At 71.8% G+C, this 112,139-nt stretch carries 106 protein-coding genes and 4 pseudogenes (1 of these 110 cut by a window edge); 56 read left to right on the forward strand and 54 right to left on the reverse strand.

Going from position 1 to position 112,139, the window contains the following annotated elements; all coding sequences use genetic code 11:
• Together ACFY9I_RS20370 and ACFY9I_RS20375 are read right to left on the reverse strand one after the other, a co-directional pair.
• Positions 1–1,488 (reverse strand): annotated as a pseudogene (locus tag ACFY9I_RS20370) (hypothetical protein); the annotation flags it as partial.
• Between the two features lie 471 nt (positions 1,489–1,959).
• Positions 1,960–2,577 (reverse strand): TetR/AcrR family transcriptional regulator C-terminal domain-containing protein, encoded by a 618-nt coding sequence (locus ACFY9I_RS20375; RefSeq protein WP_391003714.1) that lies wholly within the window; start codon positions 2,575–2,577, stop codon positions 1,960–1,962.
• Between the two features lie 145 nt (positions 2,578–2,722).
• Here ACFY9I_RS20375 and ACFY9I_RS20380 point away from each other — a divergent pair, with 145 nt between their 5' ends.
• The 8 genes from ACFY9I_RS20380 (at position 2,723) to ACFY9I_RS20415 (ending at position 10,491) form a co-directional block, all read left to right on the forward strand.
• On the forward strand, positions 2,723–4,222 hold the full coding sequence (locus ACFY9I_RS20380) for an amino acid permease (protein ID WP_391003459.1): 1,500 nt from the start codon (positions 2,723–2,725) through the stop codon (positions 4,220–4,222).
• Between the two features lie 59 nt (positions 4,223–4,281).
• Positions 4,282–5,853 carry an amidohydrolase family protein gene (locus ACFY9I_RS20385; RefSeq protein ID WP_391003461.1) on the forward strand — a complete coding sequence of 524 codons (1,572 nt, stop codon included), beginning with the start codon at positions 4,282–4,284 and terminating at the stop codon, positions 5,851–5,853.
• A 226-nt stretch (positions 5,854–6,079) separates the two neighbouring features.
• The gene (gene paaA, locus ACFY9I_RS20390; protein ID WP_391003463.1) at positions 6,080–7,075 is read left to right on the forward strand and encodes a 1,2-phenylacetyl-CoA epoxidase subunit PaaA; all 996 of its coding nucleotides are present in this window, start codon (positions 6,080–6,082) and stop codon (positions 7,073–7,075) included.
• Positions 7,072–7,368: a 1,2-phenylacetyl-CoA epoxidase subunit PaaB gene (gene paaB / locus ACFY9I_RS20395; RefSeq protein WP_086785833.1), complete on the forward strand. Its 297-nt coding sequence runs from the start codon at positions 7,072–7,074 to the stop codon at positions 7,366–7,368. Before paaA ends, paaB begins: the two co-directional genes overlap by 4 nt.
• A 15-nt stretch (positions 7,369–7,383) precedes the next feature.
• Positions 7,384–8,211, forward strand: coding sequence for a 1,2-phenylacetyl-CoA epoxidase subunit PaaC (gene paaC, locus ACFY9I_RS20400; protein ID WP_391003465.1), 828 nt, complete (start codon positions 7,384–7,386; stop codon positions 8,209–8,211).
• Entirely contained in the window at positions 8,205–8,711 is a 507-nt protein-coding gene (gene paaD / locus ACFY9I_RS20405) for a 1,2-phenylacetyl-CoA epoxidase subunit PaaD (RefSeq protein ID WP_391003467.1), read from the forward strand. Before paaC ends, paaD begins: the two co-directional genes overlap by 7 nt.
• A complete protein-coding gene (gene paaE / locus ACFY9I_RS20410) occupies positions 8,711–10,090 on the forward strand; it encodes a 1,2-phenylacetyl-CoA epoxidase subunit PaaE (protein WP_391003469.1) in 1,380 nt (459 codons plus the stop codon). The genes paaD and paaE overlap by 1 nt, the downstream gene beginning before the upstream one ends.
• A 140-nt stretch (positions 10,091–10,230) precedes the next feature.
• A complete protein-coding gene (locus ACFY9I_RS20415) occupies positions 10,231–10,491 on the forward strand; it encodes a hypothetical protein (RefSeq protein WP_391003471.1) in 261 nt (86 codons plus the stop codon).
• A 133-nt stretch (positions 10,492–10,624) separates the two neighbouring features.
• On the opposite strand, the gene ACFY9I_RS20420 is transcribed toward ACFY9I_RS20415, so the two are convergent.
• Both ACFY9I_RS20420 and ACFY9I_RS20425 read right to left on the reverse strand, forming a co-directional pair.
• Positions 10,625–11,311, reverse strand: coding sequence for an HAD-IA family hydrolase (locus tag ACFY9I_RS20420; protein ID WP_391003473.1), 687 nt, complete (start codon positions 11,309–11,311; stop codon positions 10,625–10,627).
• A gap of 19 nt (positions 11,312–11,330) precedes the next feature.
• On the reverse strand, positions 11,331–11,807 hold the full coding sequence (locus ACFY9I_RS20425; protein ID WP_391003475.1) for an Lrp/AsnC ligand binding domain-containing protein: 477 nt from the start codon (positions 11,805–11,807) through the stop codon (positions 11,331–11,333).
• Positions 11,808–12,039: 232 nt separating this feature from the next.
• Here ACFY9I_RS20425 and ACFY9I_RS20430 point away from each other — a divergent pair, with 232 nt between their 5' ends.
• A complete protein-coding gene (locus ACFY9I_RS20430) occupies positions 12,040–13,527 on the forward strand; it encodes an FUSC family protein (RefSeq protein WP_391003477.1) in 1,488 nt (495 codons plus the stop codon).
• A gap of 463 nt (positions 13,528–13,990) precedes the next feature.
• Here ACFY9I_RS20430 and ACFY9I_RS20435 read toward each other — a convergent pair whose 3' ends face one another.
• The 3 genes and pseudogenes from ACFY9I_RS20435 to ACFY9I_RS20445 all read right to left on the reverse strand — a co-directional run.
• Positions 13,991–14,914, reverse strand: a complete 924-nt coding sequence (locus ACFY9I_RS20435; protein ID WP_391003479.1) for a sirohydrochlorin chelatase — start codon at positions 14,912–14,914, stop codon at positions 13,991–13,993.
• Between the two features lie 193 nt (positions 14,915–15,107).
• A complete protein-coding gene (locus ACFY9I_RS20440; RefSeq protein ID WP_391003480.1) occupies positions 15,108–16,079 on the reverse strand; it encodes a BadF/BadG/BcrA/BcrD ATPase family protein in 972 nt (323 codons plus the stop codon).
• Positions 16,076–16,441 (reverse strand): annotated as a pseudogene (locus ACFY9I_RS20445) (uracil-DNA glycosylase); the annotation flags it as partial. The pseudogene ACFY9I_RS20445 and the gene ACFY9I_RS20440, both read right to left, overlap by 4 nt.
• Before the next feature lie 178 nt (positions 16,442–16,619).
• Between ACFY9I_RS20445 and ACFY9I_RS20450 the strand changes: the two are divergent.
• Positions 16,620–17,297, forward strand: a complete 678-nt coding sequence (locus tag ACFY9I_RS20450; protein WP_391003482.1) for a uracil-DNA glycosylase — start codon at positions 16,620–16,622, stop codon at positions 17,295–17,297.
• Positions 17,298–17,743: 446 nt separating this feature from the next.
• On the opposite strand, the gene ACFY9I_RS20455 is transcribed toward ACFY9I_RS20450, so the two are convergent.
• Complete coding sequence (locus ACFY9I_RS20455; RefSeq protein ID WP_391003484.1) at positions 17,744–18,829, reverse strand: WD40/YVTN/BNR-like repeat-containing protein; 1,086 nt, start codon at positions 18,827–18,829, stop codon at positions 17,744–17,746.
• Between the two features lie 236 nt (positions 18,830–19,065).
• Here ACFY9I_RS20455 and ACFY9I_RS20460 point away from each other — a divergent pair, with 236 nt between their 5' ends.
• Positions 19,066–19,647 (forward strand): hypothetical protein, encoded by a 582-nt coding sequence (locus ACFY9I_RS20460; protein ID WP_391003486.1) that lies wholly within the window; start codon positions 19,066–19,068, stop codon positions 19,645–19,647.
• A 119-nt stretch (positions 19,648–19,766) separates the two neighbouring features.
• Here the strand turns inward: ACFY9I_RS20460 and ACFY9I_RS20465 are convergent, their stop codons facing one another.
• Positions 19,767–20,549 (reverse strand): pectate lyase, encoded by a 783-nt coding sequence (locus tag ACFY9I_RS20465; protein WP_391003488.1) that lies wholly within the window; start codon positions 20,547–20,549, stop codon positions 19,767–19,769.
• Positions 20,550–20,595: 46 nt separating this feature from the next.
• Positions 20,596–21,573, reverse strand: a complete 978-nt coding sequence (locus ACFY9I_RS20470) for a polysaccharide lyase family 1 protein (protein ID WP_391003490.1) — start codon at positions 21,571–21,573, stop codon at positions 20,596–20,598.
• 518 nt (positions 21,574–22,091) lie between these two features.
• On the opposite strand from ACFY9I_RS20470, the gene ACFY9I_RS20475 reads away from it, so the two are divergent.
• Complete coding sequence (locus ACFY9I_RS20475; RefSeq protein WP_391003491.1) at positions 22,092–23,423, forward strand: PHB depolymerase family esterase; 1,332 nt, start codon at positions 22,092–22,094, stop codon at positions 23,421–23,423.
• Positions 23,424–23,730: 307 nt separating this feature from the next.
• Positions 23,731–25,035: a GDSL-type esterase/lipase family protein gene (locus ACFY9I_RS20480; protein WP_391003716.1), complete on the forward strand. Its 1,305-nt coding sequence runs from the start codon at positions 23,731–23,733 to the stop codon at positions 25,033–25,035.
• A gap of 32 nt (positions 25,036–25,067) precedes the next feature.
• On the opposite strand, the gene ACFY9I_RS20485 is transcribed toward ACFY9I_RS20480, so the two are convergent.
• The gene (locus tag ACFY9I_RS20485; protein WP_391003718.1) at positions 25,068–26,423 is read right to left on the reverse strand and encodes an FAD-dependent oxidoreductase; all 1,356 of its coding nucleotides are present in this window, start codon (positions 26,421–26,423) and stop codon (positions 25,068–25,070) included.
• A 224-nt stretch (positions 26,424–26,647) separates the two neighbouring features.
• On the opposite strand from ACFY9I_RS20485, the gene ACFY9I_RS20490 reads away from it, so the two are divergent.
• Positions 26,648–27,124 carry a DUF6214 family protein gene (locus ACFY9I_RS20490; RefSeq protein WP_391003720.1) on the forward strand — a complete coding sequence of 159 codons (477 nt, stop codon included), beginning with the start codon at positions 26,648–26,650 and terminating at the stop codon, positions 27,122–27,124.
• Positions 27,125–27,194: 70 nt separating this feature from the next.
• Here ACFY9I_RS20490 and ACFY9I_RS20495 read toward each other — a convergent pair whose 3' ends face one another.
• On the reverse strand, positions 27,195–27,860 hold the full coding sequence (locus tag ACFY9I_RS20495; protein ID WP_391003493.1) for a DUF305 domain-containing protein: 666 nt from the start codon (positions 27,858–27,860) through the stop codon (positions 27,195–27,197).
• 194 nt (positions 27,861–28,054) lie between these two features.
• Between ACFY9I_RS20495 and ACFY9I_RS20500 the strand changes: the two genes are divergently transcribed.
• Positions 28,055–29,560 carry an LVIVD repeat-containing protein gene (locus ACFY9I_RS20500; protein ID WP_391003495.1) on the forward strand — a complete coding sequence of 502 codons (1,506 nt, stop codon included), beginning with the start codon at positions 28,055–28,057 and terminating at the stop codon, positions 29,558–29,560.
• Positions 29,561–29,956: 396 nt separating this feature from the next.
• On the opposite strand, the gene ACFY9I_RS20505 is transcribed toward ACFY9I_RS20500, so the two are convergent.
• The 4 genes from ACFY9I_RS20505 to ACFY9I_RS20520 form a co-directional block, all read right to left on the reverse strand.
• Positions 29,957–30,655, reverse strand: a complete 699-nt coding sequence (locus ACFY9I_RS20505) for an HAD-IA family hydrolase (RefSeq protein WP_391003497.1) — start codon at positions 30,653–30,655, stop codon at positions 29,957–29,959.
• A 32-nt stretch (positions 30,656–30,687) separates the two neighbouring features.
• Entirely contained in the window at positions 30,688–31,371 is a 684-nt protein-coding gene (locus ACFY9I_RS20510) for a phosphatase PAP2 family protein (RefSeq protein ID WP_391003499.1), read from the reverse strand.
• 134 nt (positions 31,372–31,505) lie between these two features.
• Positions 31,506–32,447 carry a M48 family metalloprotease gene (locus ACFY9I_RS20515; RefSeq protein WP_391003501.1) on the reverse strand — a complete coding sequence of 314 codons (942 nt, stop codon included), beginning with the start codon at positions 32,445–32,447 and terminating at the stop codon, positions 31,506–31,508.
• 526 nt (positions 32,448–32,973) lie between these two features.
• Positions 32,974–33,528 carry a DUF5134 domain-containing protein gene (locus tag ACFY9I_RS20520; RefSeq protein WP_391003503.1) on the reverse strand — a complete coding sequence of 185 codons (555 nt, stop codon included), beginning with the start codon at positions 33,526–33,528 and terminating at the stop codon, positions 32,974–32,976.
• A 328-nt stretch (positions 33,529–33,856) separates the two neighbouring features.
• On the opposite strand from ACFY9I_RS20520, the gene ACFY9I_RS20525 reads away from it, so the two are divergent.
• Entirely contained in the window at positions 33,857–34,402 is a 546-nt protein-coding gene (locus ACFY9I_RS20525; protein ID WP_391003505.1) for a MarR family transcriptional regulator, read from the forward strand.
• Positions 34,403–34,789: 387 nt separating this feature from the next.
• Here ACFY9I_RS20525 and ACFY9I_RS20530 read toward each other — a convergent pair whose 3' ends face one another.
• On the reverse strand, positions 34,790–35,554 hold the full coding sequence (locus ACFY9I_RS20530; RefSeq protein ID WP_391003506.1) for a VOC family protein: 765 nt from the start codon (positions 35,552–35,554) through the stop codon (positions 34,790–34,792).
• A 247-nt stretch (positions 35,555–35,801) separates the two neighbouring features.
• Between ACFY9I_RS20530 and ACFY9I_RS20535 the strand changes: the two genes are divergently transcribed.
• Positions 35,802–36,341, forward strand: coding sequence for a GNAT family N-acetyltransferase (locus tag ACFY9I_RS20535; RefSeq protein WP_391003508.1), 540 nt, complete (start codon positions 35,802–35,804; stop codon positions 36,339–36,341).
• A 3-nt stretch (positions 36,342–36,344) separates the two neighbouring features.
• Here ACFY9I_RS20535 and ACFY9I_RS20540 read toward each other — a convergent pair whose 3' ends face one another.
• A complete protein-coding gene (locus tag ACFY9I_RS20540) occupies positions 36,345–37,028 on the reverse strand; it encodes a glycerophosphodiester phosphodiesterase family protein (RefSeq protein WP_391003510.1) in 684 nt (227 codons plus the stop codon).
• Positions 37,029–37,439: 411 nt separating this feature from the next.
• On the opposite strand from ACFY9I_RS20540, the gene ACFY9I_RS20545 reads away from it, so the two are divergent.
• The 4 genes from ACFY9I_RS20545 to ACFY9I_RS20560 all read left to right on the forward strand — a co-directional run bounded on the left by ACFY9I_RS20545 (position 37,440) and on the right by ACFY9I_RS20560 (position 41,369).
• Positions 37,440–38,837: a DUF6421 family protein gene (locus tag ACFY9I_RS20545; RefSeq protein WP_391003512.1), complete on the forward strand. Its 1,398-nt coding sequence runs from the start codon at positions 37,440–37,442 to the stop codon at positions 38,835–38,837.
• A 47-nt stretch (positions 38,838–38,884) separates the two neighbouring features.
• Complete coding sequence (locus ACFY9I_RS20550) at positions 38,885–39,637, forward strand: SDR family NAD(P)-dependent oxidoreductase (protein ID WP_391003514.1); 753 nt, start codon at positions 38,885–38,887, stop codon at positions 39,635–39,637.
• Entirely contained in the window at positions 39,634–40,704 is a 1,071-nt protein-coding gene (locus ACFY9I_RS20555; RefSeq protein ID WP_391003516.1) for a beta-eliminating lyase-related protein, read from the forward strand. The genes ACFY9I_RS20550 and ACFY9I_RS20555 overlap by 4 nt, the downstream gene beginning before the upstream one ends.
• Before the next feature lie 71 nt (positions 40,705–40,775).
• Positions 40,776–41,369, forward strand: a complete 594-nt coding sequence (locus ACFY9I_RS20560) for a transglutaminase domain-containing protein (RefSeq protein WP_391003517.1) — start codon at positions 40,776–40,778, stop codon at positions 41,367–41,369.
• Positions 41,370–41,376: 7 nt separating this feature from the next.
• Here ACFY9I_RS20560 and ACFY9I_RS20565 read toward each other — a convergent pair whose 3' ends face one another.
• Positions 41,377–42,105, reverse strand: coding sequence for a 1-acyl-sn-glycerol-3-phosphate acyltransferase (locus tag ACFY9I_RS20565; protein ID WP_391003519.1), 729 nt, complete (start codon positions 42,103–42,105; stop codon positions 41,377–41,379).
• Positions 42,106–42,290: 185 nt separating this feature from the next.
• A complete protein-coding gene (locus ACFY9I_RS20570) occupies positions 42,291–42,707 on the reverse strand; it encodes a DUF4395 family protein (RefSeq protein ID WP_391003520.1) in 417 nt (138 codons plus the stop codon).
• Positions 42,708–42,781: 74 nt separating this feature from the next.
• On the opposite strand from ACFY9I_RS20570, the gene ACFY9I_RS20575 reads away from it, so the two are divergent.
• The 4 genes from ACFY9I_RS20575 (at position 42,782) to ACFY9I_RS20590 (ending at position 46,058) form a co-directional block, all read left to right on the forward strand.
• The gene (locus ACFY9I_RS20575; protein WP_391003522.1) at positions 42,782–43,195 is read left to right on the forward strand and encodes a thioredoxin domain-containing protein; all 414 of its coding nucleotides are present in this window, start codon (positions 42,782–42,784) and stop codon (positions 43,193–43,195) included.
• 181 nt (positions 43,196–43,376) lie between these two features.
• Complete coding sequence (locus ACFY9I_RS20580; protein ID WP_391003523.1) at positions 43,377–43,886, forward strand: flavin reductase; 510 nt, start codon at positions 43,377–43,379, stop codon at positions 43,884–43,886.
• 204 nt (positions 43,887–44,090) lie between these two features.
• On the forward strand, positions 44,091–44,876 hold the full coding sequence (locus tag ACFY9I_RS20585) for an electron transfer flavoprotein subunit beta/FixA family protein (protein ID WP_391003525.1): 786 nt from the start codon (positions 44,091–44,093) through the stop codon (positions 44,874–44,876).
• A gap of 219 nt (positions 44,877–45,095) precedes the next feature.
• Positions 45,096–46,058, forward strand: coding sequence for an FAD-binding protein (locus tag ACFY9I_RS20590; RefSeq protein WP_391003527.1), 963 nt, complete (start codon positions 45,096–45,098; stop codon positions 46,056–46,058).
• A gap of 61 nt (positions 46,059–46,119) precedes the next feature.
• Here ACFY9I_RS20590 and ACFY9I_RS20595 read toward each other — a convergent pair whose 3' ends face one another.
• On the reverse strand, positions 46,120–47,025 hold the full coding sequence (locus ACFY9I_RS20595; protein ID WP_391003529.1) for an endonuclease/exonuclease/phosphatase family protein: 906 nt from the start codon (positions 47,023–47,025) through the stop codon (positions 46,120–46,122).
• 191 nt (positions 47,026–47,216) lie between these two features.
• Here ACFY9I_RS20595 and ACFY9I_RS20600 point away from each other — a divergent pair, with 191 nt between their 5' ends.
• Positions 47,217–48,521, forward strand: a complete 1,305-nt coding sequence (locus ACFY9I_RS20600; RefSeq protein ID WP_391003531.1) for a DUF6986 family protein — start codon at positions 47,217–47,219, stop codon at positions 48,519–48,521.
• A gap of 131 nt (positions 48,522–48,652) precedes the next feature.
• Entirely contained in the window at positions 48,653–50,506 is a 1,854-nt protein-coding gene (locus ACFY9I_RS20605) for a protein kinase (RefSeq protein WP_391003533.1), read from the forward strand.
• 10 nt (positions 50,507–50,516) lie between these two features.
• On the opposite strand, the gene ACFY9I_RS20610 is transcribed toward ACFY9I_RS20605, so the two are convergent.
• Both ACFY9I_RS20610 and ACFY9I_RS20615 read right to left on the reverse strand, forming a co-directional pair.
• Entirely contained in the window at positions 50,517–51,284 is a 768-nt protein-coding gene (locus ACFY9I_RS20610; protein ID WP_391003535.1) for a hypothetical protein, read from the reverse strand.
• Between the two features lie 3 nt (positions 51,285–51,287).
• The gene (locus ACFY9I_RS20615; RefSeq protein WP_391003537.1) at positions 51,288–52,337 is read right to left on the reverse strand and encodes a substrate-binding domain-containing protein; all 1,050 of its coding nucleotides are present in this window, start codon (positions 52,335–52,337) and stop codon (positions 51,288–51,290) included.
• Between the two features lie 300 nt (positions 52,338–52,637).
• On the opposite strand from ACFY9I_RS20615, the gene ACFY9I_RS20620 reads away from it, so the two are divergent.
• From ACFY9I_RS20620 to ACFY9I_RS20630, 3 genes are all read left to right on the forward strand, one after another.
• Positions 52,638–53,594 (forward strand): ROK family protein, encoded by a 957-nt coding sequence (locus ACFY9I_RS20620; RefSeq protein ID WP_391003539.1) that lies wholly within the window; start codon positions 52,638–52,640, stop codon positions 53,592–53,594.
• A gap of 250 nt (positions 53,595–53,844) precedes the next feature.
• Positions 53,845–54,081, forward strand: coding sequence for a hypothetical protein (locus ACFY9I_RS20625; RefSeq protein WP_391003541.1), 237 nt, complete (start codon positions 53,845–53,847; stop codon positions 54,079–54,081).
• A gap of 168 nt (positions 54,082–54,249) precedes the next feature.
• Positions 54,250–55,290 carry an NUDIX domain-containing protein gene (locus tag ACFY9I_RS20630; protein WP_391003543.1) on the forward strand — a complete coding sequence of 347 codons (1,041 nt, stop codon included), beginning with the start codon at positions 54,250–54,252 and terminating at the stop codon, positions 55,288–55,290.
• A gap of 38 nt (positions 55,291–55,328) precedes the next feature.
• Here the strand turns inward: ACFY9I_RS20630 and ACFY9I_RS20635 are convergent, their stop codons facing one another.
• Positions 55,329–56,687, reverse strand: a complete 1,359-nt coding sequence (locus ACFY9I_RS20635; protein ID WP_391003545.1) for a M20/M25/M40 family metallo-hydrolase — start codon at positions 56,685–56,687, stop codon at positions 55,329–55,331.
• Positions 56,688–56,869: 182 nt separating this feature from the next.
• Between ACFY9I_RS20635 and ACFY9I_RS20640 the strand changes: the two genes are divergently transcribed.
• From ACFY9I_RS20640 to ACFY9I_RS20650, 3 genes are all read left to right on the forward strand, one after another.
• The gene (locus ACFY9I_RS20640) at positions 56,870–58,075 is read left to right on the forward strand and encodes a geranylgeranyl reductase family protein (protein ID WP_391003547.1); all 1,206 of its coding nucleotides are present in this window, start codon (positions 56,870–56,872) and stop codon (positions 58,073–58,075) included.
• A 431-nt stretch (positions 58,076–58,506) separates the two neighbouring features.
• Positions 58,507–59,166: a helix-turn-helix domain-containing protein gene (locus ACFY9I_RS20645; RefSeq protein WP_391003722.1), complete on the forward strand. Its 660-nt coding sequence runs from the start codon at positions 58,507–58,509 to the stop codon at positions 59,164–59,166.
• Positions 59,167–59,171: 5 nt separating this feature from the next.
• Complete coding sequence (locus ACFY9I_RS20650; protein WP_391003723.1) at positions 59,172–60,509, forward strand: MFS transporter; 1,338 nt, start codon at positions 59,172–59,174, stop codon at positions 60,507–60,509.
• Here the strand turns inward: ACFY9I_RS20650 and ACFY9I_RS20655 are convergent.
• On the reverse strand, positions 60,499–60,672 hold the full coding sequence (locus tag ACFY9I_RS20655; RefSeq protein ID WP_391003549.1) for a hypothetical protein: 174 nt from the start codon (positions 60,670–60,672) through the stop codon (positions 60,499–60,501). The two genes, ACFY9I_RS20650 and ACFY9I_RS20655, sit on opposite strands and share 11 nt — an antisense overlap.
• 148 nt (positions 60,673–60,820) lie before the next feature.
• On the opposite strand from ACFY9I_RS20655, the gene ACFY9I_RS20660 reads away from it, so the two are divergent.
• Positions 60,821–61,006 carry a hypothetical protein gene (locus tag ACFY9I_RS20660; protein WP_391003551.1) on the forward strand — a complete coding sequence of 62 codons (186 nt, stop codon included), beginning with the start codon at positions 60,821–60,823 and terminating at the stop codon, positions 61,004–61,006.
• A 149-nt stretch (positions 61,007–61,155) separates the two neighbouring features.
• Here the strand turns inward: ACFY9I_RS20660 and ACFY9I_RS20665 are convergent, their stop codons facing one another.
• The 7 genes and pseudogenes from ACFY9I_RS20665 to ACFY9I_RS20695 all read right to left on the reverse strand — a co-directional run bounded on the left by ACFY9I_RS20665 (position 61,156) and on the right by ACFY9I_RS20695 (position 67,181).
• Positions 61,156–61,479 carry a DUF6332 family protein gene (locus ACFY9I_RS20665; protein WP_391003553.1) on the reverse strand — a complete coding sequence of 108 codons (324 nt, stop codon included), beginning with the start codon at positions 61,477–61,479 and terminating at the stop codon, positions 61,156–61,158.
• A gap of 60 nt (positions 61,480–61,539) precedes the next feature.
• Positions 61,540–62,340, reverse strand: coding sequence for a maleylpyruvate isomerase family mycothiol-dependent enzyme (locus ACFY9I_RS20670; protein WP_391003555.1), 801 nt, complete (start codon positions 62,338–62,340; stop codon positions 61,540–61,542).
• Between the two features lie 92 nt (positions 62,341–62,432).
• Positions 62,433–63,416, reverse strand: a complete 984-nt coding sequence (tgmB, locus tag ACFY9I_RS20675; protein ID WP_391003557.1) for an ATP-grasp ribosomal peptide maturase — start codon at positions 63,414–63,416, stop codon at positions 62,433–62,435.
• 17 nt (positions 63,417–63,433) lie between these two features.
• Positions 63,434–63,625: a putative ATP-grasp-modified RiPP gene (gene tgmA / locus ACFY9I_RS20680; protein WP_391003559.1), complete on the reverse strand. Its 192-nt coding sequence runs from the start codon at positions 63,623–63,625 to the stop codon at positions 63,434–63,436.
• Positions 63,626–63,803: 178 nt separating this feature from the next.
• A pseudogene (locus tag ACFY9I_RS20685) lies at positions 63,804–64,060 on the reverse strand (MFS transporter); the annotation flags it as partial.
• 290 nt (positions 64,061–64,350) lie between these two features.
• Positions 64,351–65,853 carry an amidase gene (locus tag ACFY9I_RS20690; RefSeq protein WP_391003561.1) on the reverse strand — a complete coding sequence of 501 codons (1,503 nt, stop codon included), beginning with the start codon at positions 65,851–65,853 and terminating at the stop codon, positions 64,351–64,353.
• The gene (locus tag ACFY9I_RS20695; protein ID WP_391003563.1) at positions 65,850–67,181 is read right to left on the reverse strand and encodes an Nramp family divalent metal transporter; all 1,332 of its coding nucleotides are present in this window, start codon (positions 67,179–67,181) and stop codon (positions 65,850–65,852) included. Before ACFY9I_RS20695 ends, ACFY9I_RS20690 begins: the two co-directional genes overlap by 4 nt.
• 239 nt (positions 67,182–67,420) lie before the next feature.
• Here ACFY9I_RS20695 and ACFY9I_RS20700 point away from each other — a divergent pair, with 239 nt between their 5' ends.
• Entirely contained in the window at positions 67,421–68,422 is a 1,002-nt protein-coding gene (locus ACFY9I_RS20700; protein WP_391003565.1) for an Lrp/AsnC ligand binding domain-containing protein, read from the forward strand.
• Positions 68,423–68,495: 73 nt separating this feature from the next.
• Here ACFY9I_RS20700 and ACFY9I_RS20705 read toward each other — a convergent pair whose 3' ends face one another.
• On the reverse strand, positions 68,496–69,275 hold the full coding sequence (locus ACFY9I_RS20705; RefSeq protein WP_391003567.1) for a DeoR family transcriptional regulator: 780 nt from the start codon (positions 69,273–69,275) through the stop codon (positions 68,496–68,498).
• 90 nt (positions 69,276–69,365) lie between these two features.
• Between ACFY9I_RS20705 and ACFY9I_RS20710 the strand changes: the two genes are divergently transcribed.
• The 3 genes from ACFY9I_RS20710 to ACFY9I_RS20720 all read left to right on the forward strand — a co-directional run bounded on the left by ACFY9I_RS20710 (position 69,366) and on the right by ACFY9I_RS20720 (position 72,083).
• The gene (locus tag ACFY9I_RS20710) at positions 69,366–70,256 is read left to right on the forward strand and encodes an SIS domain-containing protein (protein ID WP_391003569.1); all 891 of its coding nucleotides are present in this window, start codon (positions 69,366–69,368) and stop codon (positions 70,254–70,256) included.
• A 13-nt stretch (positions 70,257–70,269) separates the two neighbouring features.
• Positions 70,270–71,139, forward strand: a complete 870-nt coding sequence (locus ACFY9I_RS20715; RefSeq protein ID WP_391003571.1) for a ketose-bisphosphate aldolase — start codon at positions 70,270–70,272, stop codon at positions 71,137–71,139.
• Positions 71,140–71,309: 170 nt separating this feature from the next.
• Positions 71,310–72,083 carry a helix-turn-helix domain-containing protein gene (locus ACFY9I_RS20720; RefSeq protein ID WP_391003572.1) on the forward strand — a complete coding sequence of 258 codons (774 nt, stop codon included), beginning with the start codon at positions 71,310–71,312 and terminating at the stop codon, positions 72,081–72,083.
• 41 nt (positions 72,084–72,124) lie between these two features.
• Here the strand turns inward: ACFY9I_RS20720 and ACFY9I_RS20725 are convergent, their stop codons facing one another.
• Positions 72,125–73,318: a methyltransferase gene (locus ACFY9I_RS20725; RefSeq protein WP_391003574.1), complete on the reverse strand. Its 1,194-nt coding sequence runs from the start codon at positions 73,316–73,318 to the stop codon at positions 72,125–72,127.
• An 84-nt stretch (positions 73,319–73,402) separates the two neighbouring features.
• On the opposite strand from ACFY9I_RS20725, the gene ACFY9I_RS20730 reads away from it, so the two are divergent.
• Positions 73,403–74,077 (forward strand): alpha-ketoglutarate-dependent dioxygenase AlkB, encoded by a 675-nt coding sequence (locus ACFY9I_RS20730; protein ID WP_391003575.1) that lies wholly within the window; start codon positions 73,403–73,405, stop codon positions 74,075–74,077.
• Positions 74,078–74,128: 51 nt separating this feature from the next.
• Entirely contained in the window at positions 74,129–75,376 is a 1,248-nt protein-coding gene (locus tag ACFY9I_RS20735) for an ROK family protein (RefSeq protein ID WP_391003577.1), read from the forward strand.
• Positions 75,377–75,381: 5 nt separating this feature from the next.
• Here ACFY9I_RS20735 and ACFY9I_RS20740 read toward each other — a convergent pair whose 3' ends face one another.
• The 3 genes and pseudogenes from ACFY9I_RS20740 to ilvY all read right to left on the reverse strand — a co-directional run bounded on the left by ACFY9I_RS20740 (position 75,382) and on the right by ilvY (position 77,445).
• On the reverse strand, positions 75,382–75,816 hold the full coding sequence (locus ACFY9I_RS20740; RefSeq protein WP_391003725.1) for a GtrA family protein: 435 nt from the start codon (positions 75,814–75,816) through the stop codon (positions 75,382–75,384).
• A pseudogene (locus ACFY9I_RS20745) lies at positions 75,816–76,377 on the reverse strand (glycosyltransferase); the annotation flags it as partial. The pseudogene ACFY9I_RS20745 and the gene ACFY9I_RS20740, both read right to left, overlap by 1 nt.
• A gap of 198 nt (positions 76,378–76,575) precedes the next feature.
• Positions 76,576–77,445, reverse strand: coding sequence for an HTH-type transcriptional activator IlvY (gene ilvY, locus ACFY9I_RS20750; protein ID WP_391003579.1), 870 nt, complete (start codon positions 77,443–77,445; stop codon positions 76,576–76,578).
• A 90-nt stretch (positions 77,446–77,535) separates the two neighbouring features.
• On the opposite strand from ilvY, the gene ACFY9I_RS20755 reads away from it, so the two are divergent.
• Positions 77,536–78,993, forward strand: a complete 1,458-nt coding sequence (locus ACFY9I_RS20755) for a ketol-acid reductoisomerase (RefSeq protein WP_391003580.1) — start codon at positions 77,536–77,538, stop codon at positions 78,991–78,993.
• Between the two features lie 28 nt (positions 78,994–79,021).
• On the opposite strand, the gene ACFY9I_RS20760 is transcribed toward ACFY9I_RS20755, so the two are convergent.
• The 5 genes from ACFY9I_RS20760 to ACFY9I_RS20780 form a co-directional block, all read right to left on the reverse strand.
• On the reverse strand, positions 79,022–79,207 hold the full coding sequence (locus tag ACFY9I_RS20760; RefSeq protein WP_391003582.1) for a DUF1272 domain-containing protein: 186 nt from the start codon (positions 79,205–79,207) through the stop codon (positions 79,022–79,024).
• A gap of 117 nt (positions 79,208–79,324) precedes the next feature.
• Positions 79,325–79,909 carry a DUF4865 family protein gene (locus ACFY9I_RS20765; RefSeq protein ID WP_391003584.1) on the reverse strand — a complete coding sequence of 195 codons (585 nt, stop codon included), beginning with the start codon at positions 79,907–79,909 and terminating at the stop codon, positions 79,325–79,327.
• Between the two features lie 119 nt (positions 79,910–80,028).
• On the reverse strand, positions 80,029–80,613 hold the full coding sequence (locus tag ACFY9I_RS20770) for a TetR family transcriptional regulator C-terminal domain-containing protein (protein ID WP_391003586.1): 585 nt from the start codon (positions 80,611–80,613) through the stop codon (positions 80,029–80,031).
• Between the two features lie 148 nt (positions 80,614–80,761).
• Positions 80,762–81,313 (reverse strand): ATP-binding protein, encoded by a 552-nt coding sequence (locus ACFY9I_RS20775; RefSeq protein WP_391003587.1) that lies wholly within the window; start codon positions 81,311–81,313, stop codon positions 80,762–80,764.
• 271 nt (positions 81,314–81,584) lie between these two features.
• Complete coding sequence (locus tag ACFY9I_RS20780; RefSeq protein ID WP_391003589.1) at positions 81,585–81,908, reverse strand: hypothetical protein; 324 nt, start codon at positions 81,906–81,908, stop codon at positions 81,585–81,587.
• A 355-nt stretch (positions 81,909–82,263) separates the two neighbouring features.
• Here ACFY9I_RS20780 and ACFY9I_RS20785 point away from each other — a divergent pair, with 355 nt between their 5' ends.
• The gene (locus tag ACFY9I_RS20785; RefSeq protein WP_391003591.1) at positions 82,264–83,388 is read left to right on the forward strand and encodes a pyridoxal-phosphate dependent enzyme; all 1,125 of its coding nucleotides are present in this window, start codon (positions 82,264–82,266) and stop codon (positions 83,386–83,388) included.
• 166 nt (positions 83,389–83,554) lie between these two features.
• Here ACFY9I_RS20785 and ACFY9I_RS20790 read toward each other — a convergent pair whose 3' ends face one another.
• Positions 83,555–84,385, reverse strand: coding sequence for a DeoR family transcriptional regulator (locus ACFY9I_RS20790; RefSeq protein WP_391003593.1), 831 nt, complete (start codon positions 84,383–84,385; stop codon positions 83,555–83,557).
• 291 nt (positions 84,386–84,676) lie between these two features.
• On the opposite strand from ACFY9I_RS20790, the gene ACFY9I_RS20795 reads away from it, so the two are divergent.
• Positions 84,677–87,349 (forward strand): hypothetical protein, encoded by a 2,673-nt coding sequence (locus ACFY9I_RS20795; protein WP_391003595.1) that lies wholly within the window; start codon positions 84,677–84,679, stop codon positions 87,347–87,349.
• A 41-nt stretch (positions 87,350–87,390) separates the two neighbouring features.
• On the opposite strand, the gene ACFY9I_RS20800 is transcribed toward ACFY9I_RS20795, so the two are convergent.
• Positions 87,391–87,780 (reverse strand): DoxX family protein, encoded by a 390-nt coding sequence (locus tag ACFY9I_RS20800; protein WP_391003597.1) that lies wholly within the window; start codon positions 87,778–87,780, stop codon positions 87,391–87,393.
• A 173-nt stretch (positions 87,781–87,953) separates the two neighbouring features.
• On the opposite strand from ACFY9I_RS20800, the gene ACFY9I_RS20805 reads away from it, so the two are divergent.
• On the forward strand, positions 87,954–88,427 hold the full coding sequence (locus tag ACFY9I_RS20805) for a carboxymuconolactone decarboxylase family protein (protein WP_391003599.1): 474 nt from the start codon (positions 87,954–87,956) through the stop codon (positions 88,425–88,427).
• Between the two features lie 40 nt (positions 88,428–88,467).
• The gene (locus ACFY9I_RS20810) at positions 88,468–89,391 is read left to right on the forward strand and encodes an RNA polymerase sigma-70 factor (protein ID WP_391003601.1); all 924 of its coding nucleotides are present in this window, start codon (positions 88,468–88,470) and stop codon (positions 89,389–89,391) included.
• Between the two features lie 268 nt (positions 89,392–89,659).
• On the opposite strand, the gene ACFY9I_RS20815 is transcribed toward ACFY9I_RS20810, so the two are convergent.
• The 4 genes from ACFY9I_RS20815 to ACFY9I_RS20830 form a co-directional block, all read right to left on the reverse strand.
• Positions 89,660–92,098 carry a right-handed parallel beta-helix repeat-containing protein gene (locus ACFY9I_RS20815; protein WP_391003603.1) on the reverse strand — a complete coding sequence of 813 codons (2,439 nt, stop codon included), beginning with the start codon at positions 92,096–92,098 and terminating at the stop codon, positions 89,660–89,662.
• A gap of 111 nt (positions 92,099–92,209) precedes the next feature.
• Positions 92,210–92,833 carry a hypothetical protein gene (locus ACFY9I_RS20820; RefSeq protein ID WP_391003605.1) on the reverse strand — a complete coding sequence of 208 codons (624 nt, stop codon included), beginning with the start codon at positions 92,831–92,833 and terminating at the stop codon, positions 92,210–92,212.
• A gap of 259 nt (positions 92,834–93,092) precedes the next feature.
• Positions 93,093–93,917 carry an MOSC N-terminal beta barrel domain-containing protein gene (locus ACFY9I_RS20825; RefSeq protein WP_391003607.1) on the reverse strand — a complete coding sequence of 275 codons (825 nt, stop codon included), beginning with the start codon at positions 93,915–93,917 and terminating at the stop codon, positions 93,093–93,095.
• A 54-nt stretch (positions 93,918–93,971) separates the two neighbouring features.
• Positions 93,972–94,421 carry a DUF6643 family protein gene (locus ACFY9I_RS20830; RefSeq protein WP_391003609.1) on the reverse strand — a complete coding sequence of 150 codons (450 nt, stop codon included), beginning with the start codon at positions 94,419–94,421 and terminating at the stop codon, positions 93,972–93,974.
• Between the two features lie 314 nt (positions 94,422–94,735).
• Between ACFY9I_RS20830 and ACFY9I_RS20835 the strand changes: the two genes are divergently transcribed.
• A complete protein-coding gene (locus tag ACFY9I_RS20835; protein WP_391003611.1) occupies positions 94,736–96,019 on the forward strand; it encodes a TerD family protein in 1,284 nt (427 codons plus the stop codon).
• 118 nt (positions 96,020–96,137) lie between these two features.
• Here the strand turns inward: ACFY9I_RS20835 and ACFY9I_RS20840 are convergent, their stop codons facing one another.
• Positions 96,138–97,313 carry a glycosyltransferase gene (locus ACFY9I_RS20840; protein ID WP_391003612.1) on the reverse strand — a complete coding sequence of 392 codons (1,176 nt, stop codon included), beginning with the start codon at positions 97,311–97,313 and terminating at the stop codon, positions 96,138–96,140.
• Between the two features lie 57 nt (positions 97,314–97,370).
• Here ACFY9I_RS20840 and ACFY9I_RS20845 point away from each other — a divergent pair, with 57 nt between their 5' ends.
• A complete protein-coding gene (locus tag ACFY9I_RS20845) occupies positions 97,371–98,174 on the forward strand; it encodes an aspartate/glutamate racemase family protein (RefSeq protein WP_391003614.1) in 804 nt (267 codons plus the stop codon).
• A 50-nt stretch (positions 98,175–98,224) separates the two neighbouring features.
• Positions 98,225–98,782: a hypothetical protein gene (locus ACFY9I_RS20850; RefSeq protein ID WP_391003616.1), complete on the forward strand. Its 558-nt coding sequence runs from the start codon at positions 98,225–98,227 to the stop codon at positions 98,780–98,782.
• 10 nt (positions 98,783–98,792) lie between these two features.
• On the opposite strand, the gene ACFY9I_RS20855 is transcribed toward ACFY9I_RS20850, so the two are convergent.
• The gene (locus ACFY9I_RS20855) at positions 98,793–99,782 is read right to left on the reverse strand and encodes an O-antigen ligase family protein (RefSeq protein ID WP_391003617.1); all 990 of its coding nucleotides are present in this window, start codon (positions 99,780–99,782) and stop codon (positions 98,793–98,795) included.
• A gap of 282 nt (positions 99,783–100,064) precedes the next feature.
• Here ACFY9I_RS20855 and lnt point away from each other — a divergent pair, with 282 nt between their 5' ends.
• Both lnt and ACFY9I_RS20865 read left to right on the forward strand, forming a co-directional pair.
• On the forward strand, positions 100,065–101,681 hold the full coding sequence (gene lnt / locus ACFY9I_RS20860) for an apolipoprotein N-acyltransferase (RefSeq protein ID WP_391003619.1): 1,617 nt from the start codon (positions 100,065–100,067) through the stop codon (positions 101,679–101,681).
• Positions 101,682–101,748: 67 nt separating this feature from the next.
• Entirely contained in the window at positions 101,749–102,219 is a 471-nt protein-coding gene (locus ACFY9I_RS20865) for an NUDIX domain-containing protein (RefSeq protein ID WP_391003621.1), read from the forward strand.
• Here ACFY9I_RS20865 and ACFY9I_RS20870 read toward each other — a convergent pair.
• Positions 102,216–102,596, reverse strand: coding sequence for a hypothetical protein (locus ACFY9I_RS20870; protein ID WP_391003730.1), 381 nt, complete (start codon positions 102,594–102,596; stop codon positions 102,216–102,218). The genes ACFY9I_RS20865 and ACFY9I_RS20870 overlap by 4 nt on opposite strands.
• Before the next feature lie 192 nt (positions 102,597–102,788).
• Here ACFY9I_RS20870 and ACFY9I_RS20875 point away from each other — a divergent pair, with 192 nt between their 5' ends.
• Positions 102,789–103,433, forward strand: coding sequence for a TetR family transcriptional regulator C-terminal domain-containing protein (locus ACFY9I_RS20875; protein ID WP_391003623.1), 645 nt, complete (start codon positions 102,789–102,791; stop codon positions 103,431–103,433).
• Between the two features lie 195 nt (positions 103,434–103,628).
• Positions 103,629–104,411 (forward strand): DUF899 family protein, encoded by a 783-nt coding sequence (locus tag ACFY9I_RS20880; RefSeq protein WP_391003625.1) that lies wholly within the window; start codon positions 103,629–103,631, stop codon positions 104,409–104,411.
• Positions 104,412–104,553: 142 nt separating this feature from the next.
• Here ACFY9I_RS20880 and ACFY9I_RS20885 read toward each other — a convergent pair whose 3' ends face one another.
• The 3 genes from ACFY9I_RS20885 to ACFY9I_RS20895 all read right to left on the reverse strand — a co-directional run bounded on the left by ACFY9I_RS20885 (position 104,554) and on the right by ACFY9I_RS20895 (position 108,159).
• The gene (locus ACFY9I_RS20885; protein WP_391003627.1) at positions 104,554–104,766 is read right to left on the reverse strand and encodes a hypothetical protein; all 213 of its coding nucleotides are present in this window, start codon (positions 104,764–104,766) and stop codon (positions 104,554–104,556) included.
• A gap of 364 nt (positions 104,767–105,130) precedes the next feature.
• Positions 105,131–107,443 (reverse strand): FtsX-like permease family protein, encoded by a 2,313-nt coding sequence (locus ACFY9I_RS20890; RefSeq protein ID WP_391003629.1) that lies wholly within the window; start codon positions 107,441–107,443, stop codon positions 105,131–105,133.
• Positions 107,440–108,159 (reverse strand): ATP-binding cassette domain-containing protein, encoded by a 720-nt coding sequence (locus tag ACFY9I_RS20895; protein ID WP_391003631.1) that lies wholly within the window; start codon positions 108,157–108,159, stop codon positions 107,440–107,442. The genes ACFY9I_RS20890 and ACFY9I_RS20895 overlap by 4 nt, the downstream gene beginning before the upstream one ends.
• Positions 108,160–108,298: 139 nt before the next feature.
• Here ACFY9I_RS20895 and ACFY9I_RS20900 point away from each other — a divergent pair, with 139 nt between their 5' ends.
• The 4 genes from ACFY9I_RS20900 to ACFY9I_RS20915 form a co-directional block, all read left to right on the forward strand.
• On the forward strand, positions 108,299–109,189 hold the full coding sequence (locus ACFY9I_RS20900) for a histidine kinase (protein ID WP_391003633.1): 891 nt from the start codon (positions 108,299–108,301) through the stop codon (positions 109,187–109,189).
• Between the two features lie 53 nt (positions 109,190–109,242).
• Positions 109,243–109,953 carry a response regulator gene (locus tag ACFY9I_RS20905; protein WP_391003635.1) on the forward strand — a complete coding sequence of 237 codons (711 nt, stop codon included), beginning with the start codon at positions 109,243–109,245 and terminating at the stop codon, positions 109,951–109,953.
• 142 nt (positions 109,954–110,095) lie between these two features.
• A complete protein-coding gene (locus tag ACFY9I_RS20910) occupies positions 110,096–111,439 on the forward strand; it encodes a CNNM domain-containing protein (protein ID WP_391003637.1) in 1,344 nt (447 codons plus the stop codon).
• A protein-coding gene (locus tag ACFY9I_RS20915; protein ID WP_391003639.1) for a CNNM domain-containing protein crosses the window boundary here: on the forward strand, positions 111,436–112,139 show its 5' portion. The gene runs 319 nt beyond the window's last position; the window shows 704 of its 1,023 coding nt (coding positions 1–704); the start codon lies at positions 111,436–111,438; its stop codon lies off the right edge, out of view. The genes ACFY9I_RS20910 and ACFY9I_RS20915 overlap by 4 nt, the downstream gene beginning before the upstream one ends.

The following is a 112,139-nucleotide window of genomic DNA, read 5'->3' on the forward strand; positions in this document are numbered from 1 at the left end:
CCACCCCACGCCGCGCCCGGGGGCGCCGCCCCCCCCCCCCCCCCCCCGCGGGGCCCGCGCGCGGGGCGGGGGGGGGGGGCCCGGGCGGGGGCGCGGCCGGCCCACGTCCAGGACGTCGGGGTCGACCAACAGCCGGGCCGGCGAGGGGAGGCGACGCCGCGTCTCGGCGTCGAGGGCGGCGATCAGACGGTCCCGGTCGGCGGCCGGTACGACCGGGCGGTAGTCGGGCGTCACCCAGGCGCGGCCCCGCCGGTTGACGAAGACACGGGGTCGGTCGGTCTCCCGGTCCCGGTTGTGGAAGTGCTCCCGGACCGAGAGGAGGACCCGGCCGGAGACCTCGGGGGCGACCTCCACCGCGGCGGCCACCACGGCGTCCCGCTCCGCCTGGTCGGCGGCGATGCGCAGCACGAGGTCCAGCGCGCGGAACAGCTTGCCGGGGGCGGACTTCAGCAGCTTCGCCGCACCGGTGATGTCGAAGTCGTCGAGCAGCTTCTCCACCCGGCTGTCGAAGGACCGCGCCTCCTTCTCGCCCCGCGCGACTGCGAACACGTCGGCGGCGTGCGGCCAGCGCGGGTACTCGTGCGGGTGGAGACGCTCACCGAGCCGCTTGAACGGCTCCCGGTACGTGTGCACGTCGGCGAGCTTCGCCGGGTTCGCGGCGACCACGGCGTCCAGGCCCGCGAGGAGTGCCCGTCGCACCGGCCGCGACAGCGCCCGGAACCGGGTCGGCTCCTGCAGCGTCACATCACCGCCCGACAGCGCGCAGGCCAGCCGGAGCACGTCGGTGACAGTGTCCAGCAGGAGGTCGGCGCCGATGCCGAGTCGGGCCTCGTTGACCACCGCCCGGTTCTCCCGGACCGGGATCGCCTCGGGCTGGGGGCCGTTCACACACTGCCCGGCGAGGGTCATGAGGTCGCGCAGGTGCTCCTCGCCCAGCGGGGTCGTGCTGCCCGCCAGGGCGAGGTACAGCTCGGTGAGCTCCTCGTCGAGGTCCCGGCCGAGGTGCAGGACGGTCACGCGGTCGCCCGCCGAGGCGATCAACTCGTCCTGCGCCGCGAGCATCTCCTCGTAGGTGTGCTGGTACCTGCCGTAGGTGGGGAGACTGAGGAGATCCACCACCCCGTGCGCCAGTTGCGTCAGCACGCCCTCACGCGACTTCTCGTCACCGAGGGCCTTCGCCACGCACCGCATCCAGAACTCCTCGGTGTCCGGCACGCCGGCGGGGAAGTCGATGAAGTACGCGTTGTGCCGGACATGGTCGCCCACCATCTCGCGCACGGTGCGCAGCGTCCGCCGGGCGATGTGCAGGACGGCGGCACCGGACAGCCCCGACAACCGCTCCAACAGCTCCGCCGAGAGCTTGAAGCCCACGTCCATCAGGGCGGCGTCGAACTGCCGCGCGGCGGCGGTGCCTTCGCCGGCGGACCCCTTGGGGGTGGGAAGGCGGTGGGTGTGCCGGATGACCAGCGATTCGGGACTCTGCGCCATTCGGGAATGATCGCAGAGGTGTACGAACCGGCGCACCGGAGTTTTCCCGCACGCCACCCGGCCCCGCACGCCCACCGGGTGCCGGACGCCACCGGGTGTGCCGGACGCCCCGGGTTCCGGACGTCACCCGGTCTCGTACGCCCCGGGTTCCGGACGTCACCCGGTCCCGTACGCCCCGGGTCCCGGACGTCACCGGGTGCCGTACGCCACTCGGTCTTGGACGCCACCCGGTCCGGGTTCGCCACTCGGTCTGGACGTCCCCGGTCCCGTACGTCACCGGGCGCCGGACGTCACCCGGTCCCATACGCCCCGGTCCCATAAGCCCCGGCCCCGTACGCCACCCGGCCCGGGTTTGCCACTCGGTCCCGATCGTGCCCCGCCCGGCCTCCCCGGCAGTATCCCGGTCCCTGCGCAGTACCGGGCCCCAGCCGTCCCGGCCCTCGGCCGGGGCCCGGGGGCGATGGTGTCCCCCTACGCCCGCGTGCACGCCTCCAGCCTGAGTCGCGCATGGGCGAGGAAGCCGTCGAGGGCCAGCTCGAAGGCCGCGTCCGCGCGGCCCTCGCCTGCGGCCTCCAGGGCTTCGGCGAGGCGGGGCGTGACCGACTCGTCGGCGATCTCCCACATGGTCACGGGGGCGGCCAGATCCAGGGCCGAACCCAGCACGACGTTCTCCAGGGCGACCAGCACCGGCATCACGTCCGGGAGGGGGAAACCCGCCTCCAGCAGCAGGACGACGGCCCGCTCGTACTGTTCGAGGACGTGCGGAGCCCGTACCGGTGACGTCATCAGGAGCGGGATGGCCCGGGGGTGGGCGGCGAAGGCGGCGCGATAGGAGCGGGCCCAGGCGGCGAGGGCCTCGTCCCAGGGGCGGACGTCGAGGGCGGAGACGTCGATGCCCTCCGTGACCCGCTCGCGCAGCAGTTCCACGATGCCGTCGCGGCCGTCCACGTGGTGGTACACCGAGCCGGTCTGCACCCCGAGCCGCCGCGCGATCTGCGGGACGCTGAACTCACCCTGCGCGTCGAGGAGTTCCAGTGCGGTGGTGGTGATGCGCTCCCTGTCGAGCAGGGGTGTGCGCGGCCGTCCCATGGTGTCCGTCCCTCCGGGGTCTTCCCAGTAGTCCATGTGAAGGCTACATTGCGAAAACCGAAAGCCTTTAGGTTTACCGGCCCCGGTCATCCCCGCCCGCTCGGTACGCTCGTCCCTGCCCGCAGCCAGAAGGGACTTTCCCCTCGTGTCTGTCACCCCCGACGCCCCGGACGCCACCGACTTCACCGGCGCCGCCCCCGCCGAGAGAGCCGCCTCCCCGGCCCCGTCCCTCCGCTCCGGCTCCCTCGGCACCACCGACATCGCCTTCTTCGTCGTCTCCGCCGCCGCCCCGCTCACCGTGATGGCCGGCGTCGCCCCCCTCGCGATCCTGATGGGCGGCATCGGCGCCCCCGCCGGCTATCTCCTCGCCGGCCTCACGCTCGCCGTCTTCGCAGTCGGCTTCACCACCATGAGCCGCCATGTCCGCAGCGCCGGCGCCTTCTACGCGTACATCACCCGAGGCCTCGGCCGCCGGGCCGGCATCGGCGCCGCCCTGCTCGCGCTGATCGGCTACAACGGCATGGAGATCGGCGTCTACGGCCTGCTCGGCACCGCCACCCGCGACACCGCCCGCGCCCTCTTCGGCACCGGCATCCCCTGGCTGCCCGTCTCCCTCGTGGGCCTGCTGCTCATCGGATACGCCGGCTACCGGTCCATCGACTTCGGCGCCAAACTCCTCGGCGTCCTGCTCGTCGCCGAGACCGGCATCCTCGTGCTGCTCGCCGGGGGAGTGCTGGTCGAGGGCGGCGCCGACGGCCTCTCCCTCGCCTCCCTCGCACCAGGCAACATCATGGTCCCCGGCATGGTGGCCGTACTCGCCTTCGCGTTCGCCGCGTTCACCGGCTTCGAGTCGACCGTGATCTACCGCCGCGAGGCCCGTGACCCCGCCCGTACGGTGCCGCGCGCCACCTATCTCGCCATCACCTTCCTCGGCCTGTTCTACGCCTTCATCGTGTGGACGGTCATCCAGGCCTTCGGCGACGCACAGGTCATCGCGGCGGCCGGCGCCAACCCCGCCGACCTGTTCTTCTCCGCCATCACCACCTACGTCGGCCCCTGGGCGGCCGACCTGATGCGGATCCTCATCGTCACCAGCGTCCTCGCCTCCCTCCTCGCCTTCCACAACGCCATCAACCGCTACGGTCTCGCCCTCGCGGAAGAGGGGATCCTCCCCAAGGCCCTGGCCCGCGTCCATCCCCGCCACCGCTCCCCGTACGTGGCGGGCATCGCCCAGACCGTCCTCGGCGCCGTCGTCGTCCTCGGGTTCGCCGCGGCCGGCGCCGACCCGTACACGCAGCTGCTGCTGTGGGTGAACACGCCCGGCATGCTCGCCCTGCTGCTGCTGCAACTGCTCGCCGCGCTCGCCGTGCCCTTCTACTTCCGGCGCGTCGCCCACACCGAGGGCGCCCTGCGCACGGTCGTCGCCCCGGTCGTCGCGGCGGTGCTCCTCACCGGCGCCATCGCCCTGGTCGTCACCCACCTCGACCAGTTCACCGGCGCCTCCACCACCGTCAACACCGTCCTCGCTGCCCTTGTCCCGGCCGTGCTCCTCGTCGGAGTCGCCCTCGGGTGGTGGCTGCGCCGCGCCCGGCCCGAGGTCTACGCGAACTTCGCCGCCGAACCGTCGGCCGAAGCCGCCGACTGACACCGCACCGACCGGCCGCCGCTCCCTTTCCCTCGAACGTCCCAGGAGGAGACCACTCCATGCCCACCGCCGACCTCGTCGTCACCGGCGCCCACGTCCGCACCCTCGACCCGGAGCGGCCGTACGCCACCGCGGTCGCCGTCCGCGAGGGCCTGATCGCCGCCGTCGGCGAGGAGGCGGACGTACGGGACTGGCGCGGATCCGGCACCGAGATCGTGGACCTGGGCGGCGGCCGGCTCGTGCCCGGCCTGGTCGACAGCCACAGTCACCCCGTGTGGGGCCTGGACATGGCCACCGGCATCGACCTCACCGCCGTGCGCGACCTCGACGGGCTGTGCGCCGCGCTCGCCTCCGGAGAACGGGTCGACGGCTGGGTGCTCGGCTACGGCCTGGACCACAACGTCTTCGGCGGCCGGACCGTCGACCGCGCCCTCGTCGAGGACGTCCTGGACGGCGCGCCCGCCTTCCTGCGCCTGTACGACGGCCACTCCGCCCTGGTGAGCGGGGCCGCCCTGAAGGCCGCCGACATCACCGGTCCGCGCGCCTTCGCCCAGCGGTCGCACCTCGCCGTCGACGTCGACGGACGGCTCACCGGACACCTGGTCGAGCACGCCGCGATGGAACTCGTCCAGGCCGTCATGCCCCGCCCGTCGTACGCCGAGCGGCGCGTCCGGCTGGCGGAGTTGCTGGGCTCGATGGCGGCCACCGGCCTCACCGGTGCCCATGTCATGGACCTCGGCGACCCCGATCTGGTGGGCGCGGTCGCCGAGGAGTCGGTACTGCCGCTGCGGCTGCGCTTCGCGCCCTGGTGCATGCCCGGCGTCGACGCGGACGACCTGGCCGAACTGGTCGCGCTCCAGGGCCGGGGCGGACGGCACTGGCGGATCGGCGGGGTGAAGTTCTTCATGGACGGCACCGTGGAGGGCGGCACGGCGTGGCTGGACCACCCAGACTGCCACGGCCAGGGCACCGACGCGTTCTGGCCCGACCCGGCGGCGTACGGCGACGCGCTGCGGCGACTGCATCACGCCGGGGTACGGACGGCGACCCATGCCATCGGGGACGCCGCCGTACGCCATGTCCTCGACACCGTCACGTCGTTGGGGCCTGGTGGTCGCTTCAGGCACCGGGTGGAGCACATCGAGTCGGTGCCCGACGAGCTGGTGGCCAGGTTCGCCGAGGCGGGGGTCATCGCCTCCATGCAGCCCCCGCACACCGACTTCACGCGGGCCGACCTGTCCGACGAGTGGTCCGTGCGGCTGGGCGAGGAGCGGGCCCTCCGCGGCTGGCGGCTGCGGGACCTGCGGGAGGCCGGCGCGGTCGTCGCTCTCGGTTCGGACTGGCCCATCGCCCACCATGACGCCAGGGCCGTGCTGGCGACGGCCAGGGGGCCGAAGGGCGCGGCGTCCTCCGGGGCGGGACTCACGGGGCTGCAGGCGCTGGAGGGCTGCACCACGCACGCGGCGCTGGCCGCGGGCGAGGGACATACCGCCGGCCGTATCGCCGAGGGGTTCCGGGCCGACCTCACGGCGCTGGGCGTCGATCCCGTCGAGGCGGGGGCCGACGAGGTCGCCGAGGCGCCGGTGCTGCTCACGGTGACCGGAGGACATGTCGTCCACCGGGGGCTCTGAGCGGCAGCCGTCGCCGAGGGCGGTCGGTCGGCCGTCAGTCGTGTCTGCCGGGGCGCGTGGTTCCCCGCGCCCCGGCGGCCGCCGGGGCGGGACCCGGACGCCGCCGGGACCGGCCGGGGCCGCCCGGTCATCGGCTCGCGGACGTAGGGGGGCTTGCCCGGGCGGGGGAATCGCGGCACACTGAAACCGAACGAATGGTCGGTTGGTCGGTGGGAAGCTGGTATCGATGACGACACACTCCGCCGGGGTGCCACCCCAGGACGCACCACAGGGGACCGAGGACGCGCTCCAGGCGCACTTCGACGCGACGATCGCGCGGGACCAGCGGATCGAGCCGCGCGACTGGATGCCGGAGGGCTATCGCAAGACGCTCGTCCGGCAGATCGCGCAGCACGCGCACTCGGAGATCATCGGCATGCAGCCCGAGGGCGAGTGGATCACCCGCGCGCCCTCGCTGCGCCGGAAGGCGATCCTCTTCGCCAAGGTCCAGGACGAGGCGGGCCACGGGCTGTATCTGTACTCGGCGGCGGAGACGCTCGGAGCCGACCGCGCGGATCTCACCCGGCGGCTGATCGAGGGCCGGCAGAAGTACTCGTCGATCTTCAACTACCCGACGGCGAACTTCGCCGACGTGGGAGTGATCGGCTGGTTCGTGGACGGCGCGGCGATCTGCAACCAGGTTCCCCTGTGTCGGAGTTCCTACGGGCCGTACGCGCGCGCGATGGTGCGGATCTGCAAGGAGGAGTCGTTCCACCAGCGACAGGGCTACGAGCTGCTGCTGACGATGATGCGGGGGACGGACGCCCAGCGCGCGATGGTCCAGGACGCCGTCGACCGCTGGTGGTGGCCGTCGCTGATGATGTTCGGCCCGCCCGACGACGCCTCACCCAACTCGGCGCGATCGATGGCCTGGAAGATCAAGCGGCACAGCAACGACGAGCTGCGCCAGCGCTTCGTCGACATGACCGTCCCCCAGGCCGAGAAGCTCGGCGTCACGCTCCCCGACCCGGACCTGCGGTGGAACGAGGAGCGCGGCCGTCATGACTTCGGCACCCCCGACTGGGACGAACTGAAGCGCGTGATCACCGGGGACGGCCCCTGCAACGACCAGCGGATGGAGCGGCGGCGGACCGCCCACGAGGAGGGGGCGTGGGTGCGCGAGGCGGCCACCGCCCACGCGGCGAAGCGCAGCGAGCGAGCCCGGAAGGGGACGGCGGAATGACCGGCACGAACAAGGGCGACTGGCCGCTGTACGAGGTCTTCGTACGCGGCAAGCGCGGCCTGAACCACGTCCACGTGGGCTCCCTGCACGCCGCCGACGACCAGATGGCCCTCACCCACGCCCGCGACCTGTACACCCGCCGCAACGAGGGCGTCTCCCTCTGGGTGGTGCGCTCCGAGCACATCGCCGCCTCCACCCGAGACGAGAAGGACCCGTTCTTCGAGCCCAGCGCGGACAAGGTGTACCGCCACCCGACCTTCTACGACATCCCCGACGACGTCCCGCACATCTAGGCCCGAGGAGCAGGCATGAGTGACGACCACGTCTACCTGACCCTCGCCGAGGGACACGATGACGACACCCGCTGGGCGTACGGCACCGGTTTCGAGGACCCCCTGCACGGTGTCGACACCGCCGTGCCGAACGGCGTCGACACGGGTGAACTGGCCGCCTCCTGCGTCGCGTTGGCCGACGACGCCCTCGTCAGCGCCCAGCGGCTCGCCGAGTGGACCACCCGTGCCCCGGAGCTGGAGGAGGAGGTCGCCCTCGCCAACATCGGCCTCGACCTCCTCGGCCAGGCTCGTCTGCTGTACTCCCGCGCCGGTCAGGTCGACGGCACCGGGCGCGGCGAGGACGCGTACGCCTACTTCCGGGACGCCGACGACTTCCGCAACGTACGCCTGGCCGAACTGCCGGGCGGTGACTTCGCGTTCTCGATCGTCCGGCTCCTCGTCCTGTCCAGTTGGCGCCTCGCGCACTTCGAACGGCTGGTGGAGCACCCCGACCCGGTCCTCGCCGCGATCGCCGCGAAGGGCGTCAAGGAGCTGACGTACCACCGGCAGTACGCCGCCGAATGGGCCGTGCGGCTCGGGGACGGCACGGAGGAGTCGCACCGACGGATGCGCGGGGCGATGGAGCGAGTGGCGCCCTACTTCGGTGAGCTGTTCACCGCGTGCGACGTACGGGAGGAGGTCGCCGCCGTGCTCCGCCAGGTCACCGAGGCGGCCGGGCTGCCCATGCCGGTGTACCGGCCGCTGCCGGGAGCAGGCCGCACCGGCGACCACACCGAGTATCTCGCGCCGCTGCTCGCCGAGTTGCAGAGCGTGGCCCGCGCACACCCGGAGGCGACATGGTGACCGCCCCGACCGAGGTGCGGCGCGCCCGGCGTGTCGCGGAGCAGGTGCCTGACCCCGAACTACCCATGCTGACCCTCGCCGACCTCGGGGTTCTGCGGGACGTCGAGCTGACCGAGGACGGCACGGTGATCGCCAGCCTGACTCCGACCTACTCCGGCTGCCCCGCCATGGCCGAGATGCGCGCCGACGTGGCGGCGCGGCTGCGCGCCGCCGGCTACGCACGGGTGGAGATCCGCACGGTCCTGAACCCGCCCTGGACCACCGACTGGATCACCGACACGGGTCGCCGCAAGCTGACCGAACACGGCATCGCCCCGCCCGGCGAAGCACCCCGCGGCCCGGTCCCGCTCCTGCTGTCACCCACCCGACGCACGGTCGCCTGCCCCCGCTGCGGCTCGGCGGACACGGAGGAGACCTCCCGCTTCGCCGCCACCTCCTGCAAGTCCCTGCACCGCTGCCGCACCTGCCGCGAGCCGTTCGAGCACGTCAAGGAGATCTGATGGAAGGCCTTGGGGAAGAGCCGACGAGGCGACGCGAGGAGTCGCCGGGCCACCCGCGGCCGGCACCGCCGGCCGACCCGACGGCCCTCACCACTCGGGCACCGGGGGAGCGGGGCGCGTCGGCGTCGGCTGCCGCGGCGCAGGGGGCGGCCGTCCCGGGCGCGCCCTCCGCATCGGCCGCTCCTGTGGCGGCCGCTCCGGTGCCACCCGTTCCGGTGTCGTCCGCGCGTGCCGCAGTCTCCACCGCCGCTTCCGCCGCGCGCGGTGGGTCCGCCCCGGCCGGCTCCGTCGTCCCGGCGGTTCCCCCGCGCGTCCGTCGCCGTCCCGCCTTCCACCGTCTCCAGGTCGCTTCGGTACGCCCGCTCTGTGAGGACGCCGTCGCCGTGGGCTTCGAGATCCCGGCCGAGCTGGCGGAGGAGTTCAGGTTCGCGCCGGGCCAGTCGCTGACGCTGCGGCGGGAGATCGACGGGCGGGACGAGCGGCGGTCGTACTCGATCTGTTCGGCGGCCGGTTCGGCGCCGCGGATCGGGGTGCGTGTGGTGCCCGGTGGGCTGTTCTCGTCCTGGCTGGTGCATGACGTGCGGCCGGGTGACACCGTCGAGGTCATGGCACCCACCGGGCTCTTCACGCCCGACCTCGGCACGCCCGAACACCACGTGCTGGTCGCGGCGGGCTCCGGCATCACCCCCATGGTGTCGATCGCCGAGTCCGTGCTGGCCGAGCACCCCCGCTCGACGGTCACCCTCTTCTACGGCAACCGCCGCAGCGGCACCGTGATGTTCGCCGACGAGCTGGCCGACCTCAAGGACCTGTACCCGGCCCGCTTCCAGCTCGCCCACGTCCTGTCCCGCGAACCCCGCGAGGCCGAGGTGCTCTCGGGCCGCCTCGACGCCGACCGGCTCTCCGCCCTCGTCGACGCACTGGTCGACGTCGAGACGGCGGACCACTGGTGGCTGTGCGGCCCGCACGGCATGGTCCGCGACGCCCGGCGGGTCCTGGCGGGGCTCGGCGTGCCCGCCGACCGTGTCCACCAGGAGCTGTTCCACGCCGACGACGAACCCGTACGTGAGGCACGGCACGAGGAGACCGCCGCCGAGGGCCCGGTCAGCGAGGTCACCGTCACCCTCGACGGCCGCTCCACCACGGCCGCGCTCCCCCGCGAACGGAGCATCCTGGAAGGCGCCCAACGCACCCGCCCCGACCTGCCATTCGCCTGCAAGGGCGGCGTCTGCGGCACCTGCCGCGCCCAGGTCACCGACGGCACGGCCGACATGCGCCGCAACTTCGCCCTCGAACCCGCCGAGGTCGATGCGGGCTACGTCCTGACCTGCCAGTCGTATCCGGTCTCGGAGACTCTGACGGTCGACTTCGACACATGAGTTCGCGGAGCCCGGAGAAATGAGGGGGCGCAGTCCTGCGGACGGGCCGGCGGTCCATCCCGGCCGGTGTCTACTTGATCCCGGGGATCTCCTCGTCAAGGTCCAGGTCGCCTTCGTCGGCCTTCGTCGGCCGGGACCCGGTGGACACCGACAACGGTGAAGGTGGCACCTCGACCGGCGGCAGCTCCACCGGCGGCTCCGGCGGCGGTTCGACGTCCGGTGGATCGGGCACGTCCGGCGATTCCGGCGGTGCGGGCGGCCCCACCGCCGCCGCCGACGGCAGCCTCGCCGCCACCGGCCTGACCGTGCTCGGCGTGGCCGCCTCGGCCGCCGCGCTCACGGTCACGTGCTGGATCCTGCGTCGGCCCGCCCGGACGGCGGCCCGCGGCACGGCGGCCTGACCCGAACCCGACGGCACGGCGACTCCGCTTATATCGACTTGTATCGACGACACGGCATTTCACCCGCCGTGACGACGTGCCGGAGCCCGGTCCACCGACACCCTCAGCGGAAACGGGCCCCGCCCGTCCCGTCTCAACCCGACGCCACGATCCAGTCGTACGCCTCCCGGGCCGTGAACGCGTCCTGCCCGCCCCGCACCAGCAGCCCCGCCGTCGCGAAGCCCGGATCGTCGGCCTGGGTGGCGAGATACGGGATGGCGACACAGCGCATCCCGGCCGCGTGCGCGGCGACCGCGCCCGGCACCGCGTCCTCCAGGACGACACAGTCGGCGGGGGCGGCACCGAGCCGGCGCGCGGCTTCCAGGAAGACGTCCGGGGCGGGTTTGCCGTGCGCGACCTCCTCCGCCGACACGACGGTCCGCAAATGGGCGGCGAGCCCCGTGCCGTCGAGGATCACCTCGATCGCCTCGCGCGACGAGCCCGAGGCCACGGCCATCGGCGCCCCCTCGGCCGCCAGCAGTTCCACGAACTTCCGCATCTCCGGGTAGACGCGGGTGGCGGCGCGGGCCAGTTCCAGATAATGACGGTTCTTGGTGGCGAGGAGCGTTTCGACCGGGGTGGTGAGAGCGTATTGCTCCCGCCAGGACGCGACCGTATCCCGGGTGCTGATGCCCACGGACCGCTCGTGGTCCGTCCAGCCGAAGCCGGTGACCCCGTGGGCGCCGAGCGTGCGCCGGCTCGCTTCGAAGTAGTTCGGCTCGCTGTCCACGAGCGTTCCGTCGAGATCGAAGATGACAGCAGTGCTACCGAGAATGCTCATGCCCCCAGGGTGCCAGCGATCAGTTCGCGACCGTCCGGCCGATCGACTCCACCAACGGCGACAGCCGGTACGGCACCCGCTCCCGCAATGCCACCTCGGTGCGCGTGCGCACCACGCCCGGCAGGCTGATCAGCGCCTGGATCACATCCTCCAGGTGGGCGTTGTCCCGGGCCACGACGCGCGTCAGCAGATCGCCGCCACCGGTGATCGAGAACGCCTCGACGATCTCCGGTACGGCCGCCAGCGCGTCGCCCACGTCGTCGAGGTGCCCCTGGGTGACCTCGATGTGCACGAAGGCGAGCACCGGGTGGCCGAGCGCGGCGGGGGAGAGCGAGGGAGCCGTGCCGGTGATCACACCGTCGCGCTCCAGACGGTCGAGGCGGGCCTGGAGGGTGCCGCGGGCGACGCCCAGGATGCGGGCGTACTCGCGCACGCTGGTGCGGGGCTGGTCCAGAAGCAGGCGCAGGATGCGGGTGTCGAGCTCGTCCACGGGCATGGTCCGTTGGCCTCCCTCTGCCGGACGACGACCAACTGAAACTGTACCAATGGCCCAGTTAAGTGGACGTGGGTTGAGCCATTCACGCTCCGATGCTTTCCTGTTGACCATCAATGGCGCCGCGCAGCGCAGGACGGCAAGGAAGCCGGTCCGTGCCCGCGGCGCCATTCCCATGTCGTGAGGGCGCGGTGCCGTGGTGAGGGAGAGGGGCGGGCTACCGACGGTGAAGAGGATGTTCATGGCTCCGGACCCGGGGCTGCTACGGCTGCGTGCCTCGCTGCGCGCGGTGCTGGGCATCGCCCTGGCGGTGACCCTCTCGGAACTGGCGGGCCTGCCGCTGACGGCCTCGATCACGGGCGGACTCACCGCACTCCTCGCGCTGTTCACGGTCGCCGATCCGACGGTGCGCGACCAGGCGGTCACCACCGCGCTGCTGCCCGCCGTCGGCTTCCCGGTCCTGGCCCTCGCCACGGTGCTGCACGACGCGCCGACCCCGCGCGACACGATCTGGCTCGCGGTGATCTTCTGCGGCGTCCACGCCCGCCGTTGGGGACCGCGCGGTCACGCGCTCGGCATCTTCGCCTTCATGACCTTCTTCGTCACCCAGTTCCTGCACGCGCTCCCCTCCCAACTGCCCGAGCTCTGCACGGCGATGGCCCTGTCACTGGCCGCTTCCTCGGCCGTGCGCTTCGGCGCCTGGTGCATCGAGCGACGCATTCCGCCGGCGCCGGCGCCGGCCCCCGGAGACGATCGCGGCCTCGCCCGCCCGACCACCCGCCAGGCCTTCCAGGCGAGCGCCGCCTGCGCCTTCGCGATGGTCGTCGGGCAGGTCCTCTCCGAAGACCGCTGGTACTGGGCCGTCGGCACCGCCTGGTGGATCTTCGTGAACACCACCTCGCGCGGTGAGACCCTGGTCCGGGGCTTTCGTCGGGTCCTCGGCACGGTCACCGGAATCCTCGTCGGCCTCCTGGTCGCCGTCCCCCTGAACGGTGCCCCGGCCCCTACCGCCGCACTGGTCGCCCTCTGCGTCTTCGGCATCTTCTACACGGCCGCCGTGTCGTACACCTGGATGATGCTGTGCGTCACCGTCATGGCGGGCCTGCTCTACGGCCTGCTCGGCGTCCTGGACGCTCCCCTCCTGGCCCTCCGCCTCGCACAGACCGGCGTCGGGGCGGCCGGGGCCGCGCTCGCCGTGGCGCTGATCCTGCCGGTCACCACGGACGCCGTCACCGACCGGTGGGTCCGGCGGGCCCTGCACGCGGTGCACGCCTGCACCGCGACGGCGGCCCGGCGCCTGACGGGGGACCCCGAGGCGGACCCGGCACCGCGTGTCGCGGAGCTGGAGGCACTCCTGGGGCGGGTACGCCTGTCCCTGGCGCCACTGGTCCATCCGCTCACCCCGATGCGCTCCCGCAAGGAACGGGCCCGCCAGGTGCTCACCCTGCTCGACGACTGCGCCCGGGAAGCCCGTGGTCTCGCCACCGTCGCCGCCGACCCGGACGCCTCCCACGGCGCCCGTCTCACCGCCGCGTGCCGCCGTGTCGAGTCGACGCTCGAAACCCTGCTCGGCGCCGTACCGCCCCACCCGTCCCCGCCCCGCCCGCCCGAGCCGGCTCACCACCCACACGCCGACCAGGCCCTCGCCCACCTCCACGCCCTGGAACAGGCCCTCGCGCAACTGTCACACCCCTTGCGCGGCTCCTCCCTCGCGGAAGCCTGAGGAACCGCGCCACGCGCCCCGGGCAGCCCGTCCGGCCCCCGGAGGGCGACGCGTACCCCTCAGGCGTCGCCGTGTCCCCCGACGGCCGCTTCGTCCGGAGGGCACCCGAGGTACGGACGTGCTCTCCGTCCTCGCGGTCGAGGGCCCCACACGCGCCTGGTGACGACCGTGCCGCGCGGCGGCCGTCGGCCACGCGCCCTGACGTACGCCGCCGGGACGCTGTACGCGCCGACGAGCGCTCCGGCGACGTCACCCGGTTCACGGTCGACCCGCGCACGGGCGTCCCGGCGCGCGCCGGTTCCACCGAGGAGCCCGCGGCCGCCTGCGTAGTCCTGGACGGCTGAGGGGAACGCGCACGGACGGGCACGCGTACAGACGGCACGCGTACGGCCGAGGGCCCGCTCCTGCGAGAGGAGCGGGCCCTCGGCCGTACGGGGCGTGGTCCGGTCTCAGGGCGCCGGACTCAACGGACCGGCATGCCCTGCGGCTGCTGCGGCGCGATGCCGAGCGCGGTCGTGTACTTGCCGAGCGCCAGCTTGCCGATCGCCGGGTAGGGGCCGAGCGCCTCGGCGGCGGAGCAGCCCGCCTCCTTCGCGGCGGCCTCGATCAGACCGGCGTCGATCTCCGGCCCTATCAGGTACGGCGCCAGGGCCAGTTGCTGTGAGCCCGAGGAGCGCAGTTGCTCGGCCACGGAGGTGATCGAACCCTCCTGGTCGAGGGCGGCGGCCATCACCGGCACGGCGAGCCGCGCGGCCAGCAGCATGCCCGTGATCCCGGCCGCCTGCACGGCCTCGTCGCCGCCCACGGAGGCGAGCACGATGCCGTCGGCGGCGGTGGCGACCGTGAACAGCCGGGCCCGGTCGGCACGCGCCAGACCGGCCTCGGACAGCCGCACGTGCAGCGCCTCGGCGAGCAGCGGGTGCGGACCGAGGACATCGGTCAGCTCGGCCGCGATCCGGCTCTCCATCACGGCCTGGCGGATCCGGCGCAGCGTGGCGCTGTCCGGACCGGCCAGCAGGGGCACTACGACGGCGACGAGGCCGTCCGGCTCCTTGACGTCCAGACCGGCGGCGCGGGCCTGCTCGTAACGGGCGGTGCGCTCCTCGGCGGCGTGCGTGAGCACCGACTGCAGCGTGGGGAACTCGTCGGCGTCACCGTCGACGTAACCGATGCGGGCGTCGAGGCCGGGAAGCTCGGAGCGCGCGATGCTCACGACCTCCTCGGCGAGGCTGCGCGTGGCGGCGCTGGGCGTGCCCGGCACCGCGAGGACAAGCGCGGGCGCGCCCTCGGGAGCCGCCAACGGCTCGGGGCGGCGGTGCCGCCCCGGCTGTCGGGGTCGCGGCATTCGTACAGGCAGGCCGGACGCGGGCCCAGTGGGGGAGCTCATGGCGCCGCATGTTACTGGTTTCTTGGGTTCCCCTGTTCGGGGAGGGTGCAGGTGAGCGGTATCCGTCCGGATTTGTCTGATGAGTTACGTGCCGATCAGGGCCGATCGATACCGCATTTATCTGCTGAGCAACCTACTTGGGTGAGCACGGCGCTGCTTGTCCGACAGGCTGAATTGATCCATATTTCAGGTACTATTTTTCAGCCACGATATACAACATCTGCTCGTCGTACGGCAACCCGACCCCCTCACCCGCCAGCGCGGCCGCGATGCGCACGGCCCCGACCAGGGGATCTCCCTCCGCGGGCACCTGCCGAGCCTGCGGCAGCCGCTCCGTCAACTCAGCCGTCAAGGGGACGAGGAGCGGGGCGCCCAGCTTGAACAAGCCGCCGGTGAGCGCCACTTGGGGCTCGCCCGAGGCCGGGCAGACTGCGGCCGCTGCGTCCGCCATGTGCCGGGCCGCCGCCCGCAGGACGTCCGCCGCCACCGGGTCGTCGCCGGCGCAGGCTGCCACCTCGGGCGCGAAGGACGCGAGGACCGCCGGACGGTCGGATCTCGGGTAGAGCCGGCCGGGCAGGCCGTCCGGCGAGCCGAACAACTCCTCGGCGCGCGCCAGCAGTCCGGCCGAACCGCCGGTCCGCCCGTCGTACGCCCGCAGCGCCGCCTCCAGCCCCGCCCGCCCGATCCAGGCCCCGCTGCCGCAGTCCCCGAGCAGATGCCCCCAGCCGTCCGCCCGTCGCCAGCGCTCCAGATCCGTGCCGATCGCGATGAGCCCCGTACCGGCGGCGACGACCGCACCCGGCCGCACGCCCAGGGCGCCGGTGTACGCGGCGACCGCGTCGGCGACCAGTGCGACCCGGCGCACTCCCCACTCGCGGGCCAGCGCCGACGGCAGTTCGGCACGCAGCTGGTCACCGAGGGTCGCGAACCCGGCGGCCCCGACGGCGACGGCGACGGGACGGTCGGATCCCGTCCCGTCGAGCAACCGCCGCGCCATGGGCAGCAACTGCTCCAGCAGATGGCCGGCGTCGATTCCCCGTGCGCCGGTCCGTACCGGTTCCCCGGACGCGATCGGCTCGCCGAGCATTCGCGTGCCCCGCGCCAGCACCGCGCGCAGCCCGGAGCCACCGGAGTCCACGGCGAGGACGACGGGCGCTCCGGTCATGGCAGACGCCGGTCTTCCGGGGCGCCGCCCTGCCGGGTCGGCAGAGCGTTGGCGCGGCTGAAGGGACGGGAGCCGAAGAAGCCCCGGGCGGCGGACACGGGGGAGGGGTGGGCGGACTTGATGGAGGGGAGGCCGCCCAGTAGGGGGCGCGGGGCGCGGGCGTCGCGGCCCCACAGGATCGGGATCAGGGGGCGTCCGCGCGTGGCCCTGTTGAGCAGCAGCACAACCTGCTGGGTCCGGGGCGTCGGATCACCGTCGGTGGTGAGCTCCCGGTGGATGTTGTGGATGCTCAGGATGCTGCCCGGCAGTGGCCGTACCTCCGCCGCGACCCAGAAGGACAGCCCCACCGCATGCGCGGGAGTTCCGTGGCCCATGTATCGAGTATGCAGGCTTTCCTCCTCCCCGGTGACCGGCTGTGTGACCTGCTCGACCCGTTCGAAGATCGTGATGAGGAGGAAGGCTGACGCCCCGTGCGGCGGTCGCGCGTGAAGGCTTCTGCGCTGTGCCGGGGCGCGGCGCGTACCAGTAGAGTGACGCGCCGTGGCACCACGACCCTTGCATGAACTTGTTGAAGCAGGCTGGGCGAAGGCTCTTGAACCTGTGACTGAACGCGTCGCGGCCATGGGGGACTTCCTCCGGGCCGAGATAGCGGCGGGCCGGACCTATCTTCCGTCCGGGGCGAACGTCCTGCGAGCCTTCCAGCAGCCTTTCGATGACGTCCGTGTCCTGATCGTGGGGCAGGATCCCTACCCGACACCGGGTATGGCGATCGGGTTGAGCTTCGCCGTCTCGCCCGAGGTGCGTTCGTTGCCGGGGAGTCTGGAGAACATCTTCCGGGAGATGCACTCCGATCTCGGGCTGCCCAGGCCGTCGAACGGCGATCTCACGCCGTGGACGCAGCAGGGTGTGCTGTTGCTCAACAGGGCGTTGACGACGGCCCCGCGCAAGCCCGCGGCGCACCGGGGCAAGGGGTGGGAGGAGGTCACGGAGCAGGCGATTCGGGCGTTGGCCGCGCGTGGCAAGCCGCTGGTGTCCATCCTGTGGGGGCGTGACGCGCGTAATCTGCGGCCTCTGTTGGGCGATCTCCCGGCGATCGAGTCGGCTCATCCGTCGCCGATGTCGGCGGACCGGGGCTTTTTCGGCTCGCGTCCTTTCAGCCGGGCCAACGATCTGCTGCTGCGCCAGGGTGCCCAGCCGGTGGACTGGCAACTGCCGTAGGGTCCGCCGGACGCCACAGCCGCCGCTGCGGGCAAGCCCTTCCGGATGTCCGACAAGGGGCTGAGGGACGGGTTCTGGGTATCCGATGGTGGAGCTGCTGCTCGGGTGGTCGAGGGCGGGCAGCGGCTCGTCGTCGCGCGCAGGAGCAGCGGGATCGGCGGCGCACGGGCAGGGGGCGCCCCGCGACTGACCACCGGGAAGTGCGGCGGGTTCGTGGTGGGCCAGGTGGAAGATGCGGAGCTGCCCAGGTCGGAGAAGGGCCCTCTGAGCGACCTGCTTGGCGGCCGTTCCAGCACTGCCGCCCCAGCCTCAGTAGTCAGCCACGGTTCGCGTCCCAGCGCGTCAGCCAGGTGCATCGGGGCCGCGCGCGTGACCGGCACGGCGGGCACGGCGGAGAGCGCGGCCCGGGCGACGAGTAGCGTGAGGTTCCCCCGTACGCCTCCACGTCAGCCGACGACCGCGGCTCGCACGCACAGTACGTCCGGCAGGTGCGACATCAGCTGCCGCCAGCTTTCGCCGTCGTCGGCCGAGGCGTACACCTCGCCGTTGCGGTTGCCGAAGTAGACGCCCGCCGGGTCCGCGTCGTCCGTGCACATCGCGTCCCGCAGGACGGTGCCGTAGTGGTCCTCGGCCGGCAGTCCCGCCGACAGCGGCTCCCAGCTCTTGCCCGCGTCGGCCGTGCGGAAGACACGGCAGCGGTGGTCGGCCGGCACGCGGTCCGCGTCGGCGTTGATCGGAAACACGTAGGCGGTGTCACCGCAGTGCGGGTGGGCGACCGCCGCGAACCCGAACGTGGAGGGCAGGCCCTCGCCGATGTCCGCCCAGTGCGCGCCCGCGTCGTCGCTGCGGTACACCCCCCAGTGGTTCTGCAGGTAGAGCCGGTCGGGGGTCGCCGCGTCCCGTGTCACCTTGTGCACGCACTGGCCGAACTCCGGGTTCGGGTCGGGCAGGAACACCGCCGAGACTCCGGAGTTGGAGGGCGCCCAGTTCGAGCCGCCGTCCTCGGTGCGGAACACTCCGGCGGCGGAGACGGCCACGGTCAGCGCGCGTGGGTCGCGCCGGTCGGTGAGGATCGTGTGCAGTCCCTCGCCACCGCCGCCCGGCGCCCACCTGCCGCGCGTCGGGTGCTCCCACAGCGGTCGTACCAGCTCGAAGGTCTCCCCCCGGTCCTCGGAGCGGTACAGCGCTGCCGGCTCCGTGCCCGCGAACACCACGTCCGGCTCGGCGGCCGAGGGATGAAGTTGCCACACCCGCTCCAGGGAGGCGCCGGTGTCCTTGGGGAACTTGACGGCCGGCCGTGCGGGCTCGGTCCAGGTGCGGCCGAGGTCGTCGGAGTGGAAGACCGACGGGCCCCAGTGCGCGCTGTCGCCGCCGGCCAGCAGGCGGGGTGTGTCCGTACGCGCGTCGATGGCGACCGCGTACACGGCCTGCGCGTTGAAGTACGGACTCTCGTCGAACTCCCATGTGCCGCCGCGCCGTCGCCCGATGAAGAGCCCCTTGCGCGTGCCCACGGTGAGCAGTACCTCGGCCATCCCGGCCACCTCCTGGACATCGTCGTCTCAGTCACCGGCCAGTCTGCACCTCACCACTGACAGTCACCCCTCGGAACACCTTCGCCGCAGGTCAGCGGGCGTGGGGGAGGGTGGCGCGGGAGTCGGGGACCGCCCGTTCCCGGCAGGGTGACCCACATCGCATGAGCGGCGGGAGGGCCGCCGCCGTATGGGAGAGCGGTCCGGCTGTCCTGCGTGTGTGAGGGAGGGTGCCCCCGATGGTGGCATTCCGTGGTCCGAAGGTGTGGTTGTGGCGGTGGCGGCGCAACCCGCTCAGAAGGCACAGCGACCGGCTGGAGTCCTGGGTCGTGCTGGTCACCTGGGCCCTGACCCTGTTCGGCGGGGTGGTCACCGGCATGATGGCCGCCGACTCCGTGGAGTCCGGCCTGGCCCGCCAGCGCGCCGAGTGGCGCCCCGTCGACGCGGTCCTCACCGAGGACGCGCCGGAGCCGGCCGGCCCGAAGGGCGGTGGTGCCGGGAAGGTGTGGGCGAAGGTGCGCTGGACGGCGCCGGACGGCTCCGCCCACGAGGGCCGGGCCCGGGTCGAAGCCGCCAGTCCGACGGGCACTCCGGTCGCCGTCTGGACGGACGACGAGGGCCTCCTGGTCACCAAGCCGGCCTCGGAGTCCCAGGCCCGGCTGCGCGCCGCGCTGGTCGGCGGCCTCGCGGGCGTGTTCGTGGCCGCGGTGCCCTTCGTGGGCGGCCGGGTGGTGCGCGGCCGGATGGAGCGGCGGCGCATGGACCGGTGGGACGAGGAGTGGGAGCTGATCGGCCCGCTCTGGGCGCGCAAGGCCCTGTGAGGTCGGCCGGGCACGGCCCGGCCGACCTCCCGGTACCGACGGCCGGCGGCCGGACGAGGCCCGTGGGGGAAGGCTTCGTCCGGCCGCGGGGAACGGACTTCACCGGGTGACGAGCGGTCTCACCTGTAGGTGATGTCCGAGGCGGAGTACAGGCAGTTGGTGCTGTCGGGGCCCTTACCGGCGTCGGAGTTGTTGTTGTACTTCTGGCACGGAATGACCTTGCGGCCGCTGTCGTTGAGGATCGTGATCCGCCGCAGGGTCGCCACGTCGCCGCGGTTCTTGTTGATGCCGACGAGCCGCGCGGTCGAACCCGTCCCGGTCACCTCGATGTTGTTGAGGTTGACCTTGCGGGTGTACTGGGTGGAGCAGTCGCCGCACGAGCGGTACAGGGTCTTGAAGTCGCTGACGGCGAAGTTGGAGATGTTCAGGGTGCCCGGCCCGTTGTGCTGGAAGACCTTGTCCGCCGCCTTCTTGGCGCCGCCGCCCGTCACCGTGTAGGTGGAGCCGCCGCGGAAGGTCGCCGCGTCCTCGCCGACATCCTCCCACCAGACGTTCTGCAGCGTGCAGTTGCCCTCGCAGTGGATGCCGTCGGCGCCGGGCGCGCCGATGATGACGTTCTTCAGCGTCGCGCCGGCCGCGAGCTTGAAGATCGGCTCCTGGCCCTCCTCCTGGCCGTCGCCGGCCAGGGCGCCGCTGCCGTAGTAGCGCACCATGCCGCCGTCCCTGGTGCCGGAGACCGAGATGGTGGAGGACACCGGCTTGCTGCTGGTCGGCGTCGGCCAGGTGGCGGCGTTCGCCGGAGTGGCCCCACTAGTCATGATCATGCCAAACGAGAGGCTGAACGCGGCGAGCGTGCCGGTCAGCGCGCGCGTGCGGGCACGCGGACGTGGTGCAGAAGTCATGTCCCGATTCCTTCTGTTGTCCGAGCGGATGGGGGGTTGGCGGTGCTCAGAGCTTTCCCGCGCCCGCGCCCGACGTCACCGAGGCGACGACGGAGGAGGCGGACTCGGCGGTGTAGCCGTAGGGCGGGGAGGTGAAGCTCCCCACCCGGGAGATCTCGGTGGACGCCCCACCGAGGTCGTTGCCGCGCAGATTCGCGTAGCCGTCCGCGTCACTGCTGCGGTTCGTGGTGACCGCGACTCCCGTGTTGCGGAAGACGTTGTTCTCCACGAGCATCTGGGCGCCCATGCGCGAGTGGCAGGCGGTCTCCGCGCCGTCCACGTAGTTGTTGTAGAAGTGCCCGGTGCCGAAGCGCAGGCTGGGGATGCGCGAGTGCACGTTGCTGAAGTGGTTGTGGTGGTACGTCACCTTCAGACGGCCGGTGTCCTCGGAGGCGTTGTTGTCGCTGTGGCCGACGAGTGAGCCCTTGAAGTGCTCCTTGAAGGTGTTCCAGGACACCGTGACGTTGTCCGAGCCGTGGTTGATGTCCAGCAGCCCGTCGTAGTGGTCCTTGTCGTGGGTCCGGTCCGCCGAGAAGGAGTTGTGGTCGATCCACACCCTCGTGGACTCCTGGACGGTGATCCCGTCGGCGGGCGCCACCGGCTTGCTGATGTTCACGTTGCGGACGACGACGTTCGTCTCCTCCTTGATCCGTAGGCCGCCGCCGGTGAAGCCGGACGCCGAACCCACGCCCAGCACCGTGGTGTTGGAGCCGATGTCCACCTGGCCGCTCAACGAGATCAGGCCGTTGACGCGGACCACCTTGGCCGCGTTGCCGGTGACGGCGCTCTTGAAGGCGGCGAGCGTCGAGACCGTGACCGGGGTGGCGCTGCCGCCGCCGGCCGTCCCGGCGCCGAAGCCGACCGGTGCGGTCTCCGCGGCGCCTGCGCTTGCCGGCAGGACGAGGACGGCGGTGGTGGCCAGGGCGGCAGCGGCGGCCACCACGGCTGATCTTTGCGTCTGTGTACGTGGGGGGACGGTACGCATGCGGGTGCGTCCCTTCAAGGAGGACTGGCGGGCCATGTACCTGAACAGTGTTCGGTATGTTGAGCGCGGTGAGCGGGTGGAGCGGCCGAGGTGGGGGACTCGGTGCTCCGAAAGGGCGTATCCCCGGGCGAATGGGGCTCCGGCGTGCGTCGTCTCGTGCGAGGCGTGACGGTGTCCTGTTCACACTGCTGAACGGAACGTAGGGGGCAAGCGCTTTCTAGTCAACGCTTCGCGCAAAAGACATTGGGGCGGCCCTGGTGAGGCGGGTCGACGGGGCCGGCGCGATGCGTGAAGCGGCGTCGGAGCGGGTCGCGTGCCGCCTCGCGAGCGAATTCTTTCGACGCGTGGGAGCGCTTCCGTGGCGACCATGTCCATGCCACGATGCTCGGCGGATGCCTCCTTCGAGCGGCTCCTGCTCCCGGCTGCCCCGGCGGCCGGGCCTGCTGACTAGGACGAACTCCTCCTGCTGACCCAGACGGACCCCTTCTGCCCAACTCGTCACAGGAAGGCACGACGACGTGACCCTCACCCCCCACGGCCGAACACGCGGGCCCCTGCGTGCGTTACTCGTCGCATGGCTGGGAGCCCTGGTGCCGTTGCTCGCGGCCACGCTCCTCACCACGCCCGCGGCCGCGGCCGCCGCGACCGACTCGCGGGCCGAGGCCGCTCCCCGGGCGGCGCTCACCGAGATCACCGGTTTCGGTACGAACCCCAGCAATCTGCAGATGTACCTCTATGTGCCGGACAGCGTCACCGCGAACCCGGCGATCGTGGTGGCCGTGCACTACTGCACCGGCTCCGGCCCGGCGATGTACAACGGCACCGAGTACGCCTCGTTGGCCGACCGGTACGGGTTCATCGTCGTGTACCCGTCCGTCACCCGCAGCAGCAAGTGCTTCGACGTGGCCTCCCCGCAGGCGCTGACCCGGGGCGGCGGCAGTGACCCGGTGGGCATCAAGTCCATGGTCGACTGGACCGTCCGCACCTACGACGCCGACACCAGCCGAATCTTCGCAACCGGCATCTCCTCCGGCGCGATGATGACCAACGTGCTGCTCGGCGACTACCCCGACGTCTTCGCCGCCGGCGCCGCCTTCGCGGGCGTGCCCTTCGCCTGCTTCGCCACCACCAACGGCTCCGAGTGGAACAGCGACTGCGCGAACGGCACCATCACCCGCACCCCGCAGGCCTGGGGCGACCTCGTCCGCGGCGCCCACCCCGGCTACAGCGGCCCCCGGCCCCGCATGCAGCTGTGGCACGGCACGCAGGACGACGTGCTGCGCTACCCCAACTTCGGCGAGGAGATCAAGCAGTGGACGAACGTGCACGGTGTCAGCCAGACACCGGCCGCCACCGACTCGCCCCAGTCCAACTGGACCCGCACCCGCTACGGCGGCACCGGTGACCGTGCCCCCGTCGAGGCCATCAGCCTCCAGGGAACCGGCCACAACGTCTATGCCTGGGGCATGGGCGAGCGCGTCCTCACCTTCTTCGGCCTCACCACCTCGGGCCCCGCGCCCGAGCCCCCGGCCGGCCCCTGCAAGGTGAGCGTCACCACCAACGCCTGGAGCACCGGGCTGACCGCCTCGGTGACCATCACCAACACCGGGACGACGGCGGTCAACGGCTGGAAGCTGGGCTTCACCCTGCCCTCCGGGCAGACCGTCACCAACGGCTGGGGCGCGACGTACACCCCGACGAGCGGCGCCGTGACCGCGAGCAACGCCACGTACAACGCCGCGATCGCTCCGGGCGCGAGTGTCAGCATCGGTTACCAGGCGAACCACACGGGCAACAACGGCGCACCCTCGGCCTACACGCTCAACGGGACGGCGTGCACGCGCGCCTGACCCGTTCCACGCCCGTCCGACGGGACTCGTGTCTGACGGGAGCCGCGTTTGCGACGGGACCCGCGTCTGCGACGGGACCCGCGTCCGCGACGGGACTTCCGGTCTTACCGGCCCTCCGTCCTGACGGCCCTCGTTCCCGAGGCCCCCGGGCGTACGCCGCCGACGCGTGCGCCCGGACCTCGTTCCTCCCTCCCTCCGGAGAAAGGCACCGCTCTTGCGACCGCTCAGTAGACCGCAGCCCGCCGAACCGTCGAGCGGTGACCCGCTCGCGACCGCCGCGCCGTCGGGCAGGGCACCGCTCCCCACCGTGATCGCCAGCTGTGTCCTCGCCCTGGCCCTCCTGGTGGCGTCCTCCGCCGTGGTGGCCCTGGTCCGCGGTCCGCAGCGAACGGACGGTGCCGGCACGGGCGCCCCGGCGAGGTCCGCGCGGCACTGGGTGAACACCTGGTCAGCGATGCCGCAGCTCACCGAGCCGGGCAACATGCCACCGGCGCCGTTCACCGGGGAACGGGCCGTGCTGGTCGACACCACCCTGCGGCAGACCGTCCGTGTCACCACCGGCGGCGACCGCGTCCGGCTGCGCTTCTCCAACGCATTCGGCGGCAGCGCGCTGCCCCTGACCGCCGTACGGGTGGCCCTTCCGCTGGGCGGGCGGGCGGGGGTCGGCGCCATCGAACCCGGCACCTCCCGGGCGGTGACCTTCAGCGGGCGGAAGTCCACGACCGTGCCGGTCGGGGCCCAAGTGGTCTCGGACCCGCTGGACTTCACGCTCAGACCCGGAACCAACCTCACCGTGACGGCGTACCTCGCCGAGGGCCAGGCCTCCCTCGCCCTCACCTCGCACCCCGGCTCCCGCACCACCTCGTACCTGGCGCACGGCGACCACACCGAGGACGCGGACCTGCCCGGCGCGACCCCGACCAATCACTGGTACCTGCTCAGCGACGTCGAGGTGCTCTCCCGGCCCGCCACGACCTCGGTCGCCGTCCTCGGCGACTCGCTCACCGACGGCCGGGGCTCGACCACCAACGGCAACAACCGCTGGCCGGACCAGCTCTTCGACCGCCTCCAGGCGCAGCCCGGCACACGGAACATCGCCGTGGTGAACCAGGCGGCCGGCGGCAACCGCGTCCTCAACGACGGTCTCGGCCCCAACGCCCTCGCCCGCCTGGACCGTGACATCCTGGCCCACAGCGCGGTCGAGCAGCTCATCGTCTTCGAGGGCGTCAACGACCTCGGCACCGCCGAGGCCACCCCCGCCGCCCTACAGCGCGTCACCGCCGACCTCATCGCCGCCTACGAGCAGATCATCGTCCGCGCCCACGCCCAGGGCATCAGCGTCTACGGCGCGACCCTGCTGCCCTTCGGCGGCAACACCCCGTACGACGACGCCGCCGGACATCGCGAGGCGGCCCGGCAGGCCGTCAACACCTGGATCCGCACCAGCGGCCGCTTCGACGCGGTCCTCGACTTCGACCGCGCGGTCCGTGACCCCGACAACCCCCGCCGCCTCCTTGCCACCCTGCACGACGGCGACTGGCTGCACCTCAACCCCGAGGGCTACCGGGTCCTCGCCGCGGCGGTTCCGCCGCGCCTGCTTCGACGGGGGTGAGCGGCACCGGCGCAGGCGGGTCGCGCGGCTCCTCACGCTCCGGGAGGGGGCGCGCCGCCGTGCACGGCGGTCAGCAGTGACTCCCAGTCGGGGAGCTTCACCACACCTCTGCCCAGTGACGCCCCCAGTTCCGCCTCCGCCCTCTCTATCGCCTGCCAGCCCGACCACTCGACCGGTGTGCACCCTTGCGCGCGCAACGCCGGCATCGCGTCGTCCGGGACGTTCCGGCGGACGAGGGCGGGGGCGTCCTCCAGCAGTGAGGCCGCCGTTTCCTTGGCACAGGGTCGGTTGGTGCCGATGACTCCCGTGGGGCCCCGTTTGATCCAGCCGGCCACATACTCGCCCGGCGCCGGTCCGCCTTCCCGGATCACACGGCCGGCCACCTGGGGGACCGTGCCGTGTTCCGGGTCGAAGGGGAGGCCGTCGAGGGGGACGCCTCGGTAGCCGACCGAGCGCAGGACCAGTTGGGTCTCGATCTCCTCGTAGCGGCCGGTGCCGGTCACGCCGCCCTGGCCGTCGGGGGCGGTGTGTTCCAGGCGGATGCCGCCGACGCGGTCGCCGTCGGCGAGGAGCGCGACGGGGCGGAGGAAGAAGCGCAGGTGGATGCGGTGGCGGCCGGACGGGGCGGGCGCGGCGGCCCAGCCGCGCAGGACCTCGACATTGCGGCGCTTCGCGGCAGGGAGGGCGGAGGGGTCCCCGTAGTCGGGGTCCAGATCCAACTCCGCCGGGTCGACGGTGACCTGCGTGTCGGGGAGGGTGCCCAGCTCACGCAGCTCCTTGGTGGTGAAGCGGGCCTGCGAAGGGCCGCGGCGGCCCACCATGTGGATCCGGGTCACCCGGCTGGCCGCGAGGGAGGTGAGGGCTGTCTGCGGCATGTCGGTCGGGGTCAGCTCCCGCACGCCGCGCGCGAGCATGCGGGTGACGTCCACCGCGACATTGCCGACGCCGATCACCACGGCGGTCCGCGCGCCGAGGACGAAACCGTCGGCGACGGCGTCCGGGTGCGCGCTGTACCAGGAGACGAACTCGGTCGCCGACCAGCTACCGCGCAGCTCCTCCCCCGGGATGCCGAGGCGACGGTCGGTGGCGGCGCCCACGCAGTACACGACCGCGTGGTACAGCTCCCGCAGCCGGACGGCCGGGACACCGTCCGGACCCACCTGGACGCCGCCGAGGAACCGCACCCGCTCGTGCTCCAGCACGGTGCGCAGACTGTTCTGCAGCGACTTGATCTTCTCGTGGTCCGGCGCCACCCCGTACCGCACCAGGCCGTACGGGCACGGCAGCCGGTCCAGTACGTCGACCAGCACATCCGGGTCCTGCTGGACGAGGCTCTGGGCGGTGTAGCACCCGCTCGGTCCCGAACCGACGACGGCGACACGCAGCACGGCGGACTCCTTACGCGAGGAGATCGCTGATGCCTCAAGGATCGCACCGCGGGGCGTACCGGGGGAGGGGTACACGGGCGGGGCGGCGGTGCTGCGCCGTCGGGGTGCCGTGCGTCTGCGGTACGCGTGGCTGTACGCAGTGAATGTGATCATGCGCATACGTTGCCCAGGTGCTGGAAGCGTCCTTTCTCAATCTTTCCGATCGCCACTGGCGGGACGGCGCGGTGTCGGTGCGGCCCGCTTGGGAGGTGCAGGAGCACGACGGTGCCACGGCCTGGTACAACGCCCGGCTGACCTTCCCGGACGGGGCCGCGGTCGAGGTCCTGGCCGTGGTCTGCGAGGGGCGGCTGTCCCTGGAGGACGTCCGGTCCCAGCCGCCGCTGTCCCTGGACGATCTGGCGGAACTCGCCGACTGGATCGAGGGGCCGCTGTTCGAGGCCTGTGGTGCCACGCCGGAGTTCGAGGAGGAACTGTCGTACCCGTCCTCGACCGGGTCCGGTCGCCGGGCGAGACCCGCCTGGCCGCGCGGGGCGGAGGGCCGGCGGATGGTCGCCGAGGAGTATCTGGCGGCGCAGCGGTCGGGCTACGACCCGGTGCTCGCGGTGATGTGCGCGACCGGGCACAGCCGTCGCAAGTCGCTCCGGCTGATCGCCGGGGCGCGTGACGAGGGGCTGCTGGGCCCCCGTCACGCCCGGCGCTGAGTCCGGGAGCCCCGGGTCGGCGCTCCGGCTACGGAAGGCGGAATCCTCGCCCTTCCCGGCGAGGAGCATGTCAGTCCGTCAGGTCACGCATCCGGCTGATCTCGGTCGTCTGCTGGGCGATCACGTCGTCGGCCATCTCCTCGATCAGGATGTTGTTGCCCTGCGCCTTCACATCCGTCGCCATGGTGATCGCCCCCTCGTGATGGGTGATCATCAGTTTCAGGAAGAGTTGGTCGAACTTCTCCCCGTCGAGTGTGTCGAGTTCCTTCAACTGTGCCTCGGTCGCCATGCCGGGCATCGTCCCGTGCTCGTGCGAAGTGTCCCTGCCATCACCGTCGTTGGCCTTCAGCCAGCCCTCCATGGCCGCGATCTCCGGCTCCTGGGCGGCCGAGATGCGTTCGGCGATCCGCTTCACCTGGGTCGACCGCGCGTGGTCGGGGGCGAGTTCGGTCATCTCCAGGGCCTGGGTGTGGTGCACGATCATCATGCGGGCGTAGTCGAAGTCCGCGCTGTTCGGAGAGTCGTCCTCCGCTCGATGCTTCTCGGCCTCTTCCGGTGAGAGGGTTCGAGCTGCCTCACCGGGTTTTCCGGGGGCGATCACCGCCGGTCCGCTCGACTTGGCCGATGCGCCGTCGGGGTCCGCGTCCGATCCCGAGTCGCAGCCCGCGAGGGCGAGCAGAACGACCGTCAACGAGGACGTGACCAGCGACGCGCGGGATGAGCGGCGAACGAGCACAGTGACCTCCTGGGGCACAGGAACGGACGTACACCTCGTGAGTGTTGACGCATGTTCCTAACACGCTTTCACATGGCGCTGATCGAATTTGTTCGTTACGAGTACATTGCGTCTGTTGATATGTGCATGATGAAGACGATACTTCGGAGGACGCCTGAACCGTTCGACCGCGAACGGCGACAAGGGAGGACACAGTGATCCTGTTGAACAACCTTCGGACGCGGCGCAGACGTCTGGGGGTCGCCGCGACTGCGGCAGGCCTCCTGGCGGCATTGCTCACGGCCGGCCCGGCGGCCGCGACCCCCGACCCCGGGGACTCGCCCGCCACGCGGAAGGAGGTCTCCAGGAGCGACGCGGCCGAGGCGCGGGCGGCCATAGCCGCCGGCGAGATACCCGGCAAGGACGAGATCGTCCACTCCGCCAACATCAAGCACCTGACGAACATCCCGAAGGAGGCGCTGCCCGGCACCAACTCGGACCTCGCCTTCCAGGGCAGGTACGCCTACGCCGGCAACTACGACGGCTTCCGGGTCTTCGACATCAGCAACCCCAAGGCGCCCAGGACCGTCGCCCAGGTGCTCTGCCCGGGCTCGCAGAACGACATCTCCGTCTCCGGCGACCTGCTCTTCCTCTCCACCGACTCCTCGCGCAGCGACGACTCCTGCAACAGCACCACACAGCCCGCGACGGAGAAGTCGTCGTGGGAGGGTGTCAAGATCTTCGACATCAGCGACAAGGCGCACCCGAAGTACGTCGCCGCCGTCGAGACCGCCTGTGGCTCGCACACCCACACGCTGGTGCCCGAGCGCAGGAACGTCTACGTCTACGTCTCGTCGTACTCGCCGAGCGCCACGTACCCCGACTGCCAGCCGCCCCACGACGGCATCTCGATCATCAAGGTGCCGCGCAAGTCGCCGGAGAAGGCGGCCATGGTGGGCTTCCCGGTCCTGTTCCCCGGTGAGGGCGCGGACGGTGGCGGCAACCCGGGTTCGCCCACGAACCCCGGTGTCTCCAAGACCACCGGCTGCCACGACATCACGGTGCTGCCGTCGAAGGATCTCGCCGCCGGCGCGTGCATGGGCGACGGCATCCTGTTCTCCATCAAGGACCCGGAGAACCCGAAGGTCATCGACCAGGTCCAGGACAACGTGAACTTCGCCTTCTGGCACTCGGCCACCTTCAACCAGAAGGCGAACAAGGTCGTCTTCACCGACGAGTTGGGCGGCGGCGGCGCGGCCACCTGCAACGAGGCGATCGGCCCGAACCGCGGTGCCGACGGCATCTACGACATCGTCGGCAAGGGCGACAAGCGCAAGCTCGTCTTCAAGAGCTACTACAAGATCCCCCGTCACCAGGCGGACACCGAGAACTGCGTCGCCCACAACGGCTCGCTGATCCCGGTCAAGGGCAAGGACATCATGGTCCAGGCCTGGTACCAGGGCGGCGTCTCGGTCTGGGACTTCACCAACTCCTCGAAGCCGAAGGAGATCGCCTACTTCGAGCGCGGCCCGATCTCCACCGACGCCCTCGTCGGCGGTGGCGCGTGGTCGGCGTACTACTACAACGGCTACATCTACTCGAACGACATGGTGAAGGGCTTCGATGTCCTGAAGATCGACGACCGGCGGACGGATCCGGCCAAGTGGGTCCACCTGCGCGAGCTCAACGTGCAGACCCAGCCGGACTACTTCGGCTGGTAGGGGAGACCGCGACAGGTTTCCGTCATCCGTCCCGCCGGGCCCTTCGGGGTCCGGCGGGACGCCCGGCTCGACCACGGCCCGCGGCAGTCGGGCCCCGAGGCCGCCGCGTCTTTCCATCGACCCGAGCCTGCAAGGCCGCCACGTCGATTCGTTGACCGAGGCGCCGCACGGGGAGATCCTGTAACCCCTGCGTCGACCGGCCGTCGGCGAACTATACTCAGCGCTTCCGGGCGGCGACCCTGCGTGCTGCCTCCCGGCCGCTGTTCGTCCCGGACCGCACGGGGGACGGTCCGGGACGGACGCCCGGCGGCGACCGACAGCCGGTCCGTGAACGGGACGCGGCGATCGCCCACCCCGACAAGGGACTTCAGCCGACGGGCGCGCGCTCGACGGCCCTCAGCCCACCAGGTCCAGGATCGGCCGCAGCCCGTCCGGCCGCTCGGCGGCGGGCAGATGGTCCACGAAGTACACCCCGCATCCCAGGGCCGCCGCGCCACCGTCGGCCCGCCGGTCGTCACCCACCATCAGGGTGTCCCGCGCGTCCACCCCGAGCGCCTCGCAGGCGAGGGAGAACAGGCGCGGGTCCGGCTTCTGAACGCGGTGTTCGTACGACAGCAGGTAAGCGCCGACGTACGGGTCGAGGCCGTGCGCGCGGAACACCGGCCGTAGATCCCAGCCGATGTTGCTCACCACGCCGACGGCCACGCCCCGCTCCCCGAGAGCGGCGAGAACTTCGGCGGCGTCCGGATAGGGGTTCCAGGCCGCCGGCGTCATATGGCGGTCGTACAGCGCGTCGGGGAGTGCCGCGTCGGGGAGCGCCACCCGGCGGGACAGGCCCGTGAACGCGGCCCGGTGCTGCTCGGCGGTCCGGTCCCGCACCGCCCACAGCTCACCCAGCGCACCGGTCGGCGGCTCCACCGGGGGCGCACCGCCCGGCAGCGCACCGGCCCGCTCCAGGGCCTCGGCCGCCCGGACCAGCTGCGGCTCGGGCAGGGCGAGGCCGATGTCCGCGAGCGTCGCGCGAAGCCAGGACTCCGCGGACTCGATGCGGAAGAGGGTGCCGGAGAAGTCGAACAGCACGCCTTTGATCGTCATGCCGTAGATCTTTCGGACTCAGCCGCGCACGGTCAAGTACGTGCCTGGGCGCGCCACTTCTCGTACGCCAGCACCGCCAGTGCGATGGTCAGCCCGCCCAGGAGCCAGCCGCCCACCACGTCCGAAGCCCAGTGCACGCCGAGCCAGATCCGGGTGAGACCGACACCGACGACGGAGACCACGGCCACCGCCAGGGCCGTCCGCATGAGGGCCTGGCCGGCGCCGTACCGGTGCAGGAGCCAGATCAGGAGGCCGAGGACGACCGTCGCCGTCATGGCGTGACCCGAGGGGAACGCGGCATAGTGCGCGGAGTCGACGGGGTCGGGCCACGCGGGCCGCTCCCGGCCGACGGCCGCCTTGAGGCCCTGCTGGACCGCCGTGCCCACCGCACAGCTGACCGCCAGCCAGAGTGCCAACCACCACTCTCTGTGGCGCCACATCAGCCAGATCGCGGCGGCCGCGGCCAGCAGACGCATCGTCACCGGGTCCCAGACCCAGTCCGTCAGGATGCGGAACGCATGGGTGACGCCCGGTTCGTCGACGGCCCATCCGTGCGTGGTGTTCGCGATGCTCTCGTCCAGCGCCATGAGCGGCCTCCAGGAGAGCGCCACCAGGACGAGCAACAGGACGGTGGGCGTCGCGAAGGCCGCGGCGACGCGGGCGGTGCGGGTGGTCGACGGCCGGTGGGGCGGCGAGTCGAGGGTGGGGGTGTGCATACGGCGATCCTTGCCGACTTCCGGGGCCTCAGGCCAATGCCGTGGCGTGAGATCACTGTCACGCGTCGCGACCGGAGCAAAGCCCTCGCGCCGTCCGTTGTTCTTGGGTTCCCCTTGGCCTCTTCTTTGCCATGTCACGACCTGACGAGTGCCCGCAAAGCCGGGACGAAAGCCACCAGCACCGGCACGACCGGCACCAGAGCGGCGTAGGCGGTCAGCCGCAGGCGCCGCGCCGGGGTGAGCCGTTCCGGGGGAGTGAGCAGCCGGTGGACCCGCTGCGGCACATGGTCGTCGGGGGTCGGACAGGGCCCGAACACACCCCGGTCCTCGTTGAGGCCGACGAGCGCGAGGGCGATGGTCAGGCGGCCGTGGTGGCGGGAGGCCGTGTCGTCGGCGGCGAGTTCGACCAGGCGGTGCATCTCGTCACGGAACGCGGCGAACACCGGCACCCGGGGGAACCCGTCCGCCAGCGCCGCCGAACAGTGCAGCAGCCAGTGGTGCCGCGCCCGTGCGTGCCCCTGCTCATGGGCGACCACCGCGTCCACCTGCCGCCCCTTCAGCCGGCGCAACGCGGCCGTGGTGATCACGAGACGGGGCGTGGGGCCGGGCAGCCACCAGGCGTCAGGCCGCTCGCCCTCCACCACCACGAGCCGGTCGCCGGCCGGGTCCTCGCCGGGCAGCAGCGGGGCCCGTGAGTGGAGTTCGGCATGGCGCCGCTGAAGCTGCCGCCGCGCCCGGACGACCTCGCGGACCAGCATCACCCCGGTCCACAGTCCGCCGCAGGCGAGCACCACCGCAGTGCCCACGGCCCAGGAGCCCCCGGCGTCCAGCGCGTACGCCTCCACGACGGGGTCCGGGGCGGGCGCGAACACCCGCCCGCGCACCGCCGTCCAGGCGGCCGCCCCGCTCAGCGCCATCGACAGGACGCAGCACAGCAGCACGGCCGCCACCACGCACTGCCACACCCACAGGGCGACCACCGGTTCACGGTCCGGCCAGTCGGCCCGAGCGAGCAGCCGCGGGGCGACGACGGCGAACAGGGCGCCGAGCAGCAACAACGCCGCGGGGACCATCATGAGGCGCAGCCTATGAGGGCGCCGGGGCACGGCGACACGCGCCGAGCCACCGAAGTGACGCAAACCACGACCACGCCGCGCCCACGCTCGGGCGTGCGTCTCTTGCCGGGTGTGCGTGCGGGGGCGGGTCTCTTGCAGGGCGTGCGCTCGGGTGCGGGTCTCCTGCTGGGCCTGTGTCCGGTTGAGCGTCTCCCGCCCGGCGCAGGGCCGGGCGGACGGTTCCCGCATGGCCCTTCGGGCGGATGGCCCCCGCGCGGTCTATTCGGGCGGATGGTTCCCGCACAACCTCCCGGGCGGACGACTCCCGCGAGGTCCCCGGGCGGACAACGCCCGCGCCCCCGGGTGGATCACCCGCCGCCCTACGCCCGCGCGGCCTCCCGCGTGGATCACGCCAGCCTGCGCCCGCCACGCGGGCCCGTAGCCGGGGGCGCAGCCGTACGCCCGCCACGCGGGCCCGTAGCCGCGCGGCGCAGCCGTACGCCTGGCGTCTGCGTCCGCGGTGTCGCCGCTCGGCCGAGCCCGTCGCTCAGACCGTCAGCAGCATGGCCAGCATCCCGATGCCCATGGACAGCCGGCAGGCCCGCGCCAACTCGGGCCGGTCGCCCCAGCCCCTCGCCCGTGGCACCGGAACCCGTGCCCCCACCACGGCCGCCACGGGGATGAGCCTGACGCCCGCCCACAGCACATAGCCGGCGAAGTACACCAGCAGCGCCCCGGTCACCAGCGGCAGCCCCGCGCCGCCGTGGCCACCGCCAGGGGCGACCGCCATCGCGGCGGCCATGTAGCCCATCGCCAGCGCGCCCACCGCGTGATGCAGATGACACGCACTCGTCCGGGCCGACCACAGCGCGCGCAGCGCCGCCGCGCCGAACACGAGCGTGTACGCGAGCCAGGCCCAGCGCGGCGGCGTCACGGCCGCCGCGGGCACCGCCATCGCAGCCATGCCGAACCCCATCAGCGCCTCGCCACCCGCGGCCCGGCGCTGTTCCTCGACCGCGCTGCGCATCCGCAGCAGGCAGTAGCCCCCGGTCACCGCGCACAGCGCGACCAGCAGCCACCCGACCGAAATCGGTCCGTGCACCACGCACCTCCCCGTTCGACGACGTCGGTCAGTGCTCAGAGCGGGCGGACAGTCGGTCAGGGCATGCCCGGCCACGATGGCGCGCATACGAGCGCAAGGGTGTACGCGGGGGAGCGCGTGGGGGTGCGTCCCGAAGACGGATGGGGCCGCCCGGCACGTCCTCGCCGCCGCCGTGGGACCGTCTGCCACCACCGACGCGCGCCGGCGGCGAATGACGGCAACGCGCGGGGCCGCGGGAGCCAGGGACACACACCGGGCAGGCCGGACACCGTACGCTCGCGGCGACGGTACGGCGGGACGGGTTCCAGGCAGCGGAGGGCGCACGGGCATGACGGCAGGCAACGGGCGGGCGGTGGGGAGCGGCGCGGCTCTCGGGGACACGGTCGCCAAGGTGGTGCGCCAGTGGCAGACGGTGCACCCGGGTCTCGACACCGCGCCGATGGAGATCATCGGCCGCGTCAACCGCTGCGCGGCCCTCCTGCAACAGGCCGAGGACGCCCCGCTGCGCCGCGCCGGACTCACCCGCCCCGAGTTCGAGGTCCTCGGCACCCTGCGCCGCACCGGCCACGAGCTGACCCCCAGTGAGATCGCTCGGGAGACCTTCGCCTCCGGCGCTGCCGTGACCAAACGTCTCAAGCTGCTGGCCGAGCGCGAGCTGGTCCAGCGACGGGGTGACGCCCGCGACCGCCGCGTCGCGCACGTCCGCCTCACCGACGCCGGCCGCGACCTCGTGGACACTGTCATGCCGGAGCAACTGGCTTACGAGACGGCCGTACTGTCCGGTGTCGGGGCCGACGACCGCCGAGAACTCGCTGTACTGCTGGGCGGTTTGCTGAACCAGCTCGAGGTCCGACTGGGCCTGCCGCGCGCGTAGGCCCTGGTGACGGGCTGTGCGCGGGTCGCGGATGTCGGCCGAGCGGGGACCGTACGCGTTCTGCCGGATCTGGGACTCGCGCGGAAGTCGCGCGGGAAGCCCGGGGAGGGCCCGCTCACCTCGTCGAGCCGGGCGATCGTGTCCGCGTCCGTCTCCGTCCGTGTCCGTGTCCGCGTCCGTGTCCGCGTCGAGAGGCACGTCGACCCTCGCCGGGGTGTCCGCCCGCGAGTCGGCGCTCGCCGGTGGCGCCGAGGATCGGCACGACGGTTCCGGGGCGGTCGAGCCGTCAGGCGCTCCCAGCCCGACGTCATGCCTCCGAAGGCCGGTTCACGCACGCGCAGACGGGTCCTGCCGGGCGTGGGCAACGCATGACGCGTTCCACCGGTGTCAGCTCTCGGCGCCCTGCGGGTACACGCCGAACGCGGCCCCTTGCGGATCCCGCAGCACCGCGATGCGCGGTCCGTCCGGCACGGTGGTGGGTTCCATGAGCATGGTGCCGTCCGCCTCGGTGGCGATCCGGGCGGTGTCGTCGACGTCCTCGACGGCGAAGTACGGCAGCCAGTGCGAGGGCACCTCGTGCGGGAACTTGTCGTCCATCGTGATCATGCCACCGAATTCGGCGCCCTCGACGCCCCACTGCGTGTACTCCCCGCCGGCGGTCACGGTCCAGCCGAACATCGTCGTGTAGAAGGTCTTCGCCTGCTCCGGCGCCCGGGTCAGCAGCTCCACCCAGCCGAGCGCGCCGGGCGCGTTGAACAGCCCGGCCCCCCGAAAGGTCCGGGCCTGCCAAAGCTGGAAGGCCGCGCCGCCCGGGTCGAGCGCCACGGCGAACCGTCCGATGTCGAAGACGTCCATCGGCTCCAGCACCACGGTTCCGCCGGCCGCCTGTACCGCCCGCGCCGCCGCGTCCGCGTCGCTCACCGCGAACGACACGTTCCAGGCCACCGGCTGAGACTCCTGGTACAGCGGGCTGAGGGCGGCGACCGCCGCGTCACCGAGGTGCGCGACGCTGTAGCCGCCGGCCTCCTGACGGGGATCGGTCTCCGTGCGCCAGCCGAACAACTCGGTGTAGAACCGCTTGGCCGCCTCCAGGTCACTGGTCCCCAGCTCGGTCCAGCAGGGCCCACCGGTCACGGGCTCGTCGAGCTTCATGGCGTTCCTTCCGGGACGGGGCACGGGCACGGCGTGCTGGAAGGGAATCGGGCATGGAAACCCCTCCCAGCACGCTATGCCCGTGCCCCCGCCCCGGCCACCGGGGCGGGAGGCGTCAGATTTCCGTCCGGGCAGCCCGCGGATGGTCCACGCGATGGTGCGGCCGAGCACGTGGTCATGCGGGGCCGAACACAGGCGCTACCCTCTTGCGTGTTCGAGCCGCGCAGACATCCGCCAGGAGCAGCCCATGGGGAGCGCCGCCACCGGCCTGACCTTCCGTGACGCCACCGACGCCGATGTGGACGCCCTCGTCGTGCTGATCGAGTCGGCGTATCGCGGGGACTCCAGCCGGGTCGGGTGGACCACGGAGGCCGACATCCTCGATGGGCAGCGCACCGACCCCGAGGGTGTTCTGCGGGTCATCAAGTCCCCCGACAGCCGACTGCTCATGGTCGAGAGTGACGGCGCGGTCGTCGCCTGCTGTCAGCTCGAACACCGCGGCGACCACGCCTACTTCGGAATGTTCGCGGTGAGCCCGGCCCTCCAGGGCGGAGGCCTCGGCAAGGTGATCATCGCCGAGGCCGAGCGGATGGCACGCGAGAGCTGGGGTGCCCGGGAGATGCACATGACCGTGATCTCCGTACGTGACGACCTCATTGCCTGGTACGAGCGGCGTGGCTACCGCCGTACGGGACGGATGACCCCGTTCCCGTACGGCGACGAGCGCTTCGGCATCCCACTCCGGGACGACCTGCGGTTCGAGCTGCTGGTCAAGGAGCTGGCTTAGGGCTCAGGCGGTGAAGCGGCCCGTGCGTTTGATGTCCGGGTAGTCGGTCGTCGCGCCGTCCAGTTGCAACGCGCGGACCAGCCGCAGATGATCCTGGGTGTTCACCACCCAGCCGATGATCCGCAGGTTCGCCTTGCGGGCCTTCTCGACGACCTCCAGCGTCAGCCGCCGGATGTTCAGCACGAGGGTGGCGGCGCCCACCGCCACCGCACGGTCCACGACGTCGGTGCCGTAGCGGCTGGCGACCAGCGCGGTGCGTACGCCGGGCACGAGCCGGGCGATCTCGGCGACGGCCTCGTCGTGGAAGGACAGCACCTCGACCCGTCCCACCAGGTCGCGCCGGTGCATGACCTCGGCGAGGGCGCGGGCCGCCGCCGTGTCCTTGATCTCGGCCTGGAGCGGGGCCCGCACCGCGTCCAGGACCTCCTCGAAGGTGGGGACGCGCTCCCCGCGGCCCGCGTCCAGGGCGCGCAGTTCGGCGAGGGTCTTGTCGGTGATCGGGCCCGTGCCGTCCGTCGTCCGGTCCACGTCCGCGTCGTGCATGACGACGAGCGCGCCGTCCTTGCTCAGATGCAGATCGAGTTCGATGACGTCGAGACCCGCGCGGTCGGCGGCGACGAAGGAACGGAGGGTGTTCTCGGGCTCGACGCCCATGACTCCACGGTGACCGATGGTGAGGAAGTTCAAGGTGGACTCGCTTCCGTCGACGGCGGCTCGGCCCGCGCGACCGGGAGGGGGCGGCACGCGGCTGGGGCGCAGCGTAGTCCTCCCGCCGTGTGATGCATCCGTACGTGCACGAGCCCGTTCGGGTCGTGTCATGCCGTGCCACGTCGGAGAACGGACCGTTCCCGCATCTGTCCCGCACGAATCAGGTCATCCCTGAGTGGGCGAGTCCGGCGCGCGTTGACCCCGGTGCCCTCTGGGCGGCGACCGTGACGCATGAACTGTGATCTATGACGCGTGTGACAGGAGATTCAGCGGTTACGTAGAGGGTGTGGCGGGAGGATTTCCGGCGGAGTCGTCAAGATCGGTCTTGCGGGAGGGAACCTCTGCTACGTACGGTGTCCCTACGAAAGGTTCTCCCGTGGAGGATGGGTCATGACGGAAATTCTTGTGCGGTCGGGCGTGGAGGGCGGAGTTCCTCCGGTGACTAGGGTGGTGGACCATCCGGCCTGGCCCGTGCTCAAGGATGCCGTGGAGCGGATCCGGCCATGGCAGTCCAAGGACGGCTCCATCGACTTCGAGGCCGAGCACGCCCCCGACCCGGCCGACGCCGAGCTGGCCGTCCAGGACGTCGTGGGGGCTGTCCGGGCGCTCTCCCCGCTGCTGCCGCACGACGCCGCGTACCACCAGGCACTCGTCAAGGACCTGCGGCGCTGGGCCGACGACGGCTTCCAGGTGCCCGACTTCCTTGACTCGCTGCTGGCCTTCCAGCCCGCCGCCCGCCGCGCGGACGGCCTCCAGCACCTGGTCGTCTTCCCGATGTACACCCAGAACGGCAACCCCGACCGCAACCTCGAAGCGGTCGTGCTGCGCATGGTCTGGCCCGACTGGCTGGCCGAGCTGGAGCGCACCCGCTACGACAACCCGCTGTTCTGCGGCATCACCTTCGAGGACTTCACCGCCGGCTACGACACCAACTCGGCCGTCCTCTTCCCCGAGACCATCGCCGTGCGCGAGGCACCCGCCCGTTTCTCCTGGGGTGGCATCTTCTGCGACCGCGAGGCGGCCCGCTTCCGCCGCGTCACCGACGCCGCCGTCGACATCCTCGGCCTCGACCTGCCGGAGGACGTCGCCGCGATGGTCCATGACCAGAAACGCTGCGAGGAGGCCTTCGTCCTGTGGGACATGGTCCACGACCGCACCCACAGCCACGGCGACCTTCCCTTCGACCCCTTCATGATCAAGCAGCGCCAGCCGTTCTGGATGTACGGCCTCGAAGAGCTGCGCTGCGACCTCACCGCCTTCAAGGAGGCCGTGAAGCTGGAGGCCGACGGCATCCCGCAGGCCCGTGACGTGCAGTACGCCGTCCTCTTCGACCGTATGTTCCGCTTCCCCGTCACCGGCGAGCGCGTCCGCAACTACGACGGCCTCGGCGGCCAGCTCCTCTTCGCCTATCTGCACAAGCACGACGTGGTCCGCTGGACCGACAACAAGCTGTACATCGACTGGCAGCGGGCACCGCAGGTCACCAACGAGCTCTGCGCCGACATCGAGCAGCTCTACCGCGACGGCATCGACCGCCCCAAGCTCGTCCACTGGTTCGCCGGGTACGAGCTGGTTGCGACCTACCTCGCCCCGCACCCCGGCTCGCGCTGGGCCAAGGGACCGGACGCCCTGGACCTGACGCAGCCGCCGCGCAAACTCGTCGACGACGTGCTTCCGGACGAGTTTCCGCTCAGCATGTTCTATGAGGCGCTCGCCAAGAAGCTGAAGACCGTGATCGCCTCCACCAAGGGCATCACCGCGGCGAACGCCGAGCGGGCCGCCGCGTGAGCGCCGAAGTCGTAGACGTCGTAGACGCTGCTCAGGAGGCGAAGACCATGCAGAACGGCAACGGTGCACTGAGCGGTGCGGTGATCGCGGTGGCCGGCGCGGGCGGACCCGCCGGCCGGGCGGCACTGCTGCGGCTCGCCGACGCGGGCGCGATCGTCGTCGGCTCCGACAACGACCCCGAGCGGCTCTCCGAGGCCGTGGACGCGGCCCGCTACGCGCACGGCGGAGCCACCGTCGTCGGCGACACGGTCGATCTGCTCGACCTGCAGTCCACCCGCGACTGGGCCACCCGCGTGGAGAAGGACTTCGGCCGGGTGGACGGGCTCGTCCACCTCGTCGGCGGCTGGCGCGGCAGCGAGACCTTCACCAGGACAAGCCTCGACGACTGGGACTTCCTGGAAATGCTGCTCATCCGCACCGTGCAGCACACCTCCCTCGCCTTCCACGAGGCGCTGCAGCGCAGTGAGCGCGGCCGGTACCTCCTGATCAGCGCGGCCGGTGCCAGCAAGCCCACCGCGGGCAACGCCGCCTACGCCGCGGCCAAGGCCGCCGCCGAGGCCTGGACGCTGGCCATGGCGGACTACTTCCGTAAGGCCGGAGGGCCGGACGGGCCGACCTCCGCGGCTGCCATCCTGGTTGTGAAGGCGTTGGTGCACGACGCGATGCGCGCCGACCGCCCCAACGCGAAGTTCGCGGGCTTCACCGACGTCAAGGAGCTGGCCGAGGCCATCGCCGGGGTCTGGGAGAAGTCCGCCGCCGAAGTGAACGGAAACCGTCTGTGGCTGACCGACAAGCCGTGAACCCTCCGAAGACCGACGCCCGACGCCATCACGACCCGGAGGTCCGCGGCTTCGCCAGCGACAACTACGCGGGGGTCCACCCCGAGGTGCTCGCCGCCCTGGCCCTGGCCAACGGCGGGCACCAGGTCTCGTACGGCGAGGACGAGTACACCGGGAACCTCCAGCGGATCGTGCGCAGCCACTTCGGCGCCACCGCCGAGGCGTTCCCCGTCTTCAACGGCACCGGTGCCAACGTCGTCGCGCTCCAGGCCGTCACCGACCGCTGGGGCGCGGTGATCTGCGCCGAGAGCGCGCACATCCACGTCGACGAGTGCGGGGCGCCCGAGCGGGTCGGCGGTCTGAAGCTGCTCACCGTGCCCACACCCGACGGCAAGCTCACACCCGAGCTGATCGACCGGCAGGCGTACGGCTGGGACGACGAGCACCGGGCGATGCCGCAGGTCGTCTCGATCACCCAGAGCACCGAACTGGGCACCCTGTACACGCCCGAGGAGATTCGCGCGATCTGCGAGCACGCCCACGCCCACGGCATGAGGGTGCACCTGGACGGCTCCCGGATAGCCAACGCCGCCGCCTCCCTGAACGTCCCGATGCGGACGTTCACCAACGCGGTCGGTGTCGATCTGCTCTCCCTGGGGGGCACCAAGAACGGCGCGATGTTCGGCGAGGCCGTGGTCGTCATCAACCAGGACGCCGTGCGCCGTATGAAGCACCTGCGCAAGCTGTCCATGCAGCTCGCCTCCAAGATGCGTTTCGTGTCGGTGCAGTTGGAGGCCCTGCTGTCCAAGGACCTGTGGCTGCGCAACGCCCGCCACTCCAACGAGATGGCGCAGCGGCTCGCCGAGGGCGTGCGCGCGGTCCACGGCGTCGAGATCCTGTACCCCGTGCAGGCCAACGGGGTCTTCGCCCGCCTCCCGCACGACGTGAGCGAACGCCTCCAGAAGCGCTACCGCTTCTACTTCTGGGACGAGGCCGCCGGCGACGTCCGCTGGATGTGCTCCTACGACACGACCGAGGAGGACGTGGACGGGTTCGTGGCGGCGCTCAAAGAGGAGATGGCCCGCTGAGAATTGCATAAATATGCGATCACCTGAAAAGTCATTGACTCTCGGGTGATCGTTTTCCTATGCTCGCGGGCATGGAGCTGATCCAGCAAACCCCTGATCTGTCCGCTTATCTGATCGCTGACGAGGTCATCGATCACCATCATCCGCGCATACGGCAGACAGCTGCGCACCTCGCCAAGGGGGCGACGGACTCGTATGCCTATGCGCGGGCGGCGTTCGAGTACGTCCGCGACACCATCCCGCACTCGGCCGACACGGGAGACCGGCGCGTCACCTGGCGCGCCTCCGACGTACTGGAGCAGGGCACCGGGATCTGTTACGCCAAGGCCCACGCGCTCACCGCGCTGCTGCGGGCCGAGGACATCCCGACGGCACTCTGCTACCAGCGGCTGGCGCACGACGACGGCGACGGGCACGCCGTACACGGTCTGGTCGCCGTGCGCTTCCACGGGGCCTGGCACCGTCAGGACCCCCGCGGCAACAAACCGGGCGTCGACGCCCGGTTCTCCCTGACCGGTGAGAGGCTGGCCTGGGTGCCCGACCCGCGCGCGGACGAAGTGGACTACCCGCTCCTGTACGCCGCACCGCACCCGGCGGTGCTCGCGACCCTTCGGGCCGCCCCCGACCGGTCGTACCTGTGGAAGACGCTCCCCGAGACGCTGTAGGGGAGGGTCAGCGGGCCTCGGCCGCGCGGACCTGCTCCGGGGTCGGGGCCGTGCCGCCGAGGTGGGCGGGCATCCACCAGGTGTCGTCCGGGCCCTTGGGGCGGACGGGGTAGGCACGCTGGGCGGCCTCCAGCAACTCCTGTACGCGCTCGCGGACTTGGCGCGTGATGGCGCCCGCGTACTTGTCCTTGGAGGCCTCTATCGCCTCACCGACCCGGATGGTGATCGGGATGTGGCTGCGCTTGAAGTTGCGCGGGTGGCCCTTGGTCCACAGTCGCTGTGTGCCCCACACGGCCATCGGGATCAGCGGGACACCCGCCTCCTGGGCCAGCCGGGCGGCACCCGACTTGAAGCTCTTGAGGGTGAACGACTGCGAGATGGTGGCCTCGGGGAAGACGCCGATGATTTCGCCGGAGCGCAGCGAGTCCAGCGCGTGCGCGTAGGCCGCCTCACCCTGCTTGCGGTCCACCGGGATGTGCCGCATGTTGCGCATCAACGGACCGGAGATCCTGTGCCGGAACACCGATTCCTTGGCCATGAAGCGCACCAGACGCTTCTGCGGCAGTGCCGCCAGGCCGTCGAAGATGAAGTCCAGGTAGCCGATGTGATTGCTCACCAGCACCGCGCCGCCCGAGCGCGGAATGTTCTCCGACCCCTTGCAGTCGATCTTCAGGTCCCAGACCTTGAACAGGGTTCGGGCGAGACCGATCGCGGGGCGGTAGACAAGCTCTGCCATGGGCGGAGTGGACCCTTCTCTCTGCCTGGGAAGGGGTATCCCGGCGGGAAGTTACGCAGCCGTAGGTTTACGGCATCTCGCAGATCGTGCCCCAAGAACGCCTGAGTGGCCAGTCCTGGTGCCGCCAGGCGGCGAGATTCTCGTCACGTCGGCCGCACGACCGACGCGCGCGTCTTCACCCCGCTCTAATCCGTGCGTACGGTCACCCGTCGGACGAGCAGGTACATCTCGCACCCCAGGCAGTAACCGAACACCGCGTTCAGGAAGGCCGCCGCGAGCGCCGCCCCGGTCGCCGCCTGCCCCAGCCACCCGGGTCCCACGGTGAACCCGATCAGCCCCACCAGCGCGAAGACCAGCCCCACGGCCTGCGCGAACCTCGGCGGAAGCGGTGGCTCGAACTGCGTGGGCGGCCCGATCCGCGGCCGGAGGAACGTGCGGAAGACCCACCCGTACGGCGAACGCCCCACTCCGCCCGCGGCACCCAGCGCGAACGCGAACGACTGCCAGGCCAGCAGCCAGGCGCTGCCCGTGATCAGAGCGACCGCCAGAACGACGGTCGTCACGGCCGCCGCGAAGCGGGGCCCCCTCACATCGATGTCCATGCGTCAAGCATCCCGTAGGCCGATCTCCGAGGGAACCGGGAATCTTTGCGGTCTCGTGAACGCTGAAGCACGCTGTGACCGGACTTGTGGTGTGTGGGTTGGTGCTCGCGATGGCGAGCGCCTACGGAGTGCTGCATCAGCGGCGGAGCGGGAGAGTCAGGGTGCGGGGGCGGGACGGCGACAAGCAGCTCGGCGCGGCGGAGTTGGGGGAGGGCCTCGGCGAACGGGCCACGCTCGTCCAGTTCTCCAGTGCCTTCTGCGCCCCGTGCCGGGCGACCCGCCGGGTGCTCGCCGACGTGGCCGGCATGGTCCCGGGTGTCGCCCACGTCGAGATCGACGCCGAGGAACACCTCGACCTCGTACGCCGGCTGGACATCCTCAAGACGCCGACCGTGCTCGTCCTCGACGCGGACGGCCGGATCGTGCGCCGGGCGACCGGGCAGCCACGCAGGGCGGACGTGATCGCCGCGCTCGGCGAGGCCGTGTGAAGCCGCATTCCGGGACGGACTTGACTGTGTGCCTCATCCGTCGTCAGCCTGACCGTATGCCCCGGGAGCTCCTTCTCTTCGCGCGCGTCCATGTCGATCTGGTCCGCACGGCGAGTTCGTGCTGTCCGCAAACGTGAGCAGCCACGCACGAGCCCGTCGACACCGGCAGAAGGACAGCTCCATGACGGCCACTTCCGGCCTCGGTTCGCCCCAGCTCGCCTCGCCCGACCTCCTGCGCTCCGTTTTCCGACGGCACGCCGCCGGCGTCGCCGTGATCACCGCTCAGGGCGCCGCCGGCCCGGTCGGCTTCACCGCCACCTCGCTCACCTCCGTCTCCGCCGAGCCGCCGATGCTGTCGTTCGGCATCGGCACCGGAGCCTCGAGCTGGCCGGCGGTCTCCGGGGCGGAGCACGTGGGCGTGCACATACTCGGGGAGCACCAGCGGGAGCTGGCCGCCACCTTCGCCCGCAGCGGCGCCGACCGGTTCGGGGCGCCCACCGGATGGCGTAGCGGCCCGGAAGGAGTTCCCGTCCTCGACGACGTGCTTGCCTGGCTGGTCTGCCGGGTGGTGGCCCGGGTCCCGGCCGGCGAGCACCGGATCGTCCTGGCCGAGGTGCTCCTGGGCGACCCGTCCGGCGCCGGGCGGCCGTTGCTCTACCACCAGGGCCGCTTCAACGGTCTGCGAGACTGATTCCCGCACGATTACACAGGGTTGCCTAACTCACAGTCCAAAGCGCTTGCTCAGCGTGCGTGGAATGGGGGAACGTAGGTGACGTACTGGCGAGTAATATTTCGGCCGGAGCGCAGGCCGCCCCGATCGGGACCGGCCGCTCCAGGCGCCTATGCTGCCTGGAAGAAGGCAGCCCAGAAATGACGATGCAGTAGGAGAGCCGGCGTGAGCTTGAGGATCGTTGTCACTGTGAAGTACGTGCCCGACGCCACTGGCGACCGGCACTTCGCCGATGACCTGACCGTCGACCGTGACGACGTGGACGGTCTGCTCTCCGAGCTGGACGAGTACGCGGTGGAGCAGGCGCTGCAGATCGCCGACGAGGCCGACGACGCCGAGATCACCGTGCTGACCGTGGGGCCGGAGGACGCCAAGGACGCGCTGCGCAAGGCGCTGTCCATGGGTGCGGACAAGGCGATCCACGTGGAGGACGACGATCTGCACGGCACCGACGCGATCGGTACGTCGCTGGTGCTGGCGAAGGCGATCGAGAAGGCCGGTTACGACCTGGTGATCTCCGGTATGGCCTCCACCGACGGCACGATGGGTGTCGTGCCGGCGCTGCTGGCGGAGCGTCTGGGTGTCCCGCAGGTCACCCTGCTCTCCGATGTGTCCGTAGAGGACGGCACGGTCAAGGGCCGCCGTGACGGGGACGCCGCCTCCGAGATTCTCGAGGCTTCCCTTCCGGCGGTCGTGTCGGTCACCGACCAGTCGGGCGAGGCCCGTTACCCCTCCTTCAAGGGCATCATGGCGGCCAAGAAGAAGCCGGTGGAGTCCTGGGACCTGTCCGACCTGGACATCGAGGCCGAGGAAGTCGGTCTGGAGGGCGCCTGGACGGCCGTCGACTCCGCGGCCGAGCGCCCGGCGCGCACCGCCGGCACGATCGTCAAGGACGAGGGCGAGGGCGGCAAGCAGCTCGCTGAGTTCCTCGCGGGCCAGAAGTTCATCTAAGGGTCGACGGCGCGGGCCGGTTGCAACACGACCGCGCCCCGGTGGATTGCCTTGTCGCAGGAGAGCAATCCCGTGACTCCGCCCGAAGGGGCTTCTCGTTCGACCGAGACGGCCTCACGACGGACAAGCCCTGCCCGATGCCGAAACGGCATGAGCGGAGCGTAGCAGTCAACTTGTCTTTCCCCGACTGAAGTTCGGGGTTTTCGCCCAGGAGTAGTAATGGCTGAAGTTCTCGTCTACGTCGACCACGTGGACGGTGCCGTCCGCAAGCCCACCCTCGAACTGCTGACCCTGGCCCGCCGCATCGGCGAGCCCGTGGCCGTCGCGCTCGGTGCCGGCGCCGCCGACACCGCCGCCGCGCTCGCCGAGCACGGCGCGGTCAAGGTCCTCACCCACGACGCCTCCGAGTACGCCGACTACCTCGTCGTCCCCAAGGTCGACGCTCTGCAGGTCGCCGTCGCCGCCGTCTCCCCGGCCGCCGTGCTGGTGCCGTCCTCCGCCGAGGGCAAGGAGATCGCCGCCCGCCTCGCGCTGCGCATCGGCTCCGGCATCATCACCGACGCCGTCGACCTGGAGGCGTCCGACGAGGGCCCGGTGGCGACCCAGTCGGTGTTCGCCGCCTCCTTCACCACCAAGTCCCGTGTCTCCAAGGGCACGCCGGTCATCACCGTCAAGCCCAACTCGGCCGCCGTGGAGGCCGCCCCGGCCGCCGGTGCGGTCGAGGCGCTGGAGGTGTCCTTCTCCTCGCAGGCCACCGGCACCAAGGTCACCGGACGCACCCCGCGTGAGTCCACCGGCCGCCCGGAGCTGACCGAGGCCGCGATCGTGGTCTCCGGTGGCCGTGGCGTCAACGGCGCGGAGAACTTCGGACTCATCGAGGCGCTCGCCGACTCCCTCGGCGCGGCCGTCGGTGCCTCCCGCGCCGCGGTCGACGCGGGCTGGTACCCGCACACCAACCAGGTCGGCCAGACCGGCAAGTCCGTCTCCCCGCAGCTGTACATCGCCTCCGGCATCTCCGGCGCGATCCAGCACCGTGCCGGTATGCAGACCTCGAAGACGATCGTGGCGGTCAACAAGGACGCCGAGGCCCCGATCTTCGACCTGGTCGACTACGGCGTCGTCGGCGACCTCTTCGACGTCGTCCCGCAGCTCACCGAGGAGATCAAGTCCCGCAAGGGCTGAGCCTCGCTCCTGCCGGACCACGTGGCCCCCGCAACCGCTCGCGCGGTCGCGGGGGCCCCGCTCATCCCAGGGTCAGCGAGGCCTGCACCGGCAGATGGTCGCTGGGGAAGATCCCGTCCACCGAGAAGGTGTTCATCGCCGCCCAGTGTGTGGTCACCCCCGGCGAGGTGAGAATCCAGTCGATGCGCCGACCGCCCGGCTTGAGCGCCCGGTAGCCGTGGTACGTCGCGTACGCCTGGCCGTGCGAGGCCGCCGCGTCCCAGGCGTCGACCAGCCCGGCCTCCAGCATCAGGTCGTACACCCGGTTGTCGTGGGCGGTCGCGTTGAAGTCACCCGTGACGACGACCGGCAACGACCGGTCCCATCCGGCGATCGTCTCCCCGATGAGCTTGGCGGAGCGTTCCCGGGCGTACTGGCTGACGCTGTCCAGATGGGTGTTGAGGACGTAGAACTCCCGCCCGCCGTCGGCGAGATCGGCGAATCTGACCCAGGTCACCATCCGCAGCCAGTCTGCTCCCCAGGTGTTGGAGGCGATCGTGTACGGGGTGTCCGACAGCCAGAAGTGATCGAACTCGATCGGGTCGAGTCTGCGGGCGTCGTAGAAGATCGCCATGAACTCGTCCTTGCTGCCACCCCCGCGGCCGGTGCCGATCCAGTCGTAGTGCCCGCCGAGATCCTTCTCGATCATGCGAAGCTGCTGGTACAGGCCCTCCTGGGTGCCGATGACATGGGGTCGCTCGCGCCGCAGCAACTCCCGCATCACCGGACGGCGCACGGCCCACCGCGGACTCTCGTCGACGACGGTCGCGAAGCGCACATTGAACGACATGACGTTCAGTGCGCCCGCGTGCTCACCGGCGGACGCGGGTTGCGACGAGCCCGCCGTGGTCAGCAGCGGCATGGTGATGGCGGCGGCCGCCGCGGACCTGAGTCCTTGGCGACGCGTCACTCCGACCTCTTTCGGCACGCGATCTCCTCCCCTGGGGAGTCAGGATGAACCTTGCCCAGTGAATACGGAAAAAAGACGCCGGGTCGGCAGTGACCAGCGGTGAGCATGGGCAATCCCACGTCAAGACGGTGTTGACCGGGGTGAAGATCGACGGCTAGCTTCGTCATGCGGATCGTAGCTTCCGTAGTGCGGAAAATGGAGGGGTTGGCATGGGGCAGGGCCGACAGGAGAGCGTGGCGACGAGTCTCGCGGGCGCCGTCAGCGAGGAGATCAGCGCCTCCCTCGCGCCCGTCGACGCGGAGCTGGCGCGCCGCTACCCGGGCGACCCCGGCACCCGCCAGCCCGTGCACACCGTCTACGTCCCCGGTGACGTCTTCGCCGCCGACACCGTCCGCACCTGGGGCGACCGGGCCCTCGCCGCCCTCCACGAGCACGCCCCCGACGCCGCCTCCTTCGCCGCCGTCCTCGGCCTCGACGACGATCTCGCCGCGCCCGTGTACGACCGGGTCCGCGCCAAGCTGGAGCACGAGCCCATCGAGGACCTGCGCGTGGACTTCGAGGACGGCTACGGGCCACGCCCCGACGCCGAGGAGGACAAGGCCGCCGCCCGCGCCGCCCGGCTGATCGCCGAGGCGTACGCCGAGGGCACGGCCGCCCCGTACATGGGCATCCGCATGAAGTGCATGGAGGCGCCAGTACGCGATCGGGGCATCCGCACCCTGGACATCTTCCTCACCGGGCTGCTGGAGGCCGGTGGCCTGCCGGACGGGCTGGTGCTGACCCTGCCCAAGGTCACCTACGCCGAACAGGTCACCGCCATGGTCCGGCTCCTGGAGGCCTTCGAGAAGGCGCGCGGGCTGGAGCCCGGCCGGATCGGCTTCGAGATCCAGATCGAGACCAGCCAGTCCATCCTCGCCGCCGACGGCACCGCCACCGTCGCCCGCATGATCGACGCCGCCGAGGGCCGCGCCACCGGCCTGCACTACGGCACCTTCGACTACAGCGCGTGCCTCGGCGTCTCCGCCGCCCACCAGGCCAGCGACCACCCCGCCGCCGACCACGCCAAGGCGATCATGCAGGTCGCGGCGGCCGGCACCGGCGTCCGTGTCTCGGACGGCTCCACCAACGTCCTGCCGGTCGGCACGACGGAGAAGGTCCACGCTGCCTGGCGACTGCATTACGGACTCACCCGCCGTGCCCTCGCCCGCGCCTACTACCAGGGCTGGGACATGCATCCCGGCCACATTCCCACCCGCTACGCGGCCGTCTTCGCCTTCTACCGCGAGGGCTGCGCACAGGCAGCCGCCCGCCTCGCCCGGTACGCGAACCGGGCCGGCGGCGACGTGATGGACGAGCCCGCCACGGCCAAGGCCCTCAGCGGCTACCTGCTGCGGGGCCTCGACTGCGGCGCCCTCGACATCGACGAGGTGTCCCGGGCGACCGGCCTGACCCGCGCCGACCTGGAGGGCTTCGCGACACCTCGGCGGGCGGACCTGACGATCTCCAGCCCGTAGCGGTCGACCGGCGGCCGTGAGCGGCGGCAAGTGCCGGTCCTGTGACAGCCGTTGCCGCCGGTCAGGGCCGCCCCTCCCGGCACCGTAGTCTGTACGCCCACTCATCGGTGTGTCACAGGAACGGGGCGCGGGTGTCTTCGGGGGCGAACGAACAGGCGGACGGCGTCGGACGGCTGCTGGCCGGGCGGTACCGGGTCGTGGAGCAGCTCGGACGTGGCGGGATGGGCGTCGTCTGGCGGGCCGTGGACGAGGTGCTCCACCGCGAGGTCGCCCTCAAGGAGCTGCGCACCTTCACGGACGCGGCCGCACCCGAACTGGCCGCCCTGGGCCTGAGGATGCAGCGCGAGGCCCGGGCCGCCGCCCGTGTCCGGCACCCCGGCGTCATCGCCGTGCACGACGTGGCCGAGATCGACGGCCGTCCGCTGATCGTCATGGAGCTCGTCGACGGGCCGTCCCTGGACGACGTCCTGCGCGACCGGGGCCCGCTCGACCCACGCGAGGCGGCCGGCATCGGGGCCGAGGTGATGGACGCACTCGCCGCTGCCCACCGGGCCGGCGTCCTGCACCGCGATGTCAAGCCCGGCAACATCCTCCTGGACCGTTCGGGCCGCGTGGTCCTCACCGACTTCGGCATCGCCACCATGGAGGACCCCGGGGACGGTTCCGCCACCCACCTCACCCGCAGCGGCGAACTCGTGGGCTCCATCGACTACCTGGCCCCCGAACGTGCCAAGGGCAACGACCCCGGCCCCGCCTCCGACATCTGGGCACTCGGCGCCACGCTGTACGCGGCAGTGGAGGGCTCCTCCCCTTTCCGGCGTACGTCCACCTGGTCGACGCTCACCGCGATCGTGGTGGACCCGCTGCCCGAACCGCAGCGGGCCGGGCCGCTCGCGCCGGTCCTGCGCGCACTCATGGACAAGCGTCCGGAGAACCGCCCGGACGCCGACCGGGCACGGGAACTGCTGGAGACCGTGGCCGCCGGGGGCGCGCCGGACTCCCCGGCGGCCGGGCCCGGCCCGCAGCCGAGGGCGGAGCCGCAGCCGAGGGCGGAGACCGAGCGGAGCGTCCCGTCGGTGCCGCCGGGCTTCGGACCACCGACCGCGGGCACGGCGCCCGCAGGGACCGGCGCCGGCCCCGCCGGGACGGGCCCGACCCCCGGCTTCGGGCCCACGCAGCCGGCCACCGGACCCGGTACGGGGGCGTCCCCCGAGGTCGGCGGCCCCGTACCGGGCGCGTCGCAGGCACCCGTGCCCCCGTCGGGAGCCGTCACCACCCTGTCCTCGTCCTCGTCCGGCCGCCCCCGCAAGGGCCGTGCCCTCCTCGCCGCCGTGGCCGTCACCGTCGTCCTCGCGGCCGCCGGCACCACGATCGCGCTGCTCACCGGGGACGACGACTCCGAGTCGGGTGCCCAGCCCTCGATCACCGAGTCGAGCAGCGGCGCGCCCTCCCCGGGCCGCAGCCGGGGCACGATCGACCTCTCCGACGACTCCGACGCCAAGAAGAAGGACGTCGAGAAGTCCGCGGCCCCGAGCGGCACGTCCGACGAGAAGGAGGAGAAGGAGCCCGAGGCCTCCGCCTCCCCGTCGAGGAACACGAGCGGCGCCGTGACCGGCGGCGGCTCGGACGGTTCGGACAGCCCGGACGGCTCCACCGGCGGCGGTACGACCGGCTCCGGCACCGGGGCTACGGCCTCGCAGGAACCGGTGTGCCACCCGATCGGTGGCGGCAAGTACAACTGCACGGTCTGGACCACCGCCAAGTCCTACACCGCGTCCGGCACCGAGGTCGGGGTCCTCAACCAGGGCACCAACTATTTCTACTGCCAGCAGAACCTGGGCCGCCGTGAGACCCACGGCGAGTGGACCAACGTCTGGTGGGCCAGGACCGACGACGACAGCGGCAACAGGGACGTCTACGTCAGCGACGTCTACATCCAGGGCGGTGACAACGACGCCCCGGTCCCCGGCCTCCCGGTCTGCTGAGCCCGGTACGTCAGGACCGTGGATGCGGCCGTACGTAACGCTCCAGCCCCGACACCGTCGTCCACCTCCGCTCGGCGAACAACTCCCGGCCCCGCGCGCAGAGATCCCGGTCGCCGCGCGCTCGGGCGCTGAACTCGTCGGGCGTGGTGCCGAACAGTTCCCGCAGTTCCGGGGAGACGGAGAGGAGTTCGCTGATCAGCGGGCGCTGCCGTCCGGGGTGGGGGCGTGGGCCGGGGCCGCCGTCGCGCAGGATGCCCCATCGGTTGACGTAGATCCAGGCGTGGTCGAGGACATCGCCGGACTCCAACTCGACCCGGAAGTCGACGGCGGGGAGAAGGGCCCGGTGGAAGTTCCCGGTCGGTGAGTCGACGCCCTCGCTCGCGTCGACGACGGCGAGCTGCGCCTCGTCCAGCCAGGTCAGGAACAGTTCGCGGGTGGTGTCGGGGGAGTGGAAGGGCGACGCCGACAGGTAGCCGAGCAGGCTGACGTGGGCGGAGACGCCGATCCCGATGCCGGTCACCCTGGCCTTGACCATCGGGATCCGGCACTCCACACCGTGCTCCGCCATCTTGTGCGCGAGCTGCGCGGGGCAGGCGTTGGAGCCGACGGACAGGACGGGGAAGCGGTCCTCGTAGGTGAGCGTGTCCAACGGGAGCATCCGGTTGCCGTCCAGCAGCCCGGACTCGGCGGGCCACGCGCCCGGATAGCTCAGCGGGTCCTCGCGCGGCGCCACGGCGAGGCCGAGCGCTTCGAGCGTACGGGGGTCGGGGGCGGCCATGGGTCAGTCCGCGGGCGGGAGTTCGCCTGAGCCGCGGGCGATCAGCCGGGTCGGCAGCTCGATGCGCTCCGGGGTGACGAGGGAGCCGTCCAACTGCTGGAAGAGACGCTCGGCGGCGGTACGGCCCAGCCGGGCCGGGTCCTGGGCGACCACCGTGATGCCGGGCCTGAGCAGGTCGGCCAGCTCGAAGTCGTCGAAGCCGACCAGGGCGACCGGCCGGGAAACCTCGGCCAGGACCCGTACGACCGTGACCGTCACCCGGTTGTTGCCCGCGAAGACGGCCGTGACGGGTGCCGGGCCGGACAGCATGTCCTCGGCCGCCCTGCGCACCCGCTCGGGGTCCGTGACGCCGAGGGACATCCACGTGTCCTCGACCGGTATGCCCGCGTCCTCCATGGCCGCCCGGTAACCGCGCAACCGCTCGGCGGCGGTGTGGATGCGGGGCATGTCGCCGATGAAACCGATCCGGCGGTGGCCGTGGGCGATGAGGTGGGCGACTCCGTCACGGGCCCCGCCGAAGCTGTCCGACAGCACCACGTCGGCGTCGATCAGCCCGGCCGGGCGGTCCACGAACACCGTGGCGACGCCCGCCCTGATCTCGGGCTCCAGGTAACGGTGGTCGTCGCCGGCCGGGATGATGACTAGGCCGTCCACCCGGCGGGCGCACAGGGCCAGCGTCAACTCCTGCTCACGGTCCGGGTCCTCGGCGCTGGAGCCGTTGATCAGCAGCGAGCCGTGCGCGCGGGACACCTCCTCCACCGCCCGGCTGAGCGGGCCGTAGAACGGGTCGGCGAGGTCCTCCAGGACCAGGCCGATGCTGGCCGTCCGGCCCTTGCGCAGCACCCGCGCACTGTCGTTGCGCCGGAAGCCGAGCGCGTCGATCGCCTCCTGGACCCGGCGCTCGGTGTCCGGGGTGACCCCCGGCTCCCCGTTCACCACCCGGGAGACCGTCTTCAGGCCCACTCCGGCCCGGGCGGCGACGTCCTTCATCGTGGGACGGTTGCCATAGCGGTTCTCGGGGCGGCGGGCGATGCCGTTGGCGGTCTCGGGCACTGTGTCCTGTCCTGTCGTCCACGCCGGTCCTGTCGTCCACGGGTGTCCTGTCGTCCGCAGCGGTTCAGAGCCTCCGTGGTGCGGCCGGTGGTGCCGTGTCGAAATTGTGCGGCTGTTGAGGATGTGGCTTGAGCATAGAGCCTGGACAACGTTGTCACGGCCGGGGGAGACTGTCTATTGCATTCTCCGGCCGGCGCCCCCCACCAGGCGAGCGTCGTGCTGCCGTTCTCCGGCCGGAGATCCGGGCGTCGCTGGATCCGGGCGCCCGGTAGGAGACTCGCAGCGGGAGAACTGACACTGATGCAGACCGACCTCGTGGCCGCGCTCGACATCGGCGGCACCAAGATCGCCGGAGCGCTGGTGGACGGCCACGGCCGGATCCTGGTGCGCGCGCAGCGCCCGACGCCCGCGCGGGAGGACGGCGACACCGTGATGCGGGCCGTCGAGGAGGTCCTCGGCGAGCTGACCGCCGCCCCTCGGTGGAGCGGCGCCACGGCCCTCGGGATAGGCAGCGCGGGCCCGGTGGACGCGTCCACCGGCACGGTGAGCCCCGTCAACGTCCCCGGCTGGCGCGGCTTCCCCCTCGTCGAGCGGGTCCGGGCGGTCACCGGAGGGCTCCCCGTCGAGCTGATCGGCGACGGCGTGGCCATCACGGCGGCCGAGCACTGGCAGGGCGCGGCGCGCGGCCACGACAACGCCCTCTGCATGGTCGTGTCCACCGGCGTCGGCGGCGGCCTCGTCCTCGGTGGACAACTCCACGCGGGCCCCACCGGCAACGCCGGTCACATCGGGCACATCAGTGTCGACCTCGACGGCGACCCCTGCCCCTGCGGTGCGCGCGGTTGCGTCGAGCGCATCGCCAGCGGCCCCAACATCGCCCGCCGCGCCCTGGAGAACGGCTGGCGGCCCAATCCCGACGGCGACGCCTCCGCCGCCGCGGTCGCCGCCGCCGCGCGGGCCGGTGACCCGGTCGCCGTGGCCTCCTTCGAACGCGCCGCGCAGGCGCTCGCCGCCGGGATCGCCGCGACCGCCACGCTCGTCGAGATCGACATCGCCGTCATCGGCGGCGGTGTCGCGGGCGCCGGCGACGTCCTCTTCGCCCCTCTCCGCTCGGCCCTCAAGAACTACGCCACCCTGTCCTTCGTCCAGCGCCTCACCATCGCCCCTGCCGTGATGGGCACGGACGCGGGCCTGGTGGGCGCGGCCGCGGCGGCGCTCGCACGCCGACCGAGCACGCCGGTGGCCGGGGTGGGGTGATGGGGGTGGCCCGGGGGCCCGGGATGCTCGGGATGCGGGAGGTGTGCGCTCGGGGGCCCGGGTGCCGAGGCGCTGAGGCGGCCGAAGCCGCTGAGGTGGGAAGGCCGGTGCGCGGCGGCAGCCACTGCGGCCGCACGACCACTTGCGATGACCGCGGTGCAGCATGGTCGAATCCCGGCCTCGTGCGGTGGGGAGCAAAACGCCGAAAACGGAGCGTGACCCCCCGCCCCCTTCCGCAGTTGAGCGGGGCATGAAGAAGCGCAGCATGCTCGCCATCGCCTCCCTCGCCACCGGCTTCGTCGTCGCGGCCATCACGCCGTCGCACGGTCTCGAAGCCGCGGACACCCTCGGGAAGACGGACGCGCTGAGCAAACTGGACGTCGAGGGCACGCTCGGCAAAGTAGGCAAGACGGTCTCCAGCGACAGCCTGGCCGTCGACGAGGACGCGTTGGGCGGTCAGGAGGGCAAGGGCGGCAAGGAAGGCTGACGGCCTCGTAGCGGGCGGCGGATTTCCCCTCCGTTCCCATCCCGGTGCAGGCGGCGGGCCCCCACTGGGCGGGGGCCCGCCGCGTCGTCTTCCGGCTCCTCATCAGCGCCTGGTTTCCGTGGCGGAGTGGAGGGCAAGCCTCAGGGGGTCAACCGAAGAGGGGGAACCGTGACCGTCGTTTGGATCAACGGCGCGTTCGGTGCGGGGAAGACCACCACCGCACGGGAACTGATCGAACTGATCCCGAACAGCACGCTCTTCGACCCCGAGGTCATCGGCGGCGCACTGACACACATGCTGCCGGCCAAACGCCTCGCAGAGGTCGGCGACTTCCAGGACCTGCCGAGCTGGCGTCGGCTCGTGGTCGACACCGCCGCCGCCCTGCTCGCCGAGCTGGGCGGCACTCTCGTGGTCCCCATGACCCTGCTCCGCCAGGAGTACCGTGACGAGATCTTCGGCGGCCTCGCCGCCCGCCGCATACCCGTGCGGCATCTGCTCCTGGCACCGGCCGAAACGATACTGCGGGAGCGAATAGCCGGGCGGGAGATCCCCCCCGACCTCCCCGACGGCGAGATGCGCATGCGTCAATGGGCGTACGACCACATCGCGCCCTATCGCGCGGCCCTCGGCGGCTGGCTCACCGCCGATGCCCACCTCGTCGACACCGGCGCCCTCACCCCGTACGAGACCGCGCGGCGCATCGCCGACGCCGTCGCCACCGACGACGTACCCGTGTGCGACATCGTGCAGACCCCCGAGCCGACCGCCGAGACGGTCGCCTCGGGGGTGTTGTTGTTCGACGAGCACGACCGTGTGTTGCTCGTCGACCCGACGTACAAGGCCGGATGGGAGTTCCCCGGCGGGGTGGTGGAGGCAGGGGAGGCGCCGGCGCGGGCGGGTGTGCGCGAGGTGCACGAGGAGACCGGAATACGGCTGGAGACCCTGCCCCGGCTGCTCGTTGTGGACTGGGAGGCGCCGACGCCGCCCGGGTACGGGGGGCTGCGCCTGCTCTTCGACGGGGGATGCCTCGACACGGCGGGGGCGCAGCGACCCGTACTGCCCGGGCCCGAGCTGCGCGGCTGGCGTTTCGTGACCGAGGAGGAAGCGGCGGATCTGCTGCCGCCGGTTCGGTACGAGCGGTTGCGCTGGGCGCTGCGGGCACGGGAGAGGGGAGCGGCGATGTACCTGGAGGCCGGCGTGCCGGTGTGACGGGTTCGCCGCCGTCCGTGGCCGGCCCTGACGGTGCCCTAACGGGACTCTGCGTAGTTGCGCAGGAACAACGCCTCCGTCACCGACATGCGCTCCAACTCCTCGGGTGACACGCTCTCGTTGACCGCGTGGATCTGGGCTTCGGGCTCGCTCAGGCCGATGAGCAGGATCTCGGCGGTCGGGTAGAGGGCGGCGAGGGCGTTGCACAAGGGGATGGAGCCGCCGTGGCCCGCGTACTGCATCTCCTGGCCGGGGTAGGCGACGGCCATGGCCGCGGCCATCGCCTCGTACGCCGGACTGGAGGTGTCGGCGCGGAACGCCTGGCCGTGGCCGATCAGTTCGCAGCTCACCCGGGCACCCCAAGGGGTGTGGGCCACCAGGTGGGCCTCGAGCAGCTTGACCGCCTGCTGGACGTCCACGCCGGGCGGCACGCGCAGACCGACCAGGGCGCGGGCGCTCGCCTGGATCGACGGGGTCGCGCCGACCACCGGCGGGGCGTCGATACCGAGCACGGTGGCGGCCGGACGGGCCCAGATCCGGTCGGCGACGGCGTCGGAGCCGACCAGGTCCACACCGTCGAGCACCTTGGCGTCCTCGCGGAACTGCTCGTCGTCGTAAGCCAGCCCGTCCCACACCCCGTCGCTCGCGAGTCCGTCGACGGTCGTCGTGCCGTCCTCGGCGCGCAGGGAGTCCAGTACCCGGATGAGCGCGGCCAACGCGTCGGGGGCCGCGCCTCCGAACTGGCCCGAGTGCAGGTTGCCCTCCAGGGCGTCGACCTTCACCCGCATGAGGATCATGCCGCGCAGGGAGGAGGTGACCGTCGGCAGGCCGGCACGGAAGTTGCCGGCGTCGCCGATGACGACGGTGTCGGCGGCGAGCAGTTCCGGGTGCGCCTCGGCGTACTGCTGGAGCCCGCCGGTGCCCATCTCCTCGGAGCCCTCGGCGATCACCTTGATGTGAACGGGCACCCCGCCGTTCGCCTTCAGCGCCCGCAGGGCCAGCAGATGCATGATCACGCCGCCCTTGCAGTCGGCCGCGCCGCGCCCGTACCAGCGGCCGTCGCGCTCGGTCAGCTCGAACGGCGGCGACACCCAGGCCGTCTCGTCCAGCGGAGGCTGCACGTCGTAGTGGGCGTAGAGCAGGACGGTCTTCGCGCCCTCGGGTCCCGGGAGGTAGCCGTACACGGACTGGGTGCCGTCCGGGGTGTCGAGCAGGGCCACGTCCTGGAAACCCTCGGCGCGCAGCGCGTCGGCGACCCAGTTGGCGGCGCCCTCGCTCTCGCTCCTCGGATACTGGTCGAAGTCCGCCACCGACTTGAAGGCCACCAGTTCGGTGAGCTCCTCCTTCGCCCTGGGCATCAGCGAGGCGACGGTCTCGGCGACCGGGTTCGACGGCATGGGCACGCTCCTCGTGGGTGCGACGTTGTCCTTCTGGGGATGGGGCCGCGTACGCCCCTCCCCGGTGTGTCGGTGTAGGGCGCATGCGCTGCCGATCCTCCCACAGCGGTCCTCGGCGGAACCCGCCGTAGGATGCGTGGGACAGGTGCGGCAGGCGGCTGGATCGGGAGCAGTAGACCATCGTGAGCAGCGAGAACTCTTCGGCGGACGACGGACAGCGGGTGTGGGACGTCGTCGTGGTGGGCGCGGGCCCGGCAGGGGCTTCGGCCGCCTACGCGGCGGCGGTCGCGGGACGCAGCGTCCTGTTGCTGGAGAAGGCGGAGCTGCCTCGCTACAAGACGTGCGGCGGCGGCATCATCGGCCCCTCCCGCGACGCGCTGCCGCCCGGTTTCGAACTGCCCTTCAAGGACCGTGTGCACGCGGTCACCTTCTCCCTGGACGGGCGCTACGCCCGGACGCGCAAGTCCAAGCAGATGCTGTTCGGGCTGATCAACCGGCCCGAGTTCGACCAGCAACTCGTGGAGCACGCCCAGAAGGCGGGCGCGGAGCTGCGGACGGGCGTCACGGTCACCCGTGTCGAGCAGCACGGCTCGGCCGTGCCGGACCGGCGCACGGTCGCCGTCGTCCTGCAGGGCGGTGAGACGCTGCTGGCCCGCGCCGTCGTCGGAGCCGACGGCAGTGCCAGCCGCATAGGAGCCCATGTCGGGGTGAAGCTCGAACAGGTCGACCTCGGCCTGGAGGCGGAGATCCCCGTCCCGGAGACCGTCGCCGAGGACTGGAAGGGCCGCGTCCTCATCGACTGGGGCCCGATGCCCGGGAGTTACGGCTGGGTCTTCCCCAAGGGCGACACGCTGACGGTGGGTGTCATCTCCGCGCGCGGCGAAGGAGCCGCCACCAAGCGGTACCTGGAGGACTTCATCGGGCGGCTCGGCCTCGCCGGCTTCGAACCCAGCGTCTCGTCCGGCCACTTGACGCGGTGCCGCGCCGACGACTCTCCGCTCTCGCGCGGGCGGGTGCTGGTGTGTGGGGACGCGGCGGGGCTGCTGGAGCCGTGGACCCGGGAGGGCATCTCCTTCGCGCTGCGCTCGGGACGGCTCGCGGGGGAGTGGGCGGTACGGATCGCCGAGGCGCACGACGCGGTGGACACCCGCCGTCAGGCGCTGAACTACGCGTTCGCCGTGAAGGCGGGGCTCGGCGTCGAGATGAGCGTCGGCAAGCGGCTCCTGATCGCCTTCGAGCGGCGGCCCGGACTCTTCCACGCGGCGCTCACCGGCTTCCGCCCTGCCTGGCGGGCCTTCGTCGACATCACCCGAGGGTCGACTTCCCTGGGAGAGATCGTCCGAGGCCGCCCGATCGCCCAGCGGGCGCTGACGGCGTTGGACAGGTAGGCGTTTCGGTTGCGGGCGGGGGCCGGGCTACGCCTGAGGCGCGCTCGGGCGAGGGTGGGGGCGCGGGCGGAGACGCCGGACCGGATCGGTCGGTCGGTTGGGGCGGCCCCGCCCGCACAGCTGGGCACCTTGAGGTTCTGCTGTCCCGCCCGCCGACGAGCCTCGCATCCGATGTGGTGATCAAGTCCCTGGCGTGACGGACCTGTTCCTTGGTCGGGCCGATGGAAGGCCAGGCGGGCGCCACGGGCGGGCTGTGTCCATGCTCTGAGCGCCTCGTGAATCGTCGTCCGAAGCACACCGAATTCATTGCACCGGTCGGTGAGGTGAGCAGCGGAAACCTCGCGACGGCAGGCTAGACCGCGAAGACTTCTTCGCAAAGAACTCTTTGCGAAGAAGTCTTCGCGGTCTAGCCTTGCGGTGTGACCGATGCGATGAAGGGGCCGGAGAGCCCCTACGGTGAAGAGGACTCAGTTGTTCTGGATGCCAAGGGGCTGCGTGCCATGGCGCATCCGGTGCGTGTGCATCTGGTCGGGCTGCTGCGCAAGTACGGCCCGTCGACAGCCACCCGGCTCGCGGAGCGGCTGGGCGTGAATTCCGGGACTGCCAGCTATCACCTGCGCCAACTCGGCGCGGCTGGTTTCGTCGAGGAGGACGCGAAGCGCGGTAACGCGCGGGAGCGCTGGTGGCGTTCGGTGCATCAGATGACGGAGCTCAAAGACCGGGAGCTGGTCGATCGGGAGCCCGAGGCTACCCTGGCCTTCCTGCAGTCCGTCGCCGCCACTTACACCTTGCGCACTCAGCAGACGCTGAACGAGTTGCAGACGATGCCCCGCGAGTGGCGGGACACCTTCGACATGAGTGACTGGGCCTTGCGGCTCACGCCCGAAGAGGCCGTCGCCTTGCGGCAGGAGTTGAGGGCCGTCATCGCCCGCTACCGGAAAGACACGCCCGAGGCGGCGGCGACTGCCCCGGAGGGAGCCGAGCGGGTCGGCGTCATCACGCACGTCTTGCCGGAACTGGATGCCCCCGCCGCGCCGGAGCCGGAGGCGCACGCCAGTCCTGAGACTGTGACAGGAACGGAGACGCCATGACAGACATGACAGAGGCGTCCCGGAGCGGCGACGGCTTATCCGGCAGGCGGTCCTTATGGCCGCTGGGTGGAGTGTTGGCGGCCATGGCTGTGTCGCTGACCGGTACGCGGGTCTCGGCGGTCGCGCTGCCCTGGTTCGTGCTGGTCACGACCGGCAGCGCCACCCGGACCGGGCTGGTGGCCTTCTTCGAGATGGCTCTCTATGTGGTGGTCAAGGCGCTCACCGGACCACTGGTGGACCGGGTCGGCCCACGGACCGTTTCCTGGACCACGGACCTCGCCAGCGCGGCCGCTGCCGCCGCGGTCCCCCTGTTCCACGCCTTGGACCTGCTGTCCTTTCCGCTTCTGCTCGCCCTGGTCGCGGTGATCGGGGCCGCCCGAGGACCCGGCGACCTGGCCAAGGAAGTCATGGTCCCTGAGGCGGCGGAGCGTGCGGGAGTGCCGCTGGAGCGGGCCACCGGCCTGTCCGGCGTGACCGAACGGCTCGCCTCCACCGTCGGCCCGGCGGCCGGTGGCGCCTTGGTGGCGCTGCTCGGCCCCTTGACAGGTCTCGTCGTCAACGCGGGTTGCTTTGCTCTCGGGGCTGTGATCATCGCCCTGGTGTCGCCTCGCCGCGCGAGAGAGTCGGTAGAAGGTGCCTCGTCGCAGGTCGGAGACGCGAAAGCGGGCTACTGGAAACGATTCGGCGAAGGCTTCACCTTTCTGCGCACCGAGCCGCTGCTGCGCACCGTCATCGTCATGGTGGGCATCACCAACCTGCTCGATGCGGCGTTCATGACGGTTCTCATGCCCGTCTGGGCCAAGGAGTCCGGCAACGGGCCCACCGCGATCGGCCTCACAGGCAGCGCGATGGGGGCCGCGGCGGTTGCCGGGAGCCTGATCGCCGCGGTGGCCGCACACCGGCTGCGGCGCAGGGTCGTGTTCTTCGCCGGGTTCCTGTTGGCCGGGGCGCCGCGATTCTTGATCCTCGCCTTCGACGCCCCGCTGGGAGCGGTGCTGGCCGTCTTCGCCGTCAGCGGATTCGGTGCGGGCTTCCTCAATCCGGTGATCGGGGCCGTCCTCCTCGAACGGGTGCCGCGCCGGATGCTGGGCCGGGTCAACGCGCTGGGCGACTCGTTGGCCTGGTCGGGTATCCCTCTCGGTGGGCTGTTCGCCGGGGTGGCGGTGGCCTCCGCCGGGCTTGTGCCCGTACTCCTCGCCTGCGGGGCCGCGTACTTCCTCACCACGAACCTGGCAGGACTGCGTCCGGAGTGGCGCGAGATGGACCGTCCGGGAGGGAGAGGCGCCCTGAAGCGGCACCCTGAGGAGAACGCTCCGCGAAAGCGAGCGGATGTCACGACTTGACGTTCGTGGAACTGTCGGCGGCCGACTGTTCGACGGCGGCGTCGATGCGATGGCTGTCGAACAGCACACGGTGTCGAGCGCCGGGCCTGGCGACGGTGTTGGTCCGCTGCCGCCGGGCGTCGGAGAAGTCGGCGGCTCTCGGCGAGAACTGGTGGCCGCACATCGCGAACAGTCCGAAGACGACGTCGGGAGTACGGCGCGGTGTCCGTGCACGGGTACGCGCTGGTCCACGGTTCGCCCGTGCCAGGCTCGCCGCGCCAGACGCGACCCTGCCTGCCGCGTCCCGTGTCGGGCTGTGGCTGATCCGAATCGTGCGCGACGCCTACCAGGACAAGGCGTGGCGCAGTGGGAAGCTGCCCGCCGAGGCGGCCCGAGGCGCGGCGGATGGCCGAGGACCTCGCGCCCGATCGGACCGTGCGGTGTTCTTCCGGCGCGCGGCGGCCCAACTCGCCGACCACGTCGGTCTGGTGCACCGGTCCGAGGCGCTGGTGCGCTGACACCGCCCGCGACGGGAGGAGGCGGGTGGCGGGCGGGCGTACGTCTGCGACGCCGGGCGACTCTCGGCAGCGGCAGGGCGCATTCGCCTGGAACACGTGGTGCACCACCGGCCGACGGCGCAGGAGTGCCCGTCGGCCGTCGTGTCGGCCTACGAGTCGGGGTCGATGCCACCGGGCTTGCCGGACCGAGCGGAGCCCGGCCGGTCGGGAGGTGCGGTGGCCTGTCGGCCGGCTCGCGTGGCGTGCCGGAAGCGGGTCAGTACGATCGTGACGACCGCGATGAACACCACCACGGTCGCCGTGAACGCGAGAGGGCCGACCAGGCTCCAACGGCCCCGCAGCGACTCGAAGAGGCTCGGCAGGAGTTCCGTCACGCTGAAGTAGGCCGCGCCCGCCAGCACCGCCCCCGCGAAGAGCGCGAAACCGATCTCCGTGGTCATCGCGTCCCGCTCGGCCTGCGTTCGTCTCCCCATGGATCGAGTGTGAGGGCGGTGGGCGTACCCGACAAGGAGGTCGGTAGCTCCTGGAGCGGCCTAGTCCATGGTGATGGCCGAGGTCTTCCGCCACAGTTCGGCGAGCGAGGCGTCGCCCGTTACGGCCGGGAAGGGGAGCCGGTTCCAGAGGGAGAGGTACAGGCGGGGTGCCGGGCCCGATACCTCGCAGTCGGCACCGCCCTCGACGGTCTCGGAGCCCATGGTGTTCACGGAGCCCATGGTGTTCACGGGCTTCTCGGTGTCCGCCTCGGATCGTCGCGCCGCGGGCGGCTCGGTGGACAGTCGTACGGTCCAGACGGTGTTCGTGTCCGTCGCCCGCACCCGCAGCACACGCGGTGTACCGGTGCGCACGCGGCTCTTGGGGCGCGCGTGGAAGCCCATGAGCAACTCGTCGATGCCGTCGACCGCGAGGGCCGGGGCGGGGCCGCCGGGCTCGCCGCCGAGCGCGGACTCCGCGTCGGCGCGGTGCACGGCCGTCTCATGGGCCTGGCGGCGTGCCCAGAAAGCCAGAGGGGAGGGAGCGGGCAGGAAGCTCCAGCACTCGAGGTCGGCCGGTGCGGCGCGCAGCGTGACGACGAGGCGTCGGTGCCCCTCCTCGAACCAGTTCAGCAGCGGCTCACCGTCGAGGCCGGGCCCGCCGTCCGTTGCCCGCGGCGTGGTGTGGCCCTCGGCGATGTGCGTCGTGGCCCAGCGGTGCACCGTTCCCGTGTGTCGCAGCAGGTCCCGTACCCGCCAGTCCGGGCAGGTCGGGACCTCGGCGTCCGTACCGGCCTTCCGGGCAGCCTCGGCCAGCAGCCGTCCTGCCTCGTCCAGCGCTCTGATGTGCTCGGCGGTCTCCATGGGGCGAGTCTGCCGGATGGAGTCCGCTCGACGTACCCGCTCATGCCGGACGGGGAGCCTGTGACCGGTGGGCCGGGCGGGCGCACGGCCCGTCACGGTGTCGCCGGCACCGGGCCGTCGGGGCGGGTATCCGGCCCGGGCTTCTCGTGCGCCAGCCAGTCGGCGACGCTGCGGGCGATCGGCTGGCCGGTGTCCATCTCCACAAACCCGAACTGGCCCGACTGGTTGCACTCCAGGAACCACCACAAGCCCTCCGCGTCCTCCGCGAAGTCGAAGGCCCCGTAGGAGAGTCCGGCGTCACGCAGATAGGCGCGTACGGCTGCGGCCGTGCGCGACGGGACGTCGACCGGCTGCCAGGGTGCGGTGGAGGGGGCGAAACGGACGTCCACCTCGTCGGGGTGCGCGTCCGGGGCGACCGCCTTGCGGGCGGCCATCATCCGGTCACCGACGGCGGTGAGCCGGATGTCGGCGGTCTTGGCGATCCGGCGCTGCAGCAGCGTCGGACCGAAGGCGACGGCGGTGAAGTCGGTGCCGGGCGCGATCCGGCTGGTCGGGACCGTCCTGGGCGGTTCCTGCGGATGAGTGCCGGACACCGGCTTGACCACCAGGTCCGGGAAGCGCTCGGCGAAGTCGCGCGCGGCCTGCGGGAACGTGGTGATCAGCGTGGCCGGCACGGGGAGGCCGCAGCTCTGGGCGTGCCGTAGCTGCCAGGGCTTGTGGCGGGCCCTCCGGGCCGCGTCGGGGTCGTTCATCCAGCGCGCGCCCGTGCCGCGCAGCATGCCGTACAGGGCCTGTGAGGACTCCTCGGTGAGCCAGGCGGACGGTTCGACGACCCTGCTGGCCGCGACCCCCGGCCGACGCAGCCAGATGGACCTCAGTCCGCTCATGCTCACCAGGCGCCCCCCGGCGGACAGATGCCCGCGGAAGGCGCCGTGCACGTACTCGCCGGAGAGCGCCACCCCGCCGGGCAGGTCGGCGGGGTCGAGCCGGACCACCGGTACGCCGGTCCTGTTGAGCTGTGCCACCACCAGATCCGCCGTCACGTCCTGTTCACACGTCAGGATCAGCACGGTCATCGTCGACGGTTCCGCGTTCAGTCGTCGAAATGGGTCTTCGAACCAGCCGTGGATGTCGTCGCCCCCAATTCCCTCATCAGACCCTGGTCATGAGCGGCTATCCGCCCGTCGGCGAGCACGTTCAACTGCAGCGCGGAGTCGTAGCTGTACGGAGCGCTGAACTCCAACTGCTCAGTGGAGCGAGCGTAGTTGAGCACGAACAGTCGCATCGTTTCTCCTTGTCCGGACCATCCGGAAAAGCGGATGGTGACGCTCCGGCCGCCCTTTGTTCGGCCGGGTCGCGGTGCCTCCAGGGAGTTATACGAATCGAACGACTGAATGGTTGCCTCATGTTGTCCGGGGCTCGGCCTCATGCACCGCGAGGTGTCACGGGGCAACCGTGAGTGGTCAATTCGCTGTCGAGTGCCGGGTGGTGAACGCGATGACCGAGGCGAAGGCGGCGAGTACGGCGACGCTGGTGAGCGCGGCGGGCAGGGAGAACCATTCGGCCATGAATCCGATCGCGGGCGGGCCGAGCAGCATGCCGAGACGGCCGAGGGCGGAGGCGGTGGCCACGCCGTTCGGGCCGGCAGCGCGCCGGCGCGATCGATGGCGACGGGGAAGATGTTGGCCAGGCCCAGACCGGTGATCGCGAAGCCGAGCAATTCCTCGGTCCATGGGAGGTCCATGGGAAACGGAGAGCGAGGGCGACCGCGACGGGGACGAAGACGGCGGAGATCCGGTCCGCGAGGCGCTGGGGCGGCGGCCTTCCCGTTCTGCGCGTCCTCCACCAGCCTGGGCGTCCCCGGCCAGGGCACACACCCTGGATGGCCGGGGCGCGGTGCACCCAAGCGTCACGTACACACGAGGAGGCCGTAGGGGAGGGGGATGCGGGGCTCCGGAGCCGCTGAGGAGAACGGGACACGGCCCCCAGCCCCGCCCCGGACAGCACGCGCTAGACGGTTCGGGCCGTCACCACCGGCGGCCGGCGCTCGCCGACCCTGGTAGCCCGCTCGAAGACGTGCCCGGCCTTGAGGACCGACCAGTCCCGCCGGTGCGGACCGACGATCTGCAGCCCGACCGGCAGGCCGCCGGGGGTGAAACCGGCCGGGACGGACAGGGCGGGGCAACCCGTCACGGAGATCAGGTACGCCGAGCGCATCCAGTCCAGATAGGTCTCCATGGGCGTGCCGTCCACGACCGTGGGATACGCCAGGTCGATGTCGAAGGGCGCGACCTGGCTGACCGGCAGCAACAGCAGGTCGTACCGCTCGAAGAACTCGCGGGTCCGGTGGAAGAGGGCGCCGTGCAGCGCCTGCGCCCGCCCGAGATCGGGTCCGGTGAGTCTGCGGCCCTCCTCGATGTTCCAGATCACGTCCGGGGCCAGCCGGTCGCGGTGCTCGTCCAGCAGCGGCCCGTAGGAGAGCTCCACCTGCCAGGCGCGCTGGGCGAGGAACACCTCGTCCGCGCCGGTGAGGTCCGGGCAGTCCTCCTCGACCTCGCAGCCCAGCGCGGCGAACACCTCGGCCGCCGGGCGCAGCGCCTCCCGCACCTCCGGGTCGACAGGCACGGCACCGCCGAGATCGGGCGACCAGGCGACCCGCAAACCCTGGGACTTGCCGTCGAGTTGCCACGCGAAGGTCGAGCCGGGTGTCTGCAGGGAGCGCGGGTCGCGGGGGTCGGGCCCGGCCAGCACGGACAGGGTCAGGGCGACGTCCGCCACCGTGCGGGCCATCGGTCCCTTGACCGACAGCTGACCCCACGGCGCCTTGTCCGGCCAGGACGGCACCCTGCCCGGCGACGGGCGCAGCCCCACCACGTTGTTGAAGGACGCGGGATTGCGCAGTGAGCCACCGGTGTCGCTGCCGTCGGCGATGGGTTGCATCCCGCATGCGAGGGCAGCCGCCGCGCCGCCGCTGCTGCCGCCCGCGCTGCGCGAGAGGTCGTACGGGTTGCGGGTGGCGCCGAAGACGGGGTTGACGGTGTGTGAACCCAGTCCCAGTTCCGGGACGTTGGTCTTGCCGAGGGTGATCGCCCCGGCCTTCCGCAGCCGCTCGACGACCAGATGGTCACGGTCGGGGACCCGGTCGGCGAAGATCGGTGAGCCGGACGTCGTCCGGATGCCCGCCGTGTCGTGCAGGTCCTTGTGCGCGACGGGCAGCCCGTGCAGCGGGCCGACCGGCTCCCCGGCCGCCATCCGGTCGTCCGCCTCGGCCGCCCGCTCCAGCGCCCGGTCGGCCACCAGTGTCACGATCGCGTTCACCGCCGGATCGACCTGCTCGATCCGTTCCAGATGGGCGGTCATCACCTCGCGCGCGGAGATCTCACGTCGCGCGAGGGCGACGGAGAGTTCGTACGCGGTCCGGAAGCACAGGTCGTCCGTGGCGTCCGCGTCGCCCGTCGGGTGCACGGGGTAGCGCTCGGGGTGGTCGACGAGGTCATGCACGTGGTGGTTCACGCTCCTCCCAGGGAGTCCGCGAGCTGGACGACGGCGAGCACTCCGAAGAGCGCGAACGAGCCCCCCAGCAGTACGTTCGAGGTGAGGCGACTGCGCAGCGCCGGCTCCACGCTCCGGCGGTTGAGCAGGACCAGCAGGGCGCCGGAGAGCAGCGGCAGGATCAGCGAGCCGACGGCGGCGTAGGTGAGCACCAGGGACACCGGCCGCCCCATGAAGGTGACGGCGACCGAGGTGACGGCGCAGTACAGGACGAAGGCACGGAACGGGCGCCCGTTCTGCGCGATGTGGGGCTCCGCCTCGGCGTCCGGGATGCCGCGCAGCGCCCGCAGTGAGTCGGCCAGCAGGTAGCACAGGCCGTTGAAGCCGCCGACCAGGGCGCTCAACGTGACCAGGAAGAACGTCCCCAGGAACAGCACCCGCGCCACCGAGCCCAGATCGGCGCCCAGGGGATCGGCGAGCGCGGTCAGCCCGTCGCTGCCGGTGATGCTGCCGCCCGTGCCGTACAGCAGCCCGGTGCCCACCACCGTCGTGCAGAGTACGAACAGCAGGGTGACGCCGTAACTCACGGCCGAGTCCGCGCGCATGAGCCGCAGCCGGCTCCGGTCCGCCCAGCCCTTCTCCCGCACCCAGTAGCTGTACGAGGCGATCCCGGCCGTGCCGCCCACCCCGCCGATCAGCGCCAGCACCGTCACCAGGTCCCCCTCCGGCAGTCTCGGGCGCAGCGTGCCGAGCAGGCCGGGCAGATCGTCGGCGGTGGTGAGGGTGGCCACGGCCAGGACGGCCATGCCGAGGAACTTGGCGAGCATGAAGACGCTCATCACCCGCTCGAACACCGAGTACCGACCGATGTACACGATCGCGGCAGCCACCAGCGCGATCGCCACGGCCACGGGCCTGACCGGCAGTACGGGAAAGAGCGTGGACAGCGCCAGGGACGCCACGGAGCCGAGCGCCGCCCCGTAGAGCAGCCCGATCACCAGGACGAAGAGCATGAACGCCGCCGGCAGCCAGCGGGCGGCCGACCTCAGGCTCGAGATCACGGTCTGCCCGGTCGCCAGGTACAGCCGCCCCACCGCCTCGGTGAGCCCGTACTTCAGGACGACACCGATGACGATCGCCCACATCAACGCCATCCCGTACCCGGCGGCTCCCGCGAGCGAGGTCACCATGTCGCCCGCGCCCACACTCGCGGCGGCGAGCACCAGACCGGGACCCAGGAGAGCCGCCCGGCCCCGCCGGGTGCCGGCGGACCGGGGCCGCGGCGGCGTGGCGCAGTCGGCGGCCGGGGAACGTGGGGGACTGCCGGGAGTCACGGTCACGTCGACCATCTCCGTACGTCAGGAAGTCACGGAAGTCATGGAAGTCACGGGAGTTACGGGAGTCATGGGAGTCATGGGAGTCATGGGTTCGTGCGTCGTGTGCGGGTCAGGGGAGACGGTGGGCGCGACCGCACGGCGGGGAGGCGGTGCGGGACAGGAGATTCCGCTTCACGGCAGGCTGGGCCACGACGACGGAAGGGAACAAGGACCCCTGCGGAGTTGACGGAATCCGCCATACTCTGGGGCCGATGGACGCATCGCAGACCGGCCCCGTGACGGATTCGCTGGACCGGCGCATCATCAGCGCGCTGCAGATCGACGGCCGGGCCGCCTGGCACCGTATCGCTGCGGCCCTCGGCGAGCCCGAACGCACCGTCGGCCGCCGGGGCACCCGGCTGCTGGAGTCCGGCCTGGTGCGGATCGGGGCCATGGTGGTGCGGGGCCGCAGTGTCGTGGTCGGCGTGCGTTGCGCCCCTGGCCGGGCACGGGTCACAGCGACGGCGTTGGCCCGCCGGCCCGACTGCGTCTTCGCCCACGTCCTGACCGGCACCCCGGACTGCGTCGCCGAACTACGCTGCCCCCGCGACCGGTTGGCGGGTCTGGTCCTGGACGAACTCGCCGGGCTGCCGGGTGTGACGGAGACCCGCACCCTCCCGGTGCTGCGCCACGTCCGCACGATCCGCGAGTGGCACGCCGGGCTGCTGACCGAGACCGAGATCGCGGCGCTGAAGGGCACGGCCGCCTCCGGCACCGTGCCCGCGACGGTCGACCCCCTGCCGGTCGGTGACGCCTCACCCGAACTCTCCCGCGCCGACCGGTTGTTGTTCCACGCCGTCGCCGAGGACGGGCGCCGTGCCTACGACGAACTCGCACGGGTCGCGGGGGTCTCCGAGGCCACCGCGCGACGCCGGCTCGGCGCGCTGCGGCGCGAGGGCAAAATCCGCATCCGCGCCGTGATCGAACCCGCGGTGCTCGGACTGCCGGTCGAGGCGGTCCTCTGGGTCCGCACGCCCCCGGCCGAGGTGGACGCGGTGGCGGCGGCCCTCGCCGAGTCCGTCCACGTCCGCTACGCCAGCTTCGTCACCGGCGAACGCCAACTCCTCGTCCTCACCGCGTTCCCCGACGAGGCCGCCCTCCATGACTTCGTCACCCGTGCCTCCTGGCTCCGCGCGGTGACCTCCGTCGACGTGGCCCTCGTCCTCACCACCCTGAAACGCGGCGGGTTGCCGGCCCCGTGGCTGCAGGACTGAGGGCCGGGCAGCCCCGCGACAGGACCCGCGCGCTCCCGTCCGATCCCGCTCGTGCCTGACGGTTCGAGGCCCCTCAGGCCGTCACGACCCGCACTCCGGCCTCCTCGAACCGCCGTACCGTCTCCGGAGTCGCCGCTGTGTCCGTGACCAGTGTGTCCACCGTCTCGGTCGCGCAGATCCGGGCGAAGGCCCGCCGGCCCAGCTTGCTGGAGTCGGCCGCGACGACGACACGCTCGGCCCGTTCGCACAGGAGCCGGTCGACAGCGGCCTCCGCCTCGTCATGGGCCGCCGCGCCGTGGACGACGTCGAGGGCGACCACACCGAGGACGGCCACGTCCAGGGTGATCTGCCCGAGCACGCCGTCCGCGAGCGGTCCGACGAGTTCGTACGACTGCGCACGGGCCACCCCGCCCGTCACCACGATCTTGAACTGGGGCCGCACGGCGAGCTCGCTCGCAATGTTGAGCGCGTTCGTGACGACGGTGAGCGCGGGCGCGCCGGACGCCAGATCACCCCGCACGGCCAGGGCCCGCGCCACTTCGGTGGTGGTCGTGCCACCGGTCAGCCCCACGGCCTCGCCAGGTGTGACGAGGTCCGCCACCGCCTTCGCGACGCGCTGCTTCTCGGTGGCGCGACGAGCCGTCTTGTAGCGCAGCGGCAGCTCGTACGAGACACCGTGCACGACCGCCCCGCCCCGTGTACGGACGAGCATCTGCTGCTCCGCGAGCCGGTCGAAGTCACGCCGGATCGTCGCGGCTGACACCCCCAGGTCGGCGGCCACCTCCTCGACGTCCAGCCGTCTCCGCTCGGCGAGCAGTGCGAGCAGTGTCTGCCAGCGGGCGTCGCGGGACATGCGCACTCCACTTGCTCGAAGATGCTCGAAAGTTCAGCATATCGTGCATAAACAAGCATGAGCGCGGTCTCTCCGGGGGAACGTCTCCGTATGACCCACGTCGAGGACGAGCTGAACAGCCAGCCCGAGTGTTGGGCCCGCGTCGTCGCCGAGGCAGGGGACCACGCGGGGGTCCTGCCGTCGCCGGGGGAGCGGGTGGCGCTGGTCGGCTGCGGGACGTCGTACTTCATGGCACAGGCCGCCGCCGCGCTGCGCGAGGGTGCCGGGCAGGGCGAGACGGACGCCTTCGCGGCCTCGGAGTTCCCCCGGGGTCGCGCCTACGACCGTGTCGTCGCCCTCACCCGCTCCGGCACCACCACCGAGGTGCTGGAACTGCTGGGCGCGCTGCGGGGGCGTACGCGTACGACCGCGATCACCGCGGACCCGGACACGCCCGTGACGGCGGCGGCGGACGATGTCGTCCCGCTGGAACACGCCGACGAGAAGTCCGTGGTCCAGACCCGCTTCGCCACCACCGCGCTCACCCTTCTCCGCGCTCACCTCGGAGTGCACACGGAGCAGGCCGTCACGGACGCGCGCACCGCGCTGGAGGCGCCGCTGCCCGAAGGGCTCGTCGACAGCGCCCAGTTCACCTTCCTCGGCCGGGGATGGACCGTGGGCCTCGCCCACGAGGCAGCGCTCAAGATGCGGGAGGCCGCGCTGGCATGGAGCGAGGCGTACCCGGCGATGGAGTACCGGCACGGCCCGATCAGCGTCACCACCCGGGGCACGGCGACCTGGATGCTGGGCGAGCCGCCCGAGGGCCTGGCCGAACAGGTACGGGGGACCGGCGGGGCGTGGGTGGCCGGCGGACTCGATCCCCTCGCCGAACTGGTCCGCGCCCAGCGGCTCGCCGTCGCCGTGGCGGCCGCCCGAGGCCTCGACCCGGACCGGCCGCGCCACCTCACGCGCTCGGTGATCCTCGGCCCGAACGACCGCTGACCCAGGAGGAGCCGTGCCGCTCACGAAGACCGGTGAACTGATCACGGGGGCCGCCGCCGCGCGCTCCGCGGTGGCCGCGTTCAACGTCATCACCCTGGAACACGTCGAGGCGGTGGTGTCGGGTGCCGAGTCCGTCGACGCGCCGGTCGTACTCCAGGTCAGCGAGAACGCGGTCAAGTTCCACGACGGGGATGTGTTTCCCCTGGCCCGCGCCGCGTCCGCCGCCGCCGAGCGGGCGGCCGTGCCCGTCGCGCTCCATCTCGACCACATCAGCAGCGACGACCTCCTGCGCCGGGCGGCCGACGCCGGGTTCGGCTCGGTGATGTACGACGCCTCACGCCTGCCGTACCTGGACAACCTCACAGCGACCCGCGCCGCCGTGGAGTGGGCGCACGGCCAAGGGCTTTGGATCGAGGCGGAGTTGGGCCGCGTGGGCGGGAAGGGCGCGGCGCCGCTCGACGCGCACGCGCCCGGCGCCCGTACGGATCCGGAGGAGGCGCGGGCCTTCGTGGCCGATTCAGGAGTGGACGCGCTCGCCGTGGCCATCGGCAGCTCCCACGCGATGACCACTCGGACCGCCGCCCTCGACCACGCCCTCCTGAAACGGCTGACCGCCACCCTGGATGTCCCCCTCGTCCTGCACGGCTCCTCCGGGGTTCCCGACGACGAACTGCGGGCGGCCGTCGCGGGCGGCATCGCCAAGGTCAACATCGGCACCGCGCTCAACATCGCTCTGACCGGCGCGATCCGGGAGTTCCTCGCCGCCCGCCCCGAGGTGGTGGACCCCCGCAGGTACTTGACGGCCGGCCGGGCGGCGATGGCGGAGACGGTGGCCCGGCTCATCGGCGTAGTGCGCCCGGAAGTGGTCATTCCGTCCGCCTGAGCAGGTCGGGCGAAGCCCCGCGCTCCGGCAGCGCCCCGAAGGCGGACGGGGAAACCGCGCCACCAGCCACGGCGGTGCCGCGGAAGACCGACCGCACACCTCGGTACTCCCGACGGGCGGCGGACGCCCAGGACCCGAGTGTGACGCCCGTCACTGATACTTTTCCGCTCATGCGGGAGACGGAGATCCACCTCGGCGAGCCGCCCGTCGTCGAGCTCACCGGGGTCGCTGTGCACGGTGTCGCCGGGCGCACGGACGTGTTCCGGCTGCCGGATCTGTGGCAACTGCACCTCTACCAGTACGAGGCCGAACTGACCGTCGACGGCACGGCCCACACGATCCGCCCCGGCCGGGTGAGCCTCGTACCGCCGGGCACCACGGTCCGCTACCGCTACCGCGGCCGCTCCGAGCACCTCTTCGCCCATCTGCGCATCATCCCGGCCGGACCACCCCGCACCGTCCCCGTCATGCAGGACGCCGGCCACGAACTGCCCACACTCACCGGCCTGTTGCTCCAGGCCGTGGCCGCCGCTCCGAGCGAGCCCGACCGCACCCGGGCCGAGATCTGGACCGCCCTGTGGCGCGTCGCCCATCTCACGCCGCCCGCCGCCGCCGACCCCGGCCCGCACCCGGCGGTCACCACCGCCATAGCCCACATCGAGGCCCACCTCGCCACCTCGCTCGCCATCCCTGAGGTGGCCCGTGTGGCCGGCGTCTCCCACAACCATCTGACCCGGCTGTTCCGCGCCGCAACGGGTGGCACCGTCGTCGCCTACATCCGCCGCCGCAGACTCGAACGCGCCCACCATCTGCTCCGCGCCACGACCCTGTCCATCCCCGCCGTGGCGGCCTCCGTCGGCATCCCCGATCTGCAGGCCTTCAACAAGGCCTGCCGCCGGGAGCTGGGCGCCTCACCGCGCGCCCTGCGCGGGACGACATCATGACTGCCGAGCAGACCACGGACCCGGCCCGCGCGCCTTGAGGTTCACGCGCCTCCGCCCGGCCGTCCCGACGTCCGCGGGCCCCGGACGACCGCCTTCAGCACCACGAACTTGGCGTCGCTCGCGACGAGTGCACTGTTGCCGAAGATCCGCCGCAACGTCACGTGATAGCCCAGATGACGGTTCCCGACCACCCACAGCTCACCGCCCGGCCGCAGCGCCCGCCGCGCCCCGGTGAACATCCGCCGGGCCGTCGCGTCGGTCGTCGCCTGGTGGGAGTGGAACGGAGGGTTGCTGAGGACGAGATCCACGCTGTCCGGCGCCCACCCCTCCAGCCCGTCACAGACCCGGAAGTCGGCCCTGCCGTCGGCGTCAGGCAGGTTCGCCCGGTACGTCGCCTCCGCCGAGGCCACCGCCTGGTACGACTCGTCGACGAACACCACCTCGGCGTCCGGATCGGCCAGCGCGAGGGCCGTGCCGACCACGCCGTTGCCGCACCCCAGGTCCACGGCCCTTCCGCCACCCCGGGCGGCCGGCAGATGCCGCAGGAAGAACCGGGTGCCGATGTCGAGCCGGTCGGCGCAGAAGACGCCCGCGTGGTTGACGACCGTACGCCCGGCCAACGGGCCGATGTCGTCCGGGAGCCGATAGGTGTAGGGCCACGGATCCCTGCCCCGCGAGCGCAGCGTCTGCGCGTCCGGGGAGCAGAAGATCAGCCGCGCCTTCTGCCGGGCCAGGGAGGTGCGGGTCGGACCGAGGATCCGCTCGAACAGCCGCAGCGTCGAGGTGTGGATCTCCTTCACCATCCCCGTGCCGACCACGACCGTCCCCTCGTGCACGGCCGGCGCGAGCCGGTGCAACTGGTCCTCCAGGAGCGCGAGGCTCTTGGGAACCCGGACGAGGAGCACGTCGACCCGGTCGGGGGGCGCGTCCCGGGTGGTGAGGAGCCGTATCCCGTCCGGCTGTACGCCGCTCCGAGCCAGGTTCGCCCGCGTCGCCTCCCGGCTCAGGTACGAGTCGGTGATCTGCGTCGGCCCGTGCCCGGCGAGCGCGGTCGTCAGGGCGCCCCAGCGGTCACCGACGACCACCACCGCCCCGTCCAACGGCGTCCCGCTCTCCGCGAGATGGCGCAGCAGATACGCGTCGGAAGCGTCCCAGGCGCGCAGCCGGTCACGGGGGTCCTCGGGAAAGCGGGCCAGGGCGTACTCGCCCCAGGGCGCGGTCATACGGTCGCTCATCGTGTGCCCAGGCTAACCGAGCCCAGCTCACGGCCTTCTCCGAGCGATCCGTCTCCCGAACGGCGATGCGCGAAGATGGATCCCATGGACGCCACGGCCCCCCAGGACGCCGAACTGTTCCCCCGAGGCCGTACGGAGATCGCGCCCGGCGCGGTCCATGTGCCGGACTGGCTGGACGCGGGACAGCAGCGACTGCTCCTGGACGCCTGCCGCGCGTGGGCCCGGCCGCCCGCCGGACTGCGCACGGTCCGTACCCCGGGCGGCGGCACGATGACCGCGCGGCAGGTCTGCCTCGGCTGGCACTGGTACCCGTACGCGTACGCCCGCACGGTCGTCGACGGAGACGGGACGCCCGTGAAACCGTTCCCGGACCGGCTGCGCGACCTGGGCCGACGCGCGGTCGCGGACGCCCTCGGACCGGCTGAGGCGTCGGCCGCGTACGACATCGCCCTGATCAACTTCTACGACGGTGACGCCCGCATGGGCATGCACCGCGACAGCGACGAGAAGTCGGACGCGCCGGTGGTGTCGCTGAGCCTCGGTGACACCTGTCTCTTCCGCTTCGGCAACACCGAGACACGTGCGCGGCCCTACACGGATGTGGAACTGCGCAGCGGTGATCTCTTCGTGTTCGGCGGCGCCTCCCGGCAGGCATACCACGGGGTGCCCCGGGTGCACGCCGGGACGGCGCCACCCTGGCTGGGCCTGACCGGACGGCTGAACGTCACCCTCCGGGTCAGCGGCTTCGAGGATGGCTGAGGCGCGTCGGGCGGGGCTCGACGCCGAGCGGATCATGGGAGACTCGGCCTCATGGACGGGAAGGCGGCCCCCAAGGCGGCGGGCGAAGGGACACCGGCGACGGCACGCACACGGCTTGACCGGGGGAGGGGCGCGCTCGGTCCGGCGTTGGAGCTCGTGCACACGGGGCGCGCGCCGACCCGGGCCGTGCTCACCGCCGAACTGGGCGTCACCCGGGCGACGGCGGGTGCCGTCGCCGCCGAGCTGGAGGCGCTGGGGCTGATCCGGGTCGACGCGCACCCGGGCGCTGCCGCCGGTTCCCAGGGCCGGCCCTCGCACCGCCTGGAGGTCGCCGAGGAGGGGCCCGTCGCGCTCGCCGCCCAGGTGCACGCCGACGGCTGGCGGGCCGCGCTGGTCGGGCTCGGCGGACGGATCGTCGCCACCACGCCCGCCTGCGAGATCGTCGACGCCGACCCGGCGAAGGTGCTCGGCTCGGTCGTCGACGCGGGCGCCGAGCTGCTGCGCGAGACCGGCCGGAGGTGCGTGGGCGCGGGGCTCGCCGTACCGTCCGCGGTCGCCGAACCGGCGGGGCTGGCCCTGAACCCGCTGCATCTGGCCTGGCCGGCCGGTGCCCCCGTTCGGAAGATCTTCGCCGAGCGGGTCCGCGCGGCCGGGATCGAGGGGCCCGCGTTCGCCGCCAACGACGTCAACCTCGCGGCACTCGCCGAACACCGCCACGGCGCCGGGCGCGGCTCGCGTGACCTGCTGTGCGTGGCCACCGGGCACCGGGGCGTCGGCGGCGCGCTGGTCCTCGACGGCAGGCTGCACATGGGGAGTTCGGGCCTCGCCCTGGAAGTCGGCCATCTCACCGTCCATCCCGAGGGCCGGCCCTGTCACTGCGGCAGCCGTGGCTGCCTCGACGTCGAGGCGGACCCCGGAGCCTTCCTCGCAGCCGTCGGTCTCGACCCGGGCCCAGAGGTCGACCTGCTCCGGCAGGCCAACGAGCTGATCCGTACCCGGTCCGCCGACCCGGCCGTCCGCACCGCCACCGAGGCCATCATCGACCGTCTGGGCCTCGGCCTCGCGGGCCTGGTCAACATCCTCAACCCCGACCGGATCATCCTCGGCGGCATGCACCGCGCCCTCCTCGACGCCGATCCCGACCGGCTGCGCGCCGTCGTAGCCGACCGCAGTCTGTGGGGCCGGCAGAGCGGTGTCCCCCCGATCCTGGCCTGCACCCTGGACCACAACAGCCTGGTGGGAGCGGCCGAGCTGGCCTGGCAGCCGGTGCTCGACGACCCGCTGGGCGCGCTGATCTGACGACCTCACAGGGCCCGGGAACCCCGCAGCATGATCATGCGGGACACGAGGAACGTCACCGGAATCGCCGCCCCCGACGCGAGCAGCGGGGCGAAACGGTTGCCCGTGTGCAGGACGTCGACGATCACATACACCCCCGCCGTCGTGATCAGGAAGTTGGTGGCGTTCGTCAGAGGAAACAACAGGAACTTCCGCCAGGTCGGGCGTGTGCGATAGGTGAATCGCGCATTCAGGAAGAACGAACCCGTCATGCTCAGTGCGAAAGCGAGAACGTGTGCGCCGAGATAGGGAAGCCCATTGAGGAACAACAGGTAAAGGCCGTAATAAATCACCGTGTTGACGACCCCGACCAGGGCGAAGGCGATGATCTGCCCCGATGTCCGGCGCTCCGGCGCCGGGTGGGCCTCCGGGAGGGTCCGCGTACGCGTCGCCGTCCCCATCAGCGCATGAGGTCCTTCGTCGTGCCGCACGCTGCGTGGCCCTCCGTCCGCTCCACATTGGTCGCCTTCACCAGGAAGTGCGGGCGCCCCTTCACCTCGTAGTAGATCCGGCCGGTGTACTCCCCGATCACCCCGAGCATGATCATCCGTACGCCGGTGAGGGCGGTGACGGCCATGACGATGGTGACATATCCCGGTGTCTCCACGCCGTTGACGAGGGCCGCGCCCACGGTCCACGCCGTGTACAGCCCCGCGCGCACCAGCAGGCACAGACCGAGGTAGAGGGCGGCGCGCAGCGGCCGGTTGTTGAAGGAGAGCACCCCGTCGAGGCCGTGGTTGAGCAGGGACCGCAAACTCCAGGAGCTGCGGCCGTGCCGCCGCACGGCGTTCTCGTACTCGAAGGTCGTGCCGGGGAACCCGACCCAGGCGAAGAGGCCTTTGGAGAAGCGGTTGTTCTCGGTGAGCTCCAGGACAGCGTCCACCACCCGGTGCGACAGCAGCCGGAAATCCCCCACCCCGTCGACGAGTTCGACCGTCGACGAGCCGGTTGACGAGCCGGTAAGGCCCGCCGCCCACCACCGGCCGGGGCGCAGGGCGAGCAGCAGCAAGGTCGTTGACGCTCCGCGTGCGCGGTCCGAAGGGGTGGCTGCGGGCGACGGCATCGGCGGCGCAGGGCACGGCGACGGTGAACGCGGCGGCGAGCAGCGCGGCTTTAGGGTGGGGAATGGGTAATTGAATTCGAGAGAACGGGAGTTGTTGTCAAAGCGATCGGGGAGTCAACTCCGTCGTGAGGCTCCACAACGCCGCCACGTGCGGCCGCCGCAGATCGGCCCGCCGTACGCACAGCCCGATCGGGAACGGCGCCGGGGTCCTGTCGGTGGGGATCGCTCTGAGCCCGTCGCGCACGGCGCTGTGGTCCAGCACCAGCCGGGGGACCACACCGGTGCCGCAGCCCAGCGCGACCAGGGTGAGCAGCGCCTCGTGGCCCTCCGGCTCGGCCGCCAGGACGGGCGCGGTGGCACGGGCGCGGAACCAGCGGTCGGCGGCGTCACGGACCAGACCGCGGTGGGGGAGGACGAACGGGCCGTCGAGCCCGGGGTCCGGGCGGTCGCGGGCGGTCACGAACACCAGGTCCGTCGTCGCCACCGTGCGGCTCACCAGCGGCTCCGGCAGCCGTGCCGGGACACCGACGACCGCGACGTCCACCTCGCCCTCGTCCAGTTGGGCCAGCGCGGCCGCCGCGTCCCCGGTGCGGAGATCGAGGCGGACCTGGGGATGGGCCCGGCGGAACGGCGCCAGAAGGTCGGGCAGCAGCGCCTGGCACGCCGTCACCGTCGCAAAAACGGCCAGCGGCCCGGTGAGTTCGGCGGGATCGGGGTGCTCCTCCCGGTAGGAGCGCCACAACTCCAGTGCTTGGGCGGCGTATTCACGGAAGCGGTGCCCCTCGGCCGTCAGCGAGACGCCTCTCGGCCCTCGGTCGAACAGCCGGTGCCCGAGGCCGGACTCCAGCCGCTGCACGGTACGGGTCAGGGTCGCAGGGCTGACATGGCAGTCGAGACTGGTCCGGCCGAAGTTCAACGTCCGAGCCAGATGGAGGAACAACCGAAGCTCACGGTGATCGTCCCGCATGCCCGCTCACCTGTGCCTTTCATGAACCGCAACAGTGCGCTGCGAAGGTTGCGCTTGTCGCAACGCTCGCCCGGACCCTACAACTCCACCATGACCACCTCCACTGTCTTCGCCCTCGAAACCATGGACGTTCCCGGCGGCACCGAGACCGTCCTGCGTGGCGGCCGCCACCTCTTCCCGCTTTTGCCGCGGGCCTTCGCCGGAGTCCGCCGCATCGGCGTCATCGGCTGGGGACCGCAGGGCCGGGCACAGGCCCGCAACCTGCGTGACTCCCTCACCGGCACCGACATCACCGTCGCCGTCGGACTGCGTCCCGGCTCCGCCTCGGCCGCCGACGCCCGCGCCCATGGCTTCACCGAGGCAGACGGCACCCTCGGCGACTGGCTCGCCGTCACCGCCGAGAGCGACCTCGTCATTCTCCTGATCGCGGACGCGGCGCTCGCCGCCCACCACCAGGAGATCTTCGCCGCCCTGAAGCCCGGCGCCACCCTCGGCCTCTCCCACGGCTTCCTCCTCGGTCATCTCCGTCTCACCGGCGGCGACTTCCCGCCCGGACACGCAGTCGTCGCCGTCTGCCCGAAGGGCATGGGCGACTCCGTCCGCCGCCTCTACGAGCAGGGCGCCGAGGTCAACGGCGCCGGAATCAACAGCAGTTACGCCGTCCACGCCGACCCCGACGGTCACGCCACCGACCGCGCGCTCGCCTGGTCGGTCGCCCTCGGCTCCCCCTACACCTTCCACACCACCTTGGAGAGCGAGTACCGCTCCGACATCGTCGGCGAACGCGCCGTCCTGCTCGGCGCCGTCCACGGCATCGTCGAGAGCCTCTACACCCGCTACCGGCTCACCGGGGACGACGAGGTGACCGCCTACGAACGCTCCTGTGAGAACGTCACCGGCCCGATCGCCCGCACCGTCTCCCGCGCCGGGCTGCGCGCGGTCCGCGAGGGCCTCGACACGGTCGGCCGGGACGTCTTCGACCGCGCGTACTCGGCCACGTACGGACCCGCCCGCGAGATCGTCGCGGAGATCTACGACGAGGTCGCCGACGGCACCGAGCTGCGCAGCGTGATCCTGGCGGAACGCCGCCTCGGCACCCGCCCGATGAGCGAGATCGGCGGTGCACCGATGTGGTCCGTGAGTGACCGGGTGCGGGGTCGCCGCGACGGACGCGAGCTGCCCGTCGACGCGTTCACCGCCGGCGTCTTCGTCGCCACCATGACCGCCCAGATCGACGAGTTCGCCGAGCGTGGCCATCCCTGGTCGGAGATCGTCAACGAGTCCGTCATCGAGGCCGTCGACTCCCTTCTGCCCTACATGCACGCCCGCGACGTCGCGTACATGGTCGACAACTGCTCCCGTACCGCCCGCCTTGGTGCCCGTCGCTGGGGCCCCCGCTTCCAGAGCGCCTACGAGCAGATCGCCTACCCGGCCGCCGAACGCGCCGCCGACGAGGTCTTGTTGGCCTCCTTCGACACCCATCCCGTCCACGAGGCCCTGGCCGCCGCGGCGAAGCTCCGGCCGTCGGTCGACATCTCCGTGGGGTAGCGGTCACGGCATCCGGGTGGGCCGACGGTCAGGCGGCGGTGCGGCGGCGGGGCCGGGCGACCAGCTCACCGCCGCAGTTGGGGCAGATGCCGTGCAGGGCCTCGCCGCAGGGTGGACAGAACGTGCACTCGTAGGAACAGATACGGGCGGGTCGGTCGGCCGGCAGCTCCGCCGTCTCGCAGCGCTCGCAACGGTCACGCATCTCCAGTGCCATGTCGTTCTCGCTCCTTCTCGCGCCCGGCTGCCGTGTTCTCTCTCCGCCTATCCTCGCCGGACCTTGTCCGAAGCCGGCGAGCGGGTCGGAGATCGACACCATCGGGCCACGGGGGTGTCACCACTGGCGGCCCCGTGGGAGTCGGTCGAGTTCCGGAGTGCTCAGGCGCAGCACCTGGAAGACCGCGCCGTCGGCCTCGGGCGCGTCATGCTCCCAGACCGAGAAGTGGACTGTCTCCCAACGGGCGGTGTCCACGGCCGCCGCCGAGAGCACGGCCCCCTCCAGAGAGGCGAGCCGCCCGGTCTCCCGCACCGCCTTCTCGACGACCTCGCCCAACGGCACACCGACCGGCACGGGCCGCCGCCCCCGTACGGCTGTCCGCGCACGGGAGCCGTCGCCGCCGCCCGCCTCGTACGCCAACCCCGTCCACTGCCGGGCCGACGGGCGCCCGAAGTCGTCGACGATGCCCTGGAAACCGCCGCCCCAGAGGAAGGAGTTCATGCCCTCCACGCTGTTCCACAGGTAGAACGGCGCGTACTGGTTCACGGGCGAGCCGGCCACGTCCCGCTCGCGTATCAGATACGCCTTGAGACCGAGGCCTTCCCATGCGTCCAGCGCGTGCCCGCGACTGGCGACACGGTGTCGGACGATCTCCATGTCGTAGTCGGCGGGCAGGGTGATGTCGTAGTGCAGGGCGTGCATCCTGTATCTCCAGGGGCGGTCGAGTCGACGTGCGATCTGTCGCGGCCGATCTGCGGCCTGTCGGGGTCGTGTGCGGCCTGTTTGGGTCGATGTGCGGCCTGTCGGGGTTCACACGTGGCTCATCGAGAGGGGCGGGCCGGCCGGAGCAGGGCGAGCAGTCCTCGGATCCCCGCGTCGAACGCCGTCGGTGAGCCGGAGGCGCGGGCCAGGACATAGCCGCCCTGGACGGTCGCCACGATCGTCGCGGCGATCTCCTCCCCGTCCAGGCCGGGCGCGAACTGTCCCTCCTCCTTGCCCTCTTCGACGAGTCCGGCCAGGCGCTCACGCAGCCAGTCGAGCGTCTCGTCCACCGGCGCCCGCAGCTCGTCGCGAGCGATCACGTCCGGATCCATCGTCAGCCGCCCGACCGGGCAACCGCGCAGGACATCGCGCTCACGCCGCAGATACGCCTCGACGCGCTCGAACGGTGAGCCCGGCCCGTCCAGTACCTCCTCGGCCGTGGCCCGCATCTCCTCGGCCGTCCGCCTGATCGCGGCCAGTGCGAGAGCCGGCTTCCCGCTGAAGTGGTGGTACATGCTGCCCTGTCCGGCACCCGAGCGCTCCAGGATGGCCTTGGGGCTGGTGCCCACATAGCCGCGCTCCCACAGCAGCTCGCGGGTGGACTCGATCAGACGCTCCGGAGTGGTCACCCGGCCACTGTACATACTAGTAGTTACAGAAATCGAGAGCCCATGCCCGGCGTGGTCTCCGAGGGCTCCGCGGGGTGCCCCTCGCGATGGAGGGCGGAGGGCGCAGGGTCACCTCGAAGGCGAGGGGGGCACCGCGTCGGGGAGGGGGATGGTCACCGCCCGGTCAGCCTGCGACGGCCGACCGGGCGGGAGCGTGTTCGGACCTGCGGCCACGCGCGGCGGGCCGGCGTCCGGTGTCGTAGGGCTGTCCGGTGTCGTGAGGCAGTCCGGTGTCCTGCGGCTGCCCGGCGTCGTACGGCGAGATCTTCGGCACCGCCGCCGAGGAAGCCGGCAGGGTGAACCACACGACCTTCCCCGACTCGCCGTGCGGCCGCACACCCCAGTTCTCGCTCACCGCGGCGACCATCGCGAGACCGCGGCCGCTGGTGGCGAAGAGCTCCGCGTCCTGCACGACCGGGAGGCGAGGGTCGTGGTCGTGCACGGAGACCGTGAGCCGGCCGAGGAGCAACTCCATCTCCACCGTGCACATCTTGTCCGGCTCCGCGTGCCGGTGGACGTTGGACAGCAGCTCGGTCACCCCGAGTGCGGCCCGCTCTATCAAGGGGTCCAGATGCCAGTAGCGCAATTGCGCAGATACGATTCTGCGGACCTGGCCGATCCGCGACGGCAGGGCTTGGAGCTCCACCGTGCAGTGCCTGCTTTGCTGGCTGATCACGGCTGCGACTCCCCGAATTGAGTCCGGAAGAAGATCGGAGTACGGATCCAGCGAGGTGGCTGGGCGAAAAACGCCGCCTGCTGTGGTGCGGCCGCCTACGACTGCCGCCTGGTGACGGAAGCCAGGGCTGCCGCCTGCTCATGGGGTGGCTGTGGAGACCGCCGCCCGCTGACGTGGCCGGCGGGCTGGTTCGCAGCGTTATCGCCGGTAGACCCAGAGTGACGTGAGACCAGAGTGGCCCAGAGGGCCGGGTTCCGCAACTCGCGGTGTGTCAGCCGCTGCGCCCCGCGGCCCTGCGCACCGCCTCTATGAAGCGGCGCGCCGAGGGAGGTCCGGGCTTGCCCGGGGCAGGGTCGTGCTCGTTCAGCGTGAGCGTGTAGCGGGTGCCGTTGACATCGGCCAACGCGCGGTCCTCGTTGGCGAACCAGGGCTTCGAGGCGCGCACCGCCTGCACGGGTGCGCTGTCGATCTCGCTGCCGTAACTGGTGAGCAACTGCAGCCGGCCGTCCTCGATCCGGACCTGTCCGGCCCGGGTGAGCTGCCGCAGCCTCTTTCCGATCCGCACGCCCGTGGCCGCGAACTCCGGCTCCGCCATGTGCCCCGCCCCCTAGTGCGCTTCGGCTGTCCTCTGTCGTGTGATCCGTCGCGGACCGTGACCCAGTCTGCCCGAGGTCGCTTCCCCCTGTCGGCCCGGAGTTGCCTCGACCCGGCCCCTGCGGTGAAGTCTGCACGTCCCCCGCGTCGAGCACCAGTGCGCACGGTTGGTCGGGGGCGGGGTTCCGGCGCATGCGCGGCATGCGCCCCCCATGCGCCCCGCGCACTGCGGTCACAGGAGTGCCTTGAGATGCTCAAAGGCATGTTTATGCAGGTGAGAAGCGTGCGGAAGGTGTTTATCATCAGGTCGTCCGACGCCGCGATCCGCCGTCGGCGCGAAGTGTGAGGAGCACGCCGTGAGCACCCCCCACCCCACCTGTCCGGGCGCGACCCTCGACGTCGATCACAGCGACATCGATTACCGGACCTGGCTCAAGGAGGCCGTCCGCAAGGTCCAGGCCGACGCCAACCGCTCCGCCGACACCCACCTCCTGCGCTTCCCGCTGCCCGAGCGATGGGGCATCGACCTGTATCTCAAGGACGAGTCGACCCATCCCACCGGCAGCCTCAAGCACCGCCTCGCCCGCTCCCTCTTCCTCTACGGCCTGTGCAACGGCTGGATCCGACCGGACCGACCCGTCATCGAGGCCTCCAGCGGCTCCACGGCCGTCTCCGAGGCCTACTTCGCCAAACTGATCGGCGTCCCCTTCATCGCCGTCATGCCGCGCACGACCAGTACCGAGAAGATCCGCCTGATCGAGTTCCACGGCGGCCGCTGCCACTTCGTGGACGACTCACGGCGGATGTGCGAGGAGTCGGCCTGCCTCGCGGCGGAGACCGGCGGCCACTACATGGACCAGTTCACCTACGCCGAACGGGCCACGGACTGGCGGGGCAACAACAACATCGCCGAATCCGTCTTCCGGCAGATGAGGTCGGAGAGGTTCCCCGAGCCCGCCTGGATCGTCGCCACCGCCGGCACCGGCGGCACCTCCGCGACCATCGCCCGCTACGTCCACTACATGCAGTACGACACCCGCATCTGCGTCGCCGACCCCGAGAACTCCTGTTTCTTCGAGGGCTGGACCACCGGCGACCCCGACGTCACCTGCGACTGCGGCTCCCGCATTGAGGGCATCGGCCGCCCCCGCATGGAGCCCAGCTTCGTCCCCGGAGCCGTCGACCGCATGATGAAGGTCCCCGACGCCGCCAGCGTCGCCGCCGTACGAGCCCTGGAGAACGCCATCGGCCGCAAGGCCGGCGGCTCCACGGGCACGGGCCTGTGGAGCGCCCTGAAGATCGTCGCCGAGATGGTCGCCGACGGCCGCGAGGGCAGCGTCGTCACCCTCCTGTGCGACCCCGGCGACCGCTACCTCGACAAGTACTACTCGGACGAGTGGCTGCGAGAACAGAACCTGGACATCACGCCGTACGCGACAGCCATCGAAACCCTGCTGGCGACGGGACTGTGGACGGACTGAGGGACACGCGCCGCCGGGTTCGGCGGTGCCGCCAAGGGGGCGGGGCTGTCTCGATGTGCGGCCTCGATGTGCGGCTCCGCCACGAGGGCGCGACCAGCCACGCACAGCCCCCACCCCGGCCCGGAACGCCCAGAGGTGAAAGGGCGCTCAGGAACTCGGCGTCTGCTCACACATCGCCGCTGTCCTCGTCCTCACCGGCCACCACCAGCCGCCGCAGATGCTCGGACACCTCGGCCCGTGCCTGCGCGGCCAGCCCCGCATCGGTCACGAGCGTGTCCACCTGCTCCAACGCCGCGAACGAACTCAACCCCACCGTCCCCCACTTGGTGTGGTCGGCCACCACCACGACGCGCCGGGCCGACTGCACGAGCCGCCGGTTGGTCTCGGCCTCAGCCAGGTTCGGCGTCGACAGCCCCGCCTCCACCGATATCCCGTGCACACCCAGGAACAGCACATCGAAGTGGAGCGCCGCGATCGCCTGATCGGCGACGGGCCCCACCAACGAGTCCGACGGCGTGCGCACCCCACCGGTCAGCACGACGGTCGCCGCACCCTGCCGGGGGCCGGTCGTGCGCTGGGCGGCGTGGAAGACATCGGCGACCCGCACCGAGTTGGTGACCACCGTGAGATCCGGTACGTCCACCAGTCGGTGCGCCAACGCGTACGTCGTCGTACCCCCCGACAGGGCGATCGCCGAACCCGGCGCGACCAGTTCCGCGGCGGCCCGCGCGATGTCCTCCTTGGCGGTCAGCTCCAGCCCGGACTTCGCCTCGAACCCCGGCTCGTGCGTACTCGCCTCGGCCACCGGTACCGCACCGCCGTGCACCTTCTCCACCGCGCCCTGGCGGGCGAGTGCGTCCAGGTCGCGACGCACCGTCATGTCCGACACGCCCAGTTTGCGCGTCAGTTCATTGACCCGGACCCCGCCCCGTCGTCGTACCTCGTCGAGGATCAAGGCACGGCGCTGCTCCGCGAGGAGGTTCTGGTTCTCACTCACGCCCGCTCCGGTCCTCTCGCCCCATCACGCCCGACACGCCTCCCATACCCCCTCCGACGAGGACATTCCCCCTGTCCCCGGTCCCGAGGACGTCCCATATTCGCACGCTCCACCGCCGGCGACGCCACTACCTGCACAGACGCGTGCACTTCACGTTCCGTTTCTCGCGCCCGCCACTATCACACGGATCGGGGAGATTCCGTGCCGACAGGTGTACGAGCCCCGCTCAGCGGCGATCATCAGGGCCTGCACATCACCTGACTTGCGACGCATCACGGGGGAAGCGGAACAGTGGATCGTGCGAGGGAACATACGACACACAGAGAACCCAGGGAACATCCGCAAGGCGCCGGTGCGGGGAAGCACCACGGTCCGGGCCGTCCCACGACGGACGGAACCGCCCTCGAACTCCTCGTCCACGGTGTCGGCGGCACCACCCCCGAGCGGATGCTGGACGATCCGCGCACAGTGCGGATCACCGGCGACGACACTGCCGCCGTCTTCCGCCGCACAGACGACGCGGACGCGGAGAAGCGTCCCCAGGACTACCGGGGCAAGCCCGTCCCCGAGGCCTATGTCTGGTGCAACCTCACCTCCGGCAACGGCTCACGTGCCCTGTGGCTGTTGTTGCTGCCGTTCATGGTCGTCAACCTCGCCCACTGGATGCGCCCCAGCACCCTCGGCCGCCCGCGGACGGTACGTCTCTACGGCCTCCTCGTCCGGCTCACCGGACTGACCCTCACCGTGCTGCTCGTCGCCGCCGTCTGCGAGGTCGCCCTCGATCTGACCGCCTGGCAGTGCGCCGGCGCACGCGCGTGCGCCGAGGAGCACACCTGGCTCGGCTTCCTCTCCCCGGAGGTCTCCGACGACGGCTGGTGGAGCCTGCCCGGCCGTCGCCTCGCCCTGGCCGCCCTCGTGCCCACCGCACTGACCTGTCTGCTGTGGTACCTCTCCCATCGCACCTGGAGTGAGTACGAGTCCCAGCGGCCCATGGACCCTGACGACGCCCGCCCTGCCGACGGGAGACCGGCCCACCCCTCACCCGAAGTCGGGGAGCGCCTCCCACCCGACATCGAGGAGACGGCGCGGGTCGCTCTCGGCCGGCCCGGCTTCTGGTACGGGCGCCGGCTGGTGGCCAGGCTGCGCGCCGCCCACGCGGCGGCCGGCTTCCTGACGGTCGCGGCTGCCGTCGGCACGTCCGCCGCCCGCCACGACCGTCGAGCGGGCGGCCCCGCCGCCCTGGAACTGGTGGGCTGGCTGCTGAACGCGGCCCTCGTCGCCCTCGCGGTGATCGTGGTGTGGGTGGTGTGCCGCCGGGGCCGCAGTGAGCGGCGCCTCGACCACGCACTGGACGACCACCTGGTACGCCGCTTGCCCGTCTGCTCCGTCGCCCTGCTCGTCCTGGCCATGGTGTACGCGGGGTCGCCGCGCCCGGACTGGAGGTCGGCGGGGCGGCTGCCGGGCGACATGACCTTCGGGGGGATCACCCTCGTCCAGGGTCTGCTCGTGATCGCCTTGGGCGTGGTCGCCCACACCCTGTACCGCTCCCGGCCGGACCCGCGCACCGCCATGCACGGCCTGGCGGGCCCCGCCGTCGCGATGCTGGCCTGCGCTCTCGGCGGAGGGATGTCCGCAGGAGTCGCCCAGCGCGTGGCCGACTGGCTGGGTGGCACCGACGACGCCCTGCAAGGGCCACCCGTCCTTCTCACCTGGCAGGCCTCCGTCATCCCACCCCTCCTCCTGGTCGTCCTCGGCCTCCTCGGCTGGCTGGCCCGCCGTACCTGGGTCCTGCGGCGAGCCGAGATGACGGCGGTGGAGCGGGAGTACGACCTGGTGGAGGGCGGACCCCGGCACGAGCGCCGAGCAGAGGACCGATCGAGCGAGAAGACCGGCGACCGTCCGGACGGGAAGGCCGATGAGCGCCCGAGGGAAGGACAACCGAACGGGGAACGCTTGAGCGAAGAGCAACCGAACGGGCAACACCCGGGCGGGGAGCACCCGGGCGGAGAACGCCCGGCCGGGGAGCACCCGGGCGGAGAACGTCCGAGCGAAGAGCATCCGAATGCGCAGCACCCGAGCGGGGAGCGCGAGGCGCAGGATGCCGGCCGTACCCGCCGTATCGCCCGTACCCGGGCCATGGCCGCGCTCACCGACCGGGCGCCCCGGATCATCGGCATCATCTCGACCGTGACGCTGCTCCTCGGTGCCGGCGCTCTGGCCGGTGCGCTGCTGACGGGGGAGACACCGGCGAAGGCGGCACGCGGCGCCCACGACTTCGTCGAGGGGGCCGCCGAGACCGCGCAGGCTCTGGGGTCCTGGCTGATCGGCGTCGGTTTTCTGCTGTTCGTCACCTGGGGGCGCCGGGCCTACAAGGACGCCTCCGCGCGCCGCACGATCGGCATCCTCTGGGACGTGGGCACGTTCTGGCCTCGCGCCGCCCATCCGTTCGCCCCGCCCTGCTACGCCGAGCGGGCCGTGCCCGACCTGACCTGGCGCATGGCCACCTGGACCCGCGCCACGGGCGGGCGCCTCGTCCTCTCCGGCCACTCCCAGGGCAGCGTCCTCGCGGCGGCCGCCGCCTGGCAGTTGACCCCGTCGGTCCGCAGGCGGGTTGCGCTGCTTACGTACGGCTCACCGCTGGAGCGGCTGTACGGACGCTGGTTCCCCGCCCACTTCGGCCCGGAGCCGCTCGCCTCCCTGCACCGCGAGGTCGACTGCTGGCGCAACCTGTACCGCCTCACCGACCCCATCGGCGGCCCCGTCCGTCTGACGAGCGGCAACGGACCGCAGGTCGACGCGGGCCCCTTCACAGACCCGCTCGCCTACGGCCGCACCGGCGCCCACCCCCTGCCTGCCCCCATCTTCGGCCACTCCGACTACCAGGCGGACCCGGCCTTCGCAGAGGAACGGAAGCACCTGCTGGACCGGCTCGGCGCCGAGTTGCCGGGTCCACGGGCACCCTAGATGCCGGGTCCACGGGCACCCTGGAAGTGGACACCGGGTGATCAGCCGACGAAGGACTCGGGGCCGAAACGGCCCCATGCCAGGAAGAGAGCCAGAGTGAGGTAGACCAGGTCGCCCGCGATCGTCACTCTCTCGCCACGGCGCAGGCGCATGGCCAGTGCTCCGGCGAACAGCAGCGCCAGTCCGGTGGCGGCCAGCGGCACCAGAATCGGCGCGGTGTCGAGCGCGGCGGGCAGTATCAGGCCCGCCGCGGCCAGGAGTTCGACGGCGCCGATGGCCTTGAGGGCACCGGGGCTGAAGTCCTCGACCCACCGGGTGGCGGTGCCGCCCGAGGCGGCCAGCTTCTCCCTGGGCACGAACATCTTGGAGCTGCCGGTCAGGCAGACGGCGGCCATCAGTCCGGCGACGATCCACAGTGCGAGGTTCACCATCAGCTCCTTGATCGAGGATTGCCTGCTTCCCCTGGGACGAGACAGAGCCTCCGCCTGTGACATCTCCGGACATCCGAGTGCGGGAGACGTGGATCACACGTGCCCGTGTCACAGGGCGTAGGGCTGTCTCGTCCCAGGGGGTGTAGCCACCGACGAGCACAGAGGAGAACGCGATGGACGCGCGACTGAACTACTTCGCCGGCCCGACCGCCGCCAAGGCCCTCAAGCACCTCATGGCGGCGGGCAGGACGCTCAAGGAGTCGCCGCTGCCGGCCGTGACACAGGAGCTCGTGGCCCTGCGCGTGAGCCAGATCAACGGCTGTGCCGTCTGCGTCGACATGCACACCAAGGAGGCCGCCGCGGCCGGCGAGACCGCGGTGCGGCTGAACCTGGTGACGGCGTGGCGGGAGGCCGGGGTCTTCACCGAGGCCGAGCGAGCCGCGCTGGAGCTGGCGGAGCAGGGGACCCGGGTCGCGGACGCCGCCGAGGGGGTCGGCGACGAGGTCTGGGCGCGTGCCGCGGAGCACTACGACGAGGAGCAGCTCACCGCCCTGGCAGTCCTGGTCTCCTTCATGAACATGGCGAACAGGTTGAACATCATCGCCCGGCAGCCGGCCGGCGACTACGAGGTCGGGCAGTTCCGCTGAATCGCCATCGATGACCCGAAGACCTCAAGAAGGACGCGGCGTGAACAAGGTCGAGGAGTTCGAGGAGCTGCGGTCCCTGCTGTTCTCGATCGCCTACCGGATTCTGGGCAGCGTGAGCGAGGCCGAGGACGCGGTGCAGGAGACATGGCTGCGCTTCGACGGCTCGACGACCCTTCCCACATCGGTCAAGGCGTTTCTGTCCACCACGGTGACGCGGATCTCGATCGACGTGCTGCGCTCCGCGCGGGTGCGGCGGGAGGAATACGTGGGCCCTTGGTTCCCCGAGCCACTGCTGAGCGATCCGTACCAGGATCCGGCGCGCTCGGCGGAGCTGGCCGACTCGGTGTCGATGGCGGCGCTGCTGCTGCTGGAGCGGCTCAGCCCGCTGGAGCGGTCGGTGTTCGTGCTGCGGGAGGTGTTCGGCTTCGGGTTCGACGACATCGCGTCGGCGGTGGGGCGTTCGGAGGCGGCGTGCCGACAGCTCCTGGTACGGGCACGGCGGCACATGGAGGCCGGGCGGCCGAGGTTCGAAGCGGACCGCCAGGAGCGGCAGGAGCTGGCGACGCGTTTCTTCGACGCACTTCGCGAGGGCGATGTCGCCGGCCTGCGGGATCTCCTGGCCGCCGATGTGCAGCTGGTCGGGGACGGCGGCGGCAAGGCCCCGCAGCTGGCCAGGGCCGTCGTCGGCGCCGAGAACGTGGCTCGTCTGCTGGCTTCCGTTTTCCCGCTGCTGGCCCGGATCGACGTGTCGTTCCAGCCGCATGAGGTCAATGGCCAACCCGGTGCCATCGTGCGCGACCGTGACGGCAAGGTCCTCCACACGCTGGCCCTGGACGTGCTCGACGGGCAGATCCAGACCATCCGTTCGGTGATCAACCCCGACAAGCTGGGCCACCTCGGGCCGGTTGCCGACGCCTGGGCCATCGACAGCGAGGTGAGACAGACCCGCCGACAGAGGAAATGACCCGGGACCGTCGTGGGTCGGCTCGTTCGCCTGTCCGGCCACGTCGAGATCGTCTTGCCGGCCTCGTCCGGGTTGTGCAGGCGCGCGATGGCGCGCATCGCCGTCGGGGACGCGGTGGTGGACGGGTTTGCGGAGAGTGCGAGGACAGGACGTTCCGGGTGCGAAGTGTCATGGTCCCATCCGCGCAGCGGCCTCTCCGCCCCCATCCGGCGGCCGGTCATACGCCGGTGGGGTCCATCCGCGGATCTTCACGGCCCAGGGCGGTTGCCTACGACAGGTCCGGCAGGTCCTCCGCGTACAGCAGCGTCAACTCGTCCGTGCTCGGTTCGTCGACCTGGGCCACCCGGCTCGCGTGGCGCTCGACCATCGCCTCGAAGGTCTGCCGCGCGGTACGGCCGTTGCCGAAAGCGGGGCCCTTGGGGATCGCCGTGAAGTACTTCAGCAGTGCGTCGCCCGCGCCCGGCGCCAGCCGGTACTCGTGCTCCACGGCCTGCTGCTCCACGATGCGCAACAGCTCGTCCGGGACGTAGTCGTCGAAGGTGATGGTCCGCGAGAAACGGGACGCCACACCGGGGTTGACGGTGAGGAAGCGCTCCATCTCGGCCGTGTAGCCCGCGACGATGACCACCACGGCGTCCCGGTGGTCCTCCATCAGCTTCACCAGCGTGTCGATGGCCTCCTTGCCGAAGTCCCGGCCCGAGTCCTCCGGTGACAGCGCGTACGCCTCGTCGATGAACAGCACCCCGCCACGGGCCCGTTCGAAGGCCTCCTGGGTGCGGATCGCGGTGGAGCCGATGTGCTCACCGACCAGGTCGACGCGGGAGACCTCGACGAGATGTCCCTTCTCGAGGACGCCGAGCGACGCCAGGATCTCGCCGTAGAGGCGGGCGACCGTGGTCTTGCCGGTGCCGGGGGAGCCCGTGAACACCAGGTGCCGCTTGACGGACGCCGCCTTGAGGCCGGCCTGCTGACGGCGACGGCCCACCTCGATCATGTCGGTGAGCGCGCGGACCTCGCGCTTGACGCTGTCCAGGCCGACCAGCGCGTCGAGTTCACCGAGCACGGCCTTCGAGGTTCGCGCGGGCGTCTCCGGCTCCACGGCGGGCAGGGCGACCGGCGGCTGCTCGGTGGTGCGCTGGCCCGGGATGGAGCCCAGCAGGCCGGGCGACTGGGCCGTGGTCTGTGTGGCGATCTCCTGCGGGGCCGGGAGCCGGACCCCCGCGCTCTCGTCGCTGGTGCAGTCCTCGACGACGGGGCCGCCACCGGCGCTGCCGGGACCGCCGTCCGCGAACTCGTAACCGCCGCGCGAACAACGCTCCGTACGGCACCTGCGCAGCGTCGCCCGGCAGCCGTCGATGATGTGGAAGCCGTAGCCGCCGCTGCCCGTCACCCGGCAGTTGAGGAAGCTGCCGCGGCCCTCGGCCGAGACATAGAAGCCCGCCTCGGCGGGCGAGGTGACCGTGCAGCGCTCGATGGTCGGGTCGGCGCCCTTGGTGACGATCACACCGGTCTGCGTGCCGTCCACGGTGCAGCCGCTCAGCGTGCCGCCGCTGCCGTGGTCGCGGAACCAGGCGCCCGTCGCCGCGTCGCGGATCCGGCAGTCGTCGAGCTGTGCGGTCGCGCCGTCGCTCACCGACACCGCCGTGTTGCGCACCTGCGACAGATCACTGTCGACGACGTCCGCGCGCGAGCCCCGGTCCAGCACGAACAGCGCGTCCGGCACGTCGTGCACCCGACAGGACTCCAGCACCGCGGTCGCGCCGTCGCTGATCCAGACGGCCGGGTAGTCGCCGGTGCTGTCGAAGATCTCGCACTGGTTGGCGTCCACGCGGGTGCCCGGGTCCCACACCGAGAGCCCGTTGCGCCCGAACTGCCGTACCGACGTACGCGTCAGGGTCAGGACGGAGCGCGAGCGGAGGTCCACCGCGTTCTCCGGGATGTCGTGGATACGGCAGTCGGCGAGGGTGAGCACGGCGTCCGTGTCGAGTGTGACCCCGTCGGCCGTCGTACGGTGCACATCGCAGTCGGTGAGATGGGCCGTGGCCCGCCCGGTGATCTGCACGCCGCTGCCCCGGACCTCGTAGACCTCGCAACCCACCGCCTCCAGAGCGGAGTTCTCCCCGGTCGCCGTCAGGCCCGAGCCCGAGGTGTGGTGCACCCGGCACCGCTCCAGGCGGGGGTGGCCGCCGCCGCGCACCGCGACACCGGCCTGCCCGGCCGCGACCACCTCGCACTCCTCGAAGACACCGCCACCGCCGTCGACCACGGCGATACCGATGCCGGCCGGGTTGTCGACCGTGCAGCGCCGGACCGTGGGGCGGGCGCCGCCGCGAACCTCTATGCCGGCCGCGGAGCGCGTGACGATCCGCAGGTCCATCAGCTCGGGGGTGCCGTCCTCGACGAGCAGCGCGGGCGCCGCCGCGTCCTGGCCCTCCACATGCAGGTCCTGCACCACGGCCGAGGCGGACACGGTCAGCGGCACACCGTCCACGGGCGCGATACGGACCGAGCCGGGCGAGCCCTCCGGGCCGCGCAGCGTGACCCCTCGCTGCACGACGAGGTTCTCCCGGTACGTACCGGGGGCGACGATGAGCACATCGCCCTCGCTCGCGGCCTCCAGGGCCGCGGCGAGCGACGAGTACTCACCCGTGCGGCGCCGCCACCGCGATGTACCGGTGTGCGTCACCTGGACCGTGCCCTGTGCCATGGCGTTGCTGTGCCCCCACCTCGTGGAACGCGGGTCGATGCCGAACAGTTCGGCTGGTCGGTCCACCGTAGCGTGCGCGGGCAGGGGGAGTTGACCGGAGTGGGAAGGCGGTCAGCTGCCCGTGCCCGTCCTGCCCCAGTCCGGTCCCGCCTTGTCCCATGCCTGGTCCCAACGGGCGTACCGGCGGCAAACCATGCGCCAGACGATCAGACGTCGGACGCCCTCCACGAGTCCCGCGGCGAGCACGGTGGCGCCGAACCCGGCCAGCACCGCGTGGGTCGTCGCGGTGACCGTGTCCAGAGGGCGGCCCACCGTTCGGCCCTGGCCGTCCGTCCACAGGGTGAAGTGGTCACCGGGCTGTGGGGTCTTGAGGTTCACCATGACCGTGCCGTGCCGGTCGGTGCCGTCCGGTCCGGTCCAGTCGGCGACCACCCGGCTCTGCCGGTCACGGGTAGTGGCCGTCTCGGGATCCGGGTCCAGCGGGGAGCCGTCGACCTTCTTGACGACCGTGGCCGTCACCCGGTGCCGGGTCGCCTGCTGGTCCCGCACGGACCGCTGGAGGGCGTCCTGGGCGGTGGTGCCGACGACCGCGCCGATCAGCGGCGCGGCCACCAAGATCAGGACGAGGGTCGCGAACGCCAGCCAGGCCTCGACCAGATCCGTCGTTCGCCGCAGCGGATTGTGCCGCCAACGCCACAGCCCGCCGGAAGCCCGTAGTCCACCGATCGCCCGCACCGCCCCGCACCCCCTTCCGCGTTCGTGACAACCCCGGCAGGAGCCGTCCACGCGCGGTCCCGGTGGGGAGAGAACGAAATGACCCCTCCCGCCGGCCTTCTCATGAACTTCTCGCAAAGCCTCAACGGTCGGTTCCGGGGCTTGTGTTCCCTACACACGAACGAATCCTAGGAGGTTGAATTTTCAAGGTGGAAGAGGGGGTTCCCTGCCTCTCCGGGAAGCGCGGATGTCATCGCGATCAACGGCTGAACGGAACGGCTCATTCGAGCACCCGTACCGGATCGCCGACCCGAACCGTGCCCCGGGTTTCCGGAACCAGGTTCTGCCCGAAGACGAGTTTGTCGCCGAAGCGGCGGTGGCGGGCGAGGGTACGCAGCGGTTCCCGGCCGCGCTCGGCGGTGTCCTGGTCGGTGGTGGTCACCACGCACCGTCCGCACATCTTGGCGACTCGAAAGGTGACCTCGCCGATGGCGACGCGCCGCCAGTCGTCCTCGGCCCAGGCGTCCGTGCCGGCGACGACCACATTCGGCCGGAAGCGGCTCATGGGCAGCGGGCCCTCTTCGGGATGATCGCCCCGCGCGACGAGCGAGTTGAGCGCGTCGAGCGAGGTCAGCGTGGTGAGCAGCAGCGGGAAACCGTCGGCGAAACTGACCGTCTCGCCGGGGCGGGCGTACTCGGGGTCGATCGGTCGCCGGGTCGCGGGGTCGTCGAGGTGCACGAGTCGCGCGGCGACGCCCAGGTACGCGCTGAACCAGGAGTGCGCCGAGGCGTCGGCGGGGACGGCCTCCACCTTGTCCCGGAAGAGCTCGATCGTGATCGTCCCGGTGGGCTCGGGCGTGGCGACGGTGAGGGGCTCACGGTCGGGTGCGGACAGCAAGAGACCGCCGCCGGGCTGCGGCCCGGCGGCGGCCAACGCCATTCGCGGATGCTGGCGTTGAGTGATGACCTTGCCCGAGTCGTCGACCAGCACCCAGCGGCGGTCGCCCGCCAGCCCCCAGGGCTCCACGACGGCCTCGTCGGACGCGAAGCCCCGGGCCGCTTTCAGCGGGTGGACGTGGATCGAGTGCAGTGACGGATTCCCCATGGGGTCATCCTGCCAGCAGGCCCTGACAACCCCACGCGGAATATTCCAACCGGCTCAGTATCCGCGGTACTGCTGGTTGTTGTACGGATCCTGCTGGTATGGAGCGGCGGTCTGGGCCGGGCGAGGAGCCGCCGGGCGCATGGCCTCGTAGCCGGTGTTGCCTCCCATCGGACGCTGCTGCTGGGGCTGGGCGCCCGGATAGCCCCGCGGGCCCGCTGCCTGCTGCGGGATGTACGCGTTGGGCGCCTGCTGCAGCGGCGAGGGCTGCTGGGCCTGCGGATAACCGTAGGCAGGGGACGGCTGGGAAGGACCCGACGGCAGGGCGGGAAGCGCCGACGGGAGGGCGGGCAGGTTGCTGCCCGGTGTGTCGTACTGGGCGGGTACCCGGATCGGGGCGATCTGAGGGGTTCCCCGCTCGGCGACGAGGGAGTCGTAGATCGGGGTGTCCGCGAAGGACGAGGCGGAGTAGTAACCGCCGCCGTAGGTGGAGCGGGGGGAGGTCATGGCACATAAGTTAAGCCCACGATGTGCTGGTTGGGGAGACCGATAAGAGGGTTCTTTTCCGTGTCGGCCGTGACGCTGGATCCCCAATGCGAGCGAACTCGGCGAAAAAGGGCAGCGGAACGCGTTCTGATCGTGTAATGGGCGAGTTCCCGGCCGGTTACCGGCGGTTGACCGATGGTCTTTCGGTACGGGTTCTGGGGGTTCCGGGGCCGGGGGAATAGGTTGGGCGTCGACAACGGATCGGCACGGATCCGACGGACGCGGGGACGCGGCCCGGTGACGACCTTCTTGGTGATCTTCTGATGGGGGCGGACATGTCAATGCCGAAAGGATCGAACACCGCGGTGCCGACAACCGCGCTGCGCGTGGAATTGGGCCGGCGTTCCGGGCCGGGCGTGCCCGACACGGACGCCTCGGCGCTGTTGCTGGTGGGCGGAAAAGTGCGCTCCGACGCCGACTTCGTCTTCTACAACCAGCCCGCGCACTCCTCGGGCGCGGTCCGGCACGAGGGCAAGCGGGACGTCGGCGGGCAGGTGACCGACTCGCTCCTCGTCGACCTCGCGCGTGTGGAGCCCGCCATCGAGACCGTGGTGCTCGTCGCCTCGACGGACGACGGTACCTTCGGGCAGGTGCCCGGCCTGTACATCCGGGTGCTCGACGAGCGGGCGGGCACCGAGGTCGCGCGTTTCGACAGCAAGGACGCCGGTGTCGAAACCGCCTTCGTGCTCGGGGAGTTCTACCGGCGTCAGGGCGCCTGGAAGTTCCGCGCCGTCGGCCAGGGCTACAGCAGCGGGCTGGAAGGCCTCGCCACCGACTTCGGCATCACCGTGGACGAACCGCAGCACACGGCGGCGACCCCAGCGCCCGCAGCTCCGTCCGCGCCCGTCACCGCTGCGCCCGTCACCGTGCAGCCCCCGGTGACGGCCACCCCGCCCCCGCCGTCCGTACCGCCGGCCCCGGTGCGTCTCACCAAGGTCACGCTCACCAAGGAGGCCCCAACCGTCTCCCTGGCCAAGCAGGGCGGCACCTCGGGCGCCATGCGCGTGAACCTCAACTGGGAGGTGCGCAAACAGTTCAGCGGCTGGGGCAGCAAGCTGGGCCGGGCAGTCGCCATGCACGCGGACCTCGACCTCGACCTGTGCGCCCTGTTCGAGCTGTCCGACGGCAGGAAGGGCGTGGTCCAGGCCCTGGGCAACGCCTTCGGGGCCCTGCATCAGCCGCCCTTCATCCACCTCGACGGCGACGACCGCACCGGCGCCGTGAGCAGCGGCGAGAACCTCACCATCAACCTCGACCACAAGCAGGACCTGCGGCGCGTCCTCATCTTCGTCACCATCTACGAGGGCGCCCGCTCCTTCGCCGATCTGCACGCGACGGTCACTCTCCACCCACAGCACGGCGCCCCCGTCGACTTCTCCCTCGACGAGTGCACCGTCCCCTCCACCGTCTGCGCCCTCGCCCTCATCACCAACCGGGGCGGCGACCTCATCGTCCAGCGCGAGGCCCGCTACCTCGTCCCCGAGCGAGGGGTGAGTCCGCAGCGTACGGTCGACCACGCCTACGGGTGGGGGATGAACTGGACTCCTGGCAGGAAGTAGCGGCCCCGGTATCGGCAGGCAGCAGCGGCCCCGGTATCGGCAGGCAGCAGCGGCCCCGGTATCGGCAGGCAGCAGCGGCCCCGGGACGGAGGAGGCCCCGGTCCGGGCCGGCCCGGGGCTAGCCCTCGTCCGGGACGGCGTCCGGGCGCGCGTAGGTGCGGCCCTTCCAGGCCGCGCCGTGTCCCCGGTGGTGCCGGACCGCGGAGTCGACCGTCATCAGCAGGTACAGGAACGCCGTGAACGGCAGCAGGGGAGCGAGCCACAGCGGCTGACCGTAGTGGCGGAGCATCGGCACGTACGTCGCCGTCATCAGCAGCCAGGCGAGGCCGCCGAGAACCGTCGCCGGAAGGTCTCCCGAGGCCGGACCCGTCAGGAGGGCGACGGGCGGGACGAGGTAGACCAGCGCCAGGCCGAGGACCGTGCCGACGAGCAGCAGCGGGTTGTGCAGCAGTTGGGCGTAGGCGCTGCGGGAGACCATGCGCCACAGGTCGTGCAGCCGGGGGTACGGTCGGACGCTCTCCACCCGCTCGGCCAGCCCCAGCCAGATGTGCCCGCCGCTCCTCTTGACCGCCGTGGCCAGCGCGACGTCGTCGATGACGGCCTGCCGGATCGCGTCCGGGATCCGCGCCCGCTCGGCGGCCTCGGCCCGTAGCAGCACACAGCCGCCCGCCGCGGCGGCCGTGCGCGAGCCCCGCACACCGACCCGGCGGAACGGATAGAGCTGGGCGAAGAAATAGACGAAGGCGGGCACGACGAGCCGTTCCCACACACTCTCGGCCCGCAAGCGCGCCATCTGCGACACGAGGTCGAAGCCCCCGGTGCGCGCGGCTGCCACCAACGCGCGCAGGCTGTCCGGCCGATGGGCGATGTCCGCGTCCGTCAGCAGCAGGAACTCGGGCTCGTGCGCACGGGCAAGCGCCATTCCGTGCCGCACGGCCCAGAGCTTGCCCGTCCAGCCCGAGGGCGGCTCCCCGGGCGACGACACGGTCAGGGGCAGCCCGCCGAAGCGTCCGGCCAGGTCAAGGGCCAGCTCAGCGGTCCCGTCCGAACTGCCGTCGTCGACGAGGAAGACCTCCGCGCGGCCCGGATAGTCCTGGGCCAGCAGGGACGGCAGGCTCTCGGGCAGTACGGCGGCCTCGTCGCGCGCGGGGACGACGACACAGACGTACGGCCAGTCGTCGACGTCACGGCGGGGCGGCAGGCGTACGTCCGTGCGCCAGAAGAAGCCCTGGCCCAGCAGCAGCCACAACCAGGCGGCGAATGATCCGGCGGCGGTCCACGCGATGGCGCTCACGCCCGCAGTCTGCCCCACCGAAGCGGCCCGACCGAGGCCATCGTCTATCGTGACCGGGTGAAGATCGCGCTCATGGACTCCGGTATCGGTCTGCTCCCCGCCGCCGCAGCGGTGCGGCGGCTGCGGCCCGACGCGGATCTCGTGATCTCCTCGGACCCCGACGGCATGCCCTGGGGCCCGCGCACTCCCCAGGACCTCACGGAGCGTGCCCTCGCCGTCGCCGAGGCGGCGGCCGCGCACCGGCCCGACGCCCTGATCGTCGGCTGCAACACCGCGTCCGTGCACGCCCTGCCCGCCCTGCGCGACCTCCTCGAACCCGCTCTGCCCGTCATCGGCACGGTCCCGGCGATCAAACCTGCCGCGTCCGGCGGAGCCCCCTTCGCCATCTGGGCGACGCCCGCCACCACCGGCAGCCCCTACCAGCGCGGCCTCATCGCGGAGTTCGCCGACGGTGTCGCGGTCACCGAGGTGCCCTGCTGGGGCCTGGCCGAGGCCGTGGAGCACGCCGACGACGACGCGATCGACGCCGCCGTCGCCGCGGCGGCCGCGCTGACTCCGGACGAGGTGACGACGGTCGTCCTGGGCTGCACCCATTACGAACTGGTCGCTGAACGCATCCGCGCTGCCGTCCAGAAGCCCGGCCGGCCGCCCCTGGTCCTGCACGGTTCCGCCGGCGCCGTCGCCGCCCAGGCCCTGCGCCGCATCGGCGAGCTGCCGAAGCCGGAGGCGGACTGGACCGGGTCGACGCTGACGGTCATCCTCAGCGGACGCCAGGGCGCGCTGCCCGCCCCCGCTCTGGCGTACGAGGAGGGCAGGCTGCTCGGCGGCAGTGCCGCGCTGGCCGCCCACCCGGAGCAGTGACGCTGCGCGACCACGTGCCCGCGCTGCGGAACCTGAGTACTCTCAAAGCCATGACGGACCACCCCCACGGTGAGACGGGCACGCCCGAAGGCCCCCACCCCGAGGTCTGGACCGGCCGCGCGACCAACCGCGGTCAGTGGCTGCTCGCCCTCGGCGGTGCCGCCTGCATGGCGCTGGGCATCGAACTCGCGGTCGACTCCGCCTGGACGTCCGGTGTCGCCCCGCTCCTCATGTCGGTCGTCGGCTGCATCGCGGCCGGCCTGCTCGTCCTCTTCGGGACGCTCGCGTTCGTGCACGTCTCGGTGAAAGTCGATCAGGACTGCCTTGAAGTGCGCTGCGGGCACATCGGTGTGCCGCGCCGCCGCATTCCCCTGTCCCAGGTCGCCGACGCCGTCTTCGCCCCGTGCGTCACCCCCCACCAGTGGGGCGGCTGGGGCTACCGCTGGCGGCCGGAGAAGGGCACCGCCGTCGTCGTACGGCGTGGTGAGGCCGTGGTGCTGCGTCTCTGGGACGGCCACACGTTCACGATCACCGTGGACAACGCGGAGACGGCCGTGCGTGTCATCCGCGCCCGGCTGACGCCGAAGGCGTCCGACGCCGCGCGCTGACGCCGTCGTTCTACCGGTCGTCGGGGTCCGGCGTCCCGACGCCGTCGCTCTCGTCCGTCATGGGCCGGGCCGTCGCCATCCCCGCCAGGAGGCCCGCGCCCGCCGTCACCGTCGTGAAACTGAGCGCGTTGCCGACCGCCGCGATCACGGCCAACGCGGTCAGGGCCGCACCCGCGGTGAGGACCACCGGAGTGGGGCGCGGGGCCCGCCACAGGACGTACAGGACCCAGCCGAACACCGCCGCGAGCAGCGCGACCCCGACGACCCCCTGCTCTGCCGCCAACTGCAACGCCGCCGAGTGGGGCTTGTCGTCCGTCGGCAGCGACCGGGCGACCGTCGGGCTCAGCTCCCCGAACCGGCCCGGCCCCGCTCCCAGCAGCGGCTCATGGTGGACCAGGTCGAGCGCGTCGTGCCACAGCAGGACCCGGTGCGGGGTGAGCTGCCCCTCCAGTGCGTCGGTCAGCCCGGCGGGCAACGCGGCCTCGGCGATCGCCCAGACCGTCCCCGTGACCAGCGCCATGACGAGCGCGAGCCCCGCGATGCCCAGGCCCCGGTGGCGCATACGTGCCGCCGCGAGCGAGCACAGCAGCACTCCCGCGCAGGCGGCGACGCCGGTGGTCGAGCCCAGTACCGCCGCCGTCACCGCGATGCCGGCGGCCAGCAGCCGCAGAGCCAGCCGGGGCCCGGACGAGCGGACCGCCCAGGCGGCACAGCAGGCGGCTCCCGTGGCCAGGACCAGCAGCGCGGCAGTCGCGCCCGAGTGGCCGAGCGGCGACACCAGCGGTGAACCCGTCATGGTGTGCGGGGCCGTGGCCGCCAGACCAAGACCGGCGAGCGCTCCGACGGAGGGGGCCGTCACCGGCAGCAGGCCGCCGCAGATCCGGCCCGCCGCATAACCGCCCGCCAGGGCGAGCACGGCGAGCAGCACACCCTCCGGACGGCCGTCCCGCGCCGCCGCCGTGATCAACGACCAGGTGGCGCACGCCCCGAGCATGAGCACACCCGTGACGTCGGAAACGTTCCGTCTCTCCTGCGCGGCCGACGCTCCGGCCGCGGACTCCGTCCCCGTGGACCCCAACGCGTCGCCCCCCGATTGTGCCGGGCCTCGACCGCTCAGCCGCGTTCGGCCGCACGTCAGAGGCTCGCGCACACCGTAACGGGTGATGCGCCGCTTTGTGGACGAGTTGCGCAGAAACGTTGCGGCAGAGGTGCGACACATGCCTCACGCGGTATGCGCGGACCACGCTGTCAGGGTCGGGGTGACGCGCCGTAGACTCGCCGAGTGACCGTCACCGCCACTCCCGTAGACGAGCCGGAACAGCTCGAACCCCAGGCCACGCCCGTGTCCCGGGCGTCCCGCTGGGTCAACCGGCTCCTTCCGGCCGCCGCCGCGGCCCTCTCCGGGGTGCTGCTCTACGTCAGCTTCCCGCCCCGGACCCTGTGGTGGCTCGCCCTGCCGGCCTTCGCGGTCTTCGGCTGGGTGCTGCGCGGACGCGGCTGGAAGGCGGGCCTCGGCCTCGGCTATCTCTTCGGCCTCGGCTTCCTGCTGCCGCTGCTGGTGTGGACCGGCGTGGAGGTCGGTCCCGGGCCGTGGCTCGCGCTCGTCGTGATCGAGGCGGTGTTCGTGGCGCTCGTCGGCGCGGGCGTCGCCGCCGTGTCGAAGCTGCCCGGTTGGCCGGTGTGGGCCGCCGCGTTGTGGATCGCCGGTGAGGCGGCACGCGCGCGTGCCCCCTTCAACGGCTTCCCCTGGGGCAAGATCGCCTTCGGACAGGCGGACGGTGTCTTCCTGCCGCTGGCCGCGCTGGGCGGCACACCGGTCCTGGGGTTCGCGGTCGTGCTCTGCGGCTTCGGCCTGTACGAAGTGGTCCGGCTGGCCGTCGAGAAGCGGCGCACCGGCGCGGCCGTACGCCGGGGCGCCGCCGCGGTGGCGGCACTGACCGTGGCCGTTCCCCTGGTGAGCGCGTTCGCGTCCCGCGCTCTGGTGAGCGACGAGGCCGAGGCCGGAACCGCGACCGTCGCGGTCGTCCAGGGCAACGTCCCGCGACTGGGGCTCGACTTCAACGCCCAGCGGCGCGCCGTGCTCGACTACCACGCCAGGGAGACCGAGCGCCTGGCCGCCGAGGTCGAGGCCGGCAAGGTCGCGCGACCCGACTTCGTGCTCTGGCCGGAGAACTCCTCCGACATCGACCCCTTCGCCAATCCCGACGCGCGCGAGGTCATCGAGAAGGCGGCCACCGCCATCGGCGCCCCCATCTCCGTCGGCGGTGTCGTCGAGCGGGACGGCAAGCTCTACAACGAGCAGATCCTGTGGGACCCGGAGAAGGGCCCCGTCGACACCTACGACAAGCGGCAGATCCAGCCGTTCGGCGAGTACCTGCCCCTGCGGTCGCTCATCGGCGCCATCAACAGTGAGTGGACGTCCATGGTCCGCCAGGACTTCAGCCGGGGCTCCGAGCCCGGGGTGTTCACCATGGACGGCGCCAGGATCGGCCTCGTCACCTGCTACGAGGCGGCCTTCGACTGGGCCGTGCGCTCCGAGGTCACCGACGGCGCCCAACTGATCTCGGTGCCGAGCAACAACGCCACCTTCGACCGCAGCGAGATGACCTACCAGCAGCTCGCCATGTCCAGGGTCCGCGCCGTCGAGCACAGCCGCACCGTCACCGTGCCGGTGACCAGCGGCGTCAGTGCGATCATCATGCCGGACGGGAAGATCACCCAGAGGACCGGCATGTTCGTCCCGGACTCGCTGGTCCAGAAGGTGCCGCTGCGATCCTCACAAACGCCCGCCACCACGCTCGGCATCCTGCCCGAGATGCTCCTGGTGCTGGTCGCGGCCGGTGGGCTCGGCTGGGCCATCGCGTCAGGTGTGCGCGGGAGGCGCGCCGGTGGCGTGTAGCCGTACGCCTCTCGTGCGCGTCACGGTTGCCACGGAATGACGGAACCGGCCCGTTAGGGTCGGCCCCATGGCTACCCCTGAATTCATCCGCACACTCCGTGCTTCCGCCGGCAACCAACTGCTCTGGCTCCCCGGAGTCACCGCCCTCGTCCTCGACGACGAGGGCAGAGTGCTGCTCAACCGCCGGTCGGACAACGGACAGTGGTCGCTGATCGGCGGCATTCCGGAGCCGGGGGAGCAGCCCGCGGCCTGTGCCGTGCGGGAGGTCCTCGAGGAGACGGCGGTCCGGTGCGTGGCCGAACGGATCGTCCTCGTCCAGGCATTGGACCCGGTGTGGTACGAAAACGGGGACATCTGCCAGTACATGGACACCACGTTCCACTGCCGTGCCGTCGGCGGCGAGGCGCGGGTCAACGACGACGAGTCCTTGGACGTCGGCTGGTTCTCCCTGGACGCTCTGCCGGACCTGAGCGAGTTCGCGCTGTTCCGCATCAAGCAGACACTCTCCGACGCGCCCGCGTGGTTCGACCGTTCCTAAGGACTATGGGGCGGTGTCGTCCGTCGCCGGATCGGGTGCCCCAGGGCGCGCCTTCCGATCGCCACGGCGGCAGCGTCGTGGCGGGTGGTCTTCCTGGTGATGCTGGTGAGGGGTTTCCCCGCGGTGACCTGCGGCACCGGGGTGGGGGTGGGCAGTCGCAGCGCCCACCAGACCTCCACGAGCAGCAGCAGGTCCACGGCGCGGTACAGGAGCCACTCGCCGAGCGAGCTGCCCGCCGGGCCCGCCCAGGCGCCGAGCAGCAGCCACTGGCGCAGGAGGTCGCCAGGTTCGGAGAACAGACCGCCGCCCGAGAACGCCGTCTGCAGGGCGGCGGCGGCCGACCGGTACGAGAGGGCCACCAGGGAGAACGCGATCACCGCGGTCCCGGCGGTGGCGGCGTTACGGGCCGCCGATCACATGTCGATCAACGGGGTGCGTCGAGTCGCGGGCCGGGAGGGGCAGGGTGGGTCAGGCGCGGATACAGGGCGGGCTTGAGATGGTCACCCTGTGGTGCGGCGGGCGTGCGTGAGGTCCATGGCGATCGTCACAAGCGGTGATCGCGCTAGACTATGACGATCGACATAAGCAGAGGGGAGAAGGTCGTGGCCAAGGACGGCACACCGTCCCGGGAACGCATCGTGGCCGGGGCGGCCGATCTGATCAGCCGGCGGGGCCTCAACGCCGCGAGCATCCGGAACCTGGCCAAACACGCCCGGGCGCCGCTCGGCTCCACGTACCACTACTTCCCCGAGGGGAAACAGCAGCTGGCCACCGAGGCCGTCCGGTACGCCGATGCCGCCGTCACTCGCATTCTGCGCAGGGAGCTGGAGGCGGGTCCGGTCGCCGGACTGCGCGCTTTCCTGGCCCTGTGGCGCGGCGTCGTGCTCGACAGTGAGTTCCACGCAGGCTGCCCCGTGCTCGCCGTCTCGGTCGAGGAGCCGCCGAGCGACGAGATCCCCCCGGCCTTGATCGCCGCCGCCGAGGCCTTCGGCCACTGGGAACAGTTGCTCACCGACGCGCTCCGCGCGCACGGCGCGGAACCGGAACGGGCCCCCGCGCTCGCCGCCCTCGTCGTCGCCTCGGCCGAGGGTGCCATCGCCATGTGCCGAGCCAAGCGCAGCACACAGCCGCTCGACCAGGTGGCGGAACAACTGGAAGCCCTGGTCGCCGGGGCCGTGGACAGCCGGGCCGAAAGTGGCCCGTCGGCAAGCTGAGCCTCTTTCTCCGACGGGCCGAGCTCCTGGTCCACCACCTGCCGGCTGCCGCTGTCCACCGCCTTGCGAGGGATGCCCCGGCGGACAGGGAAGTGTCCCCGCCGCGATGAGTTTCGGCAGCGTCGAGGGTCTGTACTGGTGATCGTCGTCGAGCGTCGCACGACGTTGCCCGCACGAGACACCACGGAGGACACCATGACGACCATGCCGGACGAACCGACCACCGCCCTGCCCGGCCGCCCGCCCGTGGTGGATGCGGCCACCTGGCAGGCGGCCAGGGACGAGCTGCTGGTCCGCGAGAAGGCCCACACCCGGGAGGGCGACGCCATCGCCGCGGCCCGCCGTCGGTTGCCGATGGTGGAGTGCGACGGGACGGTCGAGGTCGTCGGGCCGGACGGCCCGATCCTCTTCCTGGACCTGTTCCAGGGGCGCGACGAGCTCGTGGTCTACAAGCACATGTGGTACGACGGCGCGCCGCACCAGGGCCAGTGCGAGGGCTGCACCACCACGGCCTGGCACCTGAAGGACGCGGTTTACCTCAACGCCCGTGGCGTCTCGTTCGCGATCGTGACCACCGGCCCGTGGGACGAGGTGGCCTCCTACGTCGAGTTCATGGGCTACACCCAGCCCTGGTACTCCGTGCGTGACGTGGACGCACCGGTCGGCGGCGACATGGGCCACCTCACCTGCTTCCTGCGCGACGGCGACCGTGTGTTCCTCACCTACTCGACGACGGGCCGTGGCAACGAGCGTGTCAACGGCTCCCTCGGCCTGCTCGACATGACGCCCTACGGCCGTGGTGAGGCGTGGGAGGAAAACCCCGAGGGCCGGCCGGAGGGAGGAAGCCCGTGCTGGTCGTGGCGCTCGGACGCGGACGGGAACGCCACCTGGGGCCCCACCAGCCGCCCCGTGCCGCAGTGGACCCGCCCCGGCGCGACGCCCGTGGAGACCCTCGGCCGACGGGGCCACCACCACTGACATGCGTTCACCGAGTTGCGTTCACCGAGGTGCTTTCACCGACGGCGTCGGCGAGAGGTGTACCGGCCCGGTCGGTCGCAGGCGCGGGCACGGCCGGAGAGGCAGGGGATCAGTCGGTGCGCCCAGTACCGTCTCGATCAACTCACGCCGGTACGTCGTGTAGGCGTCCCGCAGTTCGGGGTCCGGCGGTGCTCCGGCGGGAGTCCGATGGCAGCACGGGGTCGGCCAGCAGGTGCCGTACGGCGGCCGCGAGGGCGGTGAAGCGGTCGGCGGGCGCCTCGGTGCGGGTGAGCTGCGCGGGCAGTGCCTCGGCGGTGGCGGCCCAGGCGCCCAACAGCCACAGGCTCGCCGCCAAGGCCTGGTCCGTCGTGCCTTGGGCGGTCGTGCCCTGGCGGCTCGGGCGACCGGTGAAGCGCTGGACCGTGGGGCCGAGGGCCGGCGAACGAGTGGGAGGGACATTGGTCGGGCGGAGCCAGAAGCCCTCCCGTGGTTCGGTGAGGCGCGGGGCCGTCAGTCGTACGCGCAGGTCGGCGCCGTTCGGCCGGCTGTCGTCCGGTCGCCGTGACGACGACCATCTCCCAGTCGCCGTCCCACGGCCGGGTCTCGGGCTGCACCGACTCGTCGTGACGGCCGCCGCGCACTGTCGTCGCGCCGAGCGGTGCGGGAACCCGTTCAGGACCGCGGACCCAGCAGCCGTTGTGCCACTCGGGCGATCGGTCTCACTCGTTGTGCAACACCTCGGCGATCGTCAGCCGTGCGGCGCGGCGTGCCGGGATGTACGCGCCCAGGACGGCGATGACGAGACCCGCGAGGGCGACGCCGGTCAGGGCCGCGCCGTTCCAGACGTCCGTCATGTACGGGGGCAGGGTGAGGTCCACCGCGTCCGCCATCCGGGGAACGACCAGACTGTGGCCCGCCACGCCGAGCGGGATGCCCAGGAGCGAGCCGAGGGAGCCGAGCAGGGCCATCGAGGCCAGGGTCATCACCGTGACCTGGCGTGGTGTCATACCGATGGACTTGAGCATGCCGAGGTCACGGCGGCGGTCGCGGGTGTTGAGGACGACCGTGTTGAAGACACCGAGGGACGCGACGGCGGCGAGCAGGAGGGTGAGAGCGGTGGCGGAGCCGATGATGGTCTGGGTGGCGGAGTTGGCTCCGGTCGGAGACGGGCTGAGCCCGGGGTCGGCCGCTTCGGCGGCGCGGGCGTAGGCTCCCGCGTCGGCCCCGTCGCGGAGCTTGACGTGGTAGGCGATGGGCTTCTCCTGCGGGGCCACCGTCCGCATGGTCGCCCAGTCCGCGACGACGGCACGGGCGTTGGTCTCCATGTACTCCCCGACGACGACCATGTCCGCGCCGCGATCGCCCTTCTCCAACCGGAAGCGGTCGCCGACGTCCAGGCCGTGCCTGCGCAGGAAGGCCGAGCCCGCCACCACCTCACCGGTGCCCCGGAGCCAGCGGCCCTCGGTGAGCACGTTTCCCATCAGGGGCCGGTCGCCGCGACGGGCTTCGAGCCACAGCTTCTCCGTGGAACCCGCCAGCCGGACTTCGGTGTCGGCCCTGGCGGTGACCTCGCGTGCGTCCGGCAGCGAGCGCAGCAGGGCGTGCAGGGCGAGATCGTCGTGGACCGGCTTCGTCTCCTTGCCGTCGCGGTACTTCCCCACGTAGACCGTGACCTGGTAGGCGTCGCGGCCCGCGTTGCCGAGCCGGTCCATCGTCGTGGCCAGGCCGGTCGCGAACGTCACGGTGGTCACACCGAGCACCACGGCGGCGAGCGTGAGGGCGCTGCGCCCCGGCCGGGCGAACGGCAGGCCCAGCCCGAGGCTCACCGAGCGCGGCAGCCGACTGCCCGCCAGCCGGCGCTGGACACCGAGCGCCCGGCCGGCGCGCGGCGCGCTGCCCGCGCTGATCGCCCGCGCGGCGGAGAGCCGGTGGGCGCGCGCCGTGGGCGCGAGCGCTGCGAGGAGGCACACGGTCGGTATGCCGGCCAGGGCGAGGACGTTCACCCAGGGGGCGAGCGAGACAGTGTCGTGGAACACGCCCGCGTCCGGTCCGGTGAACGCGAACCGCAGCAGGGGCCGTGCCGCCAGATTGCCTGCGATCGTCCCGAGGACACAGCCCAGCACCGCCGGGACGGAGATCATCACGAGGTAGACGGCCAGCACCTGCCCCGGGGTGAACCCCAGCGCCTTGAGGATGCCGATGTGCCGGAAACCGGAGATCACCGCGCCGCTGACCACGTTGGCGACGATGAGCACGGCCACGGCGACCCCGAGGACGCCGAAGGCCAGCAGATAGGGCGCGTACGCCCGCGCCGAACTGCCTATCCGGTCCTTGAGGGTGAGGTACGACCGTGAGCCGGTCAGCGAGCCCTTCGGCAACTCCTCTGTCACCGCGTCCAGTTGGCGGCTGAGTCGACTGTCCGACGAGGCGTCCGCGAAGCGGAACAGCAGCTGCGTGGCCGTCGGGTGCAGGGCCCGGATCTGCCCGGGGGAGACCCAGGCGTCGGCGGTGCGGCTCAGATCGAAGGCGAAGCCGACGACGGTGAGCGTCGGGCCGGACGGCAGCCGGAGTTCCTTGCCGAGGTCGTCCGCCGTCCAGTCCGACTGCCGGTTGAGGACGATTTCTCCGGGCCCGGTGGCCCAGCGGCCCGCCCACAGGTCCAACCGGCCCACCGGGCCCCCGGGGCCGGACCGGCCCACGACGGTGAGTTCGCTGCCGAGGCCGTAGTCCATGACCCCCCTCGGCAGCTCGACGGTGGCCTGGGGGAAGGGGCCCGCGGTCGCCGTGACGCCGGACTGCCGGGCGGCCCGCGTCAGTTGACCGTCCGAGACCTTCGCGGCGTCGAACACGGCGGCCACATGCGGCCCGCGCTGCGCGGCGAAGGCCTTGTCGAACGGGGACGAGGCCGCGTCGACCAGCCCGAGCGCCACCACGATCGCCGCCGTCGAGGTCAGCGTGACCAGCCCGATCACCAGCGTCTGGAGCCTGCGCCGCCGTACCGCCGCGCGGGCGGCCCGCCACACCGCCCTCATGCGGACGGCTCCAGGGTGTGCTCGCCGGTGACCCGGCCGTCCGCGAACTCGACGAGGCGGCTGGCACAGCGCCGGGCCAGATGCTCGTCATGGGTCACCAGGATCAGGGTCTGACCGATCTGGTTGAGGTCCAGCAGCAGATCCATCACCTGCTCGCCGGCCCGGCTGTCCAGGGCGCCGGTCGGCTCGTCGGCCAGCAGCAGGGCCGGCCGGTTCATCAACGCCCGTGCTACGGCGACCCGTTGCCGTTCACCGCCACTGAGCACCGCCGGGTAGGCGTTGCGCCGGCCGGCGATGCCGAGCTCGTCGAACAGCTCCAGCGCGCGGCGGCGGGCCTGCCGGGCCGGAGTGCCGGTCAACTGGGCGGCCAGCGCCACGTTGTCGAGCGCCGACAGATCGTCGATGAGGTTGAAGAACTGGAAGATCATGCCGATGCGGCGCCGCCGGTACAGGGCGAGCCCCTTCTCGCTCAGTTCCCCCACGTTCTCGCCGTGCACGACGACCGTTCCGCCCGTCGGACGGTCCAGACCGGCGATCATGTTGAGCAGTGTGGACTTGCCGCACCCCGAGGGGCCCATCACCGCGACCGCCTCCCCGGCCCGGATCTCGAGCGACACACCGTCCAGTGCCGTTGTGTCGCCGTACTCCTTGCGCACACCGTCGAGTCGTACGACGGCCTCTCCCCTGACGTCCTCAGGGATGTACTCGATGACCATGCGTCGGACGCTAGGCGAGGAACCCGCCCGGGACATCCCTCCTGGGGTGGCAACGGGGCCCGCACCTCATCCCGGAGATGCAGGGACCCCGACCCCGGGGCTGATGCGGAGCGCGGCGCTGTCTGCCAAGGTGAACCCCATGTGGGAACGGGGGACCGAAGTAGTGGCGGTGTCGTCGGGGGTGGTGTGTGTCGCCGCGGCATGGCTCGCGGTGGCACTGGTGCGCACGCGGCGCCGGTGGCGCACGGCGGTGGGGGAGCGCGGCTGGCTGCTCGAACGGGAGCGGGAGAGCGCCGCCCGCGCCGCGATCGCGGCCGAACGGGACCGCATCGCACGGGAGTTGCACGACATCGTCAGCCACAACGTCAGCCTCATGGTGGTCCAGGCGGGGGCGGCCCGCGAGGTGCTGGGCACGATGCCCGACGAGGCCGCGGCGGCCCTGCTGGCCGTCGAGGACGCGGGACGCGGCGCGATGACCGACCTCCGGTATCTGCTGGGCCTGCTGGCGCCCGCACAGAACGGCGAGGATGCCGAAGCGGATCCGGTCACGCACTCGGGCGCGATCCGACACGGAGACGACACCGCCGAGTTGACGCCACAGCCCGGCCTCGACCGGCTCTGCACCCTCGTCGACCGGATCTCCTTCGCCGGCCTGCCCGTCGAGGTGCGGATCTCCGGGGAGCCGCGCCCGCTGCCCCAGGGCATCGACGTGACGGCGTACCGCATCGTCCAGGAGGCACTGACCAACGCGCTCAGACACGGCGACGGCGGCAAGGCCGAGGTCACCGTGCGGTACGCCGACCACGCGCTGCGCGTGGAGGTGCTCAACACCGGCCCCAGCGTGCTGACCGGCGACCTCACATCCGACTCCCTCTCCGCGCGGCCCGCTCGGCGACACCGGGACGGCACGGGGCGCGGACTGCTGGGGCTGCGGGAGCGGGTCGCGGTGTACGGAGGAGACCTGGACGCCCGGGGCCGCCTCGGCGGTGGCTACCGTGTCCGGGCGCGCATCCCCCTGGACCGACCGTGAGGGCGGGGGAGATGGGAGCGGCCTCCGGGACCGGAGAAGCGGGGATCAGGCCCGTGACCGTGACCGAGACCGACCAGGCGGCCGGGAGCCGGTCGGGGCCGCGCGTGCTCGTCGTGGACGATCAGACGCTGATTCGGACCGGGTTCCGGCTGATCCTCACGGCCCGGGGCATCGAGGTGGTGGGCGAGGCGGCCGACGGCGCCGAAGCGGTCGCGATGGCGCGTGAGCTGCGACCGGACGTCGTGCTGATGGACATCCGCATGCCGAACATGGACGGTCTGGAGGCCACCCGCCGCATCCTGGACCGGGACCCGGACTGCCGGGTGCTCATGCTCACCACCTTCGACCTCGACCGTTACGTCTACACGGCCCTGTCGATCGGGGCCAGCGGCTTCCTCCTGAAGGACGTCACCCCGCAGCACCTCGCGGCCTCCGTACGTCTCGTCGACACCGGCGACGCGCTGCTCGCCCCCTCCATCACCCGGCGGCTCGTGGAACGCTTCGCCACGGAAGTCCCGTACCCGGCCGCCGCGCACGCCGACCTCCGAGCCCTGACACCCCGCGAACTGGAGGTCCTGACCCTCCTAGGACGCGGCCTGTCCAACACCGAACTGGCCGCCGAGCTCACCCTCAGCGAAGCCACGGTGAAGTCGCACGTGGCCCGCATCTTCTCCAAGCTCGATCTGCGGGACCGCGCCCAGGCCGTGGTGATCGCGTACGAGAAGGGGCTGATCAGGCCGAGCGCCGCGCCGGGGCAGGAGTGACCGCGGCCGGGAACGAAGATCCGATCAGGATCGTTCACGTACTGCACACCGACTGAAGGAGCAAGCCCGTGTCCGCCAGACCGACGGACTCCCCCTCCCCCTCTCACTCCCTTCCCGCGTCCTCGTCCCCGTTCACGCTCCGATGAGCGCCGCGAACGCCGTCCTCGGCCTGTTGGCCGTCCTCGTCCTGACCGCCGGTACCGGCTATTTCGTCGCCCAGGAGTTCGCCTACGTCTCCGCGGACCGCCTCGCCCTCGCGCGCGAGGCGGAGGCGGGCGACCGGCGCGCGGCACGTGCCCTGAAGGTGCTGGAGCGGCTGTCGTTCATGCTGTCCGGCGCTCAGCTCGGCATCACCGTCACCGGCCTGATCGTCGGCTTCATCGCCGAACCGTCCGTCTCCGCACTGCTCGAACCGGCCCTGACCGGGATCGGTGTTCCGGAGGGCGCGGTCGGCGCGATCTCCGTGGTGCTGGCCTTCGTGGCGGCCACCGTCGTCCAGATGGTGCTCGGCGAACTGGCCCCGAAGAACCTCGCGCTCGCCGTGCCGGAGCGGCTGGCGAAGTCACTGGCCGCCTCCACGCTCGCGTACCTGAGGATCGTCGGCCCGGTGGTGCACGTCTTCGACGGCGCTGCCAACGGCCTGCTGCGCAGGGTGGGCATCGAACCCGTCGAGGAACTGCACCACGGGGCGACCCTGGAGGAACTGGGCCACCTCATCGGTGAGTCCCACGAGCAGGGCGAGCTGCCCAAGGACACCGCCGAACTGCTCGACCACGCCCTGGAGTTCTCCGAGCGGACCCTGGACGAGGTGATGGTGCCCCGCGCCGACGCGGTGTTCGTGCGCAAGGACGCCTCCGCCGCCGAGACGGTCGAGCTGATCGCGAAGCACGGCCACTCGAACTACCCGGTGCTCGGCGACCACCCGGACGACGTCGCCGGGGTGCTCGGCGTACGCGAGCTGATGCGGCTGCCCGCGGAGCCCCGCACCGCCACCACCGCGGGTGCCCTCGCGCGCCGCCCGCTGCTCCTGCCCGACACACTGCCGCTGCCGGACGCGGTGACCCGGATGCGGGAGCGGGACGACGAGTTCGCCGTGGTCCTGGACGAGCACGGGGGAGTGGCCGGCATCGTGACGTACGAGGACATCGCCGAGGAACTGGTGGGCGACATCGCCGACGAGTCCGACACCGTCACCGAACTCGCCGTCGCGGACGGGGCGGGCTGGCTGGTGGACGCCGGGCGGCGCCTCGACGAAGTCGCCGGCGCGACCGGCATCGAGCTGCCCGAGGAGGAGGACTACGACACCGTGGCCGGACTCGTCGTCGACCGTCTCGGACGCTTCCCGGCCATCGGCGACCGGCTCACCGTGGACCTGCCGGACGGCGGCCGCGCGGTCATCGACGTACGCACGCTCGACCGGCACGTGCCCGACCGGGTCCGCCTGGAGCGGCTGCCCGTGCGCGAGCGCGAGGAGGAACAGGCATGAGCTTCCCCATGGCGCTCTTCGTCACCGTCCTGCTGCTGATCGGCAGCGGGTTCTTCGTCGCCGCCGAGTTCGCGCTCGTCGCCGCCAGACGCCACCGTATGGAACAGGCCGCCGCCACCGGACAACGCGGCGCCAAGGCCGCCCTCGCCGGTATGCGCGAGCTGTCCCTGATGCTGGCCGGCGCCCAACTCGGCATCACCGTCTGCACCCTGGGCCTCGGCTCCCTCTCCAAGCCCGCCATCTCGCACGAACTCGACCCGCTGCTGCACGACCTGGGCCTGCCCAGCGCGCTCAGCTACGGCGTGGCCTTCGCGGTCGCCATGGTCGTGGTGGTGTTCCTGCACATGGTGGTCGGCGAGATGGCACCCAAGTCGTGGGCCATCGCCCACCCCGAGCGCTCGGCGATGCTGCTCTCCCCGCCCTTCCGGGCCGTGGTCACGGCCGTGCGACCACTGATCGGACTGCTCAACCGGGTCAGCAACGCCCTGGTGAGGCTGTGCCGGGTGACCCCGCGCGACGAGTTGGCCTCCGTCCACAACCGAGAGCAACTCACCCATCTCGTCGAGGAATCTCAGCGCCTGGGACTGATCAGCGAGACCGACTCCGAGCTGATCACCCGCTCGCTGACCGAGCCCGAGACCCCGGTGCGAAACCTCGCCGTCCCAGCCGCCGAGATCACCGCGGTCGACGCGGACGCCGA

Origin of the sequence: Streptomyces sp. NPDC012510 (assembly GCF_042955065.1) — a bacterium.
Classification (GTDB): Bacteria; Actinomycetota; Actinomycetes; order Streptomycetales; family Streptomycetaceae; genus Streptomyces.

Coding starts and splice junctions, on each gene's coding strand:
- ACFY9I_RS20900 (WP_391003633.1), top strand. CDS start 108,299: ATGTGGGAACGGGGGACCGAAGTAGTGGCGGTGTCGTCGGGGGTGGTG.
- ACFY9I_RS20700 (WP_391003565.1), top strand. CDS start 67,421: ATGGACGCATCGCAGACCGGCCCCGTGACGGATTCGCTGGACCGGCGC.
- ACFY9I_RS20735 (WP_391003577.1), top strand. CDS start 74,129: ATGGACGGGAAGGCGGCCCCCAAGGCGGCGGGCGAAGGGACACCGGCG.
- ACFY9I_RS20635 (WP_391003545.1), bottom strand. CDS start 56,687: ATGCCGTCGAACCCGGTCGCCGAGACCGTCGCCTCGCTGATGCCCAGG.
- ACFY9I_RS20385 (WP_391003461.1), top strand. CDS start 4,282: ATGCCCACCGCCGACCTCGTCGTCACCGGCGCCCACGTCCGCACCCTC.
- ACFY9I_RS20590 (WP_391003527.1), top strand. CDS start 45,096: ATGGCTGAAGTTCTCGTCTACGTCGACCACGTGGACGGTGCCGTCCGC.
- ACFY9I_RS20565 (WP_391003519.1), bottom strand. CDS start 42,105: ATGGCAGAGCTTGTCTACCGCCCCGCGATCGGTCTCGCCCGAACCCTG.
- ACFY9I_RS20425 (WP_391003475.1), bottom strand. CDS start 11,807: ATGCCCGTGGACGAGCTCGACACCCGCATCCTGCGCCTGCTTCTGGAC.
- ACFY9I_RS20770 (WP_391003586.1), bottom strand. CDS start 80,613: ATGTACAGTGGCCGGGTGACCACTCCGGAGCGTCTGATCGAGTCCACC.
- tgmB (WP_391003557.1), bottom strand. CDS start 63,416: ATGACCGTGCTGATCCTGACGTGTGAACAGGACGTGACGGCGGATCTG.
- ACFY9I_RS20705 (WP_391003567.1), bottom strand. CDS start 69,275: ATGTCCCGCGACGCCCGCTGGCAGACACTGCTCGCACTGCTCGCCGAG.
- ACFY9I_RS20815 (WP_391003603.1), bottom strand. CDS start 92,098: ATGGCACAGGGCACGGTCCAGGTGACGCACACCGGTACATCGCGGTGG.
- ACFY9I_RS20730 (WP_391003575.1), top strand. CDS start 73,403: ATGGACGCCACGGCCCCCCAGGACGCCGAACTGTTCCCCCGAGGCCGT.
- ACFY9I_RS20610 (WP_391003535.1), bottom strand. CDS start 51,284: ATGGCCGCCCCCGACCCCCGTACGCTCGAAGCGCTCGGCCTCGCCGTG.
- ACFY9I_RS20525 (WP_391003505.1), top strand. CDS start 33,857: ATGACGGCAGGCAACGGGCGGGCGGTGGGGAGCGGCGCGGCTCTCGGG.
- ACFY9I_RS20560 (WP_391003517.1), top strand. CDS start 40,776: ATGGAGCTGATCCAGCAAACCCCTGATCTGTCCGCTTATCTGATCGCT.
- ACFY9I_RS20645 (WP_391003722.1), top strand. CDS start 58,507: ATGAAGGGGCCGGAGAGCCCCTACGGTGAAGAGGACTCAGTTGTTCTG.
- ACFY9I_RS20710 (WP_391003569.1), top strand. CDS start 69,366: ATGACCCACGTCGAGGACGAGCTGAACAGCCAGCCCGAGTGTTGGGCC.
- ACFY9I_RS20880 (WP_391003625.1), top strand. CDS start 103,629: ATGACGACCATGCCGGACGAACCGACCACCGCCCTGCCCGGCCGCCCG.
- ACFY9I_RS20780 (WP_391003589.1), bottom strand. CDS start 81,908: ATGGCGGAGCCGGAGTTCGCGGCCACGGGCGTGCGGATCGGAAAGAGG.
- ACFY9I_RS20655 (WP_391003549.1), bottom strand. CDS start 60,672: ATGTGCGGCCACCAGTTCTCGCCGAGAGCCGCCGACTTCTCCGACGCC.
- ACFY9I_RS20515 (WP_391003501.1), bottom strand. CDS start 32,447: ATGATGGTCCCCGCGGCGTTGTTGCTGCTCGGCGCCCTGTTCGCCGTC.
- ACFY9I_RS20465 (WP_391003488.1), bottom strand. CDS start 20,549: ATGACTTCTGCACCACGTCCGCGTGCCCGCACGCGCGCGCTGACCGGC.
- ACFY9I_RS20435 (WP_391003479.1), bottom strand. CDS start 14,914: ATGAGCTCCCCCACTGGGCCCGCGTCCGGCCTGCCTGTACGAATGCCG.
- ACFY9I_RS20530 (WP_391003506.1), bottom strand. CDS start 35,554: ATGAAGCTCGACGAGCCCGTGACCGGTGGGCCCTGCTGGACCGAGCTG.
- ACFY9I_RS20580 (WP_391003523.1), top strand. CDS start 43,377: ATGACGGCCACTTCCGGCCTCGGTTCGCCCCAGCTCGCCTCGCCCGAC.
- ACFY9I_RS20545 (WP_391003512.1), top strand. CDS start 37,440: ATGACGGAAATTCTTGTGCGGTCGGGCGTGGAGGGCGGAGTTCCTCCG.
- paaD (WP_391003467.1), top strand. CDS start 8,205: ATGGTGACCGCCCCGACCGAGGTGCGGCGCGCCCGGCGTGTCGCGGAG.
- ACFY9I_RS20665 (WP_391003553.1), bottom strand. CDS start 61,479: ATGGGGAGACGAACGCAGGCCGAGCGGGACGCGATGACCACGGAGATC.
- ACFY9I_RS20825 (WP_391003607.1), bottom strand. CDS start 93,917: ATGGGGAATCCGTCACTGCACTCGATCCACGTCCACCCGCTGAAAGCG.
- paaC (WP_391003465.1), top strand. CDS start 7,384: ATGAGTGACGACCACGTCTACCTGACCCTCGCCGAGGGACACGATGAC.
- ACFY9I_RS20510 (WP_391003499.1), bottom strand. CDS start 31,371: ATGCACACCCCCACCCTCGACTCGCCGCCCCACCGGCCGTCGACCACC.
- ACFY9I_RS20725 (WP_391003574.1), bottom strand. CDS start 73,318: ATGAGCGACCGTATGACCGCGCCCTGGGGCGAGTACGCCCTGGCCCGC.
- ACFY9I_RS20850 (WP_391003616.1), top strand. CDS start 98,225: ATGACGGACCACCCCCACGGTGAGACGGGCACGCCCGAAGGCCCCCAC.
- paaB (WP_086785833.1), top strand. CDS start 7,072: ATGACCGGCACGAACAAGGGCGACTGGCCGCTGTACGAGGTCTTCGTA.
- ACFY9I_RS20895 (WP_391003631.1), bottom strand. CDS start 108,159: ATGGTCATCGAGTACATCCCTGAGGACGTCAGGGGAGAGGCCGTCGTA.
- ACFY9I_RS20440 (WP_391003480.1), bottom strand. CDS start 16,079: ATGACCGGAGCGCCCGTCGTCCTCGCCGTGGACTCCGGTGGCTCCGGG.
- ACFY9I_RS20865 (WP_391003621.1), top strand. CDS start 101,749: ATGGCTACCCCTGAATTCATCCGCACACTCCGTGCTTCCGCCGGCAAC.
- ACFY9I_RS20460 (WP_391003486.1), top strand. CDS start 19,066: ATGGTGGCATTCCGTGGTCCGAAGGTGTGGTTGTGGCGGTGGCGGCGC.
- ACFY9I_RS20455 (WP_391003484.1), bottom strand. CDS start 18,829: ATGGCCGAGGTACTGCTCACCGTGGGCACGCGCAAGGGGCTCTTCATC.
- ACFY9I_RS20430 (WP_391003477.1), top strand. CDS start 12,040: ATGTTCATGGCTCCGGACCCGGGGCTGCTACGGCTGCGTGCCTCGCTG.
- ACFY9I_RS20505 (WP_391003497.1), bottom strand. CDS start 30,655: ATGACGATCAAAGGCGTGCTGTTCGACTTCTCCGGCACCCTCTTCCGC.
- ACFY9I_RS20650 (WP_391003723.1), top strand. CDS start 59,172: ATGACAGAGGCGTCCCGGAGCGGCGACGGCTTATCCGGCAGGCGGTCC.
- paaA (WP_391003463.1), top strand. CDS start 6,080: ATGACGACACACTCCGCCGGGGTGCCACCCCAGGACGCACCACAGGGG.
- ACFY9I_RS20835 (WP_391003611.1), top strand. CDS start 94,736: ATGTCAATGCCGAAAGGATCGAACACCGCGGTGCCGACAACCGCGCTG.
- ACFY9I_RS20535 (WP_391003508.1), top strand. CDS start 35,802: ATGGGGAGCGCCGCCACCGGCCTGACCTTCCGTGACGCCACCGACGCC.
- ACFY9I_RS20755 (WP_391003580.1), top strand. CDS start 77,536: ATGACCACCTCCACTGTCTTCGCCCTCGAAACCATGGACGTTCCCGGC.
- ACFY9I_RS20670 (WP_391003555.1), bottom strand. CDS start 62,340: ATGGAGACCGCCGAGCACATCAGAGCGCTGGACGAGGCAGGACGGCTG.
- ACFY9I_RS20765 (WP_391003584.1), bottom strand. CDS start 79,909: ATGCACGCCCTGCACTACGACATCACCCTGCCCGCCGACTACGACATG.
- ACFY9I_RS20625 (WP_391003541.1), top strand. CDS start 53,845: ATGAAGAAGCGCAGCATGCTCGCCATCGCCTCCCTCGCCACCGGCTTC.
- tgmA (WP_391003559.1), bottom strand. CDS start 63,625: ATGCGACTGTTCGTGCTCAACTACGCTCGCTCCACTGAGCAGTTGGAG.
- ACFY9I_RS20740 (WP_391003725.1), bottom strand. CDS start 75,816: ATGGGGACGGCGACGCGTACGCGGACCCTCCCGGAGGCCCACCCGGCG.
- ACFY9I_RS20375 (WP_391003714.1), bottom strand. CDS start 2,577: ATGGGACGGCCGCGCACACCCCTGCTCGACAGGGAGCGCATCACCACC.
- ACFY9I_RS20830 (WP_391003609.1), bottom strand. CDS start 94,421: ATGACCTCCCCCCGCTCCACCTACGGCGGCGGTTACTACTCCGCCTCG.
- ACFY9I_RS20550 (WP_391003514.1), top strand. CDS start 38,885: ATGCAGAACGGCAACGGTGCACTGAGCGGTGCGGTGATCGCGGTGGCC.
- ACFY9I_RS20695 (WP_391003563.1), bottom strand. CDS start 67,181: ATGGTCGACGTGACCGTGACTCCCGGCAGTCCCCCACGTTCCCCGGCC.
- ACFY9I_RS20805 (WP_391003599.1), top strand. CDS start 87,954: ATGGACGCGCGACTGAACTACTTCGCCGGCCCGACCGCCGCCAAGGCC.
- paaE (WP_391003469.1), top strand. CDS start 8,711: ATGGAAGGCCTTGGGGAAGAGCCGACGAGGCGACGCGAGGAGTCGCCG.
- ACFY9I_RS20620 (WP_391003539.1), top strand. CDS start 52,638: ATGCAGACCGACCTCGTGGCCGCGCTCGACATCGGCGGCACCAAGATC.
- ACFY9I_RS20720 (WP_391003572.1), top strand. CDS start 71,310: ATGCGGGAGACGGAGATCCACCTCGGCGAGCCGCCCGTCGTCGAGCTC.
- ACFY9I_RS20420 (WP_391003473.1), bottom strand. CDS start 11,311: ATGAGCATTCTCGGTAGCACTGCTGTCATCTTCGATCTCGACGGAACG.
- ACFY9I_RS20910 (WP_391003637.1), top strand. CDS start 110,096: ATGAGCGCCGCGAACGCCGTCCTCGGCCTGTTGGCCGTCCTCGTCCTG.
- ACFY9I_RS20570 (WP_391003520.1), bottom strand. CDS start 42,707: ATGGACATCGATGTGAGGGGGCCCCGCTTCGCGGCGGCCGTGACGACC.
- ACFY9I_RS20760 (WP_391003582.1), bottom strand. CDS start 79,207: ATGGCACTGGAGATGCGTGACCGTTGCGAGCGCTGCGAGACGGCGGAG.
- ACFY9I_RS20800 (WP_391003597.1), bottom strand. CDS start 87,780: ATGGTGAACCTCGCACTGTGGATCGTCGCCGGACTGATGGCCGCCGTC.
- ACFY9I_RS20875 (WP_391003623.1), top strand. CDS start 102,789: ATGACGATCGACATAAGCAGAGGGGAGAAGGTCGTGGCCAAGGACGGC.
- ilvY (WP_391003579.1), bottom strand. CDS start 77,445: ATGCGGGACGATCACCGTGAGCTTCGGTTGTTCCTCCATCTGGCTCGG.
- ACFY9I_RS20600 (WP_391003531.1), top strand. CDS start 47,217: ATGGGGCAGGGCCGACAGGAGAGCGTGGCGACGAGTCTCGCGGGCGCC.
- ACFY9I_RS20470 (WP_391003490.1), bottom strand. CDS start 21,573: ATGCGTACCGTCCCCCCACGTACACAGACGCAAAGATCAGCCGTGGTG.
- ACFY9I_RS20890 (WP_391003629.1), bottom strand. CDS start 107,443: ATGAGGGCGGTGTGGCGGGCCGCCCGCGCGGCGGTACGGCGGCGCAGG.